Origin of the sequence: Alcanivorax nanhaiticus (assembly GCF_000756665.1) — a bacterium.
GTDB classification, from domain to species: Bacteria; Pseudomonadota; Gammaproteobacteria; order Pseudomonadales; family Alcanivoracaceae; genus Alcanivorax; species Alcanivorax nanhaiticus.
In genome coordinates this window covers 1-115,343 of the sequence record NZ_ARXV01000004.1, presented here as the reverse complement: position 1 = coordinate 115,343, position 115,343 = coordinate 1, and the positions used below count along the sequence as shown (strand labels likewise).

The window sequence follows — 115,343 nt, the reverse complement described above, 5'->3', positions numbered from 1 at the left end:
ATGAAGACCAGGCACATGAGGAAAAAGGCGATGTAGGTGGGGATCAACCACAGCATCAGCATGTAATAGGGCATCAATACGGTCAGTGCACCGAAGATGACACCTGCCACCGCAATTTCACGCACGATCTCGGAGACCTTCACATTGGGCAGCAGTGCCGGGTTGCGCAGAAACTTGTAGAGATAGAAATACGGCCACAGACCCCATAGCGGCATGGTCCACAGGCTGCTGGCCATCCAGTGATCAGGGTCATTGGCCGGGTCGTTGGCAAAGCGGTGATGGCGCATGTGCAGAAGCCGGAACAGTTTACCCTTACCGAAGGGAACGGCTACGAAGGTCGCCGCTGACAGAATAAAGTCATTGTGCTCCGACTTCTGGGCTGCCGCACGGTGGATGGCTTCGTGGGCTGGCGTAAACAGGGCGTAGCCGGCAATGCCGTTAACCAGCATGCCCAGCCAGAGCGGCCAGATGCCCATGGGAACCAACGCCCAGGTGAGGCCAATCGCGGCCAGGGAGCCAATCAGGATAGCAATAGTGGGCCACGCAATTTTCGGTGACACCTTCAGTTTTACAAGATCGTTATTGTTCTCGGCGTTGCTCATTGCGCCAGTCTCCAATGATGCTTTTATTCAGTGTTGCCGGAAACCGGTTCACGGATAAGCGCGGATGCTGACAAGGGGGGGATGATAAATGACAGGGGTAAGTTGAAAGTTCAAAGTTTAAAGTTGAAAAGCGCGGGCTGGTTCATCGCGACGCCCCATGGCATTGCCCGCGTCCAAGCTTGGGTCGCGGGCACAGCACATTCCATTTCACGGCTTTTGATCGCGCCTTTTAAACTTTAAACTTTGAACTTTCAACTGCTCTATTCCTGCCGAAACTTTCCCGGGCTGGTGCCGAACCAGCGCTGAAAAGCGCGGCGGAAGCTGGCCACGTCGGTGTAGCCCAGGTCTTCGGCTACAGCGGCTACGGTGTAGTGGGGCAGGCTGAGTAGCTGCGTTGCACGCCGGCTGAGGGTCTGGTCGCGGAGTTGCTGGAAGCGGGTGTCTTCCTGCTTGAGCTTGCGAATCAGGGTGCGGGGGCTAATGTGTAGCCGGTCTGCGATGGTCTCCAGATCGGCTTGCCCTTGTGCCTGATGAAGTAATGCCAGTACCTGATCGCTGACGGTGCCCATTTTGCGAAGGGATTCCTGGCGGGCCTCACACTGGCCGATGGCCATCCACAGCAGTTCCCGGTCATGGCTGGCGAGGGGCTCGTCACCATAATGGGCGGGCAGGCTGAGCCCCGCATTGGGGGCATCGAATATCACTTCGGTACCACGGAAAATTCTCTTGTAGGCATCGGCCCAAGGCGGAGCCGGGTAATTGAAGTAGGCGGCGCCATCGTTGATGGGTTTGCCGCGCAGTACCACATGGCAGGCATAGGCTGAGGCCATGGCGGATTCCGTGAGGAATCGGATGTACTCGTCCATGGGGTAGTTGAATTGGAGATGGAGCGTAATGGTGTCGTGGTTCTCTTCCATCTTTGTGTGGAATACCCGGGTGCGGGTGTTGGTAAAGGCAGCAAAGACTCGCATGGCATCACGCAGGGTGGGGCTGGCCATGGCCGCCATGCCCATGGGGCCGTGCATGGCGGGGAGGGCGCGCAAGCCGGCTTGCAGGGCGATATCCGGCTGGGGATTGATGGCGTGGGCATTGGCGATTAACTGGCAGGTACCTGCCCAGTCAATAAAGCCGTCGCCATGCAACAAGGTTTCTACGTTGATACCGGTATTACAGACCAGATTCTCCAGGCCATCCTGATCCAGGCCCAATGCCTGGGCAATCATGCGGCAGTAGGCCAGGGCCAGATCCGGGGTCATGGCTGTGCCTCCGGTGATTGCGGAGGCTGTGTCATGTAGTTGGCGACCATGCTGGTCAACTCCGTTGCCAGGGCGCTTTCGCGGATCAGGCCGTTGTTCTGGCTAATATGCCGCACCATGGTGAAGAGCACGCTGTTGGTGACAATAAACACCCGTACTTCCAGATTGTCGATGGGGTAATCCCGATAGTGGCGCAGGAAGTAGAGTCGTGCCAGTTCCATGAAGTGCTGTTGCAATACATCCACCACCCGGTTGGTGGGCAGGCGATGCCAGTTACGCACCAGCTCCAGGTAAAGCCCATCACGAGAATGCAGCACGGCAAAGCCAAAGCGGATGGCGTTGCCAACCAGGGCATGCATGTCGTCGTTGTCCAGCAGGGGGAGGTGCCGCAGTCCGCTGCCGATGTCTTCCGCCAGGCTTTCCATCAGTGCTTCTATCAGCGAATCCTTGTCACCAAAGTACTGGTACAGGGAACCCACACTGACACCCGCAGCCTCGGCAATTCGGGCGGTGGTAGTGTTATCCAGCCCTTGTTGCTGTATCACCCTGGCGGTGGCATCGATCAATGTTTTGACCATCTCGCGGGAACGTTGCTGTTGTGGACGTTTACGCATGGTGGGCTCGGATTGAGGTGGGTCAGTGTTTAAATGCGAATTGAATGCGAATACATATTCGCATTAGGGTGCCTGTCATTGCAACAACCGTCGCACTGACATGTGGAGGCGAGCATGAACGCTCAAGCCAGGGCTCAGGCAATACTGCCAGCGGTACCCGGACGGGTACGGCCTTTTGAGAAGACCCAGCAGCCGACGCCGCTGCTGTTAAAGACTTTGCTGGGGCGCGATTTGGCCCCCAGCCGGGAAGAATTTGATGGGGTTGTGGGCGCGCTCTGGGTGGGGGATCCAGAGATGGATGCGCTGGTGGACTGGATGATGGAGTACGGTGCCCGTGAAGCCCGTGGCAAGTTTGAATTAGCCATCAATGAAGGCCTGGCGGCCGTAAAAGACTGTCCTGAGCCCCTGCGCGTCTTTATCCGCAAGGTGGAAAAGCGCCCAAGTTGGGTGGACTTCGACCTGATCAACGAAGGTGCCCGTTTCATTCACTCCACCGGCATGACCGCCCCGTATGTACTGCGGGATCTGGCCCTGATGGGCGGTTATCTGCTGTCCGGTTTCAACCAGTCACTGGTGCTGACCGGGGCGCTCAACAAGGGGGCCTCCCAGCGAGTAGCCGAAACCGGAAAATGGTGGGTGGACTGTACCGAGCAAGACGGGCTACAGCGTTTTGGGCCGGGCTTCCGTTCCACCTTGCATGTGCGCATGGTGCATTCACTGGTGCGCCGTAACCTGAACCGGCGCGAGGACTGGGACGCCAGCGAGTGGGGCATGCCGTTGAGTCAGGTGGATATGGTGGCCACTTACCTCGGGTTCTGTGTGGTGATGCTGGGTGGCTTGCGCAAGCTTGGTGTGCCTGTGACGCCAAGGGAGTCCAAAGCGGTGATGCACCTGTGGAAATACGCCTGCTGGCTGATGGGGGTGGAAGAGCGTTGGCTGGTGGATACCGAGCGCCAGGGCATCGTGCTGCTGCAGCATACCCTGATGACCCAGAGCCGTCCGGACGAGACCACCCGGGAGCTGGGCAAGGCATTGGCAGACGAACCGTTGGAGCGCCACTTCAGTCATCTGCAAGGCATTCAGCGTCGCCTTGCCTATGAGAAGCACCTGAGCATGAGCAGCTATTTCCTCGACAAGGAAAAGATGGCGCAGCTGGGGCTGCCCGCATCCACCTTGCCCTGGTACCCGGTGGTCACCCTGGTGCCGCGTTTTGTGGGCCATGTGTCGCAACGCTACAACCCGGTAATGCGCCGCCGTCAGGAGCGTCGTGGCCGCCGTGACCAGCTGGAAATGTTGAACCAGATGTTTGGCGAGGCCGAGCAGGGAATTATTCGCCCGGATAGTCAGCATCCCGGGCATGTTTGAAAAAAGGAATGTGACGTGACTGACAAGCAAAAGACAGTACTGATTACTGGTGCTTCATCCGGCATCGGTTATGCCACCGCCCAGCTCTTTCAAAAGAAGGGCTGGAATGTGGTGGCGACTATGCGCAAACCCGACGATGCCAAAGGGTTGGCATCGTTGCCGGGAGTGTTGGTGTTGCGCCTGGATGTGAATGATCGGGGCAGTATCTACAGCGCGGTGCAGGAAGCCATCAAGGAGTTTGGTGCGATTGATGTGCTGGTCAATAACGCAGGCTATGGGCTGATGGGCGCGTTCGAAACGCTCAGCGAAGAACAGATCATTCGTCAATTCGATACCAATGTGTTTGGCCTGATGGAAACCTGCCGTGCGGTGCTGCCGCATTTTCGTGAGCGTAAAGCCGGGATGCTGGTGAATGTGGCCAGCATGGTTGGGCGGGTGCCGTTGCCCCTGTACAGTGTGTACAACGCCAGCAAGTGGGCGGTGGAAGGGTTTACCGAGGGGCTGGTTTACGAGCTGGCTCCGTTGGGTATCGGTATCAAGATCATTGAGCCAGGTGCGGTGAACACGGCTTTCTTTGGCCGTTCCTCCGACCGGGATAACAGCACCGGTGTGTCCAGCTACGACGACTATGCGCGTGAACAGTTCGGGGTGATGGACAAGACAGGCCCCGGAGGCTCCACGCCGAAACAGGCTGCGGAAGTCATCTACCGGGCGTCTATCGATGGGAGCTCGCGGTTACGTTACAGCGTTGGCGTGGATGCTCGCATGTTGTTGCTGGCAAGACGTTTGATGCCTGAGACCCTGTTCCGCTCCATGATCCGCATGAGCCTGTCAGACAAGGCGTTTAACAGCGTCGGCAAGTTGCTTTACAAGTAACGCCTGAACGCTTCGTCACGCCCCCGCTCAATCGGGTGGCGTGACCGTTTGCGCAGCGGATTCGTCCTGGCCGGTATGGCGGGGGTGGCAAGCTTGCCGCTACCCGGTCATGTCAGATTCGCTTCGCAAGCGGTTAGGTTCTGGTGTTGCGTGAAGCGTGGTGCGGTCGCATGGGGACAAGCAGTGTCATCGCGGCGGAACCGCCGCTCCCACCAATACGGGGATACCTTCCCGCTTATTCTGGTATTAACCAAAAAAAAGGCCGTCGGGGGGACGGCCTGAAGGGGGTTCTCGAAATCATCCTTGATTCCATTGTTTCCACAACGAGAGTCACAGAGTGAGCGCAATGTGTCTGTTTGGCTGCGCCCTTTCACAGGACCGCGAACCTTGAGAAAAGAATACGACAGGACAGGAAGGCAACCCAGTGGGCTGGGTTGAGGGATATGATCAAAAAAACTGATTAATAGCGGGTGGCTTATCCATGGCTTGCCAGCGACTTGCGCATCAGGTGGCGGGTCAGGGTGACGCCGCCGCGGTCAGCCTGTTCTTCCCCCTCGCTGTTGAAACCCATGAACTGAAAGAAATCATGGGCGGTGAGGCTCACATGGGCCGTCAGTCCCTCTCTGCCCTCCACGCGTGCACCATCTTCCAGGTGCTGATATAACAGCGTTGCGATGCCGACCCGGGCGGAATCCGGATGGACATAAATCATGTTGATATCGTCGTCGATGCGCTGTGCGAACCCCACCAGCTCCTGGTCCCACTCTGCCACCACGGTTTCCCCCTCACTTAGCAGAGAAATCAGGCTTTCATGACTCTGTGCCTGGCTCCAGGCATCCCGTTGCTGTTGGTCATAGTGATTGGCAGTACTGATCTGGATGGCATCGCGGAACACGCTGATCAGTCTGCTCAGGTCACTGGACTGCAGAGGGCGAATCTGGAAGGGCATGAAGGCCGCAAATGGGTCGGCCTCAGAGTCAGGATGGGCTGATTGAGCACTGGCCTCCGGGGCTGGAGCTGGTTGAGCCGGTGCCGCGCTAGTGCTTGCGTCAGACCTGCCAAAAAAACGGCGAATCCAGTCCAGCATCATGGTGTTCCCCCGGCAGATGTTGCCTGTTCATTATCGTCCTGTGAGCCGGCATTGGCAGCTTTCAGGGTGTCAATTTGTCGGCGCAGCGCTTTGAGGTAGGCGTCCTGCTGCTCCAGCAATTCCTGGGTGGTTTGTTGTTGTGCTTCCAGCTCTTCGGTGCGCGCTTCCAGCTCTTGTTGCTCACGCAGTCGAGCATCACGCTGCTCGGCATTGAGCAGATCGCTGTCACTGGCTTGAAGTGAACTACAAAGCACCACAAGCGTTGATGTTATTGCTGACCAAAGACGCACGGAGTTTCCCCAAACTCAGTGTGAAGGAGAGTCAGCATAGCAAAAACAGGGCCTCGGGGGGGAGGGGGTAACTGATTGAGCGGGGTGTGGACGATCCGAACGACAGCGAGATAGGCGTTTCGAGTTGCGAGAAGCGAGTTTCGAAAAGCCAAAACCCTTCCGGTGTTTAGCATTTTTGCCTTTCGTCACTCGCAACTCGTTACTCTCGTCTGTTTTATTCCATCATCTGCCGCAGCACATAGTGGAGAATGCCGCCGTTTTTGTAGTACTCCACCTCGGCAGCGGTATCCAGGCGGGAGATGGCCTGTACGGTCTGCTCCTTGCCGTCACGGCGGAATACTACGGTAATGCTTTCTCCGGGTTTGAGGTGGTTGGAGAGATCGGGGATGCCCACGATTTCGCTGCCATCCAGGTTCAGCGTTTTGCGGTCGGTGCCTTCCGGGAACTGCAGCGGCAGCACGCCCATGCCAATCAGGTTGGAGCGATGGATCCGTTCGAAGCTTTCCGCAATCACCGCCTTCACGCCCAGCAAGTTGGTGCCCTTGGCCGCCCAGTCGCGGCTGGAGCCTGTGCCGTATTCCTTGCCGGCCACGACGACGGTGGGAACGCCTTCACTCTGGTAGCGCATGGCTGCACCGTAGATGGAGATCTCCTCACCCTGGGGCAGGTGTCTGGTAAAGCCGCCTTCGATATCCGGAGTCATTTCGTTGCGGATGCGGATGTTGGCAAAGGTGCCGCGCATCATCACTTCATGATTGCCCCGGCGCGAGCCGTAGGAGTTGAAGTCCAACGGTTCCACATCGTGGCCTTGCAAGTAATGGCCGGCGGGGGAATCCGCCTTGATGGCGCCGGCCGGTGAGATGTGGTCGGTGGTGATGGAGTCGCCCAGCAGCGCCAGGATGCGCGCATTCTGTACCGGTACCACGTCGTCTACTTCGGCGGTGAGCCCTTCAAAGAACGGTGGATTCTGGATGTAGGTGGAGCTGCTGTCCCAGTCGTAGGTTTGTGAATCCGGGATGGGCAGGCTCTGCCAGGTCTCGTCACCCTCAAACACGCTGGCGTACTGGTTGCGGAACATGTCGTTGCTGATTTTCACCAGCTCGGCCTGAATCTCATCGGAGCTGGGCCACACATCCTTCAGGTAAACCGGCTTGCCATCCAGATCCTTGCCGAGCGGGTCTTTGTCCAGATCAATCTTCACCGTACCGGCCAGGGCATAGGCCACCACCAGTGGCGGCGAGGCCAGCCAGTTGGTGCGAACGCTCTGGTGTACCCGGCCTTCGAAGTTGCGGTTACCGGACAGCACTGAAGCCACCACCAGATCACCGTCACTGATGGCTTTATCAATTTCGGGGGGCAGTGGGCCGGAGTTACCGATGCAGGTGGTACAGCCATAGCCCACAAGGTCGAAACCGATGTCGTTCAAGGGTTTCTGTAGTCCGGTGACATCCAGGTAATCGGTGACCACCTTGGAACCGGGTGCCAGAGAAGTCTTCACCCAGGGTTTGCGGTTTAATCCTTTTTCGGCCGCTTTTTTGGCGACCAGCCCTGCCGCAATCATGACGCTGGGGTTGGAGGTGTTGGTGCATGAGGTGATCGCGGCGATCACCACATCGCCGTGGGTCAGGTAATGCTTCTGGCCATCCAGTACCACGGGTACCTGGCCGCCGCTGGGCTCGTGATTGCCCACAGCAGTCTGGCCGCCTTCGCCTTCAAGTGTGCTGATCTCCTCATCGTTGAGCTTGAGGGTCTCGGTTACCACATCAATGAACGTACGTTTCACGGCGGTGAGAGGAACCCGGTCCTGGGGGCGTTTGGGGCCTGCCAGGCTGGGCACCACATCGCCCAGATCCAGTTCAAGTACATCGGTGAATTCCGGGTCTGGATCGGCACTGGAGCGCCACAGGCCCTGGGCCTTGCAGTAGGCCTCCACCAGGGCAATGGTGTCGGCATCCCGGCCAGACAGTTCCATGTATTCGGTGGTGCGTTCATCGATGGGGAAGAAGCCACAGGTGGCCCCGTATTCCGGGGCCATGTTGGCAATGGTGGCACGGTCGGCCAGGGTCAGGTCGGCGAGGCCATCACCGAAGAATTCTACAAACTTGCCCACCACGCCGCGGCGGCGCAGCATTTCGGTGACCGTCAGTACCAGGTCGGTTGCGGTGATGCCTTCACGCAGCTTGCCGCTGATCTTGAAGCCGATGACTTCAGGAATCAGCATCGCGATAGGCTGGCCAAGCATGGCGGCTTCGGCTTCGATGCCGCCCACGCCCCAGCCCAGCACCCCCAGACCGTTGATCATGGTGGTATGGGAGTCGGTGCCTACCAGGGTATCCGGGTAGGCGTAGGTATGGCCGTCGTCACTTGTGGATGACCACACGCCTTTAGCCAGGTATTCCAGATTCACCTGGTGGCAGATGCCGGTGCCGGGCGGCACTACACGGAAATTGTTAAAGGCTTTCTGGCCCCAGCGCAGGAACTGGTAGCGTTCCCGGTTGCGTTGGTATTCGATGTCCACGTTTTCGGAAAAGGCCTGGGGGTTGCCGAACTTGTCCACCATCACCGAGTGGTCGATGACCAGATCCACAGGGGAGAGCGGGTTGATTCGTGACGGATCCCCACCTGCCTTGCTGATTGCGTCGCGCATGGCGGCCAGATCTACCACCCCGGGGACACCGGTGAAATCCTGCATCAGGACCCGGGCCGGGCGATAGTTGATTTCGTGGTCGGAGCGCTTGTGTTCCAGCCAGCGCATGACGGCCTCAATATCCTCACCCGTGACGCTGTTGCCATCCTCAAAACGCAGCAGGTTTTCCAGTAGCACTTTGAGAGAAAAGGGGAGTCTGGCGAGGTCGCCCCAGCCCTTGTTGGCGACGGCGTTGATATCGAAGTAATGGTAGGTCTTGCCGTTGGCTTGCAGGGATTTCTTGCTGTTCAGGGAGTCCTGGCCGATCCGTGTCACTATGCACCTCCTGGTCATAAAGGGCTGCGCCTCATCCTGGGGAGAGGGGCAGTGAGACCGCAAGGAGCTATTCAGAGGCTGCCCAGCAACATGCTGGACCCAAGCCCCTTGCGCATGACTCATTTCATACTACGCTCATATAGCAGTGACATGAAACGCCGTCTGCTGTGGGGTGCCATCCAGCGGAAAGGTCGTCAGGGTCAATGCAGGCTATTCCCGGAGACCGTACCATTGCGCTCCCTTTGATCTGGACACCCTGTCATGACCTCTGATTCCTATCCCCGTCGCGGCAACGGTTTTTCCCGTTCCCTGGCCAGTGGCTTCCTGAAACTGATTGGCTGGAAAGTGGTAAGCCCGCTGCCTGAGGTGCCCAAGGCGGTGATTATTGGTGGCCCCCATACCTCCAATTGGGACGGTATTGTCACCCTGGCGGCGATGATGCAGCTGGGGCTTGATGCCCATGTGATGATCAAGGACAGCGCCTTCAAGGGACCGCTGGGCTCCCTGCTGCGCTGGATGGGGGCCATGCCGATTGACCGCGCCAAGTCAGGCGGGGTGGTTGAGCAGACCGTGGCCCAGTTCAATGAACATCAGCAGCTGTTCATGATTGTGGCCCCGGAGGGCACCCGCAGCGGTGCCAGCCAATGGAAGACTGGCTTCTACCGCATTGCTGAGCAGGCGGGGGTGCCGATCATTGTGGCGTCTGCGGATTATCGTAAAAAGGAAATCGACTTCCCATTGGTGGTTCAGCCCTCCGGGGATCTGGATACCGACCTGGCCACCATTCTGCAGTGTTATGCCAGCGTACATCCCCGTCATCCAGAGAAATTGTCTGCCCCGATTAAAGCATTGCGGGACAAGGGAACCTCTGAATAACCCCTTGCATGCTCAGACAGGAAGACCCGGGAGCACCCCGCGGGCATAAAGACGCGGCCTGAAGCGCACATCTGCTGCGCCTTGCCTCTCGGAAAGGGAACCACCCTGACCATCGAGACAAGACACAACAGCTGCACGCTTCAGGCCACGCTGAGTACGCAAGGTGTTATTCAGAGGCTCCCAAGGCTGGAGAGTGATCCAAAGGCGCTCTGGCAAAAATCTGCATTAAAAATCAGAAATCCCTGTCGAATCTGGCGTCTGTGTCCCTCTCATCAGGATAACCATCCGAGAGGGAGCACAGGAATGACTACCACCGCCTTTAGCGCCATGCCGAATCAGCTTGCCGGACTCACGGCGAGAGCCATGTTGTTGGAGAATCTGCTGGATAGCTGCTGCAGTGCCTTCGCTGTTTGTGATGCGCAAGGGAATATTCAGTACGCCAATCGCGCCGCCAAACGCTTGTTGAAACGATTGTCGCCTGTCGCCGGTCTTTCGCTGTTGCGCGGCTCAAACCGCCATGAGTTTGCAACGGCACTGGAGGAGTTGCAGGCTGCGCCGGGTGGCCGGCCGATGATGACATTGCGACTGGGTAGTGAGCGGGTGCAGGTGAGTCTGTCTTCCCTGGAGCTCCCTGCCGAGGGCTGGGTGCGATTGGTGTTCCATTATCCGCGCGCAGAAGCCCGACCTGATCTGAAAGGGTTTGCTTGCCAATATGCGCTGACCCCAACCGAGACTCGCGTTGCGGAACATCTGGCATCTGGTCTGGGGGCTGCCGAGATTGCAGAGACGCAGGTGCGTTCAGTGCAGACGGTTCGCACGCACATCAAATCCCTGTTTCAAAAAACCGCCACACATAGCCAGGCCGAATTGGTGGCGCTGATCAGCCGTAATGAATGGCTGTTGCCATAAACTCGTTGGCCTGAATCTTTATCGGGGACAGGAGAGAAAGTGGAGTCTGTCGTCGGTCGTGTAGCGAGCAAAAAACACCCTCCCCATGGATCAGGGAGAGTGAAGGAGGAAGCCGGTCCCCAATTCAGGACCGGCTCTGGCTTTAGGAGTTATTTCGAGGCTCCTTAGTTGCCGCAAGCCTCGGCGTTGGTATAACTGCTGTCCACTACGGTGTTGATCCATTGATCCAGCAGCGCGCTGGCCTCGCTATGAGCCACACTACGCGCGATGGGTGGCATCATTTTTTGTGGGTCATTTTCCGCTGCAACACGGCAGGAAACGATGGAACTGTTGGCGCTGCCTGGCACCAGTACATGTTGGCGGCCGCAGGAGCCACCACCGGTGGCGGTGGGCTTCTTGCATACGCCGTAGCTGGCATCCACATCACGGAAATGATCCAGATAGTAGCCGGTATTGGAGGCTGCACCCTTGTCGTTGTGACAGTGCTGACAGTTCACTTCCAGATAGGCCCGTACCCGACTTTCCACATCGGCTGATGAGTTGGCAGTTGCGCCGCTATCGCCAGGCACATTCCAGTGCGGAATACGTTCAATATTGGTGGCGATGCCGTTGTTGAGGGTAAGTTCCGGGGTGCCGCTAAGGATACCCACATCGGTCCAGTACTGTAGCTGGTTGATGGCCGGGAAGCCGGCTTGTCCGGTGGTTCCCATAAACGAGGACTCGGCCTTGTAGGGACGATTCAGGTTGCGAGGTTTGGGGCCGATAGGGGCGCTGCCGGCAGGCTGATCATCATTGCCGTGGCAGGTGATGCACTGATTGGCATTGGGCACCGAGTAGCCATTGGTGCTGCCGGTCAACAGGGTGCCTGAGTCGCTATCCCGGTAGTGCCACTCCACAGCGGCACTACCGCCACCCATGGCCAGACGCGCCACCCGTTCGCCGTTCTCTTCCGCCCAGATATACGGCAGGCCTTCCCAGAAAGGCTTGCCGCTGCTGCTGGTGCGTTTGATCAGCAGACGGGTTTCCACTAATTGCTCGCTGCCTTCGCTTTCGTTGGTGAAGGCAAAGGTCTTGGCAATGACGGTACCCGTTGGAAAGTGAATAGCGCCATTGGGGTTGTTGCCCTCCTGGCCATCACGGTAAACCGCCTTGGTGCCGGGGGGGACAAAAACCACTCGGTACTTGGTGGCATAATCAGAGAATAGTTTGCTGTTCAGCACATAGGGTACGCCACCCTCATTGGGGAGGCTGCGTGGATCGTCAGCGGTCGCGAACAGATTGTATTGATCCAGCCGTGGGCAATTTACCGCCAACGCCGCGCGGTTGATCTCACCGCTGGCCACTTCGGTATTACACAGTTGCTCGACCACTTCAGGGTCCGGTGCCGGGTCGAAATCCCCGCTGCGCTCGAAAGGGGGAATCTCTACACGAGGCAGGGGTGCCAGCACATTGCCAAACCGGGACTGGCAATCATGGTCGCTCAGGTTGGTGTCTGAAGGCATGTTGAGCAATCCCTCCAGCGCATCCAGTAGCCCCCCGGGTGAAAGGATCGAGGTGTCCTGTTCGGCCAGCGCCAATACCAGTTCCAGTCCATCCGTGCCGTGGAAGTTCAGATAGGGCTCACTATCGTCAGCCAATTCGTTGTCATGGAAACAGGAACCCCACTTGGGCTGAATGCGTGCACCTTTGTCATCGAACTTGTAGGCGTTGTAGTGACAGACAGGATTCGGATGCTCATTGGTATGGAGCGGTTTGCCATTGCTGTCCATGGGAACCGGGTTGCCACTGCTGTCTTTTGGGTAGGGGCAGTCCGCATCCAGATCATCGCGCAAACCATCCCAGACAATGTGCGCGCCCTTGCCCAGGTTGAGGATGTTGTCGAGGCTGCCGAGCAGCTGGGTGGGATCGTTGATGATGGGCAGGTTCTTCAGTCCGATGAGAGTAGGGAGAACGCTTTCAACTTCGCCGTTAGCGACTTTTTCCAGATCTGGCGGGGGAAGATCGTAACCGGAGTTTTTCATCACGTTGTTATGGATGTGCAGCCCTTCAGTGTAGGGATCGAGTTTTTTGTCTGCCGTTTTATCCTTGCCATCAATCAGCTCGTAACTGGTGTAAATCACTGCTGCGGTACTGTGGTCTTCGAAGACGTTGTTGACCACTTCGATGTTGTCATAACCGAGAGTGATAAAGCCGGTACCTCTCGGTACGGCAGAGACCAGACCGCTGTGAGCGAAATTGTAGGTGTTGTTGTTGCGGGCCAGGTTGTTGATCATCACCGAGGTGTCGCCGTACTGGGTGATGTTTTCCAGATCGTAGATCAGGAAGCCGCCGGTATTGCATTCGGCCACGTTGTTGTCGTACTCACCGCCTTGCACGTTTTCGATTTCAAAACCCATCACGTTATACACCGCGCGGCTGTCCCGAATGATGGCGGTGTTGGTCTGGCCCACATAAATACCCGCGTCAGAGGCACCAACAGACTCGCTGCCTTCCACCAGGATGTTTTCCGATTCCACCGGGTAGATGCCATAGCGGCCGCTGGCGGAGCTGGGCACATAGTCCGGGGCAGGATCGCCCTCGTTGAATGGCGGCTTGGTACAGGCCACGTTCAGCCGGTCGGCATAGTTGTCCTCCGTGATCTGGCCACCGCCACCAGACCAGATGGCGCGTACATTGCGCAGGGTGCCCCACTTGACGCCCTTCAGTTTGAATGCGTCACCGGGGGAGTCGAGAATGGTCAGGTCTTCCACGGTGATACCGCGGATGTTCAGTGCTTCCAGGCCGGTGACATTGACGCTGTCCTTGAACGACAGCACTGTTTTGTCCTTGCCACAACCTTTGATCAGTACATCCTCGGTGGCCTGAATCAGCAGACCCTGGTCGAGATTGAAATAACCGCATTCGAACTGCAGTGTGTCTCCCGGGCGTAGCTGGATCATGGCATCAACCATGTCCTGCGTAGCGCTGTCTCCGGGGCTGACGATAAACGTTCGTCCTTCACCGGTGAGGGGTGGGGTGCCGGTGTCGCCACCGCTACCGCTACCGCTATTGGCAGTGGGAGTGTTGCTGTTGTCATTGCTGCTGCTGCCGCTATCCCCGCCGCAGCCTGTGAGTGCCAGAGCCCCGGCCAGTAAGGCCAGAACGAAAGGGCGGGCAAGTTCAATACTCATGATGTTCCCCTGAATGCGTTTTTTCTTGCTGTTGTGCGCGGCGATCATTGCACTGCCGCTTCCAGTCGTTCCCACATCCGTATGTAGGCTTCTGCCGAGGTGAAGAGCTGGTTAACTGCATCGTTCACCTGTTCCTCCGGGCGTTCGCTGTTGGCGATCATGTCGGCAATCTGGTCCGGGTAGAGGCCGTAGTGGGCCACTCCCCGGCCTTCGTAAAGGCTGAAGGCGTGGTCGCCAGTAAGTTGCTTGTCGAACACCACACGGCCATCCACTGAAGTGAATGGATAAAGCGAGGCTTCCTGTTCGGGGGTGCCGGGGTTGCTGGCCAGATTGGCAATGCCATTCACGTCGGAGGCGAAAGGGGCACCACCGAACGGGCCGACCTTGAATTCATCGGCACGGGGACGATTACCATCGCGGGTAAGTTGATCCACCCAGTCTCCGCGCACGCTGCCAAAGGAGGCGGAGATTCCACCTTGGGCGGCGACCTGATCACGTAGATCCTCTGTGCCGCCCCAGCCGCCGTGACTATTGATCACGGGATAACCGCGCTCGCCGGTAAGGGCGAGAATCTGGCTGGCGGCCTTGCGGCTGATATGGTCGGTTTCGATCATCATGCCGCGTTTGGTGAGTTCCTGGATGAGGAAGAAACCGAGATCAGTGAGTCCGCGAGTGTTACACAGGTGATCTGTGCCACGACGTGGGTCGTACTCGGCCAGTTCTTCCGGGGTGGCGGGGAAACGTTCGCCTACGTAATCGATCTGGAACAGCAGCTGGTCGAAAATACCAAACGGTTGCAGGGTGTCCGCAAGCGGACCGCTGGTATCACCGTGATCATGCTCTGGGCACTCTTCAAACTCGACGGTATGACCCGTTTCCAGCAGGTTGCCGCCATACAACACAGCCCCGATGCCGATGCCATCAGAGAGATCCGGCAAGTGTCCGCCGAACGCATTATCAAACTTGTGTACTGGAAACAGGCTACGAACATCCATGGCATAAAGACGATCCAGGCGCTCCACGATCTCTTCCCGATTGCACTCCGCTACATCCAGGAACTCACCACAGTTGAGTGCCTTGGAGGCTTCTACACCGAGGATCACGGCCATCTTGCCGTCAGCAATGACATCGCGGGCCTGGGACGGGTCAGTGACAATGCGGAACCAGCCCTCACCGGGGCCGCCGCTTTGCGCATCGATGTAATCCTGCATGCGGTGCATCTGTTCGGCCTGCATCTCGATAGCCGCCATGGTGTCGCAGTCATTCTGTTTTTGCGGATTGATCTGACAGAGGATTTCGTTGTGAACCAGGTGATTGACCAGAATCTTGAGGCCGGAGAGATGAGCCCGTTCGATCCATTTGTAGTAACTCTGGTGGTGCTGCAGTGAGTTGTTGCGTGGCCAATAAGGGAAGTCCGGCCAGCCACGAGTGGCATGAGGGCCGGGTGTACTGGTGACTTGTTCGATCAGACCGGTGAGCCCTTCCGGCCCATGGTTCTCAGCACAGTCATGCAGTGCGTGATCCACACCAAACTTGTGGAACGGATCGCCGTAGTTGATGCGACCGCCGATGAATTCGTAGGCGGAAATGTGGCTATGTGCATCCACGTAGCCAAAAATGTCGTCGTTATCCAGCCCAGGCACATTGCGGAAACGTTGCACCTCTTTCAGGTAGATGGCCGGGCCTTGTTCATTCACCTGGGCGCTGAGCATGGCTTCCGGATAACTGGCGCATTGTGCCGCCGGAGTCAGGGTGAAGCGGTTATTGTCGCTTTCCAGACTGGGGGACGTGAGTGTCAGGCCGTCGTCGTTCGCTGTTAGCAGAAGGCCTGTCACTTGAGAGGTCAGGGTAAAGCGCTCATCGTCACTGGGGTTGAGATTCCATACCGCCAGATCACTGGCCTTGGTGACTTTTCCCAGTGAGGGTTGGACGTTGATGTCGCCGAGATTGCCGCCGAGCCCATCAAGACTCTCGCCCAGCTCACGCAGCAAACCTCCCAGAGGGGCAATGGGATCAAGTACCAGATTAAGCGTATCGCCGAGGCCAGAGACCAGATAGCTGACCTCTCCAACGAAATTACCCCCTTGATCAAGGAACTCACCGGCAGGATCGCTGATCCCCAGCAATTCAATGACGCCAGCGCTACCGGGGTCCCGTTGGTAGTCTGCCACCAGCAGATAACTGCCAAGTGCTGTGGGTTTCATATAGAACGCGCTGGCCTCAGAGACATTGTCGGTAAGCTGAAATCCTGCCTCGCCTGCGGTGTTTTGCAGAAACAATCCCTCACTGGAAAGGGTGTAACAACCATTGGCAAAACTGTAGCGATCCCGACTCTGCGGTGCTTGAGGCGGGGTGTTGGGCGTGGGTGGTGGGGCTGCGGGAGGCTGCGAAGACGTGCTTGGCCCGTTGGGTTCTGGCGCGGGTGCCGTGCTGCTGCTGTCGCCCCCGCAGGCTGACAACAAAGTGGCAAAAGCGGTAAAGACCGCCAGTGGCAGCGTCTTTTTCATCGACATAACTGACCCCTTGGTGATGCAGCGAGATATTAGGTGGCCGCAATGTCGTTGTTGGATATGTGGTTGCGACCGGTTTTTTATTGGTACGTTTGTACCTTTTTTGGGCTGGGGGCGGCTGTTGCAGAATTGTCAGGCTTGTTGGCGCTTTGTGTACCGGTTGTAGCCGCACGAAAACATGGCTTATCTGAAAGGGGTTACGCGACAAAAGGGGGCATGCTGACAGCATTCTTCATGGATGTGCCGTGTACGGGAGGCGCGACTACAGAGGGAGTGATGACAGACGGTCTGTGCGAGATGTGAAAACGACCATACCGAAGGGAAGGTTTTATTGTGGTTATTTGGGTGGTTATTTGTCGTGTGTGTTTGCTGCACTGGCGTGATTTTTCAATGATGCTTCCGGTGGGGTGGGATGAAGAAAAGGAGTGTGTCCAGGCTGATGAGGTGAATGACTGTTCTCGCTTGAGTGTGAGGGGGTAGTGTGATGGTGGAACGAAAAAAGGCCGCTGTTGCAGGGGGGGCTGGCGCATTTTTTTGATTGTGCTGTCGCTTTGGTGTTTCTTTATTGAACGATAGTACACAAAAAGGATGGGTGAGCAGCATGTGGAGACCAAAGGCTTGTGAGGGGGGATGAGTGGAGCTGCATACGCGCTTCACTTTCTGCAAAGTTTCAGGAGTCTTTGGGATGAGCCTTCTGTTCCTTCACTAAAAAAATAATGGCTCCCCGAGGATGGTAATAACTCTCATTGACATGAAGACCGGGCTGGCACCGTTGCCTTGGGGGAAAGGCATCCATCAACGACGCGCCGCACTGTGCATCTGAAAGCATCTGATATCCATGGAGCAAAACTGGAGTGGGCACTCTCGGTATGCGCTCTGATGGTTTTCAGATCGTTTCGACATGATGTCCGTGTGTGACGTCTGGTGTGCCAATGAGAGTGACTTGCTTTGAAGACTTTTACCCCGCGGCTGGGGCATCGGGGTGAATCAAATAATAATGAAAGTAATGGAGTACATATGGATGCTTTAGGCAAGGTTACGGCGGGGATTGTGTTGTCCGCCATGTCTGCAACAGCGCTAGCGGAGATAACTCTCGAAGAGCGGCTTTCGGAAGCAGAGAAACGCCTTGCAACTCTCGAACAGCAGTCTGCTGGGGACGAGAGTCTGGAGGAGAGGGTCAAAATTAATGGTTTCCTGACTTTTGCTATGGAGCGGGCGTCTGGCTCCCGTTCGGCTTCTGGTGAACGGCTCGTTTTCTCGGAAAATGTGAAAAGTGACGAGTGGAATATGAATAGCCTGACACGGGCAGGGATTCAGTTTACCGGTGAGATTAACGACAAGACCGAGGCGGTGGTTCAGTTATTGGGAAGGGCAGATGAAGATTTTGATGCCGGTGTCCAGTGGGCTTATGTTTCTTATGAGCTCTCGCCCGGGTTGAAGACTCGAGCGGGGCGTTTGGTGTTGCCATTCTACCTGCATTCTCAGTACACCCAAGTGGGCTATGCCTATAACTGGGTCGCGTTACCAGAAGAAATGTATTCGGTGATCCCCCTTGATACCCATGAAGGGGTCGACCTTACCTGGGACTTTGCCACCGGCCCGGTGTCCAACAGCCTCAATGTATTCTGGGGTGGTATGGATGTGCCCTCCAATGGCCTGCTATTTGAAGTAAGGGATCAGTACGGGGCCAACATTCGCTCGAACGTGGGCAACTGGACGACATGGTACAGTTTTACCAATAGCCGAGTCAGTGTGGATCTCTCTCCCTTGTCTCCTGATCCGGCTTTCACTCCAGGTTTTGCGGCACTCAATATGGATGAGCACTATGCCTATTTTACAGGCGTAGGTTTGCAATACGACAACGGATCGCTGTTCGCCATGGGGGAAATGGGGCGTCTGGATCTTTCCACGCCGAATCACTGGTTCCCCAGAGTCGAGTCCGCCTATGTTTCGGTAGGTTACCGTATCGGGAAATTCACGCCTCAGGTCACATGGGCCACTATCGATCACAGTGATTTTGACGAAGTGGATACCAGCAACCCAGTGGCTATCCCGATGTTTGATTCCTTTGCCTACAGTCAGAAAAGTTGGACTTTCACCACTCGCTATGACCTTTCGCCGGGGGTTGCCCTGAAAGCGGAGCTAACCAGTAATTATGATTTTGGCGATAGCGAGTACCCCTCCAGGGGCTTGTACGACAGCGATTGTTTTCAGCAAGGGGGCGCGCTTGGGTGTGGGCAGCCTGAAGATGGCGACAATTTCATTTATCGCTTTTCGGTCGAAAGCGTTTTTTAAGGGGGCCGTGTGATGATGAAAAAAGCGATTGTTTTTGCCGCGGTGCTGTGTAGTTGTGGGCTGGCTTCAGCACAAACCCTCATAGTAGCTTCCGATACCTCGGGGCTGACATCATTGAGTAAATCAGAGGTTCGTCAGCTGTACATGGGTAATGCGGGTAGCGTAGGCAATGCCAAAGTGACGTTGCTGGATATGCCGGAAGGCAGTGCAGTGCGTCAATCCTTCTATAACAGCGTGGCGGGGAAGAGCGAGTCTCAACTGAAATCTTACTGGGCGAGGATGATCTTCACTGGCAGAGGTTCTCCTCCCAAGCAAGTAAGAACTCCCAAGGAAATGGCGAGAACACTGAAAGCCAATCCTCAAGCGCTGGGTTACCTCAAAGAGGATGACCTGCAGCCTGGGTTGAAAGTGCTACTAAGGTTGCCTTGACCCTGTCGAAAATGGCCAGCAAATGCTGGCCATTTTTTTCTGCTGGTGATGGATGCTCAGGAGGTCTTATGCCGCTACCTGCTGCTGAGGATCGATGGGGCGAGTGAGATAGCCCAGCATCAAGCCAGCGATATCGATATTGGGTTGGTAGTGCAAAAAGAGTCCGCCAAGAGTGCCGAAAACCCTTGCCAGCATGATGAAATCGTCCGGCATGCTTTCTACGGGATCCTGTTCCAGCTGGCCCAGCAGATCAGCCACTTGCTGCATCATGGCTTCGGCTGTTGGCCAGCCTTCCTGTTGATCCGGGTTAATAATGGCTTCCCTGACTTGATCCAGCACAGCAGACACAAAAGCCAACAGGGTGTCGGGCCGTCCACTACGGGTGCGGAAACCGAGGGTATCCAGTGTTTCGGCGATCACAGCCGGTTCGTTGATCACGCAGGCCTGCAGTACACGGAAGTAACCATGGCGGGCTTCACGACTGATCGCCTGGCTGCATCCGAAATCCAGCAGTACCAGCTCGCCCTGATCGGACACCATGATGTTGCCAGGGTGCGGATCGGCGTGGAAATGTCCGCCATGCAATACCTGGCTGAACCAGGCATCCAGCAAACGATGCAGAATCAGTCCCAGTGCTGCGGGGTTGTCCTGCGCCAGTTCATCGAGCACTACGGTCAGTTTGCGTCCGCTGATGAAGGCAGTCGTTAACACATGGCGGGTGCTCAACGAGGGCACCAGAGCGGGTGTGGTAACGCCTTCCACAGTGTTCAGCTGATTGCCGATACTCTCCAGAATGCGGGCTTCTCGTTCATAATCCAGTTCTTCGCGAACGGTTCTCTGAATCTCACGCACAATGGTGTCGGTATCCATGGGTGGCAGGGCACTTTTGACTGCATCCACAAAGACTTTGAGGATGGCCATGTCCAGTTCTACCAGTTCCTCCAGCCCCGGGCGTTGCACTTTGACGGCCACTTCAGTGCCATCGGGTAAACGAGCGCGGTGCACCTGACCAATACTGGCTGCGGCCAGTGGTTCGGGGTCGAATTTGGTAAACAGCTGTTCCAGTGGTTGCCCGAAGTCGTTTTCGATGACGGCACGGACTTCCTCAAAGCTGATCGGACTGACTTGATCCTGAAGGATCGCCAGGGCATCGACCCAGGGTTGCGGCAGCAGATCGGGGCGGCTGGACAGCAGCTGGCCGATTTTCAGGAAAGCGCCGCCCTGTTTCTGGGAGGTGTCCAGAAAGCGCTGGGCATTGCGCTCATGCAATGCATATAGCGCCTTTTCGCGCATGCTGGCAGGCAGAAAAGCCGAGCGGGTATTCCACAACCGATAGCTGGTCAGAATCTTGGTCAGCATCCAGCCGGTCACGCTCAGTCGCTTGAGTCGTGCAGGCCAGCGGCGAGCTTCATCGGCCAGCAGCTGCATTTCCTCGTTCACCGCATTGGCCCCACGGCCAATGGCCTGGCAGGCACGGAAAGCCTGATCTGCCAGGTCCCGGCCTTGCCATGCTGCGTTTTCAATGGCCTTGATGGAGCCATTAATCACGGCCAGCCAGGCTTTCAGGCCGCTGTCCTGTTGGCGCTGGCTGGCGAAATCGGTCAGTGGTTGCCAGGCCGAGCTGTGTTGTTGTGGCTTTTGTGAGTCGTGATCGGTCATGGTCACGCACCCCTGTTGGTGAATAAGTGTTCACAATCTAGCGGGTATTTTGTCGGCCTGCAATATAAAAATGCACACATGTACACTTTTAACTGCCGGCCTGTTTTTCATCCTTGCGGACTTTCTCCGCCTTATCACAGAGGGTAGGGGGAAGAAGGCTACGGATATCAAGGCAGTGAGTGAACACATAGGCTGGAATAGCTTGAAGCGATGAAAAACAGCCGAGAATGAACGAAAGGATCATTTTTGATCGTTTTGTGACATTGACGATAATGAAGGTGCGACGCACGCTGGCACTTGTTTCCCAGTGAGAGCGCTCATGTCCGAATTGATTCTCCATCACTATGCCTTGTCCCCCTTTTCCGAGAAGGTGCGGGTCATGTTGGGGTATGCCGGATTGTCCTGGCAGTCGGTGACCACGGAGGAAATGCCTCCGCGTCCCATGTTGGTGCCTCTGGCAGGTGGTTACCGCAAAATTCCTGTGGCCCAGATCGGTGCAGATGTGTTCTGTGATACCCGAACCATCACCCGCGAGATTGCTCGTCTTGCCGGCAAGCCTGAACTGTCTCTGGAAGGTGTGGATGAGGAGGTGAGGGCGTTTGTTGCAAAGACGGACCTTGAGCTTTTCCTGGCGGTGATGATGTCTTCGGTGGGGCTGCGGGTAAATATCAAACTGTTCCGGGCCATGTCTCTGGGGCAGTTGTTCCGTTTCTTCAAGGATCGCATCCATATCGGCCGTACCTCGAATGTGCCTCGGATGACGCTACGACAAGCCCGCGACACAACCCGGTTGCATCTGGTCGATCTGGAAAAACGTTTACAGGCGCAAGCCTGGTTATTCGGCGAGCAGCCCTGTATTGCAGACTTCAGTGCCTACCATTCGCTTTGGTTCCTTCGTGAGGTGGCCGAGTCAAAATTGCTTGATGAATTTTCTGCGGTACTGGCGTGGATGGATCGAGTGAAGGCGTTTGGCCATGGCAGCAGCGCATCGTTGAGCCCCGAGGCTGCCCTGACCATTGCCCGTCAGAGCGTTCCGGCAAGTTTGCCTGAGAGTCCGGCGGCGTCAACCTTGCTGGGCAGTGCGGTGACGGTGACGCCGAGCGATTACGGTCAGGTTCCTTGTAGTGGTGAGTTGCGTTATCTCGATGCAACCCGTGTTGTTTTGGCTCATCACAATTCAGGTGATGCGGTGGTGCATGTGCATTTACCCGTTGAGGGCTTCGATATTGTCCGGGTACATCAAGAATAGGTCGGTGATGAGACGTAAACAGGGGGCTGCTGTATCGCATTAGTGGACTCACGCACCCGATGCGGCCGGCGAGCCGGATGGTAAAGGTTTAAATGAGGCGGCAGCGCCGCGACAAGAAAAAGCGCTGCACCTTGATAACAAGAAGACAGGGGGAATCATGGAATTACGTTACGGGTTGCTTGGGGCTCTGGCAGTATCTGGGGTGGCGAATGCCAGCGATACGGCTTCGCTGGAGGATCTGGAGCAAAGGTTATCCAGGCTGGAGTCACAAAGACAGGAGTCTTTCTCTTCGACAACGGACTGGACCGATCGCGTTTCTATCAACGGCTTTATGACCTATGGCCTGACTCGCCATGATGTACACCAGAAGCAGGGTTCACCGGTCCCGGTGCCAAATCCTGGCTCCAACCCTGATGCAGGTCAGCGGTTTACCTACCTTGAGCGGGTTACGGATGAGGTTTCCCACCGGGAACTGTCTCGGGCGGGTATTCAGTTCAACGCAGAGATCAACGACAAGACCAGCGCGGTAGTGCAGCTGCTGGCTCGTGGTCGTGATAATTATGATGCAGAAGTGCAGTGGGCCTATATTGATTATAAGCTGCTGCCCTCGGTGACTTGGCGTGGTGGTCGCCTGATGCTGCCAAACTCCATGCATTCTCAGTACCTGAATGTGGGCTACGCTTATCATTGGGCGGCCCTGCCAAGCGAGGTATACGACATTGTGCCGTTCGATACCATGGACGGAATGGATCTCACCTGGCGCTTCAACACCGGCACATTGAGCCATGAGTTAAGCGCGTTCTATGGCAGCCTGGACGTACCGGATAACACCTTGCCTGCAACGGTGATCTACAAGGGGCGTGATTATGCTGGCGTTAACCTGCGTTCTCGCTGGGGGGACCTGAGCACCTATCTCAGTTATAGCCATGCGAAGCTGACTGCTGATCTTTCCCCGGTAGATGCAGCGCTGGGTTTTCCGACCCCCGTCTTTGCAACTGCATCTATTGATGATGCCAGTATTTCTGGTACCAGCGTCGGTTTCACCTATGATAACGGAAGTTTCATGCTGATGGCCGAACGCTCGGATCTGGACCCGAAAGCATGGTTTCCCTACCGCTGGGGTGGCTATGTGAGTACAGGTTATCGCTTTGGTAAATGGATGCCCCATGTGACTTGGGGGGCGACCAACTCAGGCGATATTTCCTCGGTGTTGACCAATGCCAGTCTGGCGGATGATGGCTTGGCTCTGAGTAACATGATTCGTGGCAAGAGCTGGACCTATGGCCTGCGTTACGAAGTCGCCTCGGGTATCGATTTGAAATTCGAGGCTCAGCGCTTCTATGACATGAGTAATGAAAAGTATGATCGTACTGGCAGCAACGTGAACGGGATGTTCAGCTCAAGTCCGGCTGCAGGACCATTGGAGGACGATCACCCCACTGTCTACCGCATTGCGGTCGATGTTGTATTTTAAGGGGGGAGAAAATGATGAAAAAAATTATTTATCAGTGGATTGCTGCCCTGATCTTTATCCTGCCATTGCAGGTACTGGCTGACGTGGTGGTGGTTGTAGCGAAAGGGTCCCCCATCACCAGTCTGAGTGAAAATCAGTTGAGGCAACTGTATCTGCAGGGTTCCGGACGTATTGCCGGCAATAGCGTGAAAGCGCTGGACCTGCCGGAAGATAGCTCCACCCGCAAGGAGTTCTATCTGGCGGCGGTGGGGAAAACTCCCGCACAAATGAAAAGTTACTGGGCACGGATGATCTTTACCGGGAGAGGGGCTCCACCCCGTATGGTTTCCGGTGATCGTGCCATGCAGGTCATGCTGGAAAACAATCCGGAGCTGGTGGGCTACCTGCCGGGAAATCAGGTTAGTAGCGGGCTGAAGGTACTGTATCGTCTGCCCTGATTATTTCCCTTTGCAGAAGTCCCGGGCTTGAGCCCGGCGGTTTTTTTTCATCACGAAGCGGATTGACGCAGGCCTTTCCTTATCAGGAAAGTGTTGGATCTAAACGACGGTCAGCTTGTAGCGCTTCGGCTCATGATATTCCTGGGATGTTGCAATGGATCCTGTATTTATCCGCCCAGTAGTTTGATTTCTGCGGCCTCTACTGCTTCCAGTGGGCCGTAGAGAATCAGGGTGTCATCTTGTTGCAATCGGGTTTCCGGGTCGGGATTGTCTGAGCCTTGCCCGTCGCGTTTTATCTCGCGGATTTCAACATCCTTGAGGCTGCACTGCGCGATGCTCTGACCAATGGCTCTGGCCTTTCCGGTAAGGGTGACTGCATGGAGGAGACGGTATGGGTTACCGGCGCTGTCGGTGCTGGGGAAGCTGTCGCCGTGATAGTAACCCTGAAGCATCCGGTAGCGTTCCCGGCGGGTTTTTCTCAGCGTGGCGAGCACGCGCTCAAAGGGCACGTCCAGCATCATCAGCGCATGTGCTACCAGCATCAGGGAGGCTTCCAGTACCTCAGGCACGACTTCGGCCGCCCCGGCTTCAGTGAGGCTTTCCAGATGTGTCTCATCCCGAGTGCGCACCAGCACGCGGATCGCAGGGTTGATATCGCGAACGGTATGAAGAATGCGTTCTGCCAAACGAGCGTTATCGAATGTCACCACCAGCAGGCGGGCGCGTTCAATACCGGCTCGTTCCAGGATGTCCTTGCGGCTGGCGTCGCCGTAGAGAATTTTTTCCCCGGCGGCACTGGCTTCCTGCAGCCGAACGAGATCCAGATCAATAGCGATGGCCTGATGATGGAAGCTCCCCAGGTAGCGCATCAGGTTCTGACCTACGCGCCCGTAGCCACAGAGGATGACATGTCCCTGGATATCTTTTGAAACCGGCGAGTCTTCCGGAATCGATAACCAGGGACGCAGCAGGGCACGGGTTAACCGCCCACTATTCTGAATCAGGGCAGGAGTGACAGACATGGTCAGCACGGTGATGGAGACCAGCAGACCGGCTTTGCCGGGAGTCATGACCTCATGGGAGACGGCCAGTGCAACCAGAACAAACCCAAATTCCCCACACTGGGAAAGCACGATCCCGCTGCGCAGGCTGACCTCGGTACGCTCACCAAGCAGCTTCAGCAACACCATGATCAGCAGCCCCTTGAACAGCATGATTGAGAGTGCAGCGAGGATAATCCAGTGCCATTTGGCGGCAAAAAGATCCGGGTCAACCAGCATGCCTACACTGATAAAGAACAGCCCCAACAGCAGGTCACGAAAAGGGCGCAGGTCGGCCTCGATCTGATGCCGGAAGTGGCTTTCTCCCAGCATCATGCCGGCCAGGAATGCGCCCAATGCCATGGAGAGACCAAGCCAGTGGGTTACCCAGGCGGCGACCAGAGCCAGCAGCAGAGCAGTCATCACGAACACTTCGTCGGAACGGGTGCGACCGGTCTCTTCCAGAAGGCGAGGCAGAATCCATTTGCCCACCACAAAGATGCCCACAAACAGCAGCAGGGATTTGCCCAGCGTTAACGCGGTCATGCTCAGCAGGTGGTCATTGCCTTCCTGACTGAATAGCGGGAGCAGCACCAGCATGAGTACCGCGGCCAGATCCTGAAACAGCAGGATGCCTGTGGATGAACGACCATAGCCGGTGTTCACTGCACCCCGGCCGATCAGTTCCCGTATCACGATGGCAGTGGAAGACAGCGACAGGGCACAGCCAGTAATGCCGGAGGTCAATGTCGAGAAGCCGAGCAACCGCATGACGGCGAATACGGCAAGCCCGGTAAGCACAACCTGTAGCGGGCCGGCGCCGAACACCACGCGCCGCAGTGTCAGCAGGCGAGGAATGGAAAATTCCAGCCCCAGGGTAAACAGCAGAAATACGATGCCGAATTCCGCCAGATGCTGAATGCCTTCCAGATTGGTGATCCAGCCGAAACCAAAGGGACCTGCAGCCAGGCCGCATAGTAGATAGGCGAGAATGGGGGGCATGCCAAGGCGACGGAAAAGCACAACGGCGGCTACGGCCGAGCCGAGTAAAACAACAATGAGAGTCAATGCTTCATGCATGGTGCCGGGAGTCCCTTATCGTGAACTCCCAGTGTATCAGCAAGTGTTTCGAGAAGCCTGCTGACAGGAATGTCTAGGGCGTGCAGCTGAAGCGATAGCTGTCGTCGAGTTCAAGCGGCAGGGTCAGGGAGCGGAAACGCTTCTGATTCATGGTTGCACAGAACGCGGCGCGGGCCTGAGGGTCATTGGCATAGAGGTAATCGATATGGAAAACGGGTTTGCCTGCATCAATGAAAGGCTGCAGCAAGTCACATTCATTCCATTGATGACAGGATTCATTGATCGCGAAATCAAATTCATCGACGAGCTCTGACACTTGTTCCAGATCATTCTTCAGTGAAATGGCCAGTCCGTTGCTATGGGCCTGGCTGGCAAGAAAGCGGTTGTACTCCAGCTGATCCTTGCCGGTCAGAGCAAAGCCAGTGCGGTTGCTGTAGCCGTCCACGTTATCCGGGTCTACGCCGTCGCAGCCTTTCTCTGCAGCCAAAGCGATGCGATCACGCATGATGTTGCGTACGTTTTGCGAGCGGATATCCAGCCAGCGTTCGCCGGGCCAGCCATCCAGGTTTCGGCCTTTGTCTGATGGGAGAAAGCGCCCCTCATCTTCGCGCCACTCTTCGTAGCTTCCTGCGGAAAAGTAGCAGATGACACGGCGGTTACTGGCCTGCAGATCCCGAATGACATTGCCAGGGGTGTCGAAAAGATCCAGCACATACAGATCCACATCGTAGCCGGTGTTAACGGTACCCTGCAGCTGTATTTGCCAGTGGGTATCAACAACGGGTTGATACCAGTGTGGGTCGGCTGGGCCGGTTTCGACAGGAGTCGGGTTCAGTAAAGAGGAGAGCAGTGAGCCAATCAGTCCGAGGGATTCCATAAACCTGTCTTCAGTGAGCCAAAAAAAAGGAACACTGCTGATACTAGGGTGGGAACCGGCCGAAAAATGTGGAGGAATCGCGTTATTTTTGTAAAGCGCATTTACGAAAAAAGAATAATAATTTTGCCGTTTATTCTTTCTTGGCCAAGGTTGGGCGTTAGCATGGCTGGGCGTTAGAAGGTAACGTCCACCGTGACGGTATCCGTATAGACCCCTTCTGCTGCGGTGGGATCGGCAAAGATTCTGCCAAATACCATCAACTGGATTGCTGCCGTAGTCCCCATGCCGGTGCCGGACTGTCGGCCTGTAGTGTTATTCCAGACGGTGGTACGCCCGGTATCCTGATACAGCTCGTAGCCAACGCTATTGGTGCCACTGGTTAATTCCCGGTTGCCGCTCAGGCCGCCGTTGAGTCCGACGCTGAACAGGGTGGTGTTGGTACAGCGAACGGTAATGCTGGATTGACTGTCGGTCTGCAGCAGTGGTGTGGCCTGGGTGCCGAAGTCGAGATCGGTGGCTGTTACTTGGCATTGGTTGGGGATATTGACCTGTGCGGTGAGGGTGTAGAGGTTGTCAGCGGCGCCCTTGGTGCTGGAGCAGGCCGCCCCTGAGCCGCCCGATACGATATGGACCTGAGAGTTTGCCATGACGGTTTGATACAGCCCGGTTTGTACATCGGTGAGAAGCGGCTGCAGCATGCCATAGAGGTTGATGGTACCGCTGACGGTATCCGGGCCACTGTTCGGGATGCTGACCGGGACAGAGAAGCCATCTACGGTGGGCTGCATGACGGTGGTATGGGTAGCATCACTGTACACATTGAAGGGGAGCGTTGCTCCGCCACTGCTTTCCAGAAGGCGGGGATCAATGTTGCCATTGCTGTCGGGCGAAACGAAGAAACACAGCTGAAACGACGGTTGGCCTGGGCTGTCTTTGGTGCATGACCAGTTCAGCGTGGCGGTAGTGGTGATGTTGCCGCCGACAAAGGGGTCCGGGGTGCCAAAATCCAGCACCGGGTTGTTGCTGAGACCACATGTAACAGCGGTGTTTCCCGTCAGAGGCAGGAGTAACAGCGCGCTCAGGAAAAGTAGGATCCTCATGGCAAGTCCTCAACCATTATGGTCTGGCTTTCGCCGTTGATTGTAGCGGAGAAGAAACGGATTGCCCCCTTTGGCGGTGTTTTATCGGCTGGAAGATGCAGTTCTGCACCAGGCAGGGCATAGCCAAGCAGGCCTTTCTGAATATCGTATTGTTGGTTGGAATCCTGATTCGTCCAGAATACATCGCTAAATCGTGCATGCTTGGTGCCGGTATTTTTTACGCGAAGAGTACCGTCCTTGTAATAGGCTTTCAGCGCATATTCCTTGCCTTCGCCACCGACAAAAACGGGCAAGGACATTCTCAGCAATACCCTGAGGTTGGCGCCCTGGGGGCTTTCCGTATCGGGCACTTCGCTGATGATCAGGCGGTAGCTTTTTTCATTGTCAGATTGAGTAGGGCGTTGGCGAATGATTCGCACCAGTTGTTCGCCGTTACCGGGGATCAGTGTCACTGGTGGTGTGACAATCAGATCATCCTGTTTTAGCAGTTGCGTCTTTCCGTCGATTTGTTCCCAGGCGAATAACTGCAGCTGATAGAAGCTTTCCTTGTCCGATCCGTTGGTCAGCTTGTAGGTGGCATTGGGCTGGGTGGGTGCCATGGTCAGCGTTAATGGGGCAACCGTCAGTTGGCCCGCATAAAGCATTGAGCCTGGACCCGCTAACAGGGCGCAGAAGACAATGTTTTTCAGACGATTCAGCATGGTTTGCGCTCCGTTACTCTTGTTCCGATGGTGACAGGCAGGTGTGGGGGCCAAGCTGCTGCTTGTCACCAGTCTCAGCACTGAAGGTGAACTTCACTGTACACAGGCCTGCACCACTGATAATACCAATTTCGTTTTCCCCCTCCACGATACCCTGCAACAGGGTTTTGCCGTTGTCTCCGACAGCGGAGGGTTTTGCGTTGGGGATTAACACCCTGGCTCCCGCCGGGAGAGGGACGCCGCGTTTGTCCTGAATAATCAGTGAGGCACTGAGCATTTCCGCATTCCCGGTTGGAGCGGGAATGGCGGTTTGCTGCACGGGCTCAACCGGATCGGCCACGGTCTCCGCATCGGGCTCCTCCGGGGGGAGGGAGGGACTCAGGTTGGCCGAGCTGTCGTTGCGTTCCGAAGGGGCCAGGCAGGGCAGCGGCCCCAGGCGCTGGAGGGTGCCTGGCTCGGGTTTGAAATCGAAGGTCACGGTGCAAAGCGCACCGTTACTGATGATGCCGATTTCGTTGCTGCCAGCGGAAAGCCCTTGCAGGAAAATTTCGCCATCAAATCCAACCACGGTGGCGTCTGCCCCCGGCAGCAGAACACGCCCCCCGGCGGGGATGCTCTGTCCACTGGAATCCTCGACTACCAGCACCGCGCTGTGGGTCTGCTGGACATCAAAGTGAGCCGTGACGCCGGTCAGCTCGGCGGGCTTGAGCGTCAGCGTCGCACTCTCAAGCTGGGCATCCATGGGCAGGTCATCTACATCGATGGCGAGGGTGTTTTCCTGCCAGGCGACCAGATCCGGCATCAGCAATCGGCCCTTGTGGTTGGTGTAGCCGATCACCCGGTTGGCGCGTCGAACCGGCATGTCCGCAAAGCCTCCGGTATCCACGATGGCAAAACTGTTGTTCATGCTGTTGGCGGCGAATACATCGTCATAATTGGTGACCACGGAACCGCTGAGGTTGGCGAAGCTGTTCAGCTCGTTGCCCTGACCATACACGCCCGCCTGCAGATCCGCATAGGGTGTCCACCAGCGACCACGCGCCTGGCGGGTGCCATCGCTGTTCGGGCTATAGGCAAGATCCCATCCGAGATCCCAGAACTCTTCTACCTGCTGGCGCAGGGTCAGCACGGTGCTGGTGTCGCTGTTTTTCTCGTCATGATCAAAGCGGGCTCCAGCCTGAATCGGACGTTTGTCGGCAGGGCGGATGCGATAGAGGAAGCCAGCCAGCCAGGTGCGGTCGTCGCTGTCATCCAGATTCTGGTTCACGCTGAGGGTGATGGAAAGCTGGTGCCAGAGGGTGCGGCTGTGCCCCAGCACAAAGAAGCGACTGTCATCGCCATCAAACAGACGTGTTTCCAAATAGCTGGCGCTGATATCGCCCTGTTCGCCCAGGTTCAGATTGCCGTTAAGTTGCAGGCTGCTTTTGATGCTGGGTAATACATCAAGGCTGTTGCTGAGATCCCGGTAGCCCTCGGTGCGCTGGGTGTACTGACCGCTGACACCATAGCGGCGGGTGCGGAACTCATGGCCGACCACCCATTGAGTGCCACTTTCGTCATCATCCTGGCCGTGGGCCAGAGCCAGGTTGGACACCCCCAGCATGCCGGGTCGCACGACCACGCCGACGCCGGTGTTGATCAGTTCACTACTCAGGCTGCTGGTGCCTTCGAAGGTCAGGCGTTCATTGAAACCATAGCGCGCCACCCCGGTGCCCACTGGCTGGCCATCGTAATCATTGGAGCGCTGTCCGTAATAGCGGCGGGCAGAACCCAGGGTGGCGGAGTAATCCCAAAACCCTTCGCGAAGCAGTTTGGGACTGACATAAAAGGGAACGGTCTGGGTAACCTGGCGGCCAAGAGTGTCTGTGGTGACTACCTGTACCTCACCCAGTCCTGTCACTCGCGGAGAGGTCTCCAGCACAAAGGGGCCTGGCTGCACCGGTTGATCGGTCAAGCGCAGGTCGTTGACAAAAACCTGCAGCGCTGAGGGCAGGGTCGCCGAACCACTGATCTGGGGAAGCGGAAAGGTAATCAGATCGGGGCGTGAAGCAAAGTTGCGTGACAGTTGCACCCCCCCATGCGGATCGATGGTGTCCAGGTCAGCGCACCACTGATAGTGTCTCCGACCATCCATGTCTGCATGCTGTCTGGATTGGTAAAGCGCCAGTAGCTATCCAAACGGACGTAATCACCGCTGTCTTCCAGCTCATTGTTCCAGCGCACCAAACCACTGGTGCTGGCAATGCCCCATTCATCAAACAGGCGCAGCTCATGGCTGGCCGCGGTGCTTTCCCCGCCATCATCCAGCCAGGTGCTGTAGGCATCGTAGTTAAGCAAGGCTCCCTGGCCGCGCTGCACGGGAGTGGTGCTGGGGGTAAGACCGGCGCTAAGGCTCTGGTGGGGTAGCCACTCGGCAGGCACCAACAGGTTGATCTGCTGGGCATTGTTGTCGTAACGGCCGGCGATGCCCAACTCGGATAGTGTCTGCCATTGCGAATCATTGTCCGTTGGGAGATTGATGCCCTGTTCCGCCAGGGCTCTGGTATCCACGGCAATATCGCCGCCGTAGACCTGGATCGGCAGCATCCGGGGGGTTGGCTGTCCATTGAGAATCAGTTGCGGGTAGGCGATAAAGGCGGCATGGGCCTGGCCTCGTGCCTGGGCTCGCAGTTGTTCGATATCGGATTGGGAAAACTGATTATCCAGAGAAACAATTCTGCTGGGAGGGGTGTCGGCGGCAGCAAGACGCGGGGCGTCCTTCTCACCTGCCCAGCTGACGGGCGTGAGAAAAATCAGTGATGCAAATACGAATGAGGTGGGAATCACTGTGCCTGCATGTTGGCCAGTGCCCCACCCATTCTGAAACGGCTTTGCCTTCACTTACCGACATCCTTGTGTCCTCTTCCCGGACTGGGGATTCAATCCGGGGAGGCAATGATAGCGGTTTAGCCGCTTAGAACGTAACGGTAACGGTGACGGTATCGCTCAGGGAGATACCGGTATCCCCGTCGGGAGCATCGCCTGCGTTGAGGGTCATGGTCTGGGCCGGGATGGTGCCGTTCACAGTGTAATCCTGCTGGGCGCTGTTACCGGTGCCTGCCACGGTGCTGGCGTTATCCCAGGCGGTGGAACCATCGGGCTGGAACAGCTGATAGGCAACAGACGAACCGTTGGTGGAGGTCATGTTGCGAGCGCCAATGGTGCCAGACAGGCCAACAGTGTAAGCCGTATTGTTAGAGCAGGTGATGCCCACGGTAGAGGTGGCAGTGATGCCGCCAGTGTTCACTTCGGCTTCAGTGCGAGTACCGAAATCCAGATTGTCAGCCTGGCTGACGGTACAGGAGCCGATCAGGGTCAGCAGTACATCAAAAGTGGTTGTGTCAGTCGCGGCCTGGCTGGCGAGGGGAGCGCTCATCATGGCGGCGGACAGGGCGGCAAGCGAAAGCGTCTTTTTCATGAAATATCTCCGATCCGATACAGTTGTTTAAGAGTTATGACTTGTGTCACGTATTCTTATTGGAATCGGAAGATAGGGTTAGATGCCCATCAGGTAAACGGCTGTCTGTTAATCTTGTGTAAAACCGAGATGAACGGTGCTCATATCGGTGTGAGCGGTCGTTTTTCAGGTTAAACGGTTTTTCCGCGCCTGGTAGTTAGGGGGTGTTATCAAGCCGGTTTCTGTGGGGAAAATGGGCATTCGGGCATCCAGACAGTCATTGTAGGTTGTTGCTCCCAGCAAGGTTGCCAGTGCGTTCAGCAGATCTCTCTTTGTGGTGGTCATTCCTTGCCCTCCAGCGTGTCTATCCCTTTTGACACTAAACCTCGGGAATTCCGGTTCCCATGGCTTTGGGACGGGCGCAGTTAAGGGAGGGACAACCGGCCAAGCTGGCGTTACGCCGGTGCTGAGGCCCTGAATAAAATCGGGCCCGCTTCCTTGCGAAAGCGAGCCCGGCACTCCCTGGTCCAGAGGGAGGAACTGGTCGATCTGGTAAGGCGTTACTGCGGCGTGCGGATCACCAGCAGGCGCTCTTCGGTCATGTCGTTAATGGCCCAGCGGATGCCTTCACGGCCGAGGCCGGAATCTTTCACGCCGCCGTAGGGCATGTTGTCCACCCGCCAGCTTGGCACATCGCCGATGACGACGCCGCCAACTTCCAGCACATCCCAGGCTTTTTGGGCCTTGTAGAGGTCACGAGTGAAAATACCCGCCTGCAAACCAAACTTGGAATCGTTGATGGATTGCAGGGCAGCATCGAAATCGCTGAAGCGACTGATCACCGCCACCGGGCCGAAGGCTTCTTCTTCCACAATGTTGGTGCCTGCCGGGGCATCTTCGAGCAGGGTGGCTTGCAGCATGGCCCCGTCGCGCTTTCCGCCCACCAGCAGATTGGCGCCGGCTTCTACCGCCTCGTTGATCCAGTTTTCCAGTCGGGTGGCTTCGCCTTCAGAAATCACCGGGCCGATGAACGTATCTTCGTCTTTCGGGTCGCCCATTTTCAGCGAGGCGGTTTTTTCTACCAGCTTTGCTTTCAGTTCATCGTAAATGGCGTCGTGGATCATGATGCGTTGAACACCGATGCAGCTTTGCCCGGATTGGTAAAACGCACCAAACACGATCCGTTCCACGGCGTCGTTCAAATCGGCATCTTCATCTACCACTACTGCCGCGTTGCCGCCCAGTTCCAGAATCACTGGCTTCTTGCCGGCGCGGGCTTTCAGATCCCAGCCCACGTCCGGGCTGCCGGTGAAGCTGAGCAGCTTGAAGCGTTCGTCTGTGGTGAACAGGTCGGCACCGTCCCGGTGGCAGGGCAGTACGGAAAATGCGCCCTTGGGCAGGTTGGTTTCGGCCAGGACTTCCCCAATGATGATGGCACCGATAGGAGTACGGCTGGCGGGTTTCAATACAAAGGGGCAACCCGCCGCAATGGCCGGTGCCACTTTATGGGCTGCCAGATTCAACGGGAAATTAAACGGCGAAATGAAGGAGCAGGGACCAATCGGTACACGCTTGACCATGCCCCGGTAGCCTTTGGCGCGGGCTGAGATTTCCAGGTTCAGTACTTCGCCTTCAATACGTACTGCTTCTTCGGCCGCCACACGGAAGGTGTCGATCAAGCGCGTGACTTCACCGCGGGCATCCTTGATAGGTTTGCCAGCTTCGATGCACAAGGCCTCGGCCAGCTCATCGAACCGCTCCTGAAAGCGCTTAACGCAGTGGTAGAGAATTTCCTGGCGCTCGTAGGGGGCCAGTGCGGCCATGGCTGCGCTGGCCTTGTCGGCGGCATCAATGGCTTTATCAATGGTAGCTGCATCGGCCATGGCCACACGGGTAGCCACTTCGCCGCTGTACTTGTCGGTAACATCCAGATCTTGATTGGCGAACACGGCTTCGTTGGCCAAGTAGTAGGGGTAGGCTTCTTTTAGCATGTCAGTTCCTTGATGGCGTTGGTGGGGCCATGAAGTTGGGGTCTGCGTCGGACGTCGGGCACCCGACGCTAGAATCAAAACCCCCAACGGCGGGAGACTTTCCGCCGTTGGGGGTGTGCTCATAGCTTGGAGCTGAGATCACGAATTTCCTGATTCAGAATACGGTTGTTGTCGCGGTAGTCCACTGGGCAATCAATCACGTGTACGCCGCCAGCGGCGTAGCATTCTTCGATCAGCGGGGCGAGGCCGGCGGTGGATTCCACCAGGTGACCATGGGCTCCGTAGGCGCGGGCATAGTCCACAAAATTCGGGTTGTTGAAATCCAGGCCAAAGTCCTGGAAATCCATATCCGCTTGCTTCCACTTGATCATGCCGTAACCATCATCGCGCAGAATCAGGATGACGATATCCAGATTCAGGCGTACCGCCGTTTCCAGTTCCTGGCTATTCATCATGAAGCCACCATCGCCGGCAATGGCCATTACCCGGCGGTTCGGATACACCATCTTGGCCGCCATGCCAGAAGGCAGGCCGGCACCCATGGTGGCCAGGGCGTTATCCAGCAATACAGTGTTGGGTTGTACCGCGGGATAGTTACGCGCGAACCAGATTTTGTACATGCCGTTATCCAGCGTCAGGATGCCGTCGTCGGGCATGATGCGACGGATCTCATCCACCAGGCGCTGCGGGCGGATCGGGAAGCTGTCGTCCTGAATGCCGTCATGGATATGTTTCTGTAGTGCATCGCGGATACGGTGGAAGTCGGAAAAGCTCCAGTGCTCCTGCGGTTCCAGTCGTTCTTTCAGTTGCCACAGACTGTTGGCGATATCGCCAATCACTTCGATCTGCGGGAAGTACACCGGATCGACCTGGGCAGAGTTGAAGTTGATATGAACTACCTCGGCTCCGCCGGGGCGCATGAAGAAGGGGGGCTTCTCAACGACGTCATGACCGACGTTAATGATCAGGTCGGCCTGATCGATAGCGCGATGGACAAAATCACCGGCGGACAGGGCGGTGTTGCCCAGGAAGTGCGGGCCGGTCTCATCGACAACCCCTTTACCCATCTGCGTGGTGATCACCGGGATGCCCAGCTTTTCAACAAACTGGCGCAGCATCTTGCTGGTCAGCTTGCGGTTGGCGCCAGCACCGGCCAGCAACAGGGGTTTGCGCGCGCCCTGAATGGCTTCGATGGCCTTGCAGATAGCTTTGTCTTCGGAAATAGGGCGGCGGGTCACGCTCGGCTCGGTGACCGGCATGGTGGAATGTTCGCGGGCGATATCTTCCGGCAACTCCAGATGAGTGGCTCCCGGACGTTCTTCCTGAGCCAGGCGGAAGGCTTCACGAATGCGAGTGGGGATGGAGTCGCCACTCACTACCTGTTTGGTGAACTTGGTTAGCGGGCGCATCATGTCGACCACGTCGATGATCTGGAACTGGCCCTGCTTGCTGCTCTTGATCGGTTTTTGCCCGGTGATCATTACCATGGGCATGGCGCCCAGTTGGGCGTAGGCGGCAGCGGTCACAAAGTTGGTGGCGCCGGGACCCAGTGTCGACATGCACACGCCGGCCTTGCCAGTGAGGCGGCCGTAAGTAGAGGCCATGAAGCCTGCAGCCTGCTCATGACGGGTAATCACCAGTTTGATCTTCGAGCCGCGCAGGGACTCAAGCAGGTCCAGGTTTTCTTCGCCTGGAATGGCAAAGACGTGCTCAACGCCTTCCGCTTCCAGTGCACGGACGAACAAATCTGATGCTTTCATGGGGTGTATCTCCGGTTGTTACCTGTCTGATTTTGCTCTGCAGCAGGTGTCCACGATGGGTGGTACGCAAAAATTCAACGCGGTTAATGCAAAGGTTGTGCCTGCTTTTCCCTGTATTAGTGCAGGAAAAATGCATCAAAGTGGCGCCCTATATACATTCCGGGCTTCACTATAGCGCGACATGGTGCAGATAGGGCGTAGGTAAAGCTGATTTGTTTTATTAACAAATGTGATCATGGCACATTGCCGCGAGTGGATCGGCGGTGCAAAGTCTGCGCGTGAGGAGGGAGACTATGAAAATCTGGCTTGGCATCGTAGCGGTGTTGGCGCTGGTAGTGATTGCGGCATTGGCGGGGTTACATCGCTGGTTCAATCCTCCGGCTCCGGCGGCACAACTCTTTTTTAACGGGACCATCCTGACGATGGACCCCGCAATGCCTGAGTCGTCTGCGATGCTGGTTCAACGAGGGGAGATTGTTGAGCTGGGGGATGTGGATACGCTCCGCGACAAGGTGAGTCGCGATGTCATCGCGGTGGATTTGCAGGGTGGCACTCTCATGCCAGGTTTTATTGAGGCCCATGGGCATTTCCCCGGTGAAGGCCTTTCCGCTATTGCGGTGGATGCAAACAGCCCCCCTATTGGGGATCTATACAGTATTGAAACCCTGATTGAGCGTTTGAAGCTGTTGGCGCAACGGCGTCCCAGTGGGACATTACTGGCCTATGGCTTTGACGACACGACGGTAGGCGAACAACGTTTCCCGACCCGACAGGAGCTGGATAGCGTCAGTGAAACCCGGCCGGTGCTGGTGATGCATATCTCTGGACACTTTGGGGTGGTGAACAGTGTCGCTCTTCAGACCATGGGGATCGATGAGTCGGTGCAGGATCCTGAGGGTGGATACTATGGCCGTGACAGCGACGGGCGGCTTAATGGGTTGCTGGCGGAGACGGCATTCAATCCGGTCAGGGCAAGAATACTGGATCTGCCGGCTATGGATGGGTTTCGTGTGATGCGTCAGGCATCGCGCCTCTATTTGTCGCGGGGCATTACGTTTGCCCAGAATGGTCTGGCAGATGCTGCGGCGATAAGGGCGCTGGGGCCGGTAATACGTTACGGCCTGGTGCCGGTGCGACTGAGCATCTGGCCTGATGCTGATGCACAACAGCAAATCACCCAGGGGCGTTTGTCGTTTCCTGAAGGGGAGCGCAGTTACCGGGGGTCGGTGAAGCTGGTGAGCGACGGTTCCCTGCAAGGGTATACCGGCTTTCTTAGTCAGCCGTATTTTTCGGTGCCGGAGGATTATCCAGCAGAGTATCTGGGTTTTCCTACGCTATCCGAGCAGGCGCTGGCTGAGCAGGTAACGCGTTTCCATTGTCAGGACTTGCAGGTAGCGATTCATGCCAATGGTGATGCGGCGATCGCGATGAGCCTGGAGGCTATTGCTGCGGCAAGAACGCAATGCCCGGGCATTAAACAGCAGCCGGTGATCATCCATGCGCAAATGGCAACGTCTGAACAGTTGCAGCGAATGGCCGAGCTGGATGTGATTCCGTCTTTCTTTAATACCCATGTCTATTACTGGGGCGACCGCCACCGGGATATCTTCCTCGGCCCGGAGCGGGCTGAACGAATCTCGCCGCTAGCGGAGGCGGATCAGCAGGGGCTGCCTTTTACCTTGCATGCTGACTCTCCCGTAGTGCCGTTCCAACCGCTTCAGCTGGTCTGGAATGCGGTGCACCGGCAAACGGCCAGTGGTCAGTTGCTGGGGGCGGAACAGGCTGTATCGGTAGAGCGGGCGCTCAAGGCCGTCACCGTGGATGCTGCGCGGCAGCTGGGGGTAGAAAACGAAGTCGGCCAGTTGCGACCAGGATTACGTGCGGATCTGGTCTGGCTGGATCGTGATCCCCGTGAATCCATCGCCGACTGGAAGCTGTTCCAGGTGCGAGGTGTCTGGGTCGACGGGGTTCGTCGCTATCCTGATGGGATGACTGAATAGGAAGCGGACAGTAAGGGGGCCAACGATGCGGCCCCTGTAGCGGGTGGACGCTGGTTAGGGCGTCCCCGAAACTAGATTAGTGCCAGGTGCCTTCCAGATTCTCGCACTGCTCCAGAAACTCTTCTGCGCTCATTTCAATCGTGTTGTGATCCAGGTGTGAGGCAACCTGTTCTTTCAGCTGTCCAACCACTTTGGACATCACGGTGAGGGTCTCTTCGACCTGCTCAATGGTTTCCAACAGGTCTTCGGCTTCTTGCAGGTACTCGTCTCTCAGGTACTCGTCTTTCTCGTAATCGCTCATGCGAAGCCTCCTGATGTATTGAAGAGTCCTTAACCACAGGACTCGCCTCCATGTTGCCAACGATGGAGGGGTAAAACAAACGGGAAATCACTGTAATTGCTCAAAGTTTGAGCGTTTGTGATGGGTGGTCGTGCGCTTTTTACGAACGGTTCAGTTTCTGGGTCGCAGGAGCCTGCCAGCAGGCAATTCCTGTCCCCCTTGCCTGCCCTCAGATCCTGTACGGTACGTGTTTTACCATGCCGTATGAGCGTCGCTGGCGGCGCGACAAGCGAGGACGGGGCGCCACAGAGGGCAGAGCACACTGAGGAAAAAGTGGGTTTGTTCGATGCAGCTGAAGAGGATTAGAAGGTGAGGGTGATCGTCATTATATCGTTTGGCGTTTCAGCGTGAGTTGCGGTTTTTCCCTGACCTACCCAATGGCTGACAACGGCGCCGGTGCCTGTCGCACTCAAGACACTTTCATTTTGCCATTCAAGGGAATGAGCCCTGTGGGGATAGACTTCATAATATTTTGTCTTGCCGTTGGCAGATTTCAGCGTTCGGGTGCCATGGCCGTTGCTGATCCCGACGTCATAACTGCTGCCTTTGGAGCAAGCAATATCTGTCGAAAGTGATCCAGCATTCGAGGGCGTGACCTTTTCAATGGAGCAGGACGTAACAACAGTCAGTGTTGCCTTGAAGTGACCTGATTTGGATTCCGCATGAGAAAATATCGGCAACGCAGCAACAGCCGAAAACATCACGATAGCCAGTGTCGATTTCATCATTCCTTCCCTGGAATGCCCTTTTCTCCTTTGTAGTGGTTAAGGGTCGAATGTTGTATATGTGCTTTGTTGCTTAATCGTTATGACGAATTGCAGAGAGTAATCAGTCCAAAATTTCAGGCGGATGTTCTGCGCAGCCATTCATGAAAATCATCATTGGTTCGTCGGTAGGGGAGTGAGTGGCGAAGGCATGTCTGTCAAGTCGAGCAGACAAAAGCCCCGTGCACTGCACGAGGCTTTTGAGGGGGCAAATCTATGAAAGAGACGTCCAACAAAAAAGGCGCCGAAGCACCCTTTTCATTTTCCGTCTTTCTCAATCCCAGCTCAGCGCACCGCCGACCTGGTATTCGGTCACCCGCGTTTCGAAGAAGTTCTTCTCTTTGCGCAGGTCCATGATTTCGCTCATCCATGGGAACGGGTTGTTCACGCCTTTGAACTGCTCCGGCAGGCCCAGCTGGGCGAGACGGCGGTTGGCGATGAACTGCAGGTACTCTTCCATCATGGCGGCGTTCATGCCGAGGACACCGCGGGGCATGGTGTCGCGGGCGTACTGGATTTCCAGTTCGGTGCCTTCCAGGATCATCTGGGTGGCCTTATCGCGCATCTGCTGATCCCACAGGTGCGGGTTTTCCAGTTTGATCTGGTTGATCACGTCCACACCGAAGTTCACGTGCATGGATTCGTCACGCAGGATGTACTGGAACTGCTCGGCGACACCGGTCATCTTGTTGCGGCGGCCCATGGAGAGGATCTGGGTGAAGCCACAGTAGAAGAAGATGCCTTCCAGTACACAGTAGAACGCGATCAGGTTTTCCAGCAGCGCCTTGTCGGTTTCCACGGTGCCAGTCTTGAATTCCGGATCAGACAGGTCGCGGGTGTACTGGATGCCCCATTGTGCCTTTTTGGCCACGGCAGGAATTTCGCGGTACATGTTGAAGATCTCGCCTTCATCCATGCCCAGGGATTCGATGCAGTACTGGTAGGCGTGGGTGTGGATCGCTTCTTCAAAGGACTGACGCAGGATGTACTGGCGACACTCCGGGTTGGTGATCAGGCGGTAGATGGCCAGCACCAGGTTGTTGGCGACCAGGGAGTCGGCGGTAGAGAAGAAGCCCAGGTTACGCTTGACGATACGACGCTCGTCTTCGGTGAGGCCGTCGGCTTTTTTCCACAGCGCCAGGTCGGCGTTCATGTTCACTTCCTGGGGCATCCAGTGGTTGGCACAACCATCCAGATATTTCTGCCAGGCCCAGTCGTACTTGAACGGTACCAGCTGGTTGAGGTCGGCGCGGCAGTTGATCATGCGCTTGTCGTCAACCTCGACACGGCCGGCGGTGCCTTCCAGTTCGGCGACGCCTTCGGCTACATCCATTTTGGCCACGGCGGCCTGGGCGCGTTCGACGGCATCGCTTACGGCGTTGTCAGTTCTTCCTCGAAGATCATCTCCTCCTGAATTTCCAGCATCCGCTGCACTTCCCGGTGCCGATGCTTCAGGTGCAGATGCCGCTTGGCCAGAAACCGTCTCAGATTGCGGCGGCGTTGCGGGCTTTGGTTGCGGCTTGGCGGCAGGCGTCTCTTGCGCATTGAATTCGTCCCAGCTCAGCATGTTTCTCTCCATTCCTTTCTAACAAGTTTGGTGTCGTCAGGTCACCGCTTGCGTATTCATTTTGTGATGGCAGCAGCTTCACGTTTGTTGCGTGAAGCTGCTGCGAGCGCGGAGCGCTTATTGGCAGGCTTCGCAATCCGGGTTGTCGATGGAGCAGGCCTGCGGCACTTCGGCGGCCTGGCTGAATTCAGCCGGCTCTTCCACTTTGGAAGACACGCGGTTGAGCTTGCCATCGTTGATGGTGGATTTTTCTGCCTGGGTCGCACCAATGGCGCGCAGGTAGTAAGTGGTTTTCAGACCCAGCAACCAGGCCATCTTGTAGGTCACGTCCAGCTTCTTGCCGTTGGCTTCCGCGATGTACAGATTCAGGGACTGAGCCTGATCAATCCACTTCTGGCGGCGGCTGGCAGCTTCCACGATCCAGCGGGTTTCTACCTCAAAGGCAGTACGGAACTGTTCTTTCAGGTCGGCCGGAATACGCTCGATGGGCTGTGCAGAACCGTCGTAGTATTTCAGGTCGTTGACCATCACGTTGTCCCACAGGCCGCGCTCTTTCAGGGCGTGGACCAGGTACGGGTTCACCACGGTGAACTCGCCGGACAGGTTCGATTTCACGTACAGGTTCTGGTACGTCGGCTCGATGGACTGGGAAACCCCGGTAATGTTGGCAATGGTCGCCGTCGGTGCAATCGCCATCACGTTGGAGTTACGCATGCCTTTCTTGGCCATCTCGCGCACGCTATCCCAATCCAGGGTCTGGCTGCGATCCACCTTGCAGTAGTCTTCGCCACGCTGGTTCACCAGGATGTCGATGGAGTCGATGGGCAGGATGCCCTGGCTCCACAGAGAACCGTCGAAGGTCTGGTAGGCGCCGCGCTCTTCGGCCAGTTTGGCGGAGGCCTGAATAGCGTAGTAGCTCACCGCTTCCATGGAGGTGTCGGCGAATTGTACTGCGCCTTCGGAGGCGTAGCTGATGCCTTGCTTATACAGGGCATCCTGGAAACCCATGATGCCCAGGCCCACCGGGCGGTGCTTCATGTTGGAGTTTTCTGCCTGCGGCACGCTGTAGTAGTTGATGTCGATGACGTTATCCAGCATGCGTACAGCGGTGTTGATGGTGCGCTGCAGCTTGTCGGTGTCGAGACCGTTTTCATCTACGTGCTGGGCCAGGTTCACAGAACCCAGGTTACAGACAGCGATTTCATCCTTGTTGGTGTTCAGGGTGATTTCGGTGCACAGGTTGGAGGAGTGCACCACACCCACGTGCTGCTGCGGGCTACGCAGGTTGCACGGATCCTTGAAGGTGAACCACGGGTGGCCTGTCTCGAACAGCATGGACAGCATCTTGCGCCACAGGGTGGCGGCGGGCAGACGCTTGAACAGCTTGATTTCGCCGTTACGGGTTTGCTCTTCGTAGGCGGTGTAGGCTTTTTCGAAAGCTTCGCCGTACAGGTCGTGCAGATCCGGGGTGTCGTTGGGGCTGAACAGGGTCCAGTCTTCTTCATTCAGCACACGCTTCATGAACAGATCGGGAATCCAGTTGGCGCTGTTCATGTCGTGGGTACGACGACGGTCATCACCGGTGTTCTTGCGCAGCTCGAGGAATTCCTCGATGTCCATGTGCCAGGTTTCCAGGTAGGCACACACGGCGCCCTTGCGCTTGCCGCCCTGGTTCACGGCCACGGCAGTGTCGTTGACCACTTTCAGGAACGGTACGACGCCCTGGGATTTACCGTTGGTGCCTTTAATGTAGGAGCCCAATGCGCGCACCGGGGTCCAGTCGTTACCCAGGCCGCCGGCAAACTTGGACAGCATGGCGTTATCCTGGATGGCACCGTAAATGCCGTGCAGGTCGTCAGGCACGGTGGTCAGGTAGCAGCTGGACAGCTGCGGACGCAGGGTGCCGGCGTTGAACAGGGTCGGGGTGGAGCTCATGTAGTCGAAGCTGGAGAGCAGGTTGTAGAACTCGATGGCGCGTTCTTCCTTGTTCTCTTCTTCAATGGCCAGACCCATGGCGACACGCATGAAGAAACACTGTGGCAGCTCGATGCGGGTGTCGTTGTGGTGAATGAAGTAACGATCGTACAGGGTCTGCAGGCCCAGGTAGGTGAACTGCAGATCGCGGTCGCCCTGGATGGCGGCGCCGAGGCGGGCGATGTCGTACTCACCCAGTGCCGGGCTGAGCAGTTCCAGTTCGATGCCTTTGCTGATGTAGGCGGCGAGGGCTTCGCCGTACAGGGCATTCATTTCTTCCTGGTTGGCACGCTCGGCCACGCCCAGATATTGCAGCGCTTCAGCACGGATCTTGTCCATCAGCAGGCGTGCGGTGACCTGGGAGTAGTTGGGCTCCACTTCGATCAGAGTGCGCGCGGTCATCACCATGGAGGTGTTCACGTCGTTGATGGAGACGCCGTCGTACAGGTTCTTCACGGTTTCGGTGATGATCTTGTCGGCGTGCACGTCTTCCAGGCCTTCACAGGCAGTGCGGATCAGGTGCTCAAGACGTCCCATGTCCAGCGGCGCTTTGCTGCCGTCTTCCATGGTCACAGACATTTCCACTTTGTGGGTCGGCTCAGGGAACTGGCTGGCCTGTTCGGCACGCTTCTGCGCCTGGCGATCACGGTACAGCACGTAGTCACGGGCCACTTTATGTTCGCCGTTACGCATCAGGGCCAGTTCTACCTGGTCCTGGATTTCTTCGATATGAATCGTGCCGCCGGAGGGCATGCGGCGCTTGAAGGTGGCGCTGACCTGTTCGGTCAGACGGGCCACGGTTTCATGGATACGGGAAGAGGCCGCAGCGGTGCCGCCTTCTACGGCCAGAAACGCCTTGCTGATGGCGACGGTGATCTTGTCATCATCGTAGCTCACTACCTTGCCGTTGCGCTTGATGACGCGCAGCTGACCGGGCGCGGTGCTGGCGATGTTCTGATCCTGGCCTGCATCATCGCCGGCTTTCGCGGCGGGGTTTTGTGGGTTCTGACTCATATCCGTTTGCATGATGCCCTCTCCGTTGTGGTGCTGTTCTGTCTGTTTGTCTTGTGTCGTGCGTCTTGGTTGCGTGGCTGCTATCAATCACGCAAAACGCCACGGCATGAGGCCATGGCGTGAAAAACGGTGTCCCTTGTCGGGAATATTGTCTGGTCCGGAAGGAGGACCACTATATCTTGTGTCTTTTCCATGACGTTTTGCCGCTCCCTGAATGCCTGATTGCCGCTAAATTGCTGATCAACCGGCACTTTTCCCTGTTGTTGTTGGTTTGGCGACTGGGTGGCAGCGCTGCATTTGAAACCCAATATGTTGGGGTCGCCGCTCAGGATCAGTACAAGTTATAGTTGCTCCCCCGGATTTGCAAGTACTTCGGTTGGGGAAATTTTGTGGATAACTTGTGGAGCAATGTGAGTGCATTTTATGAGCACCGTTAGTGGGCGATGCTTTACTAGATATTGTGTTTGTCAACGTTGAAAAATGCGAATGAACAGGGTTCGAACAGAAGTGCGACATTTACAAGGTTGCCGTGGGCAGTGCGTATGCGTATAAACGTGCGATAGGGATACGTTTTTGACAGTGGCCGGGTTGGTCCTGACAGGAAACGACAATAACGATACAAATCGATAAGGATAAGGACGGGATGACAACGGTGCAGGATAACCCGCCAGCCATCATGATCGTGGAAGATGATGAACGTCTTGCCGATCTCACCTGTGAATATCTTCAAGCCAACGGTCTGGATGTCACTGTCGTCAGCGACGGTGAAGAGGCGATTCGCCGCATCCGGGCTGAACAACCGGACCTGGTAGTGCTGGATCTCATGCTGCCGGGCGCGGATGGCCTGACGGTATGCCGCGAAGTACGTAGTGCCTACAAGAACCCTATCCTGATGCTGACTGCCCGAACCGATGATATGGATCAGGTGCTCGGACTGGAGATGGGCGCGGATGATTATGTGGCCAAGCCCGTAAAACCCCGCGTTCTGCTGGCCAGAATTCGGGCACTGCTGCGCAGGGTGGAAACCGACAATGAGCGTGACAATTCGCCGGCACGTCTGGAATTTGGTGCGCTGGTGATCGACAACTCGGCCCGGGAAGTGACCCTGGCTGGTGAGTCGGTGGATCTGACCAGTGCGGAATACGATCTGCTCTGGTTGCTGGCCTCCAATGCCGGCACGGTGCTGTCGCGGGAAACCATTTTCGAGAAGCTGCGTGGCATTCAGTACGATGGACAGGATCGTTCCATCGATGTGCGGATTTCCCGTATTCGTCCCAAGGTGGGTGACGATCCGGAAAATCCGAAGCGTATCAAGACCGTGCGCTCCAAGGGCTATTTGTTCGTCAAGGAAATCGGCGCGGCCTGATCCTCCGCCGCGTCGTGACGCTGGGTGACCTTTGAATAGTATTTTCCTTCGGCTCTACGGAGGGCTGTTGCTGGCGCTGTGCTTTATTGGCGCCATCACTTACGCCTCCGTGCAGCTGGTCAACCAATATCGTTCCGATATTTACCGCGAGGAAATGGCGCGGGGTACCTTCTACCTGATGGCGGAGGGCTACCAGCGTTATAAACCGGAAGAGCGGGGCCGCTGGAGCCAGGTGCTGACCCAGCTATTCGGCGCGCCTATCAGCCTGCAGGATTCAGAATCCCTGAATCTGGGGTATCGGGAAGCGCTTCACCTCAGCGAAGGGCTGGTGGTGATGCGATTGAACGATGCCGAGGGCTTTGCCGATATTCTCTTCCAGCTCCCGGATGAAGATACCTTTATCGTCACCCGGATGACCAAGGTGTCCGAGCAGCAGGCGCGAGCCACTGCCGTGCTTATTCTCAATCACCTTTCGCATTTCCCGGAACAGGAATGGGAGGGGGCGCTTGCCAATCTGCAGCAATACTTTGGCTATGATCTGGTCATGGTGGATCGCGATACGGTGGATCTGGATGCGGAGCAGGAACAGCGTCTGAATCGCCGGGAAGTGGTAATTGCCCTGGATGACAGTACACGCAGCGATTCCAGTATCCGCATCTATGCCCCGGTGGCCCAGACGGGCAAGTTGTTGGTGATAGGGCCGCTTTCGCTGTTTGATCAATTCCCCATGGAACTGTTGCTGGTTGCCGGTGTGCTAAGTCTGCTGGCCGTGGCGTTGGCGACCTATTTGCAGGTGAGCCCCTTGCAGCGCAGGCTCAAGCAACTGGACAGGGCGGTAAGCCGGTTGGGCTCCGGGGATCTGGGGGCGTATGCGAATATCGAGGGCAGTGATGCCATTGGCCAGGTAGCGGCTACGTTTAATGGCATGACCGCACATATTCGTCGTCTGATCGAATCCCAGCGAGAGATGACCCGCGCGGTCAGTCATGAATTGCGCACTCCGGTTGCACGATTACGTTTTGGGCTGGAGATGCTGGCGGATATCGAATCGGCTGAATTACGTCGCGAAAAGCTTAATGCGCTGGATCATGATATTGAGCAGCTGGATCAGTTGATTGATGAAATTCTTACCTATGCCCGGTTGGAGCAGGGGACGCCCAATATCGAGTTCAAGCCGGTGCAGGTGATGGAGTTGTGCGAACAGCTGCGCGATGAACTGGAAACCATTCGTGGTGAAACCACCATCTCCGTGGAATGTGATTCGCCGATGCTTGAAGTGGAAGCGGAAGAGCGCTATCTGCATCGGGTGCTGCAGAACCTGGTCACCAATGCGCTGCGTTATGCGGGGTCCTCCATCGTCATGCGGATTGAGGATGAGGACAGCCGGGTGGTTATCCATGTGGATGACAATGGGCCGGGTATTCCCGAGCATGAGCGTGAGCGGGTGTTCAAGCCATTTGCCCGGCTGGATAAAAGCCGCCATCGAGCCAGCGGTGGTTATGGATTGGGGCTTTCTATTGTGAAGCGCATCGTGGATTGGCACGGTGGTGAAATCCGGGTGGAAGAAAGTCCGGAGGGCGGTGCTCGCTTCACTGTGACATTGCCAGCGACTCAGCAAGGTCAGCATGTGCTGGGGCGGGTAAACTGAAGCTGTGAGTTTCGAGTTGAAAGTTCAAAGTTTAAAGTTGAAACGCGGATCAGGTCGGAGGGTTTTGCTGCTCCCTGCCCGCGATTAACGGTAATGGCGCGGGCACGGCCTCACAGAACCGAAAGCGTTTGCCGCGCTTTTCAACTTTAAACTTTGAACTTTCAACTCACGTCAGGCTTTGTCCATAAGATTGTCCGTTATGGTGTAATTTGCCGAAGGGCCTTCGGTTAAAATGCGCCCCCCGATACCATCGGGACATCTATCTGATCCCCGCCAATACTGATAACAGGGTGAGCCGAATCATGTCATATATTCTTTCCATCGATCAGGGCACCACGAGCTCCCGCGCCATTGTGTTTGATGGTGAGGGCAAGGCGGTAGGCCAGGCCCAGAAAGAATTTCGGCAGCATTTCCCGCAGGATGGCTGGGTGGAACATGATGCCAAGGAAATCTGGAACGATACCCTGAGCCTTTGTCGTGAGGCGCTGCGCAATGCCCATATCGAGGCTCAGCAGCTGTCCGCTATTGGTATTACCAACCAGCGGGAAACCACGGTGCTGTGGGATCGGGAAACCGGGGACCCTCTGGCTCGGGCGATCGTCTGGCAGGATCGCCGTACCGCCGCAACATGTCAGGCTTTGCGCGAAGCTGGCCACGAGGATGCCGTTCGCGATAAAACCGGGTTGTTGCTGGATCCTTATTTTTCTGCCACCAAGTTGGCCTGGCTGCTGGACAATACGCCTGGGGCTCGTCAGCGCGCCGATGCGGGCGAGTTGGCGTTTGGCACCATCGATAGCTGGTTGCTGTGGCAACTGACTCGCGGCAAGGTTCACGCCACGGATGCCACCAACGCTTCCCGTACCTTGCTGTTCAATATTCATACCCAGTGCTGGGATGACGAGCTGCTCGCCTTGTTCAAGGTGCCAGCCAGTGTATTGCCGGAAGTGCGCGACAGTGCTGGCGATTTTGGCCAGACCTGCCCGGAATTGCTGGGTGCTGCGGTGCCGGTTTGTGGCATTGCCGGGGACCAGCAGGCCGCACTGGTCGGTCAGGCCTGTTTCTCGCCGGGGATGGTCAAAAGCACCTATGGCACAGGTTGTTTCATGGTGATGAACACCGGTGAGGCGGTCACGTCTGAAAACCGCCTGCTGACCACGGTGGGGTATCGTCTCAATGGGAAAACCACCTATGCGTTGGAAGGCTCTATCTTTGTGGCAGGGGCGGCCATCCAGTGGTTGCGCGATGGGCTTAAACTGATTTCCGATGCCAGCGAAACAGAAGCGCTGGCTCGTCGTGTCGGTTCCGCAGGAGGCGTGTATCTGGTGCCTGCGTTTACCGGCCTCGGGGCCCCCTGGTGGGATCCTCATGCCCGCGGGGCGTTGCTGGGTTTGACTCGGGACACCGGCATTGCTGAAGTGGTGACCGCCGGGTTGGAGGCGGTGTGCTATCAGTCCCGGGATCTGCTTGATGCCATGGCTGCAGATTGTGGAACCCGACCGACAACACTGCGTGTGGATGGCGGCATGGTAGTGAACAACTGGTTGAGTCAGACGCTTTCCGATGTGTTGGGTGTGTGTGTAGACCGGCCGGTGGTTACCGAAACCACGGCATTGGGTGCGGCCTATCTGGCTGGGCTTGGTTGCGGCTTGTATCCATCGTTGGAAGCTATCGCGGGGCAGTGGCGCTGTGAACGGGAATTCTCTCCTGCACTGGAAGAGGAAGAGCGGCAACGCCGTTATGCCGGTTGGCGCGATGCCGTGGCCAGAGTGCGCCAAGAGTAGGCGAAAGCCTCAATTTTGATCAGAAAATCAGAGGGTTGTCGGTATAAAACCGCTTGTTTCTCGATAGGCGGTCGGTATGGGTCGACAGTGAAACTGTGATGCAGTAGTCATTTAGTATTACTATTTAATTAACAATAATACTAAATAGTCATCATGCGCGGCCTTGGTAATGGGTGGGCTGGCCTCGCGACACCAGGTACCCGAATGGATCAGTCTTTAGCCATACATCCGGCAGCCCTCCAGTCTCAACGTGTTCGGCGAGTGCTGTTTGCCATCGTGATGGGTGGTAGTGCCCACACTCTGCTGTGCTGGATTGCCCTGCAACTGGATTTCTTCCGCGGTGGTGATTCACTTTTCGCGGCCCTGTTTTCCATTATCTGGGCCGGTCATGCCCTCTTTGTCTCCTTTATGCTGCTTGGCCTGAACCGTCGTCTGGGTGAGCCCGCCATGATCATGCCCCTAATGGTCTGGTCGACGACCGGGTTGCTGGTGACGGCAGTGGTGGTGGATCAGGTTCGTCTTTGCGTCATGCTGATGTTCTTTGCCATCGTGCAGTTGGGCGTGCTGCAGGCCTCGCTGAGGCAGTTCATCTTTCTGGCGGTTTACTGTGTGCTGGGCTATGCCATCGCCTTGGGGGTGGTATACCTCTACTGGCCGGAAGTGGTTGATGTGCACGGGGAGTGGATCCAGTGGGGGTTGTTTGCGGTCATGGTCATGGCCGTGGCCCTGCTCGCGGCGGAAATTTCTACGATTCGTAGCCTGTTGGGCAAGCGAAACAGCCAACTGGCAGAGGTGGTTGAACGCATTCATGATATGGCGGTAAAAGATGAGCTGACCGGCTTTTACCGCCGCCGGCATGCCATGGAGTTGCTTGGCAAGGCCTGCGGCCAGGCTTCGCGAGGAGCGTTTGCGCTCGGTGTGGTCTATGCTGATCTGGATTTCTTCAAGCGCATTAATGACCGCTATGGTCATGGCGTTGGTGATCTGGTGCTACAGCGCTTTGCGGAGGTGGTGACCCGTCATTTGAGTGGCCAGGATTTTGCTGCTCGACTGGGGGGGGAAGAATTTATGCTGGTGTTGCCCGTGAGTGACCAGGAAGAGGCAATACATTTGGTGGAAGGGATTTTGATGGGGATGCGCAGCCAACGCTTTTCCGAAGCGCCGGAGCTCCATGTTACCTTGTCTGCTGGCTTGGCCATGCTGGCACAGGGAGAGGCGCCTGCCCAGGTTATCCGCAGGGCGGATGCGGCACTGTACCGGGCAAAGGAAAGTGGCCGTGACAAACTGGTGGTGGAGTCACGCTCATGAACAGTGAGCTGCGTCAGGCCGAAAGTCTGACCTTCAATGAGACAAGGTTGCTCAGGCGTCATGGCCGTTCTGCGGTGGCGATCATGGGCATGCATACGCTGCTCTGTCTTGTGTATTACCGCATGGGGGCCTTTCAGATTTCGCCGCAGTGGGGCTCGCTCCTGTTGGGTGGGCTCTGGGTATCCATGTTGTCGTACTTCCTGTTGTTGATTAGCGGTGCCACCCTGCGGCTGCGGGACCCGTCGCTGTCATTGCCGTTGATCATCTACTGCGTGGTCGTGTTCATGACCTCAGGCTACTACGTAGATGAGTTCCGTCTCAGTGTTGTCACACTGTTTTTTGCTGTTTTGCTGCTGGTTTCCTTTCAGCTTAGCGGCAAGGTCATGGTTGGGGTGGCAATGTTTTCCAGCGCCGCTTATGCGGCCATGTTGTGGTTAGCGCTGGATGATCGCTGGGTACAGCTGAGCTTCTCTGTGGAAGTGCTGCAATGGCTGGTATTCACCATGATTTCCATCAGCTTTGCGATCACGGGCGGGAGTATCCACCGCCTGCGCAGAAATCTGGCGGACAAAAACCGGGAGCTTGCCAAGGGGCTTGAGCAAGTCAGGGAGATGGCGATTCGCGATGATCTGACCGGGTTGTTCAATCGTCGTCACCTGCTGGAAGTGTTGAATCGACAGAAGGCACTGGCGGACCGCAAGAAGGTGCCGTTTTCTGTTTGTTACGTGGATCTGGATCACTTCAAGCAGATTAATGATCACTACGGTCATGAATGGGGGGACCGGGTGTTGCGACGTTTCTCCCAGGTAGTGATTGCCGATATGCGTGATGGCGATTACTTCGGGCGCTTGGGGGGTGAGGAATTTCTGCTGATTCTGCCCCAGAGTAACGAGGAAGGGGCCTTGCTGGTGGCGGAGCGTTTGCGCAAGCGCTGGAGTCAGGAGCAGTTCGGGCAAGAGGGTGGGCCGTCTTCAGTCAGTCTGTCGGTGGGCGTTGCAGCCTATCATGACAATGAAAGCGTGGATGATGTGCTTAACCGTGCGGACCAGGGTTTGTACCGGGCCAAGAGTTCAGGGCGCAATCAAAGTCAGGTGGCCTGAAAAAGGCAGTGAATAGTTAACAGTGAATAGTTAATAGTTGCGCGTGCGAAGCGCGGTGGTGGCTGAAGGCAAAGAGGCCGCGTCCATACCTTGGGCGCGGCCTCTTGCGTTTAAAGATGGCACTTGGATCGAACGCGCGCTTTTCACTATTCACTGTTCACTGCGAAGGAGACCAGATGCTTGGTCCCCAGCCTTACATGCAACGTGTCGCCTTCCAGAACGTTGGTATGGCTGTCGGTTTGGCAGAGCAGGGTTTCTGAGGCACTGACGCGCAAGTGATAAAGGATGCTGGCGCCAGTGAACTGGCGACGGGTGATGGGCAGCGCAAGGCTGGCCGTTTCGTCTGCGACGATGTCCTCAGGGCGAAGCAGGACATCGACTTCCGTTCCCGGTAACAGGCTATCCTGATGACGGCCAGTCAACTCGCCAAGGCTGGTTTGAACACTATGACTGTCGGTAACCTTTCCGCGCAGGAAAGCACCATAGCCGGCGAATTCAGCTACAAACCGGTTAGCCGGAGCGTGGTAAATGTTGTAAGGCGAATCCCATTGCTCCAGATTGCCGTGACGCATGACACCGACCCGATCAGCCAGGGCAAAGGCTTCTTCCTGATCATGGGTCACCATTAGTGTAGTGACGTTTTCCTCGCGCAGGATATCTCCGAGTTCTTGCGCCAATTGGCGGCGCAAGTCCAGATCCAGGCTGGCAAAAGGTTCATCCAGCAACAACAGGGCAGGGCGTGGTGCCAGGGCGCGAGCCAGGGCAACGCGTTGCTGTTGGCCCCCAGACAGTTCGTGGGGGTAGCGCGCTTCCATGTCATCCAGACGCACGCGCGCAAGACACTCGCGCACCCGTTTGGCTTTTTCATTACTGGGCAGTTTGCGCAACCCGAAGGCCACATTGTCAGCCACGGTCAGGTGGGGGAATAGCGCATGTTCCTGGAACACCATGCCCAGGCCGCGCTGTTCCGGTGGCATCTGGTGGTGGTGGGATGACACCAGGCGATCCTGAATGCGGATACTGCCTGCGGTGACCGGCTCCAGTCCTGCAATGGCTCGTAGCGTGGTGGTTTTTCCGCAGCCGCTGGGACCCAGCAGGCAGGCAATTTCCCCTGCCGCCAGAGACAGGCTGAGGTCCTTCACAACGGCCTGCTGGTGATAACCGCACGCCAGGTTTTCAATGCTCAGCAGTGGGGCTTTCATGTCCTGGCGCTCCAGGCTTCACGCTGCACGCGACTCGAACAATAAGCCACGTGTTGCGTGTTGCGTGTTGCGTGCAGCCTTACCATCAATGCTGCCCGGTGAGCAGGAATTCCAGTAGCGCTTTCTGGGCGTGGAGACGGTTTTCCGCTTCGTCCCAGACCACCGCACGGGGGTCGTCCATCATCTCATGGCTGACTTCCTCACCACGGTGGGCGGGCAGGCAGTGCATGAACAGCGCTTCCGGATCGGCCAGATCCATCAGCTCCGGGGTCACCTGGAAGCCTTCAAAGGCATTCATGCGTTCCTGTTGCTCGTCTTCCTGACCCATGGAGGCCCACACGTCGGTCACTACCAGATGAGCACCTTTCACGGCTTCGCGTACGTCTGGTTCCAGGCTGACACGATCAGTGCAGCGGGTCAGCAGATCCTCGTCCGGGGCAAAACCGTCAGGGCAGCTGATCACCAGTTCGAAATCAAATTGCCGGGCCGCGTTCATGTAGCTGGCGCACATGTTGTTGCCATCGCCCACCCAGACCACTTTCTTGCCCTGAATACTGCCGCGGTGCTCAACAAACGTCTGCATGTCTGCCAGCAGCTGGCAGGGATGGAAGTCGTCAGTCAGTGCATTGATGACCGGCACGGCGGAGTGGGCAGCAAAGGTTTCCACGGTGGCGTGATCAAAGGTTCGGATCATCACCGCATCCACCATGCGGGACAGTACTCGGGCAGAATCCTCAATGGGTTCACCGCGGCCCAGCTGGGTGTCGCGAGGTGAGAGGAAAATGCTGGCGCCGCCAAACTGGGTCATGGCTACTTCAAACGACACCCGTGTGCGGGTGGAGGACTTCTCGAAGATCATCCCCAGTGTCTTGCCTTTCAAGGGTTCGTGGCTCTGGCCATTGCGCAGCATGGTTTTCAGTTCGATGGCGCGCTGGATCAGGTAGCCCAGTTCGTCCGGTGTCAGGTCATTGAGAGTCAGGAAATGCCGGCTCATGCGACCTCCTGTGCATTGGCAAAAGAACGAATGACGGCAGACAGGTTGTCCACCAGGATTTGCATTTCGGCATCTGAGATCACCAGTGGTGGCAACAGCCGTACCACGGAGCCGGCGGTTACGTTGATCAGCAGGCCTGCCTCGCGGGCGCTGGCGACCAGTTCGGCACAGGGGCGATCCAGCTGGATGCCGATCATCAGCCCCTTCTGGCGCACTTCGGTGATCAGGGCGACATCTGCCAGGGCAGATTGGAAGGCGGTCTTGAGCTGTTCGCCCTTGGCCTGCACATCATCAACCACCTCATCCGCCAGAGTGTTGACCACGGTCAGGGCGGTGGCACAACCCAGAGGGTTGCCGCCGTAGGTGCTGCCATGGGTACCGGGGCCGAAAACACCGTCAGCTTTGCCGGCTACCAGGCAGGCACCGATAGGAAAGCCGTTGCCAAGGCCTTTGGCGGTGGTCAGCACATCCGGCTGCACGCCTTCACCCATGCAGGCAAAGTAGTGGCCGGTCCGGCCATTGCCTGACTGGATCTCATCCAGCATCAGTAGCCAATCCTGTTGGTCGCACAGCTCGCGCAATGCTTTCAGGTAGCCGTCGGCGGGAATATTGATACCGCCTTCGCCCTGTACTGGTTCCACCAGCACAGCAACGATGTCTGCGTTGCCGGCCAGCGCGGCAACGGCTTCTACATCGTTGAACGGCACACGAACAAAGCCTTCTACCAGCGGCGTAAAGCCTTCCTGAACTTTGCTGTTGCCGGTGGCAGACAGGGTCGCCATGGTCCGCCCATGGAAGCTGCCTTCCATGACGACCACGGTGGGCTTGGCGACACCTTTGCGGTTGCCGTAAAGCCGCGCAATCTTGATGGCGGCTTCATTGGCTTCGGCGCCGGAATTGGAGAAGAAGGCGCTCTTCATGCCGCTGATGTCGCAAAGTCGCTGAGCCAGGGCTTCCTGGGCGGGAATGCGGTACAGGTTGGAGGTGTGCATCAGCTGTCCGGCCTGCTCGGCCAGAGTTCGGGTAACCGCCGGATGGCAATGCCCCAGATTGCAAACCCCGATACCGGAGATGGCATCCATGTACTTGTCGCCGTTCTCATCGAACAGCCACACCCCTTCACCGCGCACGAATGCCACAGGCTGTCTTGCGTAGGTGGGAATCAAATATTGCGACATAGCAGGCAATTGATAATTGATAATGGAGAATTGATAACGGAACAACGGCAATGCCATGTGAACACGGCAGCGTATGTTTCGCCCCAAACAAAAAACGGCAGCCCATGGCTGCCGGAAACGGTGATAATAGCGCAGTTATTGGCCAATAGTTAATAGTTGATGGTCATAAACAAGGAAGGCAGACTGCCCATTGTTTTCAGGGTTTAGCTGTCAACTATCAATTATCAACTGTCAATTGCCTCTATGAATCCCGTCCAGCTCAGTATTTTCGCCAATCGCCTTTCAGGAATCTGTGATGAGATGGGGGCGGTGCTGCGGCTCAGCGCACTGTCTCCCAATATCAAGGATCGGCTGGATTTTTCCTGCGCGATTTTTGATGCCCGGGGGCGACTTTGCGCTCAGGCGGCCCATATCCCTGTGCATTTGGGTTCTATGGCGTATGCCATGGCAGATCTGGTGAGTGGCAGGGAATGGGCGGCGGGGGATCTGCTGGTAGTGAATGATCCTTACTTGGGCGGCACCCACCTGCCGGATGTCACAGTGGTGGCTCCCGTTTTTCGGGAGAAGGATTTGATGGGGTTTGCGGTTACCCGTGCCCATCATGCCAATATCGGTGCGCACAGCCCTGGATCCATGCCGGTGTCTACACATCTGGAGCAGGAAGGGTTGGTGATTGCGCCGACGTTGCTGAAGCGGGAAGGGCGGTGGCAGATTCCGCTGTGCCGACGGCTGGCTGGATTGCCAGAGGAACAAGGTAATTCACAGCCGCCCATGGAAAACCTGCGTTTTGGCGATTTTGCTGCCCAGGCCAGCGCCTGTGAGGCTGGAGCCCGGCGCTTGTCGGAGCTGGCGCTGGTGCTGCCCGACCTGGAGCAGGCTTTTGATGCGCTCAACACCTATGGGGAAAAGCGTGCCCGAGCGCGCATTGCGGCTTTGCCGGATGGTGAGTACCGTTTTGAAGACGTCATGGATGATGACGGCCAGGGCCAGCAGGATATTGTGATTGCGCTGAGTTTGCGCATAGAGGGTGACAGTGCCTTTCTGGATTTTACCGGCACAGCGGATCAGGTAGCCGGCAATATCAACTGCCCGTTATCGGTAGCGGCGGCGGCAGCGTATTACTGTTTTCGCTGCCTGATGGATGATGATGTGCCGGCCTGTGACGGTCTGTTTCGGCCCATCGGCCTTTATGCTCCAGAGGGCTGCCTGCTCAACGCCCGCCGTCCTTCGGCGGTGGCTGCCGGCAATGTGGAAACCAGTTCACGGGTGGTGGATGTGGTGCTGGGGGCGCTGGCGCAGGCTGCACCAGATGCGATACCTGCTGCCAGCCAGGGGACCATGAATAACGTCGCCATGGGTGCCGCAGGTGAGCAGGGGTGGGACTACTACGAGACCATGGCCGGCGGTGCCGGTGCCCATGCGGGTGGGGCTGGCCTGTCGGCAGTACACACCCACATGACTAACACCCTTAATACGCCAATCGAGAGTCTGGAATCACATTATCCACTGCGGGTGCTGGAATACCGTATTCGCCATGGCAGCGGTGGGGCCGGAGTGTTCTGCGGTGGGGATGGTCTTGTCCGTGAGCTGGAGTTTCTTGCGGAAGCTCAGGTCACCCTGCTCACAGACCGCCGCCGTTCCGCGCCCTGGGGGCTGGCGGGCGGAAAGAATGGCGCAGTGGGGGAAAACCGGCATAACGGCAGGTTGTTGCCGTCAAAGACTGGTTTTGCCGCCAGAGTCGGTGATCGGTTGCTGGTAGCCTCTCCTGGCGGGGGAGGGTATTACGATACGAAGCGTAAATGAGAATGATAAATAATTGAATTTAGTTCTTCTTCACTGTATTTTTCCCGTGCTTACGATGTTTACATTTTTTGCATTTGCGTCGGGAAGGAATACTTATGCATTTACAGCGTCGCCTAATTTGCTGTGCCATCGCCTCTGCCATGGCTACCGGAGCAGCTCCGGCTTTTGCGGATCAGACCAATGAACTGAAACCGGTACAGATCCTCGGGGATCGCCAGGATACTTTCAGTATCAGTGGTTCTGCTTACGTACTGTCTAACGAAGATTTGGAAAAAAAGGAAAACACGGATGTGCACCGCATTCTGCGAGATGTGCCCGGCGTGTATTTCCAGGAAGAAGAAGGTTATGGCCTGCGTCCGAACATCGGTATTCGTGGCTCCGGTCGTGACCGCTCCAGCAAGGTTTCTCTCATGGAAGACGGGGTGTTGATTGCCCCGGCACCTTACGCTGCACCGGCAGCCTATTATTTTCCCAGTGCTGGTCGTTTCTATGGCGTTGAAGTCCTGAAAGGTCCAGACACCTTGCGCTACGGTCCCTTCACTGTTGGGGGTGCCATCAATTTCCTGTCTACCCCGATTCCTGCCCGTGCTTCAGGCATGGTGAATGTGGAAGGTGGAGAGGACGGATCTCAGCGAGCTCATGCTTATTATGGCGCCACAGAGGGCCAGTTTGGTTTCATGCTGGAAGCGCATCAGCAACGCACCCTGGGCTTCAAGGATATTGACCGTTCCAACCGCGACAGTGGTTTTGACAAGCGTGATTATGTAGCCAAGCTACGTTGGCAGGCTCCGGAAACCGCCGCTATCCAGCAGGCGCTGGAACTGAAACTGGAGCATTCCAGCGAAGTCTCCGACGAAACCTATCTGGGGCTGACCGACCGGGATTTTGAGCGTGATGCCAACCGGCGTTACGGCATGAGTGATATCGACCAGATGGACAATGACAGGGATGCGGTGTCCCTGCGCCACACTCTGGTGTTTGCTGAAAATACCCGGTTGAACTCTGTAGTGTACCGCAACGAGTTCAACCGCAACTGGTACAAGCTGGCCAGTATTGATGGCCAGGGCATTGGTGGTTATGTGTCGGATGCCAACACCAATGGTGGAGTCAAGCAAGCAGTTCTGCGTGGTAGCGCCGACGCCTCTGATCTAGTGTTCAAGAACAACAACCGTGAGTACATTTCTGAAGGAATTCAGACTGAACTGAGTCACCAGTTCCAGGCAGGCTCTGTGCAAAATGATCTGATAGTAGGGGCCCGCTACCACCAGGACGAAGTGGATCGTTATCAGCCCACGGACACCTTCGATCAGACTAATGGCAGCCTGGTGTATCAGACGTCCACATTGCCCACCGGCGGTGATAACCGTCTGGAAAATGCCGATGCCATGTCGGCCTGGATCATCGATCACGCTTATGTGGGGGATTTCATTGTCACCGGCTCGTTGCGCTACGAGAACGTGGAGAGCAAGAGCAAGCGCTGGGGTGAGCCGGCTCGCAACACGGTGAGTTCACGGACAGAAAACCGCAACGAAGAGCTGATGGCGGGCCTGGGTGCCACCTGGCTGCTAAATGACAACTGGTCACTGCTGGCTGGTGTGCATCAGGGGTTTGCGCCGGCCGGAGCCTCCTCCCAGAAAGGTACCGAGGCGGAAAAGAGTGTTAACTATGAAACCGGTTTCCGCTACTGGCAGGAAAACTTCAGTGCCGATGTGATCGCGTTCTACAGCGATTATGAGAACACGATCCAGAACTGTTCCATCGCCAATCCATGTCCCAATGGCAATGATTCCGGCACCCAGAGCTTTGGTGAATCCGAGGTTCGCGGTCTGGAGGTGGGGCTGAACAGCGTGGCCTGGGAGGGTGACAATGGCCTGCGAGTTCCGGTTCGGCTGGCCTATACCTACACCGATGGCGAAATCACCAGGGACGCGGATGATCTGTCCGTGCTGGATGGCGATGTGCTGCCTTACCTGCCTGAACATCTGGCCAGCCTGACCTTCGGCCTGGAAAAAGCCGCTGCCTGGTCTGCATTGATGTCGGTCAGCCACACGGATGGCATGTGCATCGACAACAGCTGTGACCGTACTGGTCAGAGCACCACGTTCAAACGCACCAGTGACTACGTGATCGCAGATGTGGTGGCCACCTACCACGTGAATAGCGATATGGAAGTGTATGCCAAAGTGGATAACGTGTTTGACGATCAGGAAATTGTCTCCCGTGATCCCGCAGGGGCTCGCCCCAACAAGCCGCGCACTGGCTATGTGGGCATGAAAGTACGCTTCTGAGGTGGAAAGCGGTGACAACAGAACTGGGGGCCGAAGCCCACCGCTGTCCCACAGTTTGTGTCTGCTTGACGGAGCTCTGCGGGGCTGACATGCCGGCAGGGTATCTCGTGATATGAAGACATGAATTGGCGGTGAGCCAATCTTCAGAGGCTCCCTAGATGTGATCTTTCAGTAGGTTGTTCATTCGGGACTTACCCGGCAGATTGGAGGTGCGAAACTACAAACCTTCCCGGGAGCCCCGAATGAACACCCACAAAAATGCCCGATTAACCGTCCACGGTCGAGCCCTGTTGATCACTCGCATTCTCGAACACGGTCTGCGACCAGAGGAAGCTGCACAAGCGATGGGGGTGAGCACACGAACGGCCTATAAATGGCTGACCCGCTATCGTGAGGAAGGAATGCAGGGATTGGAAAACCGCACTTCTCGCCCACACCACCACCCCCATGCTATCTGCGAAGAGCAGCGCCAACGGATCATTGCGAAACGCTATGAAAGGCGTATTTACCGTCAAATCAGCAGCGAAGAGGGTGTTAGCCCCAGCACGGTCGCTCGCGTGCTGCGTTCTGCCGGCGTGAATCGACTCAGTTCGCTTGAGCCTGCCCGGCCCTCCAACCGCTATGAGCATGACAATCCCGGCGATCTTTTACACTTGGACATCAAGAAACTGGGACGCTTCCGCAAACCCGGTCACCGCGTGACAGGAAGCCCGCAGGCAGGCAAGTCCTATGGGGCAGGCTGGGAATACGTCCATATGGCAATTGATGATCATAGTCGTATTGCCTGGGCAACGATTTGTCCGGATGAAAGCGGGGCCAGTGCCTGGCGGGCCCTAATTGCTGCCCTGCGCTATTATCGCTCTTTGGGCATCCGCATTCAGCGTGTGTTGACGGATAACGGAGGCTGTTACCGCTCAGGGGCCTTTGCTCGCGCATGCCGGCGATTGGGGCTCAAACATCGCCGCACCAAGCCCTACACGCCGCGCACTAACGGCAAGGCCGAAAGGTGGATACAGACTGCTCTGCGAGAATGGGCTTATGCCTGCTCCTATGACAACTCCGCTCAGCGAGCGGAGTACTTGCCGGTATGGATACACCAGTACAACTGGCATCGCCCTCATTCCGCTATTGGCTACTTGCCTCCAATTAGCAGGCTTCCTGTTATGAACAACCTGTTGGCTTTACACACCTAGATTCTTCCAGGGTAAGCGCTTGCTTGCAGGCGAAGACGTGTTCGCAAAGGCCGAATTCGCTTGCAAGCAAGCTCCCACAAAGGAAGAGGGGCCTTTCCCAAAGAGGAGCCTGAAAAATGTGGGACAGCGGTGGGCTTCGGCCCCCTTTTCTGTTCCGTGACCCTTGAAGGCGTGGCTCTCCGGCCCCATCTGGGAGGAGCAGGGCCATCAGTGCTAGAATAGAGCCAATCAACCCCCTCAAAACGCCAGGTAGTTCAGTATGGATGTTATTCAGGTCATCAAAGACCAGATCGAAAAAAACCCGGTGATCCTTTACATGAAGGGCACCCCGCAGTTCCCCCAGTGCGGCTTCTCCGCGCAGGTGGTGGAAGCCATGACCGCGGTGGGAAAGCCGTTTGCCTATGTGAATATCCTGGAAGCGCCGGAAATTCGTCAGAGTTTGAAGGAGTATGCCAACTGGCCGACCTATCCCCAGCTGTGGGTGGGTGGCGAGCTGGTGGGTGGCTGCGACATCATCATGGACATGTATCGCTCCGGTCAGCTCAAGGAGCTGGTGGATGGCGCAGCGGCAGAGACTGACGGCAGCGACTGATCTCGTTACTCTGTAATGAATGAAGGCCCGGCCCAGCGCCGGGTTTTTTATGCCTGCGTGTGGGGCTCTTGACGGTTTTGTTCAGGCTGCTGGAGGTTCCGGTGTTGGCCCTAATGCATTAGCGCCTACAATCGACGTGGATTATTGGCCTCATTGAGGTTGCTAGGTGAAAAAACGGAACCCTACACGCCAGTGGCGTCGCTGGCACCGCTGGCTGGGGCTGGCGGTGGCATTGCCGGTGCTGGTGCTGTCGATTACGGGGGTGATGCTCAATCACATCGAGTCCCTTGGCTGGTCCAGCAAGCCCATGTCGCCCTTGCTGGCGCGCTGGTACGGTGCGCCGGTGCCCAGCGACATCAGGGGCTATTTCCTGGAAGGTCAGTGGTACGCAGAACTGAATGAGCGCTTGTATGTGGATGGTGCTGACACCCTGCATTGCACGCCTCCATTGCATGGGGTAGCGCGTCACAACGGGCTGCTGATTGTCGGTTGCGGGCAGGAGCTGATGCTGCTGGACGGCAATGGCCAGCTGGTGGAACGCATCGGCAAGGCCTATGGATTGCCGGTCTTTGAAAATCTGGGCAGTGATGACACTGGATTGATCCTGGACACCGGCGATGCATTGCTGCGTTACGACGTGGACCAGCTGATGGCAAGTCCGTATCAGGGGGACTGGCAGCAGCTGGACGCCAGGCCATTGCCAAACGGTCTGGAAAAAGCCCTGATTGACCAGAGTGTGCCGCCTTCCCTGACCTGGCAGCGGTTGTTGCTGGATCTGCACGCGGGCCGGATTGCCGGCCTGGCGGGGCAGTTGGTGATGGACTTCGCGGCCCTGGTACTCACCATTCTGGCCATTACCGGCACGGTGATCTGGAGTCGAAGCCGCCGCTAAAGAGGGCTGCAGAAGTGCCCCAATTGCCTATTCATTGAGCAATTGGTTGGATTCCGCAACAAAGCCGGTTGCATGCCGCGCCGGAATCCCCATGATAGAGCACAGTTTCGCGGGACGTGATGTCCCCGGTTTTACCCCTCTCACACAAGGAGATAAACATGGCTGTTCTGGTTGGTAAGCCCGCACCGGATTTCACTGTTCCTGCTGTACTGGGCGATGGCAGCATCGTTGACTCATTCACTCTGTCCGAAGCCATCAAGGGCAAATACGGTCTGGTCTTCTTCTACCCGCTGGACTTCACCTTTGTATGCCCGTCCGAGCTGATCGCTCTGGATCATCGTATGGATGCGTTCAAAGAGCGTGGCGTGGAAGTGATCGGCGTGTCTATCGACAGCCACTTCACCCACAACGCCTGGCGTAACACCCCGATCAACGAAGGCGGTATCGGTCCGGTGAAATACACTCTGGCCGCTGACATGAACCACACCATTGCCCAGTCCTACGACGTAGAGTCTGAAGGCGGCATGGCATTCCGTGGTGTTTTCCTGATCGACCAGAACGGCGTGGTACGCAGCCAGATCGTTAACGATCTGCCGCTGGGTCGTAACATGGAAGAGCTGATCCGTCTGGTTGACGCCCTGCAGTTCCACGAAGAGCACGGTGAAGTGTGCCCGGCTGGCTGGCAGAAAGGCGATTCCGGCATGAACGCTTCCCCGGAAGGTGTTGCCGAGTACCTGTCTGGTAACGCAGACAAGCTGTAAGAAGCGCAGGCACAAAAAAAAGGGCCGCTTTTTAGCGGCCCTTTTTTTGGGTTCATCGCGGGTTAGCGGGAAGGCAGGCTCCTGACCTCTGGAGTCGAACTTGGGACGTCAACGCCAAAACCGACTCAACTTTAGACGCGACCGCGACACCGGTCTTCAATCGTGCCCAGGCACATCGCGGCGGAACCGCCGCTCCCACAAAAAACCGTCCCCACGCTAGGGAATCCCCCCTCCGGGTGCGACCGCGATTCTGGACGGTATGGAAAGATCGCGGCGGGATCACCTTCCACTAGATCAGAGGGGCAGAGCTCGGAAGGTTTTCCCTCAGTGAACTCTGTGCCCTCTGTGGTAAAAAAACGCTGTTGAATCAGTCCAGGGCTTTTGCCAGGGTCGGCGGCATTTCGCCGGGTGGGGGTGGTGGCCACCCGCCCAGATCGCGGAAGCGGTTCACCATGGAACAGAACAGCTCGGCGGTGCGGGTGGCATCGTACAGTGCAGAGTGTGCTTCGCGCTGGCTGAAGCGGATGCCGGCAGCTTCGCAGGCCTTGGCCAAAACCGTTTGGCCATAGACCAGACCCGCCAGGGCGGCAGTATCAAAACTGGAGAATGGGTGGAACGGATTACGTTTCACCTCATTACGCTCTGCGGCAGCGTTAAGAAAGCCCAGATCGAAGAAACTGTTATGGCCCACCAGCACCGCCCGGTTGCAGCCGTGTTTCTTGATGGCTTTGCGCACCGGTTCGAACACCCCTTTCAGGGCGGTGTCTTCAGTTACCGCGCCGCGCAGTGGATTGTGCGGATCGATACCGGTGAAATCCAGAGCAGCCTGCTCAATGTTGGCACCCGGGAAAGGGTCGACGTGAAACTGGATGCGGGTAGAAGGGCGCAGGTAGCCCTGGGCGTCCATATCGATCAGGACCGCGGCGATTTCCAGCAGGGCATCGGTATTGGCATTGAATCCCCCGGTTTCCACGTCAATGACTACCGGCAGAAAGCCACGAAACCGCAGCGCCAGGCTGGGGTGCATATCGCTCATGATGACTCCAACAGACTAAATACCCCGCTCACCCCCTCCGGGGCGCCGGGAAACGGCTATGCTACCGGAATCCTGCCAGTCGTGACAGGTGACGACGCCACTGCGTGGCAGGTACAATACGCTCCCTCGATTCACCGGGTGGCCTGAACACGCGCTGCGGCCCACCCATTTGCGGAGTCTTTCAATGTCCAAGATCAACAAGGTAGTGCTGGCTTATTCCGGCGGCCTCGATACCTCGGTAATCGTTAAATGGCTGCAGGATACCTATGACTGTGAGGTGGTGACCTTTACTGCCGATATCGGCCAGGGGGAAGAAGTGGAGCCCGCCCGCGCCAAGGCTCAGGCCATGGGCGTGAAGGAAATCTACATTGAAGACCTGCGCGAAGAATTTGTGCGTGACTATGTTTTCCCCATGTTCCGCGCCAACACCATCTACGAAGGTGAGTACCTGCTGGGTACCTCCATCGCGCGCCCGCTGATTGCCAAGCGTCTGGTGGAAATCGCCGAAGAAACCGGCGCTGACGCCATTTCCCACGGTGCCACCGGTAAAGGTAACGATCAGGTTCGCTTCGAGCTGGGCGCTTACGCTCTGGCTCCTGGCATCCAGGTGATCGCGCCGTGGCGTGAGTGGGATCTGAACTCCCGCGAAAAGCTGATGGCCTACTGCGAAGAGCGCAACATCCCGGTGGATTTCTCCAGCAAGAAGAAGAAATCTCCTTACTCCATGGACGCCAACCTGCTGCACATTTCTTATGAGGGCGGCAACCTGGAAGATCCGTGGTGGGAAGCTGAAGACGACATGTGGCGCTGGAGCGTGAGCCCGGAAGCGGCTCCGGATCAGGCCACCTACATCACCCTGGGCTTCGAGAAAGGCGACATCGTGTCCATCGATGGCGAGCGTTTGAGCCCGGCGGAAGTGCTGACCAAGCTGAACAAGCTGGGTGGCGACAACGGCATCGGCCGTCTGGACCTGGTGGAAAACCGTTACGTGGGCATGAAGTCCCGTGGTTGCTACGAAACTCCCGGCGGCACCATCATGTTGCCGGCGCACCGCGCCATCGAGTCCCTTACCCTGGATCGTGAGTCCGCGCACCTGAAAGACTCTGTGATGCCCAAGTATGCCGAGCTGGTGTACAACGGCTACTGGTGGAGCCCGGAGCGTCTGGCCTTGCAGAAGCTTATTGATGCTACCCAGGAACACGTGAACGGCGAAGTCCGCATGAAGTTGTACAAGGGCAACGCCACCGTGGTGGGTCGTCGCTCCGAGAACGATAGCCTGTTCGACGCCTCCATCGCGACCTTCGAGGACGATGCCGGCGCTTATGATCAGAAAGATGCGGAAGGCTTTATCAAACTGAACGCTCTGCGTCTGCGTATTGCGGCCAAGAATGGTCGCAAGTTGAGCTGATCTGCGCCGGGCACTTGATGCCCGATGCATGACGCTCGAACAACAAACCGCCGCATGCCGAAAGGTTGCGGCGGTTTTTTGCGTTTGGCGTCAGGGATTTGATGTCCCGTGTTCCATGTTACACAACGAAAACGAACTCCCATTTAATTTGTACTATCGTCACAATTAAGCTGGTCGCCTCATAACAACAACACCTATCGCTGTTGGGAGGATTCTGACCATGGCCGCTTTCACCCCTCGTCTTACATTGCTGGCTACTGCCTTGACCCTGTCTGTTGCTGCCTGTGGCGGCGGAAGCGGTTCCAGTACCCCGTCGACTCCGGTTACCGACACAGCGCAAGCGCCGGTTCCGAATGTGGAGGAAGAAAGCCCTGCGCCGGCGCTGCCTGAGCCTGCAGCCAAGGCCCGAGACGTTATTTTCGTGGGTAATAACTGGGAAGGCATGGTCGATGTTGTCGATCGTGATACTTATGAACGTCTGGGGCGAATCAATGGTATCCCGGATCAGCAGGAGCGCGAGGCCGCCATCGCCAGCAATCCCGAAGACCTGCTGTTCTTTCAAGGGATACGGCTATTGATTGGTGAGGGCAATCATCAGTATGTGGATGACATGTACAGTAGCAACGATGGCCGCTTGCTGATCGTGTCGCGCCCCAGCTATGCAGATGTGGTTGGCATCGACATAGCCAGCGGCGAGATTGAATGGCGCTTTGAGGTGGATGGTTACCGTTCGGATCACATGGCGGTATCCCCGGATGGCACTCAGGTAGCTGTCTCGGCCTCCACCGGCAATGTGGTCCATATTCTTGATGTGGAGACAGGTGCCGAACTCAAACGCTTCCCCTCTGGCGACTCCCCCCATGAGAATATCTACTCAAAGGACGGCAAACGCATTTATCACGCCAGTATCGGCACCGTTTATACCCCCCTGGACAGCAAGTTGATTGGTGATCTCACCGATGCCCTGCTGGGGCAAAACCTGCTGGATGCCACCAAGGGTGAGCGTATTTTCCAGGTGGTGGACGCGGACAGTATGGAGATCATCAAGAAGCTGGATCTGGCTGCGGATCTGGAAGAGGCGGGCTACGGCAACCTGAGTACTGCAGTACGCCCCATGGCGCATACTTCCGATGATCGCTACTTCTACTTCCAGCTGTCGTTTCTTCATGGATTTATCGAATACGATCTGGAAGAGGAAAAGGTGTTGCGGCTGGCCGAACTGCCGGATCTCACCAACGGCCTGCCCCGGGAACTGTACGTTAATGATTCCGCCCATCACGGTATTGCTCTCAGTGCGGACAACAAGACCCTGTGTGTGGCGGGTACCATGAGCGATTATGTGGCGCTGGTAGACCGGGAAACCTTCGCCTACACCCTCAAGAAAGGGGTTGGCGAGAAGCCATATTGGGTTACCACCAGCAAGGACGGTGAGCACTGCTATGTTTCCTGGAGTGGCACTGACCAGATGTCGATCTTCAATTATGCCAGTGGCCAGGAAGTGGCGAGGGTGGATGTGGGCGATCACCCCCAGCGTATTCGCGAAGGTCGGGTGCCGGAAGCCTGGGTAGATGACCAGGGTTCGATGTTCTTGCCCTGAAGCCATTGATCACTCCATTGTGGGAGCGGCGTTGGACCGCGATTCTCTGCCATAACGATCGCGGCCGAATGGCCGCTCCCACAATAGCCGTTCTCGCCATCCTCCAGGCGCTCTTGAGTCGAAAAGTTCAACGCTTAAAGTTGAAATGCGCGTCAGCGGTGGCTGGGGGCTGAACTGCCGTGCCCGCACCATTCCGGTAATCGCGGCCACGGCATTTCAGTCGCGACGACGCAATCCGCGTTTAAACTTTGAACTTTCAACTCGTCCCTGATCGCAAAAAACACCCGCCGTGCCTGATGGCCGGCTTTTTTTGTTGTTAATTCTGCCTTCTGCCACCACACTTCGCCCTGACACGGCAGGGGCGACTTGCCTGTCCGTTTTTACCGTCGCCAGGAGCCAGCGAATCATGCGAATCCTTCATACCATGCTGCGTGTGGGCAATCTCGAACAGTCGGTTGCGTTCTATACCGAGGTATTGGGCATGCACGAAATCCGCCGCAAGGAATACCCGGAAGGCCGCTTTACCAATGTATTCGTGGGCTATCAGCCCGAGTCAGAGGGGGCTGTGTTGGAGCTGACCTTTAACTGGGACCAGCACGCGTACGATTTGGGTAATGGCTATGGCCATGTCGCGCTGGCTGTGGATGACGTGTACGCTGCTTGTGAGCGTATTCGTGAACGGGGTGGCAAGATCACCCGTGAACCCGGCCCCATGAAGCATGGCACCACGGTGCTGGCCTTTGTGGAAGACCCGGATGGTTACAAGATTGAACTGCTGGGACGCGACTGATGGGAAAAGTGGTAGTAGGCTGGCGCGAGTGGGCCAGCCTGCCGGAACTGGGCATTGATGCCATCAAGATGAAAGTGGATACCGGAGCCCGTACCTCGGCGATCCATGCCTTTGAAGTGGAACCCTTTGAGCGTGACGGCGTGGAGTGGGTTCGCTTCTCCCTGCACCCGATTCAGGATCAGCCCCAAGTCACCGTTTGTGAGGCTCCGGTGCTGGATCGTCGCGTGGTCACAGACTCGGGTGGTCACAAGGAAGAACGTCCGGTGATTCTTACCCTGATCAATCTGGGTGGGCGCCAATGGCCCATTGAGATTACCCTGACCGACCGTGAAAATATGAAATTCCGGATGCTGCTTGGCCGCACTGCCATGACTGAAATCGTGGTTGAGCCGACAGAATCCTTTTTGTTGGGTGGGGACAGGGATAACCCCTGATTCAACCACAGAGCTTATTCAACGCTATACACCGTTAATTCAAACAGACAGTGCTGCCATGAAAATTGCCATTCTTTCGAGAAACAAGCGACTCTATTCCACCCGCCGTCTGGTGGAAGCCGGCGAAGCCGCCGGGCATGAAATGCATGTGATCGATACCCTGCGTTGCTACATGAGCATGGTGGCGCACAAACCGGAAATTCACTTCAAGGGTGAAGTGCTGGAAGGCTTCGACGCGGTGATCCCGCGAATCGGTGCCTCCATTACCCAGTATGGCACCGCAGTGGTGCGCCAATTCGAGATGATGGGTGTGTTTCCGGTCAACGAATCCGTGGCGATTTCCCGCTCCCGGGACAAACTGCGTTCTTTGCAGCTGCTGTCCCGCAAAGGTGTCGGCTTGCCGATCACCGGCTTTGCTCACTCCCCGGATGATATCCCTGACTTGATCAACATGGTTCGCGGTGCGCCGCTGGTGATCAAGATGCTGGAAGGGACCCAGGGCATTGGTGTGGTGCTGGCGGAAACCCGCAAAGCGGCGGAATCGGTGATTGAGGCCTTCATGGGCCTGAACGTATCGGTGATGGTGCAGGAATACATAAAGGAAGCGGGCGGTGCAGACATCCGCTGCTTCGTGGTGGGTGGTAAGGTGATCGCGGCCATGAAACGTCAGGCTGCGCCTGGTGAATTCCGCTCCAACCTGCATCGTGGCGGTAGCGCCAGCCTGATTCGTATCACTCCGGAGGAGCGTGCGACTGCCGTCAGGGCCGCTCGTATCATGGGGCTGAACGTGGCCGGTGTGGATATTCTGCGTTCCAACCATGGGCCCGTGGTGATGGAAGTGAATTCCTCGCCGGGTCTTGAAGGGATCGAGCAGGCCACCGGGAAGGATGTGGCGGGTATGGTGATCAAGTTTATCGAGAAAGATGCCCGGCCTTACCGGACACAGACCAAAGGCTCCAAGGGATAAAACAAAGGCAGTTAACAGTTAATAGTGAATAGTTAATAGCGAAAACCCGTCCGGCGTGAAAGTTGGCTGCGCTGGCTGAAGGTAGTGAGAGTTTGTGGTCTCGGGTGAAGAATGAAAAATACTAAAGAACCGAAAAACGCGCCTTTTGAGATTGATGGTATTACGGTTCAGCCGGGGACGCGGGCCAAGGTGGAATTGCCGTTGGCGCAGCTTTATACCCAGACACCGTTGAACGTGCCGATCCATGTTATTCATGGCCGCAAGCCTGGGCCGGTGTTGATGGTCAGTGCTGCCATTCATGGTGACGAGTTGAACGGGGTGGAGATCATTCGTCGCTTGTTGCGCCACTCAGCCTTGAAGAGCATCAATGGCACCTTGCTGGCAGTGCCGGTGGTGAACGTCTTCGGTTTTATTCATAAGACCCGTTACCTGCCGGATCGTCGCGATCTGAATCGCTGTTTCCCCGGCTCTGAAACGGGCAGCCTGGGTGCGCGGATGGCGTGGCAGTTCAAGACCCAGGTACTGGATCGCGCCACCCATGCGGTAGACCTGCACACCGGCGCCATTCACCGGGCCAATCTGCCACAGATTCGCGCGGACCTGTCCAATGAGGACACGGGGGCCATGGCGAATGCGTTTGGTGTGCCGGTGGTTATCAATTCCGTATTGGGCGAGGGCACGCTGCGTGAAGTGGCCGAGGCCCAGGGCATTCCGGTCATCACCTACGAGGCTGGCGAAGCGCTGCGATTCGAAGAATCCTGTATCCGCGCCGGTGTCAAAGGGGTGCTCAATGTCATGCAACATCTCGGCATGACCGGGGCTCGCCGCTCCCGTGTCCCTGCTGAGCCCTACATTGCCCGTTCCTCCAGTTGGGTACGTGCGGAGCGTGATGGTGTGTTCTTGTCCCTGGTGGCCCTCGGTGCCTGGATCAAGAAAGGCGATCTGATTGGCCGTATCTCCAGTCCCTTCGGTGGCGAAGACGTCAATATCTACGCCCCTGCCGCCGGCATTCTGGTGGGGCGCAACAACCTGCCATTGGTCAACGAAGGCGAAGCCCTCTACCACATTGCCCGCTTCGAGGAAGTCAGTGAGGTGGCCCAGTCGTTGGAGGTATTCACCTCCGATATCGAAAAAGGACCGACCCTGGCAGGTGAACCTCCCATTGTTTGATTCAACTCGCGGCCTGTGGGTCGCGGGTAGGGTGGGTATACCACTCAATATGAGCCACGTCGCATCAGATGTGGGGCGCTAACCATTTGATTCGGCGGCTTAATTTTTGCTGGTCCTCCTTTTGACCTTCTTTTGCCCTTGGCGGGCCGACCTATTGCCGATCCTTTGCTATACTCCGCCGCAACATGGACACCTCGTTGATTAAGCATTTGGAGTGAATAGATGGTCGCTTTGGTGAAGCCGCATGGTGCGGACGCATTAAAACCCCTGTACGTTGCCGATGAAGCTGCTCGTGTTGCTCTGCAGCATGAGGCCGAGTCTCTGCCTTCGGTGGTGATCAGCTCGGCCGCCGCCGCCAATGCGGTGATGATGGGCGCTGGCTATTTCACCCCCCTGACAGGCTACATGACCAAGGCGGATATGTTGTCCGTGGCGGAGAACATGACCACCGCCAATGGCCTGTTCTGGCCGGTGCCGATCGTCAATATGCTGAAGGACGTGAGCGCCATCAAAGACGCCAAGCGCATTGCATTGCGCGATCCTAATGTGGATGGCGAGCCGGTGATTGCGGTGATGGATGTATCTGCCATCGAAGAAGCCTCCGACGCAGAACTGGAAGCGGTGGCCGAGCAGGTATTTGCCACCACCGACAAGGAGCACCCGGGTGTGGCCAACTTCCTTGCCGCAGGCAACTTCATCGTTTCCGGTGATATCCAGGTCCTGAACTACTCCTACTTCGCCGACGACTTCCCGGATACCTTCCGTACTGCGGTTTCCATCCGCAATGAATTCGTTGAGCGTGGCTGGAACAACGTGGTTGCTTTCCAGACCCGTAACCCGATGCACCGCGCCCATGAAGAACTGTGCCGCATGGCTCAGGAAGCGCTGAATGCCGACGGCATTTTGATTCACATGCTGCTGGGTAAACTGAAAGCCGGTGATATCCCGGCTGACGTGCGTGATGCTTCCATCCGTAAAATGGTGGAAGTGTACTTCCCGCCCAACACCGTAATGATCACCGGTTACGGCTTCGACATGCTGTACGCCGGCCCTCGTGAAGCAGTACTGCACGCGGTGTTCCGTCAGAACTGTGGTTGTAGCCATCTGATTGTCGGTCGTGACCACGCGGGTGTGGGCGATTACTACGGTGCTTTCGATGCGCAAACCATCTTCCAAGACAAGGTGCCGGCTGGCGCGCTGGAGATCAAGATCTTCGAAGCCGACCATACCGCATACTCCAAAAAGCTGGATCGCGTGGTGATGATGCGTGATGTGCCGGATCACACCAAGGACGACTTTGTACTGCTGTCCGGCACCAAGGTGCGCGAGATGCTGGGTCAGGGCATTGCCCCGCCGCCAGAATTCTCCCGCCCGGAAGTGGCACAGATCCTGATGGATTACTACCAGGCTCTGGACGCTGGAAAGTAAGCGGCTCTATTTGCTCGCACCATAAAAAAAGCCTCTGAGAAGAGGCTTTTTTTATGGCTTGCCGAAATAAGTCTTATGAGGGGTACTATGATAAAAAGAATCAGCATTATAGCTGCTTTTTCCTGTTGTTCTTTCGGCCATGCCTCAGATGTCCTTGAGTGCTTCAGTCGAACTCCTGATCTAGAAAAAGTAAAAAAGATTATTGCTGAATCTGAACCAGAGGGATTCCGGAAAACAGACCCCGAGGCATTCCTGGAATGCCATTTGGCCGTTGGAGATTACGGGGCAATCATCCGGTCAGCCAGTAAAATTGCCTCGCAAAATAATCCCTACTTTCTGGACTATTATTTGGGTAGGGCGTATTTCGGCATGGGGAAGTACGATGAGGCAGTAGAAAGCCTGGAAGGCTACACGATTCATGGCATGCCGGACCACCTGGCTACGCTGTATCTTGCCAAGGCCTATCGACGAAAGGGATTGTGGCTAAAAGTCGTTGGGATACTTGTTCCCTATCTGGATTCGTTGATGCCACCGAACTCGAATTCTCCTCCTCAAGGTGTCATCACTCTTAGCGATTCCCAGGTTGAAGTGATTTTGGAGTTATCCGGGGTATATCTGGATATGGGCGATGTCGATTCTGCAAGGGAAGTGCTGTTAAAAGGTGTCAGGCAGAATACGGGCTCAAAGGCTGTCATGAATGAGCTGGTTGAGTTACTGGGGCGGCATGGCCCGCAAAATCTCTATGAATATTATCTAAGAGAGCAAAGGCAGCGGAGTTTCCTGGATTAGCGCCAAAAAAGTAAAAGCCAAGCCATCGTTTGTCATCGAAGCATGGGCCTCTGCAGGGACGAGCCGATTTATTCGGTTGTGGCTGCAGCTTCCAGCTGCTGTAGCCAGTCGCGTCGGTCTCGATTCGGTTGCTCCCAGCCCAGATCCCGGACCTTGTGCATAGGGGTCATCGGTTGGTGAAAGAACATCACCAGTCTCAGTCCATCCGTAATGAACGGATCTCCAGTGAGATTGTGGCCGGGGGACGCAATGGTGTGTGGCTCCATGGCGCGGACATAACCGAATTCTGCCAGTCGCTGGGAAAAGATCATGTCCTGCAGCAGGTAGTCACGGGCCTCATCCACATCAGGATCAATCTTGTGAGTGGTCAGGGTAGGGGATTTGAAGGTGAAGCGGACCCCGATATCGCGGCTGATCTGTCCGAGCCATACGGGTTCCCCTTCGCACAGTACCGGCGCGCGCCATAGCCGCAGGTGGTTGCGCTGGTGAATGTTGCCGCGGGCTTTCTGCAGTGCCAGATCCTGCGGCCGCTCTAGTGCATAGAGTGAGCTCACCGGAGAATAACGGTAGCTGGAGCCAACCAGAAACGACTTGGTGGTTTTCCAGATAGAGCCGCCGTGTATCCGTTCAGTGAGATCCCAGCCGCGCTGTACCATGGCGCTGAGCAGCAGCTGGCTGTCGCCCACCAGAGTAAAGTTGATCGGGTCTCCGCTGCTGGTCTGATCCTCGTTGGTGGTGCAGCAGGTCTGCGTGGCAAGCCAGTGCTTCAGTTCATCGCGGCTAAGATCCTGGTACTCGTGATCCTGATACAGCTCTTCGAAATTGACCTTTTCCACATCCAGCTTGATGCCGGGCACGTCCACCATAAAGGAGGTCTGCCAGCTTTTGCCGCCGCCCAGCAATACTACATTAACGACCTTGATGCCCAGATCACGGTTAGTGAAGACAAATCCGCTGGTTTGCTCTCCCGGCGGAAGATTGACCGGCATGGCTCGTTCGACAAACATTCTGTCCACCGCTTGCTCGCCTTCCTTGTTGAACTTGCCTTTGACTTTCCAGGCGACTTCAAGCGGTGAGAAGTACTGCTGATCCGTGGTGACGGGGAGGTAATACAGGGGGCTTCCTGTGCGGTTGTCGATGTCGATCCATACTGCCTGGATACCATGCACGCCGAGTGAAACGCCAAAAATGTCCCTGGCTGCGCTGTCACTGATCACATTGGTAGTAATGGTCAGATCGTCTTCAACGTGCTGCTGGGCGTTGGTAAGGGCCTGTTAACACTACCAAAATGGCCCCTGTTGAGCCCCAAAAGTCGCCAATCTAGGCATGAGAAGTGATGTTTGGTTACTCCAAATGAATGACGAATAACGACGAGTGGCGGCTTTTGGGGCTCAACCCGGAGGGCTGATCCCTTTTTCCGCCCAGCAGCGCCAGCCGTTGTTTATGTAGAATGACTACACGGCACCCCGGCTGACACTACTGGACGAAAAAAATGCATTCAGCAGGGGCTATGTTGGTAGTGTTAACAGGCCCTAAGCGCTTCAGGGTCAACCTTGCCTGGCTTGAAGCTACAGGCAGCAAGGCTGATACCAAGTAGAAGAACGATAAGGCGCATGAACTCCCAGCTCCCGCAGGTTGTGATATGCATAGATAGTACACTGCGGCCGGGGCGAATCACGAATCAAGATTGGTGAGGGGGAAGTGTTAGCAGGCCCTGGGTTTATCAGCAAACGGGCCATTCAATAATGGCCCGTTTACTGGCTGAATCAGAGCTTCTTGAGCTTCTTCTTCAGTTTTTTCAGCACGCTTTCCTGCTTGTTGATCTTGGCTTTGCTCTGCTTGATGGCTTTTTTCAGCTTTTTCTTCTTGGACATGATGTTGCCTCTCCATGATTTGCAAGTGACAGGCAGGATCAGTCGCCGGATTGCGAGTCCTGCTGCTTGATAAAGTCACGGATAAAACGACGGACTTCCCGTGCTGCACTGGTATCCATCTCCTCGCAGAGTGCGATGAAGCGCAGACGCTCTTCGTCATTGATGCGCACGATGAGCTGACTGTTCTTCTTTCCGGGTTTGTTCTTGTCTTTTGACATCGTAAAACCATCACAAGAAAGCAGGCAGCATCGTGGCTGGATTAACCGCGACTTGCAAATACCGTATTGACTATCTTTTAGATAGTCAATGTATATACATATTAAGTCTTTATGACAGACTCTTCATTCGGCCGACCTTTCTCGGGGTAATCCAGGCTGCCTTTCATGTCGGCTTTTTCGTCACTGGCATAATCCGGGAAGGCTTGCAGGGTTTCGGTCGGCAGATCCTTGTCTTGCTCCGGATGGGCGTTGTCGCCACGGACCCACTGCTGCACAGGCACAGCCAGTTGCACGCCATGACTGTCTAGCAGGGTGAGAATACGCAGGTTCAGGTCTTCGCTGACGGCAAGAAACTGACTCCATTCACTGCTGTCCACATAACAATTGATTTGTATCCGATAGCTGTCGCGGAGAATTTCCACAAAGCGTACCCGGGCTGCGCGGTCAGTGAGTCGGGGGTGGCTGTAGATCAGGCGGCGTAAATCCGCGAGCAGGTTGCGCAGCTGGTCGGAACTGGCTCCCAGGCGGATGTGAAGGTCCCGCTGGTAACGGCGAAAGTCTGACATCGCTGATGTTCTCGATGCTGGCGCTGGACAATACCGAGTTGGGCACATACACCACGCTGCGATCCATGCGGCGGATGCGGGTAGAGCGCAACCCGATTTCCTCAATGACCCCGGCAATATCACCTACCTTGCAGAAATCACCCGGCTGGATGGGCTTGGCGATATACAGGGTGAAGGCACCAATGACGTTTTCCAGGGTTTTTTGTGCAGCCAGTGCTACGGCGATAGAGCCAATGCCAAGGCCGGCCAGCACGGTGGTGATGTCGTACCCGGAGTCACTGAGCCAGAGCAGGAAGATCACCACAATGGCGATCATCTTGAGGATGGTGCGGACCGGTCGAATGATGCCGGACCAGTATTTCTGGTTGCTGGCGCTGCTGAGGAACAGGGCGGTGAGTAATTCAATGATACCGAGAACGAGAAAGACGGTGGCCAGGTAGCCAAGAGCGGATTCGTTCAGGTAGACCCGCGCCTTGATGGACAGCCCGAGTTCACCAACGCCGATTTGCAGCAATTTGAAGAAAATGAACCAGCGCATGGGGACAACGACAAAACGATGCAAGCTGTCCCGATAGCGCTCGGAATGGTTCAGCATCCAGAGCAGTAATTTGCGAACCAGCGCCGCTGCCAGCCAGGCACCCATCACCATCAGCAAAAGCCCTGCCACCTGCCAGTTTTTCATGTGCAGCACGGAGAAATCCGGCAGGTAGTTAGCCAGCTTGGTGATCAGGGGGTTGTAGCCATAGATGTCCCACAGTGCGGGGATCTCCTGGACGGTGGTATTGGAGATTTTCCAGACCCGTCGGCCGTTTTCCGGGATGCGCTGCAGATACAAGGTCAGGTTGCCATCCGGGAGATCGAGGCTGCCCAGTTTGTCCCGGTAGCTGGGCAGTCCATCATCCCGGTGGCCTTCTGGCTGGTTGGAAAGCCGGGTCAGATCCAGGATGCGCTGCTGGCTCCAGACGATACTGAGTTGTTCGATCAGAGTAGCAGGATCCGCATTGGTCATGTCAGGCGGCAGGTAGCGCATGTCCAGGTAGGTTCCGGCGGTAGCCCAGTCACTCTGTTCGGCAGCCTCCATGATGGCCAGCAGGGTGGTCAGCGGCGTGTCGCCCGGTTGCAGGGTGTCGTCTTCCAGTACTTCAGCGATCACCTGGCCGGTTTTCTGATCCGTGTCGAGCACGTCCTTGATGGTGGGGGCGTTGTCCTGAGCGAGGAGCAGGGAGGGAGCCAGACTGAAAAGCAGGGCAAGCAGAAGAGCCGAAATCCGCAACATGGGTGATTCTCAATCATTATGGAATAGCTGGGAATGTACCCTGTACGTCCCGCTGAGCCAATCAGCAGAATCCCGGGTTGGCCGAGTAAAGGTAGTGCCGGGCCGATATAGTCCCGGATTTACGTCCGCTTTTGCTTTAGAATCCCGCCCCAGAGTAGGCGGCCTTTGCCGCAATGTGTCGAGAGGTAAATCATGGCAGTGATCATCAGCGCCCTGCTGATTTATGTGGGGTGTATTGTTTTTATCCGGATCCGTAATGCGGAGCCCTTTGGGCTCAAGCGGCAGTTAACGGATTTTTCTACCTTCATGGTGCCGTTCAATATTCCGGCCTATCTGCTTTCCCGGGTGCCGAACACGCCGCAGATTGACAAGTCCCACCTGCCGGAGCTGAAGCTGCTGGAGGATAACTGGGAAACGATTCGTGACGAGGCGCTGGCCCTGTATCAGGGTGGCAATATCACCGCCAAAGATGATCTGCCGGCGAGCAGCTTCTACAAGGATGGCCGCTGGACCAGTTTTTACCTGAAGGTATATGACAACAAGCTGCCTTCCGCCTACGAACTGGCCCCGAAGACCATGGCACTGCTGGATCAGATGCCGTCCATGAACATTGCGCTGTTTGCCGTGTTGATGCCGGGCAAGAAGCTCAATCGTCACCATGATCCCTTTGCCTACACCGTGCGCTATTCTCTGGGCTTGAGCACCCCCAATGACGAAGGCTGTGGCTTGACCATCAACGAAGAAGATTACATCTGGCGTGATGGTGAGAGCGTGGTGTTTGATGAGACCTACATTCACTCGGCCTGGAACAACACGGACACCCCCCGCATTATCCTGATGACCGATGTGGATCGCCCGCTGAAGTCGAAGATCGTGCAGAAGATTTACTGGGCATTCGGCTGGTTCTTCAATCGCCTGTTCTTTATCGACAACCTGGATCCGGAACATACCGGATTGGGTAACAAGCTTGGCAAGGGGGTTCTGGCGTACAAGAACTTCCTCAAATCGGTGAAGCGTCGCAACAAGCCATTCTATGTGGCAGCCAAATGGCTGGTCATTCTGTCCATTCTGTATCTCATCGGCTCCCAGCTGGTTTGATCCTTTTCGCTGCGTCGGCTCATGGCCGGCGCAGCTTTATTCCATTCCTCGTTTTCTCCTCAGACCAACCTACTTGGCAATTTTCGTGTGGCATGCCACCATGCGGGAGCAATCCAAGGCGGGATAATAATAATGATAAGGAATGTCATGGCTGCCTTGCTGTTAATGCTGACAGCATCCGAGGCGGCATCCAGTCCAGTTAGTGTCTTACCTGCCGGTGGCTTTTCTGCCAGCGGCGAACTTTCCATGAAGAAAGGCAGTATCCCGGTGAGCTGCAAAACCACCTTTGATGGTGAGGTTGGCAGCGAAGGGGAAATTACCGTCACGGCGGTTTACTTCGGCGGATTCAATCCGCTCTGCAAGAGCATCAAGGCGTTGGGTCTGCCCTGGCAAGGTCAGGTGGATGATCCCGGCCAGCTCACCGTTCAGGACATGCAGGTGAAAGTGCGGGTGCCATTGCTGGGCGGGATTTGTGGGCCAGGCCCGGTGACGCTTGCGTGGACCAACGATAATGCAGGAGCCACCTTCGACGCTGTGACGCTGGGGCCGGACTGCGCCATGAACGGCACCATGCTCACGACGCCGCCAGTGCAGATCCACCCGAGATCATCTTCCCCCTGATCGAATGCCTGCAGATGTATTTACTCTGCGGTATTGACGTAAGCGCATTGTAATTTGGCCCCTGCGGCGGTTTCCCCGTCGGGGTTAGCCCCGTTAGTATTGACGGTTTGAGGGGCTTTACCCCGTACAGATTACCAACAGGCAAGGATTACACTGATGCAGAACGTGGTGGCGATTCCCGCGAACCCGGCGCTGGTGAACAGCACCGAAGACTTTCTTCATGCCATTGAGCACGACCGCAAGGATAGCGCCGAGAAGTTCATCCACATGGTGGATCATCTTACTGATCGGGTGATCAGCCTGTTCCTGGTGGAGCCTGCCAAGCTGGCTAATGTCTCCGGCGGCCAGAAAAAAGTCATCGATTTTGCCGTGTCCACGGCGGGCAAGGCGTCCAGCATGTTGACCCGCCAGATCTTCAAGAAAGTCACCAATGCCGAGTTCGCGCCGGTAGTGAAGAACGTGGAAGAGATGTACTGGCGGGCAGGGGATGATAACGGGAACCATCCTTACATTGCGTTTCCGGTTAGCGACGAGTTTGCAGCTGAGTTTCAGAAAGCGTGCCAGCTGTGTGCCGATGAGCGAGGCCAGGAAGATGTGGCTCTGGTGACCAAGGTGATGGGCGACCTGGCTGATCAGATCATTGAAGATGTGTTCCTGCCCAACACCCGCACCATCAAGATGGGCTTCGTGACCCAGAAAGCTCTCAACGTGGGTGTTGATGGAAGCCGCAAGGCGATTCACGCAGTGAACAACAAGGTACTGAAGAATCTGAGCAATGCCGAGTTGAAGAATTACATGGGGCACTATGCGTCTTTGCTGATGCAGCGGTAAGCACATGCTTCGCTCAACCAGTTAAAACAGGAAAGGCACCGATGGGTGCCTTTTTTGTAGGTCATCGCGGGTGGAGTACGCGCCTAGTCCGCTGAGAAAAGGACGCTGGTCGCTACAATCTCAAGCTCTCGCTGATCCCTGACTGTGGGAACAAGGTACCGCGATGCTGTGGCATCGTCTTTTCGTGGTCGAACGCCCGGCTCCCACAGGGGGCAGGCTGCAACGAACTTTGGATCGGGACATCCCTGTGGGAGCGGCGGTTCCGCCGCGATGCTGTGGCATCGTTTTTTTCGCGGTCGAACGCCCGCTCCCACAGGGGGCAGATTGTAGCGATCTTCGGGCCGGCCCCTCTCCTGTGTGAGCTAGCCTGCAGGCTATGAAGAATCTTTCCAGGGGAGCCGGCAGGTTGCTTGAAACTCTCAGTGAGTGCTGCAAAAAAGCCCGCCGGGTATGCCGAGCGGGCTTTTGGGGGCGGGCGTCAGGAACCGGTCTTGGCCTGTGCGCGGTTGCCACTGGGGCGACGGCGACGACGCTGCTGGCCATTGCCGCCCCCCGGCTTGCTGCCATTGTTGGCGCGGGGAGGGCGATTACCTGCGGGCCTGGCGGCTTTCTTGTCGCCAGAGGGTTGTGCCTGGCGCTGCTCACCCGGCTTTTTGGGCTTCTTGGGCCGTTTTCGTTTAGGGGGCAGCAATGGCCGGGCTGCAGGCAACGCTTCACCGGGTTCAAAGCCGGCGACGATCTTGCGTTCCAGCTGTTGCTGGGTCAGTCGCTCGATGTCGGTGAGCTGCTGGAATTCGTCGGCGCTGACCAGTGAAATGGCCTGGCCTGTGGCGCCAGCGCGGCCGGTGCGGCCAATACGGTGAACATAGTCCTCCGGCACATTGGGCAGATCCACGTTCACTACTTGTGGCAGTTGTTCAATGTCCAGGCCGCGGGCGGCGATATCCGTGGCCACCAGCGCGCGAATTTTGCCGCTCTTGAAGTCGGCGAGTGCCTTGGTGCGAGCGTTCTGGCTCTTGTTGCCGTGGATGGCAGCGGCTTCGATACCATTCCCTTCCAGCTGCTTGGCGAGCTTGTTGGCACCGTGTTTTGTGCGGCTGAAGACCAGTACCTGATACCAGTTATGCTCCTGGATCAGGTGGGTCAACAAGGCCGGTTTTCGCTTCTTGTCCACTGGCGCCACCCACTGGGAGACCAGCTCTGTGGTGGTGTTGCGTGGGCTCACGTCAATTTCTACCGGATCATTCACCAGCCCTTTGGCCAACGCGCGAATCTCAGGTGAGAAGGTGGCGGAAAACATCAGATTCTGGCGTTTGGGCGGCAGCTTGCTGAGGATTTTGCGGATATCATGGATAAAACCCATGTCCAGCATGCGGTCTGCTTCGTCCAGAACCAGCACTTCCAGGTTGTCGAACTTCACCGCGTTCTGTTGATACAGATCCAGTAGGCGCCCCGGGCAGGCCACCAGAATATCGACGCCACCGCGAAGTCGCTGCATTTGCGGATTGATCTTGACCCCGCCGAATACCACTGCGGATTTCAGTGGCAGGTGTCGGCCGTAGGTGGCCACACTTTCACCCACCTGAGCGGCCAGTTCCCGGGTAGGGGCCAACACCAGAGCGCGCACCTGATTATGGCTGGCGGATTTGCCGGTGCGTAGCCGTTCCAGCAATGGCAGGGTAAAACCGGCGGTCTTGCCGGTGCCGGTTTGGGCGGCAGCCATCACATCCCGACCTTCCAGTACGGCAGGAATGGCCTGGGCCTGGATCGGGGAAGGGGTATCGTAGCCCTTGTCGGCAACGGCGTTTTGCAGGGCTTCGCAAAGCCCGAGGTCGGAAAAGTGCATCAGGGTCTAGCCAGCGCGAAATGGGCGGCAAGCCTAACTGATTCAGCCCTGTGGCACGAGGGGTATTTAGGCCGGAGAGACCGGCGGCGGGGTCAGGCCGCCTTGCTGTCCTGTTGCGGGGCATCAACGGTTTCCCATTCGCCGTGGGTATCCGCGTGGGCATCTTCGAAAATGGTGTCCAGTTTGCCGGGCATCCAGTCCAGGTCCAGCACGTCGTGGTTTTCCATGGTGTTCCCCTCGTTGATTGGGTGGGATTCATGAAGGCATGTTCGTACTCTAGAGAGGACAGTCGGTGGATTCTGTTGCACGGTTGTAAGCTTTTTCTTACAGACTGTGAGGCCTGTTGCTGAAGTGCAGTACAAGTAACAGCAATGCACAAAAGTGAGCAATTACAGGGAGGTGTTGCATGAACGAATTGGATTGGCAGCAGGTAGTGACGCACCTGTACCAGCTGGGAATTGCCTTTGTTCTGGCGTTGCCAGTGGCATGGAACCGTGAACAGATGGCCCGGGGGGCCGGGTTGAGGACATTCCCGCTGGTGTCGATTGCTGCCTGTGGCTACATGCTGGTGGGAATGCAGGTGTATACCGGTTCAGATGCGGAAGCGCGTGTGATGTATGGGGTGATCACCGGGATGGGCTTTATTGGTGGCGGGGCGATCCTCAAACACGGGGCCAATGTCAGTGGCACGGCCACGGCGGCCAGTCTGTGGAATACCGGAGCTATTGGCATTTCCGTGGCCTACAGCCGCTATGAAATCGCGCTGGTGCTGTCGATCATCAACTTCCTGATCCTGCAGTTTTCCCGCTCGTTCAAACGCGATGGGGAAGAGGAAAGCTGAACCGAAACATTCCCATCGCGCTGGCCATTCCCCGGTTTAGAACAGCGGGTGGTTTCGAATGGAGGGCGTTAGCTCTGTGCCAGGATGGCCTGCCGCACACAGTGCAGGACACCGGTGGGCCAGTCGTCTACCAGGTATTCCCTGATCTGGCGGTAACTGAACGAGTCTTCTGCCAGATTGGGTTGGCTGAGCAGGGCATCCTGAATAATGCCGATTTCTACCTCGCTGAGGCCCAGTGCCTGCTCCAGCCCCAGTTGTCCGGCAACGATCAGTTGGCTGAGTTCGCGGTATACCGTTTGCTCGTTCAGACTTTGCTGGCGGGCAATGTCCGAAGGGTTCATGTTGGCCTGGGCAAGGGCGAGAATATCGTCGCGATTGGGACCTGTCGGTTCGGCTTCGCCATGGGTGCTGTCATCGCCATTGAGAATGGCCAGAAACTCATCACCATAACGCTCCAGCTTGCGGTCGCCCACACCGCTGACCGCCGCCATTTCACGGCGATTACGCGGGCGGATGGCGAGCATGTCCATCAGGGTGGCGTCATGGAACACCACATAGGGCGGTACGCCTTCCTCTTCGGCCAGTCGTTTGCGGCAGGCACGCAGGGCCTCCCACAGAGTACGGTCGGCATCGGCGATGTGAGCCTGGCTTTTGCGGGTGGTGGCCTTCTTCGCCTTGGCCAGTTCCTTGCGCAGGTGCAGGGGCTGCTCACCACGCAGGTAGGGGCGGCAGGTCTCGGTCAGTTTTAGGGCGCCATAGCCGTTCATGTCCACGCTGAGAAGGCCCCGGGCCACCAGTTGTCGATAGATGCTTTTCCACTGGGTGGCACTGAATTCACTGCCGATGTTCCAGGTAGAGACATGGTCGTGGCCGGCACTGGCGATCTTGTCACTGCGGTTGCCGGTCAAGACATCAATCAAATGACCTGCCCCATAACGCTGCCCGGTGCGGTAAACGCAGCTCAGGGCCTTCTGGGCCGCCACGCTCGCATCGAAGGTTTCTGGCGGGTTCAGGCAGGTATCGCAGTTGCCGCAGGGTTGCTCCAGCTTTTCATCAAAATAATGCAGCAAGGCCTGGCGGCGGCAATGGGTGACTTCGCACAACCCCAGCATGGCTTCCAGGCGCTGGTTCTCGTTACGTTTGTGCTGCTCGCTACCGCTGCTCTGCGCGAGCATCTGCTTGAGCTTGATGGCATCTTCCAGGCCATAGGCCATCCAGGCGGTGGCGGGTTCGCCATCGCGGCCGGCGCGGCCGGTCTCCTGATAGTAAGACTCGATGCTTTTGGGCAGATCCAGGTGGGCGACAAAACGCACATCCGGTTTGTCGATGCCCATTCCGAAGGCAATGGTGGCGACCATCACGATGCCATCTTCGCGCAGGAAGCGCTGCTGGTGTTTTTCGCGCACATTGGCGGCAAGACCGGCGTGATAGGGCAGGGCGTTAATACCCTGCTGGCATAGCCAGTCGGCAACGGTCTCTACCTTGTTGCGGGACAGACAGTAGACGATGCCGGCATCGCCGTCATGCTCGCTGCGGATAAAACACAGCAGTTGGTTGCGTGCGCCGTCCTTGCGTTCAATGCGGTACTGGATGTTGGGCCTGTCGAAACTGGAGACAAAGTGGCGGGCCTGGCTAAGGTCTAGCCGCTCGGCAATTTCGGTGCGGGTGCGCTGATCGGCGGTGGCAGTCAGGGCGATGCGTGGCACTGTGGGGAAGTCACGATGAAGCAGCGACAGCTGCAGGTAGTCATTGCGGAAGTCGTGACCCCATTGGGACACACAGTGGGCTTCGTCGATCGCGAACAGGGCGATGTCTGCCTGTTGCAGCAGGGACAGGGTACGCGGTTGTATCAGGCGCTCCGGGGCAATGTAGAGCATGTCCAGCTCGCCATTGAGCAAGGCATCCTCCAGTGCTCGCACCTGTTCAAAGTCCAGGGTCGAGTTAAGAAAGGCTGCCCGTACCCCCAGCGCCTTGAGCGCGTCCACCTGATCCTGCATCAGGGCAATCAGTGGGCTGATGACAATGCCAACCCCATCGCGAACCAGCGCCGGGATTTGATAGCACAGTGATTTGCCGCCCCCGGTGGGCATGAGTACCAGGGCGTCATCGCCGTTTACGAGGGTGTCAATAATGGCCTGCTGCTCACCACGGAACTGGTGATAGCCGAACACATGCTGAAGGACGGAGTGGGCATCGGATTGCATGGCGCGAGTATACCTGTCGCCTGCGGCAGTGACATCCGCCGGAAAGAGAAGTGTGCTAGGTTCCAGGTCAAAAGCAGCGGATTATTGAGTCAGTCATGCAGGATATCTTTCGTCAGTTTCTGGTGTTGGGACTTGTCAGTTTTGGCGGACCCGCCGCCCACGTGGGCTATTTTCATCGCCGTTTTGTGGACGAGCTGAAATGGCTGGATGAGGCCGAGTTTGCCCGCCTGATGGCACTGACCCAGTTCCTGCCCGGGCCCGCTTCAAGTCAGTTGGGGTTTGCTATCGGGCGAGTGCGTGGCGGTGTACCGGGGGCGTTTGCCGCGTTTGTGGCCTTTACCCTGCCGTCATTTCTGATCATGGCGCTGCTGGCCATCTATGCGTCATCACTGCCGGACTGGTTGCAGGGCGGGGCGATTACCGGCCTCAAGTGGCTGGCGGTCATCGTGGTGGCGGATGCGGTGTGGAACATGGGTAAGCGATTCTGTGCGACCCCGCTGACCCGCGGGCTGGCAGTGGCCGTTGCCTTGCTGCTGTTGATCTGGTCGACCCTGTTGGGGCAAATGCTGGCGCTGCTGGTGGCGGCGGTGGTGGGCTGGCACAAGCTGCGTCCGAAGGAGGGTAGCGCGCCGGTGAGTGACCAGCCAGTATGGCGGCACAAGCCCTTAATGCTGTTTGCACTGCTGGCGGTACTGCCGCTGCTGTTTGGCGGTGGGCTGTGGGTACTGTGGAAAGACTTTTATGCGGCCGGTTCGCTGGTGTTTGGCGGTGGCCATGTGGTGCTGCCACTGCTGCAGGAACTGGTGGGCGGCAAGCTGAGCCCGGATCAGTTCCTGACGGGGTATGCCGCCGCTCAAGCCGTGCCCGGCCCCATGTTTTCACTGGCGGCCTATCTGGGCGCTGTATTGCTGCCGTCCAGTCCCTGGCTGGGGGCGCTGACAGCGACCCTGGCCATCTTCCTGCCCGGCTTCCTGCTGGTGCTGGGTGTCATGGAAGGCTGGCAATGGCTGTCTTCCCGCCCGGCCCTGGCCGGCGCCGTTTCCGGCATCAATGCGGCGGTGGTGGGGTTGCTGCTGGCGGCGCTGTACCAGCCGGTGTTTGTGTCCGCAGTGCACGGGTTTTGGGACCTGCTGGTGGTGCTGGCGGGTTTTGCGCTGCTGCGCAGCGGCAAGGTGCCGTTGTGGGGGATGGTGTTGGGGATGGCGGGGCTGGGGGTGGTGGCTGGGGTGCTGTAAAGGACGGTTGAAAGTTTAAAGTTGAGAGGAGCGAGTTGCGAAAGGCAAAACCGGCAGTAAGTTCCGATGGTTTTAGTGATCTTCGAAACTCGGTACTCGCAACTCGACATTGGTTCCTCGCTGTCGCTCGGATCGCCTGCAGGCAGCCTCCTACAGCGATCTTCAGCGTTTGCGCGAGAAAAGAGCGCCAATGCCTGCAGCACGGTACATCCCCGTTAGAGTGAGTCGAGGAACGGAGCCCTGTGACGGCGTAGAGCAAAAAACCTGTCTGAGCGGAGCGAGTCTTTTTTGTGTCCGTCACAGGGCGAGTACCGGAGTGTGCCTGCGGAGCAGGCCGAACGGAGTCGGGGCGCGGGGGAGTCCAGAGGGGGGCGCGTTACACCCCTTTGGGCCCGTCCGGCGAGGACAAGCACGTGTCATAGTGCGATGACATATCAGCGAGCGCTGTACCTCCTAAGATGGGGGCCACGATCACTGTCGTTGCAAATATCTCGCCGACCACCGGCCTTGCTTGAAAATCGGAACCGTGGTTCACTTCTTTGCAAGAGTTGAATATGGATTCCGATCATGGCCTACCGGGAAACTGACAACGTCCGCGCCCGCAAGGCGGCGCAGCGGGAGCATCTGTTGCGCTGCGCCGAGCAGCTGGTGCGAGAGGGAGGCTTTGCTGGCCTGGCCATGCAGAGCCTGGCCGCTCAGGCTGGAGTTGGGGTGGGTACCCTGTATCGCTATTTCGAGAACAAACCGGTGTTGGCGGCGGAGGTGTTCCGGGTGGCTACCGAGCGAGAGGTGGCCGCGGTGGCTGATGCCATGACCCTGCCCGGCAGTTTTTCCCGCCGTTTGACCCATGTGCTGGAAACCTTCGTGCGCCGCGCCCAGCTGGCACCGACACTGGCCTGGTCGCTGATCGCCGAGCCGGTGGATCCGGCGGTGGATGCCGAGCGCCTGGTCTACCGCCAGCGCTACGCTGAGCTGTACCAGCAGTTTCTGGCTGAAGGCGTGCGGTTGGGCGAGTTGCCCGAGCAGGACACTGCGGTGACCGCCGCCGCCATGGTAGGCGCCATTGCCGAGGCACTGGTTGGGCCACTGTCGGATCCCTTGCCCAAGGCCGGGTTGGCTCAGTCCCTGACCCAGTTTTGTCTGCGGGCCACTGGCGCTAGCGCTGACACTGCGCAGACCTCAACAGATAACCCCCAAGCGCTGCACAAGACGGCGTAACCGCTTTTTCGGGAGAGCAACCATGAATGCCAAACACGATAGCCTTAAACCTGATCCGCTTGCCCAGACCCATGAGGTCTTTAACCAGGCCAAACCGCTGGAAAACTACAATCCCTATGACACGGATAACGCGCTGCGTGAAGCGGTGCGTCGCCACGGTGCCGGCTGGGCCGAGGAGCGGTTATCTGCACATGGCGTGAAAACCGGTACTGCTGAGGTGATCGAGTGGGGTTTTCTGGCCAACGAACACAAGCCGCAGTTTTCCTCCCACGACCGTCAGGGTTACCGGGTGGATTATGTGAAGTATCACGAGTCCTATCATCGCCTGATGGCACTGGGGTTGGAGTCGGGCATTCACTCTGCGCCCTGGACGGACCCGAAGCCGGGGGCTCATGTGGCGCGGGCGGCACAAAGTTATCTGCAAGCCCAGGTGGAGGCGGGCCACGGCTGCCCGCTGACCATGACCTTTGCGGCGGTGCCGTCCATCAGTTTGACGCCGTCGCTGGCAAAAGAGTGGCTGCCCAAGATCCTGAATAACGCCTATGACCCACGCAATGTGCCGCATTATGAGAAACAGGCGCTGACCATCGGCATGGGCATGACCGAGAAACAAGGCGGTTCGGATGTGCGTGCCAACACCACCCATGCTTATCCGGTTGGGGTAGAAGGCCCGGGTGAAGCCTATGAGTTGGTGGGACACAAGTGGTTCACGTCGGCTCCCATGTGTGATGCCTTTTTGGTGCTGGCTCAAACCGAGAATGGGTTGAGCTGTTTTCTGGTGCCGCGTTGGCGCCCGGATGGCAGCAAGAACCCGATCCAGGTGCAGCGTTTGAAGAACAAGATGGGGAATGTCTCCAATGCGTCTTCCGAGATCGAGTTGCGGGGGGCGCTGGGCTGGATGGTCGGTGAAGAAGGCCGGGGTGTGCCCGCGATTATCGAAATGGTGGCCATGACCCGGTTTGACTGCATGATCGGTTCCATGGCGGGCCAGCGTCAGGCGGTAGCCCAAGCGGTGAATCATGCTTCTGGTCGGGCAGCCTTCGGCAAGACCCTGTTGGATCAGCCGCTGATGCGTAACGTACTGGCGGACTTGCAACTGGAGGTAGAAGGCTCCCTCGCTATCGCCATGCGCATGGGCGAGGCGCTGGATCAGTCCACTCTGGATCCTGCCAATGAGCATGAAAAGCTCTTGCTGCGGCTGGGGCTGCCGGCAGGCAAGTACTGGATCTGTAAACGCTCTCCCTTCCACGCCTACGAGGCCATGGAGTGTTTGGGGGGGAACGGCGTTACTGAAGATTTCATCATGGCGCGGCTGTACCGTGAGGCACCTATCAATGCGATCTGGGAAGGCTCAGGTAATGTGCAGGCACTGGATATGCTGCGCGCCCTGGCCAAGACGCCGACGGTGTTGGAAACCTGGTTTGCCGAGCTCGGCAAGACTGCTGGCAGCGATGCCCGCCTCGACAAGGCGGTGAGTGGACTGAAGCAGGAGTTCAACGACATGAGTGATGCGGAGTATCGTGCTCGTGACATCGTTGATCGTCTCTCCCTTACCATGCAGGCCAGCCAGTTGGTGGCGGCGGGGAATCAGGCAGTGGCGGAGGCGTTTATCGCGTCTCGTCTCGGTCAGCACGGCGACCGTAACTATGGGACTTTGCCAAGGGGGCTGGACCTGAGTGGAATTCTGGCGCGGGCGAACCCGTGGGAGAGCAGTTAACAGTGAACAGTTAACTGCGGCGCGGTATGGGTGTGGATATGGCTGAGATGGTGTAGACCGCGGCCAGGCGGCCGCGATTGTGGACAGGAATAACGGATTCGGCGGCGCTCACCGGCGGACAGGAAGTAGAGGGGGCAGGGAGGCTCCCTTTTTTGTGTCAGGAATGAAAGCAAAGAGGCCGCGCCCAAACCTTTGGGCGCGGCCTCTTTCGTTGCCGTCGGCACGGGCTTGAGCCGCGCGCTGTTCACTATTCACTGTTAACTGTTCACTACAGTTTGAGCTTGCCCGCAATCTCAAACCACATGGCCCGAAACGCCTGGGCACTGGGGGTGTAGGGGGCGAATTCGCCGACCGGGGCTTTGTGATCGCCCATTTGCTCCACATGGGTGGAGTAGGGGATCCAGGTCTTCAGGCCGCCTTTCATGACTTTGGGGCGCTTCACCAGCATTTCCACGTGCAGGTCACGGTGGCGGTCCACCATATTAAAGAAGGGGACGACCGTGAGATTCTTGTAGTTCTTGCTGTCGATCCAGTCCCGCACCTGCTGGAAGGCACGTACCGACAGGTGGGTAGGGATGACCGGGACGAACAGGTAATCCACTGCGGCAAAGATGCTTTCCGCTACCGGGCTGAGGGTGGGGGGGCAATCCAGTATCACCAACTCATAGGATTCGCCGAGGGGGGCAATGAGTTGCTTAAGCTTGTTTTTGGCGCTGCCGCCCTCGCTGAGTTTGATATCCGCATTGCGCATGGAAATATCTGCTGGAATGGCATTCAGGTTCGGCCAGCGAGTCTCGCGCTTGAGCCGGCCAATGGGCTGTTTGCCCTTGAGTACATTGCCAGCCTTGTAACCCTCGCCATCGTCCACGCCCAGATAGAAGCTGGCGGCGCCTTGGGGGTCCAGATCCCAGAGCAGGGTGCGGTGCTTCCAGCGGGCCGCGTGCCAGGCGATGTTCACCGCCGAGGCGGTCTTTCCGACCCCTCCTTTCAGGTTATAAAAGGCAATGGTCTGCATGGCGTTCTATCCTGTCAGCAAGTCGAAGGCGATGTTGGCCAGTACTATAGCCGCGAATCCACGGGGTTCATACGGTGAAGAATGTGGTTCGCTGCTACCTTTATTGTTGATCTCAGGCTAGCATGATCAAAGCTATTCTCCCATTCTGCCTGCCCGCTTTGGCATTGCGAGTCTGGGAGCTCTCTTGTGATGCTGGTCGTCAGGCTGTTTAATAGCTCACCAGCCAATGCCTCAGGGGCACAAAGCCATAGGAACAGGGAACCAGGGTGACCGCTTCAAAACGCTATCAGGTCTTTATCAGCGCGACATATCCCGATATGCAGGGAGCAAGGCAGGCGCTGATGCTGCCAATGATCGAAAACGGCATGATTCCCACCGGCCTGGACAGTGCCGCCGCCGATGGCAATACCCTGCTACCGGTCATCCAGAAGCTGATTGAAACCAGCGATTACTTTGTTCTCATTGTCGGTGGACGCTATGGCCACCTGTCTCCCATGGGGCTCAGCGAAATTCACCGTGAGTACATCTACGCGGCTACCAAGCGCAAGCCTGTGGTGGCGTTTATCCACGACAATCCTGCTTTGCTGAAAGCCGATCAGCAGGAAGCCACCCGAGACGGGCAGGTGCGTCGAGACGACTTTGTGCGTCTGTTGGAAGAAAAAGTGCCCTGTTTTCGTTGGAGCACAGAGGCGGGGCTTACCGAGGTGGCGCGTAAGGTTTTGCCCAATCTGATGCGTGAGCATCGCGCAACGGGTTGGGTGCGTGCAGACCAGCCCGGCTCCGGCACGGGGGCCGATACCTCCGGCCTGAAGGCTCGTATCCAGGAGCTTGAAAAAGAGCGTGAGGAAGCGCTTAGTCAGTCCCGTCCGCCGCTCAAGACCCTGTCTCGCGGCGCGGATCAGGTGGCGCTGGATTACTCCTGTAATGTGTACGAAGGCGGCGATTGCAAGCTGGCCATGGTCACCACCCGTATTAGTTGGGATCAGGCGTTTTCCTGCGTGGCACCGCTGATGCTGAATCCGGCTTCGGAGCCTGTCATGCAGAAGGCGCTGGAAGACTTCATCGTGCGCAAGGCCCTGGCCGACGTGCAGAAAGATTTCCCCCGAGCCCATGCGGTGCGCAACGTGGTACTGGCGGCCCACTCGTTCAACCAGCTCAAGATTCACCTTCGTGCCCTGGGGCTGATCAGCAAATCCCAGGAAACCGACAGCCGCGGCCTGCCCCTGTGGCAACTCACCGCCCATGGTGACAACACCATGAGTCAGGTGATGGCGGTGAAGCGGACGGTCAAAATATAGTTAACAGTGAACAGTTAATAGTTAACAGCTGCGCGTCAGGCGCTGGATTTCGTTTAAAGCAAAGAGGCCGCGCCCAACCGATTGGGCGCGGCCTCTTGCGTTCCAAAGCGTGCGAACCTGTCTCGCGCCGCTGTTAACTGTTCACTAGTAACGGTTAACTGAGTTTGCCCTTGATGAACGCCACTACCTCATTCATCGGCACATCAGTATTTTCCGCGTCCCCACGGCCTTTATATTCCAGCACGCCGTTGTCCATGCCGCGTTCGGCGATGACGATACGGTGGGGGATGCCGACCAGTTCGGTGTCGGCCAGTTTCACGCCCAGGCGCTCTTTCTCGCGGTCATCGAACAGCACTTCGATGCCGGCAGCGGTGAGCTCGGCGTAGAGCTTTTCTGCCAGCTCGCGCTCGCGGGGGCTCTTCTTGATGTTTACCGGCACCAGCGCTACCTGGAAGGGGGCGATGGCTTCTGGCCACATGATCCCGCGGTCATCGTGGTTCTGCTCGATAGCAGCGGCAACCACCCGGGTAACGCCAATACCGTAGCAGCCCATGGGCATGACCACGGACTTGCCGTTTTCATCCAGCACCTTGGCGCCCAGCGCTTCGGAGTACTTGGTGCCCAGCTGGAAGATGTGGCCCACTTCGATGCCACGCTTGATGGTCAGGGTTCCGTTGCCGTCCGGGCTCGGGTCGCCTTCCACCACATTGCGCAGGTCGGCCACTTCCGGCAACGCCACGTCGCGCTCCCAGTTGATGTTGAAGAAGTGTTTGCCGTCTTCGTTGGCGCCGGCGCCAAAGTCACTCATCACGGTCACGCTACGGTCGGCAATCACCTTGATGGGCAGATTCACAGGGCCCAGGGAGCCGGGGCCAGCGCCAATGGCCTTGCGAATCTCTTCTTCGCTGGCGAATTCCATCGGGGCGGCAACGGCTTCCAGCTTTTCGGCCTTGATGTCGTTGAGTTCGTGGTCACCACGCACCAGCAGGGCCACCAGGGTGCCTTCTTCGGCTCCTTTTACCACCAGGGTCTTGACGGTTTTTTCGATGGCCAGGTCAAACTGTTCCACCAGTTCTTCGATGGTCCTGGCTTTGGGAGTATCCACCTTTTCCATGGCGGCGCCGGGAGCGGCTCGCTCGCTGGTGGGCGCCAGCGCTTCGGCCAGTTCCACGTTGGCGGCATAGTCGGAGCTGTCGGAGAAAGCGATGTCGTCTTCACCGGAGTCGGCCAGTACATGGAATTCGTGGCTGGCGGCACCGCCGATGGCACCGGTGTCTGCTTCCACCGGGCGGTAGTCCAGGCCCAGGCGATCGAAGATGGCGCAGTAGGCGCGGTGCATGATCGCGTAGGTCTCGGCCAGGGAATCCGTGTCGGTGTGGAAGGAATAGGCGTCCTTCATGATGAATTCCCGCGAGCGCATGATGCCAAAGCGCGGGCGAATCTCGTCACGGAACTTGGTCTGGATCTGGTAGAAGTTGGCCGGCAACTGCTTGTAGCTGTGGATCTCGTTGCGGACCATGTCAGTGATCACTTCCTCATGGGTGGGGCCCAGGCAGAAAGGGTTGTTGTGACGGTCGGTGATGCGCAGAAGCTCCGGGCCATAGGCCGGGGCACGGCCGGACTCTTCCCACAGTTCCATGGGCTGCACTACCGGCATCAGCACTTCTTGGGCGCCGGCCTTGTCCATTTCCTCGCGGATCACGTTCTCCACCTTGCGCAGCACCCGCAGCCCGGTGGGCAGCCAGGTGTACAGGCCCGAGGCCAGCTTGCGAACCAGGCCGGCACGCAGCATGAGCTGGTGGCTGATGACAACTGCATCCGCGGGGGTTTCTTTGACAGTGGCAAGCAGGTACTGGGAAGTGCGCATAGGAATTATCTGGGCAGGTTGTTTCAAGAGCGCTCCATTCTATGAGAGAAGGACTGTTCCCACCAGCTGTGTGTCGCAATCCGGGGTGGGTTTAACCCAACGAGTTGGCTAGTCTTGTTCTTTTGTTTGCGAGTTAAGCCTTATGTTGGATGCCAAGCAGGTTCAGCAGGTGATTTACGATGGTCTGCCCGCCGCTTCGGAAGAGGGGCTGGTGGTGGAGTCGATCGGTGATCACCGTGCGCGGGTACGTAGTCCGTTTCGGCCGTCAACGTTACGCCCGGGGGGAACCCTTTCCGGGCCGACCATGATGGGACTGGCGGATGCGGCTATGTATGCTGCTGTGTTGGGGGCACTGGGCCGGGTGGAAATGGCTGTGACCCAGAATCTGAATATCAACTTTCTCTCCAGACCTGCGCAGAAGGACCTCATTGCTGAAGCGGTCATCCTGCGTTTGGGACGGCGTTCGGCGGTGTTGGAAGTGCAGTTGTTCAGTGAAGGTAGTGACGACATGGTGGCGCATGTTACAGGCACCTATGCGCTACCTATGAGCTGACAGAGGCGAGTTACGAGTAACGAGTTTCGAAAATCAAAACCCCAGGCCACTTGGTTCCAGATGTTTTTGCCTTTCGTTACTCGAAACTCGAAACTCGAAACTCGTAACTCGCAACCCCCGATGGTCGCCAGGAGCGCATGCCGGTACCTGTCTGTCGAAGCTTTCGCGTGTTGCATGATGCGTGCCTTACCGCAACTCTTTCTCCCAAATCAGATCCAGGCTGTTGGCTTCCGAGCTAGAGCGGGCTTCCAGGTGCAGGCTGCGGGTGAGTGTATAGCGGAGCATGACGGTGGAGACGGCGTCGAACAGGCCAATGGCGTAGGTCAGGTAGAGCCGGTCTGAAAGCTGTTTGCCCAGCATCAAGGCGGCATCTTCGGTTTCCCAGTCACTGCCTACGGTGATTTCGTCCACCCCCAGTTTACTGCCGATCTTGTCGGTAACTCCGCTGCCTTTTTCCAGACCATAAACCGCCAGTGCCTGGGCGATGCGATTGGCATCATTTTGGGTGCCGCCTTCCAGGGGACGGCCGGTGAGCAAGTAGGACATGATCTGGCTGGGTTCCATGGACGGGTCCGAGTACAGGGTCGCTTCCGGACTTTGCAGGGTACCGGCGAGCTGCACGCCTACGGTAATGGCTTCACTGGGAATCTTGCGATAGGCGCGGATATCCAGGCCGGGATTGTCTGGTTGTCCCTGGAAGATCAGTTGCCCGTCGCTGATGGCCAGGTTCTGGCCATAGGCCCGGTAACGGCCGTCACGGACCACCAGCTCACCGTTGAGCTGAGGCGGTTGTTGGGGGTGCTGAAGGATTTGCACACTGCCGCCAAGATCGGCATTCAGGCCAAAGCCGTTGAAATTGACCTTGTCTCCCAGCGTTACGGTCACATCCATGGCTAGCGGAAGACGCTGGCTGGCATCGCCTTCATGATGCACCAGCACCTGGTCTTCACTAACCGTCACCGCCCCTTCCGGGAGCTGTTCAGGGTGAATCGCAGCCTCAGGGACCAGCAGCGTGCCACTGAGTAACAGCCCCTCCAGATCGCCTTTCAGGTTCAAGTCGGGGGTCAGCCACACGCGGGCATCAGGCCTATCGGCAACAAGCAGGCGTTGCCCGGTGAAATTCAGATTCAATGCCAGCGGCCAGCGGCTGGGGTCCAGGTAGCCGTTCACCTTCATGACCCCGTCACCCATATTTGCCTGTCCGCTGACGTTCAGTCTGCCGGTTTGGGCGCCAGTCAGAGCCAGTGACATCTGGCTGACGGCGATGCCAAGGGAAGGGATCAAGGCATGGCCTTCTTCAAGCGCGATATTGCCATTAAGCAAAGGCGCACGAGGCGTGCCTGCCAGCTGGATATCTCCTTTCAGTGTGCCGCTCACGTCGCGCAGGTCGGCCGTCAGCATTTCCACCACAGAAAGGCGTTCGATCTGGAATGAGACTTGGCCATCCATGGGCTTGTCTGGATGGAATCCATGGGACAGGTCTGCATCCACGCGCCCCAGTGTGGTGGCAAGGGTCAGCCGGGTCTGGGCCTGCTTTCCTTTCAGTTCGCTATCCAGTGTGATCGTATCCAGTTTCCAGGGCGGCGGCCCCTCTGCCACGTTGAAGGTCAGCATGGCGGCTTCTGTTTGCAGATGAATGTTGCCTTCAGGAGCGTCAAGGGTGCCCTGGATTTGTGTATGGCCACTCAGGGTGCCGTCGAGGCTATAGTCCGGGCCAAGTAACGACGAGGCCAGTGCTAGCGGCAGTTGGTTGAGTCGGGCATTGAGCGACAGCTGATCCCGGGCTCCCCGGCTGCCGTTCAGGCACAGATGGCTGTTCTGCTGCTGCAGACAGAACTCTCCGAGCTGTTGTCGCTGGGAAGACACGTTAAGAGGGCTGGGTTGTGCCTGTTGCCATTGGCCCAGCTGTGGTTGCGAGAGGAGTGTGTCATGCAGGGAGCCTTGCCAGCTTGCCGGCATGCTGCCTTCCAGTAGCAGGGTGCCGTCCAGTCGGGTACGCAAGCGGGTATCGTCTTGTTGCAGCGCCAGCACCAGCGAATGCTGCTTGAGAGTGCCATCCAGCGTCAGGTTCAGGGAAGCCAGAGTGGGCTGGCTATCCTGCGTCAGCCCTCGGGCGGCCAAGGTCAGTTTCTGTGTTTGGGGGCCGATACCCAGATTATCAAAGTGAGCTTCCAGCTCTGACAGGCCCAGTGAACCCTGAGCCAGAGACGTGCCATTGAGCTGGCCACTGAGGCGGGGAGAGCGGGTCTCTCCACGGACTTGAACCGTTCCCTCCAGCGATCCCTGAACAGAGGAAAGCAACTGGGAGAGGGCGCCTAGAGAAAGCTGGCTTTGCAATTGCCACTGTGGCCATACCTTGCCAGCAGCCTGGAGCTGGTTGTCTCCCCACTGCATGTCGCCCTCGATCTGCAGGTTGCCGGCATCTCCCCAGGTTCTTGTTTTTAGCTTCAGGCGCTGTTCACGCAGGGTTCCTGTGACAGTGACCGTGCCGGGGTCGAGCTGCCAGCGGTTGTCCTCCACTCGACCCTTGCTGTGGCCGTCGATGGTCAGCATGCCTTTCCATTGCGGAGAAAAAATGCCGGTATCCAGATCGCCGTTCAGGGTCAGATCCCATTGCAGGGGTTGCAGCTGAAGGCTGCCTTTGCCGCTCAGTCGTTGCTTTGACTGTCGCAGGGTGAGGTCGTGGAGCGTCAGGGTTTGCCCAGCCAGTTGGCTGTCCAGGGCGATGCTCAGTGTTTGTTTTTCGCCGTTGGAAAGGCCCCGCTGCAAGGTGGTGGTGCCGTTAAGGGTAATGTCAGAAAGTGGGCCGCGGGTTTGCAGCTTGCCGCTGCCAAGCGACAGGGCCGTGTCGCCGCTCAGGGGCAAGGTTTGGGTTTGCCATTCATGCAGTAGATCGATCTGCCAGCTATCGTCCTCGTGCAGCCATTGGCCATGGGAATGGACAACGAGTGGTTGTTGCAGTGTGTGCTCAAGTTGCAGGGCGGTGACTGGGCCTTTGGCCTTGAGTTCCCCGCTGGCGAGTGGTGCATGAAAAGTGCTGTTGTCGGGTAGCGGTTTCTGCCAGCGAATCTGGCCATCTAGCGGGTAGGGTGATGTCAGCTGGCCGTGACCACTGACATTCACCTGGATATCGCCTTGCAGCTGAGAGTCCAGTCTGGCGAACTGGAAACGCCGCCATGCCGACAAGCTCTCTCCCTCCAGATTCTCCATCAGCGTTGCCTGGTTGAGCTGTATCGAGTCTACGGCCAGTTGCTCGATGCGTATCCCCAGTGGCAATGCCAGGCTCTCCGGTAACGGTGAGGGGGTGGCTTCCGGGTCGGTAGTGGGGGCGGTCTGGATGTTGACCTTGCCCAGGGTCAGAAATTCGAATGTGAGCCAGCCGCGAACCAGAGCCAGGGGTGTCAGGTTAGCTTTGAGTTGATCAATTTCCAGCGTCAGCGACGGGCTTTCATAGCGCAGCCCGGTTACGTCTACCGTGCTTAGCAAGTTCCCCTGCCACTGCTCCACCTGGAGGTCACCGGGAATCAGATCGCTGGTGCGGGTCAGCAGCCAGCGATTCCCCGGAGCGGTTCCCACCAGCCCGTATAGCAGCAGTGTGGTCAGGACCAGCAACAGCAGAACGAGGGCAAGAAGTCCGATAACAGCGCGGCGAATCACAAGTCAGGCCCCATGCTTAGATGGACCCGCCAGTTGCGGTTTTCGTCGATGGCGCGAGCCAGATCGAGGCGGATGGGTCCGAGGGGGGATCGCCAGCGAATGCCGGCACCGGCGCTATGGCGCAATTCATAATCTTCGATGTCGTTGAAGGCATTGCCCGCATCGGTGAATACCGCGACATGCCATTTTTCGGTAATGGGGTGATCATATTCCAGCGAGCCGGTAGCCATGTGCCGGCCACCGATGACGTCACCTTTATCGTCCTCCGGTCCCAGTGATTCGTAACCGAAGCCGCGAATGCTGGAGTCGCCACCGGCAAAGAAACGAAGGGAGGCGGGTAACTCGGAAATATCATTGATCTCGGTATAGCCCAGATCAAGCCGTGTCAGTATCCGACCGCCCAGCAGAGGGAAGAGCAGTTTGCCACTGGGGGTAAATTGCGCAAACGAGGCGGTGGAGGAAAGTCCCTGATGAGCCACGCGCAGCTTGCCGCTGAGGCGCCAGCCGAAGGTGGGGTAGACCGGATCATTGGCCTTGATGCGACTTAACTGGTAGCCGGGCATGACCAGCTCCGCCTGATCCACTTCATCGGCGATTTGCCAGGTTTCCCGCAAATACTCCAGTGACAGGGTGCTCACCCATTTGTTGTTCATTTCAACAATGTAGTCTGCCCCGGTCATCCAGCGTTCGTTGGTATTACTCTCGGTGTCCTCGTTGATATAGCTGGTATGCAGATCCAGCCTTTCACGCAAAGGATCAGACAGGGGGATCTGGTAGCTTGCCCCGGCACCCTGTTCCACTTCGGATAATTGGGTTTCTGCCCGGAAGCGATGGCCGTGAGAATTGACCCTGCGATTCTCAATGCCCAGGCGAACACGTGGGCCGGTATCGGTACTGAAGCCGATACCGGTCAGCAGTGACCAGCGGTGGCTGTCGCTGAGAGTGATGCTGATCGGGATCGTCCGGGTCTCGGTGTCTACGGTGCCTTTCTCAATGCGGGCAGCGCTGAAGTAGCCGGCCCCGAGATAGGCTTGCTGGGTTTCCAGCACACGTTTGCTGTCGTAGGGCTGGCCCTCTTCAAACTGGACATAGGCATCAATCAGACGGGCATTCAGACTGCTGCCGGTCACCTCAACATTGCCGAAGTGATAACGGGGACCACTCTCAACCTCCAGCAGGATGCTGGCGGTATGACGTTGGGTGTCCACGTTGAGTCGGTGATGGGTGAGACTGCCTTCCATGTAGCCACGGTTGATCAGACTTTGCTGTAGATTGCGTTTGAGTCGGGTGTACTTGTCGTGTTGCAGGCGTTCGCCAACACGAAGTTCATGTTCGCTAACCAGTCTTCGGAAGTGAGGGTCCTGGTCGGCCTCGCCACGCAACCGAATGTCCACCTCGCTGATAATCACCGGCGGGCCTGTTTGCACATCAAGGAAGACTTTGGCGCAGCTGCCAGACATATCTGCATGCAGGTCGAACTGGCCTTCATAGAAGCCCATGGCTTGCAGGCCCTCGCGGGCATTTTTGAGGATCTGACGGCGAATCAGGCCATATTGGGCCTTGGGGGGCTGACAGTTATAGCCTTTCAGATTGATCAGGGCGCGGAGATTATCCGTGACGGCATCGCTGGCATTGCCAGTGATGACCAGGGTGGGTTCATCCCGGGCAAGGACCACAAGCGGTAACAGTAAAAGCAGTACCGCGATCCATCCTGTTGGCAGCTTGACGGTCAATCCCTGGTCCTTGTCAGTCATTGCTGCCAGTGTAAGCCAAGCGGTGCCCGACAAGAAATCAGTCGGCGCCTTTTTCTCGTTGATACTGACTCGCGCTGGGGCGTTTCTTGAGACGACGTTGCAAGGTGCGGCGGTGAATGCCGAGTGCTTCTGCGGCGCGGGAAATATTCCCGTCATGGGCATCCAGGGTGCGCTGGATATGCTCCCATTCGAGCCGTTGCAGAGAGGGAGGGGTTGCGGGCAACGGTGAGCCAAGACTGGCAGGGTCTGCCTGCAGGGCTTCGAGAATCTCGCTGGCGCTGGCCGGCTTGGTGAGATAGTTGTGGGCGCCGCGGTGGGTGGCCGCTACCGCAGCGGCAATGCTGCCATAGCCGGTCAGAAGCAGTACCTTGCAGTGCGGGAAGCGCTGCTGGATGGGGATGATCAGATCAAGACCGTTGTCCTGGCCCAGATTCTGATCGAGCACAGCGCCATCCAGTTGTTCCAGCTCAGAGATCAGGGAAAGGGTGGTTGCAGCATCATGGGCCACACTGACATGGGTATTCCTGCGACCCAGCGCCTGAGCGGTCTGCTCGGCCAGCAGTTCATCATCCTCAACCAGCAGTAGATGCAGGGTGTGGGTCATGGCGTTGCCTCATAAGACTGCGCGGCTCCGGTCTGGGGGTGGCGGATGCGTACCTGGGTCCATTGGCGACCAAATTCCATGTCCATGCTGGCTCCCATTTGCTCCAGTGCCGTATTCACCAGAATCAGCCCCATGCCCAGTCCCTGTCGCTCTGAGTCTGGGTGCGCGGGGCCGTTGTCGCTGGCCTGAAGCGCCAGTCCCTGTTCGTCCTGATAGCTGCGGATAACCCAGTGGCTGGCTCCGGCATCCATGGCGTTATAGCCGAGATTGCACAGTATTCGGAACCAGCTCTCGCCATCTGCCAGCATTGGATTTGTCGTCAGTTCGGCCTTGATCTCAAGGGTAGGAGCAAGATGACGCAGCTGTTGTTGTACCTGCTCAATCAGGGTGCCAAGTGCCTGGGGGCCAGATAGCGTCTGTGCGGTGCTTTGCTTGAGCCGTTGTGAAACGGTCCGGGCCAGTTGATCAATCTGGCCGATTTCCTTACGCAGGGTGTCAGGCAATTCTGGCGCGCTTTGCAGGTTGTCGGCCAGCATTACCAGTGTCCCCAGGGGCGTGTTCAGCTCATGGGCTTGATCAGCCAGGGTGGCGGCAATCTGGTACATGTGCTCCCGCCGCCCGGCCAGATCCAAAGCCTGTTCCTGCTGTCGTTGCTGCTGACGCATCAGCCGCTGGATCACCTGCCCAAGCAGCGACAGCATCAACAGCAGCGCCACGAATACCACTGCCATGCCCACACTGTGCAGCGCACTGAGCTCGTGGCTCAGCGCATGCAGTGGCGTGTCGTCGGCGGGGCGGTGATACCAATTGAAAGTCACCAGATAGCCACTTAGGGCAAGTCCTGCAACCAGCAAGCTGTTGCCCAGCGGGAGCGTCAGGGAGGCCAGCAATGCAGGTATTAGCAGGTAAAACGACAACGGGTTCCCGGCTCCGCCAAACGATTGCAGCAGCACAATGAACAGTGCCGTATCTAACGCCAGCTCCAGGGTCAGCAGCTGGCTCTGGTGCTTGCGGGAGCGATGGCTGAGCAGGGTAATCAGGCTGGGCAGCAGCAAGGCTCCCAGCCAGCTGAGCTGCGTCAGATGGTAGCCGGTGTGGCCAAGACTCTGCAGCAACATCAGCGCCAGGGTAAAAAGCAGAACCAGCAGGCTGCGTAACCAGATGAGTCGCAGGCGCCAGCTTCTCAGGGGGAGGCGGTTGTCCATGGCGCTATTGTAGAGGCAAATGTGGGGAGAGGGGTGTGGCAATTTGCCTCGGTGATTGAGTTGAAAGTTAAAAGTTCAAAGTTGAAAAGCGCGCCAGAGCTGCCTGGGTTCTAAGCCGCCGTGCCCGCGCCATTACCGGCAAGCGCGGGCACGGCATTCAAAAACCGGGGGCTGACTCCGCGTTTAAACTTTAAACTTTCAACTCAGGGTTTCAGCAGCGCCCCGTCCAGCAACTCTGCGGCGAATGCGGGTAATTTGGGGTGCTTGCGGTGGGCTGCCTTGTTGAGGCGGAAGCCGGCATCACGGAACGTGGTGGCAGTATCGCGGGTGAGTTGGCAGCCGCAGGCCAGGTGTTTCCAGGCCGGGTTCATGCCTGCCTGTAAACGGCGAATCCAGCGCTTCTCACTGGCGACATGTTCGAGTGCCAGCAGGGTGCCACCGGGTTTGAGTACCCGAAATGCTTCATTCGCTGCTGCCTGTGGATCCGGAATGGTGCAAAACACCAGGCAAGCCACAACGGTGTCGAAGCTTTCATCAGCATAAGGCAGCGCCTGGGCATCGCCGGTCTGCAGGTGAAAGCGGTGAGGTGCGACGCATTGCTGCGCAGCCTTTTGGGCAATTGCCAGCAAGGCCTCGCCAGGTTCGATGCCATGAATTTCGGTGGCTTGATCGGTGTAGAGAGGGAAGTTGGCACCGGTACCGACTCCCAACTCCAGCACCTTGCCGTGTGCCTGCTTCAACAAATGTTCCCGATCCCGCCAGACCGGGCGCGTAGCCCAGTCCAGGAGTGCGGGGAAAACACGGTCTTCATAGAGCGACATGGTTATTTGCGCTCGGGAAGGACGTAGTTCTCAGGGTTGTTGAGCATGTCCATGGTCAGCGGATCAGTGAGCACGCTGGTCAGGTTACGGTCTGTCTTCTTGCTGAATTTGCGGCGCAGCTTTTCAAACTTGCGGAAGCTGCGGAAATTCAGTGCATACAGGCGGACTTCCTGGAGGCGCTTGTAGGAATACATGACATCCAGCGCATCCATGGAAAATTCCGGGCGGATCTTCATGGCCTTTTCCAGGTAGCTGATGGCCTCGTTGAGGTCACGCTTGCGGTTCATGTAGATCAGGGCGTTGGCGTATTCGTAGTTCACGATCGGGATATCGGGAGCCAGTTCCAGCGCATCAGAAAAAGATTCTTCCACGGTGGTGGTCCGCGCACCGTAGGTCATGCGGCCGGTGAATTTGCCTACACGGCGCATGATGCCGGCATCCACGCCCGCACGGAAAGCGTGTGCGAGAGGTTGTTCAGGCATGATCTCGACCACTTCTTCAGCGCTGTTCTTGATCTTGCCGATGTAGCGTCGGGCAACCACGATGGGAACCGGCGATTCCTCGGCGATCCGGGCGATAGCATAGGCGTAGCCCAGTTTTACGCTGGCCACAATGGGGGCCACTTCCGGGTCATCTTCGGCTTCCTTCATGACATCGAAGTAATCCTCGGCCCGGTTCGCAACGTCCTGCAGCATCATGTATTTGATGCTCTGGCGCTCCGTCAGATAGATGGCATACATCAGCTGGGAGAACAGGGCAGGGATTTCGCCCATGGGGCCCAGCTTCATGCCTTCCTCCCGGGCTTTCTGGAAATCCCCGGAAAAGAACATCCGCCAGACTGCCAGATAGCGCTTTTCAAGCTCTGCGTAGTCGCCATTCCAGTTGTCGATACCGTCCTTCATGAAGGGGTATTTCTCGAACTGTACGCTCATGTATTGGGCGGAAGGGTAGGGCACTTTCAGGCCCCGCATCAGGTAGTCCCACTTGTCGCGGATCTGCTGATCGGTATAGGTGAAGTAGCTTTTCTTGTAGGGCACCTGGTTCCAGGTCTCCACAAAGATGCGTTCATCCACCGGGATTTCCTGCATCTGCAGTTCTTCCGCGGTGACTTCATCCATCTCGTCGTCGGCGTCGTCATCGCGGGCAGCGAGGGTTTGCAGGCTAACGGTACAAAGCGCAACCAAAAACAGGCTGCGCCAAAGCGGTTTGGAAAGTGATGCCATCATGGAACGGCTCTTTTGTTGTTGTTTCTGTTGTTGTTGTGTCGTCTTGGCTATCTCTGTGCATACATGATGCTGCCCAGAGGCCCGGTACAGGCATTGCAAGCCCCAATACCTAACAATGCCATGGGTAAAGATTGTGAACAAGTTCCGCAGGGTATGTATTGGACGGGCGTTTTGTTTCGGTTTGGTTGCCGATTTCGGGAGGCAGGGGAGGTTGGGATGGAAGAAGGAGGACAGCCAGGCCATGGGCCTGGCATTCCTGGGGATGCGGGATCAGGCAGTGCCGCCGGCCTCGCGAAGCAGGTCGGCATATTCTTCGCATTTCTTGTGGTCCGCAATGTGAGCCAGCAGGGTGCGGCCCTCGGGATCTCTGGCATTCAGATCGCGGCCTTGTGCCTTGAAGAACCCGATAAAACGGCCGAAATCCTCAGCGCGCAGGGCGCGATAGGCTTTTTCCAGGGTATGGAAATCACTGGAAACGCCCTCTTCACTGGGTACGTCCAGAAATACCTTGATCTGCTCATCAGTCATCGGTTCGCCGATCACCTTCTTCTTGTCTTTACGCTCAGCCATGGGGGCTCCTGTTTCCAAAGACGGTTCAGGGCGATGGGATGGTCTGCCTGGGCGGCAGGAACCGTTGCCCTCAATGATGGGCGCGCATTATAGAAGGTTGCGAAGGCCAGAGGCCAGAGGGGGAGTTGTGTAAAGGATAGGGGGCGAGGATAGAAAGTAGAGGGAGAGGCCAAGACAGGCCACCGGCAGCGCCGGTGGCCAGGCCCGAATCAGGAGGCCATGTCCTTGAGTTTCTTCAACGGACGTACTTTTACCACAGTGCTAGCCGGCTTGGCTGCAAAGGTGGTTTCTTCGCCTGTGAACGGATTGATGCCCTTGCGAGCCTTGGTAGCAGGCTTTTTCTGGGTGACGATCTTCATCAGACCGGGCAGGGTGAACTGGCCAGCGGCACGTTTCTTCAGGTGGCCTTCCATAATCACAGCCAGTTCATCGAATACGGCGTTGACGTCTTTCTTGGACAAGCCGGTGGTTTCGCTGAGCTGGTTGATGATCTGGGTCTTGTTCATCGGCTCGGTGATGGTTTTCACTTTGCGCGCAGCAGGTGCGGTTGCGGCTTTGGCAGCGGCTTTCTTCTTTGCAGCCATGGATTGCTTACCCCTTTTTGGTGTCTTCCTGATTTGTGATGACGTCTTCTGAGACGGACGCCGGCGATGCTTCCCTGATCAGGCTCGCCTCTGGACTGCAATTCCTCAGAGGGTCACTGATATGGTTCGAACCTTTTATAAGGCAGGAAAATCAAGTTCACAAGCGCTCAAACCACTATTTTTCAGGGTTATACGGAAAAAAGTGCCTGCCGGCGCCTTGTTTGGCACTGGATTGCCTCACGGCATGGCTCGCGAGCAGTGGAATCGCTATACTGTGGCGCCTTTTTCAACGGCCCGGTTTTTCGGGGGAGTCAGGTGCTCCACCAACGGGGCTGTGAAACATCAGAAATACGAACGGACATTGAGATGCGTAGCCAATATTGCGGTGATTTGCGAGCCTCCCACGATGGAGAAACAGTAGAGCTGTGCGGTTGGGTTCACCGCCGCCGTGACCACGGTGGGGTGATCTTCCTCGACCTGCGCGACCGTAATGGCCTGGTCCAGGTGGTGTTTGACCCGGATACCGTGGATGCCTTTGCGCTGGCCGACAAGGTTCGCAGCGAGTATGTGGTGCAGGTAAAAGGCCGGGTACGCATGCGTGATGAAGCCGTGCGCAACAGCAAGATGGCCACCGGCGACATCGAAGTGCTGGGCAAGGAACTGACCATTCTCAACGAAGCCGCCACCCCGCCGTTCGAACTGGACGAGCATGGCGGTGCCGGTGAGGAAGTACGCCTCAAATACCGCTTCATGGATCTGCGTCGCCCTGACGTGCTGCGCAACTTCCAGTTCCGTTCCCGACTGACTCACGCGGTGCGTGCGTTCCTGGAAGGCGAAGGCTTCATGGACGTGGAGACCCCGATCCTGACCCGGGCTACCCCGGAAGGCGCTCGAGACTATCTGGTGCCTAGCCGTACCCATCCGGGCAGCTTCTTTGCGCTGCCCCAGTCCCCGCAGCTGTTCAAGCAGCTGCTGATGGTGGCTGGCTTCGATCGTTACTACCAGATCGCCAAATGTTTCCGCGACGAAGATCTGCGTGCAGATCGTCAGCCGGAATTTACCCAGATTGATATCGAAGCCTCCTTCGTCAACGAAGAAGACATCATGGGTATTGCCGAGAATATGGCCCGCAAGCTGTTCAAGGAACTGCTGGATGTGGAGCTGCCCGAGTTCCCGCGCATGCCATTCTCCGAAGCCATGAGCCGTTTCGGTTCTGACAAGCCAGACCTGCGCATTCCGCTGGAGCTGATCGACATCGCTGACCTGCTCGCCAGCGTGGACTTCAAAGTCTTCTCCGGACCGGCCAACGATCCCAAAGGCCGTGTGGCGGCCATGAAGGTGCCGGGTGGTTGCAGCCTGTCCCGCAAGGACATCGACGGCTACACCAAGTTTGTCAGCATCTACGGAGCCAAAGGGCTGGCCTATATCAAGGTCAATGATCTTGCAGCGGGCGCTGAAGGCCTGCAGTCCCCGATTCTCAAGTTCCTTACCGAAGATGCGATTCAGGGCATTCTGGAGCGTACTGGCGCCGAGACCGGCGACCTGATCTTCTTCGGTGCCGACAAGGCCCGAATCGTGAACGAGGCCCTCGGTGCCCTGCGCGTGAAGGTCGGTCACGATCTGAACCTGGTCGAAGGTGAGTGGGCTCCGCTGTGGGTGGTGGACTTCCCCATGTTCGAAGAGGACGAAGGTCAGTTCCATGCCCTGCATCACCCCTTCACTATGCCCAGCTGCAGCCCGGAAGAGCTGAAGAGCAACCCAGAAGGGGCGCTGTCCCGCGCCTACGACATGGTGCTCAACGGCACCGAGCTGGGTGGCGGTTCCATCCGTATCCACAATCCATCCATGCAGCGCGCGGTGTTTGAGGCGCTGGGTATCTCTGATGAAGAAGCGGATGAGAAATTCGGCTTCCTGCTGGATGGCCTGAAGTATGGTGCGCCGCCACACGGTGGTCTGGCCTTCGGTCTGGATCGCATGGTCATGCTGATGACCGGCTGTGAGTCCATCCGTGACGTGATCGCCTTCCCGAAAACCCAAACGGCGTCCTGCATGATGACCAATGCGCCGTCTCCGGTGGACAGCAAGCAGCTGCGCGAAGTAGGCATTCAGGTGCGCAAGGAAGAGCAATAAGGGAAGAGCAATAAAAGAAGCAGGCACTACCACGGCGCGGAGTTGTCCGCGCCGGTCTGTTCGTAGCAATTACGGGAGACAACATGGCAGGACATAGCAAATGGGCCAACATCAAGCACCGCAAGGCGGCCCAGGATGCCAAGCGCGGCAAGATCTTTACCAAACTGATTCGTGAACTCACCGTGGCCGCCAAGATGGGCGGTGGTGAAGTGAATGACAACCCGCGTCTGCGGGCGGCCGTCGACAAGGCGCTGGGCGCCAACATGACCCGCGACACCATTGATCGTGCCATCAAGCGTGGTGCTGGCGGTGATGACGGCGGCAACATGGACGAGATCACCTACGAAGGTTACGGCAAGGGTGGCGTAGCGGTACTGGTGGAAACCATGACCGACAACGTAAACCGTACCGTGGCCGAGGTGCGCCATGCCTTCACCAAGTTCGCCGGCAATCTCGGTACCAGCGGTTCGGTGGCCTTTCTGTTCAGCAAGCGTGGCGAGATCTACTTCGAACCGGAAAGCGTGGATGAAGAGAAACTCATGGAAGTGGCGCTGGAAGCCGGTGCGGAAGATGTAGAAGAAATCGATGGCGGGGGTTTCCTGGTCATCACCACCCCGGACAAGCAGTTCGGTGAAGTGGTGGATGCCCTGCGCGAAGCCAGTCTCGAATTCGCTGAAGCCGAAGTGACCATGCATCCCTCTACCGAAGCCGAGATCGATGCGGACACAGCAGAGACCGTGCAGAAGATGATCGACATGCTGGAAGACCTGGACGACGTGCAGAACGTCTACACCAATGCCAGCTGGCCGGCGGAAGAGGAATAGCGGCGAGCTGCGAGCTTCAAGGAAACGCAAAACCCCGGATTTTTCCGGGGTTTTTGTTTTTTAGGGGGGGGGCAGCGAGTGACGAGTTTCGAGTTGCGAAGATCAAAACCTGGGTCGGCTTTGCCATGGGAGTCTTCTTGCTGGTGGATGCTGGGAGCTCTCTGTGTCCTTCAAGTTGTGCCTGCCAGCGAACGGGGTGTCGGCGTCTGCGCCATCCGGTAAAAAATGCTGCATACTAGTGGTGATCAAAGGCAATGGATCAGGGAGGAGACATGTCTTATCGCCACAATGACTCCGCAAATACGGTAAAGGCATTCCTGATGGGGGCTATCGTGCCCGCCTTGCTCATGACGTTTCTCTTTACAGGTATCCTTGCCGGGCGAATCCTGTTCCAGGAGTTTGCGGTTCTGCTTTTCCTCTGTTGCCTGGTGTCGGCTGTGCACCTTGTGCTGGCGGTGCCGTTATATCTGCTGCTGCGCTTGCGTAATACTGTGTCGGGCCTGACCTGTGTATTTGCGGGAGGAATGATCGGTGGTTTGCCAACGGCCATTCTGATGATGGGGCTCAGATGGAGCGCGGATCCGAACAATGCCGCTGACTGGCTCGGGATCGCGGGCATTTACTCCATATCCACAGTGATGATGGCCACTACGTTCATGGCTTTTTGCGGGCTGACTGGTGGTTTGAGTTTCTGGCTGCTCTACTAGGATGGTCTGAACCCCTCACCGGTTTCTGAACCGGCCAAAGCGGAAAAATGATGGGTGATTTACTAACCCGAGGGCTGGCGTCTTGCGTGCAGCCTGGTGCGTGTTTCGTCTCTTGTGGGTTTTGCCTTTCGCAACTCGTCCCTCGAAACTCGTCACTTAACTGATCGTCTCGTTTCACCTTGCCAGCAACCCAGGCCGTTCCATCCCTGTCGCCCGCGACAGAGCCTCCCGCGTGTTGCATGGTGCATGGTGCGCCTAGCGTCTCTTAACCCAACTGGACATCTGGACAGTCTTTCGGTACAACTGACGCAGATTTTCTATTTGTGGTCAGACAGTTATGGCATTGATTCTCGGTATCGACCCCGGTTCGCGCCACACCGGCTATGGGCTGGTGGAGCATGTGGGTAATCGATCCCGGGCAGTGGCGTTTGGCACTATCTCGACTTCCCATAAGGAAATGCCGCCCAGGCTGGGAGAAATCTTTGCCGGCATTGATCAGGTGGTAAAGGAATATGGCCCTGCGGAAGTGAGTATCGAGAAAGTATTCATGGCTCGCAATGCAGACTCGGCGCTCAAGCTGGGCCAGGCGCGGGGCGCGGCCATCGCAGCAGTGATGCAGGCGTCAATTCCGGTATTTGAATATTCGGCCCGTCAGGTCAAGCAGGCAGTGGTGGGCAAGGGGAGTGCGGAAAAGATTCAGGTAGGGGAGATGGTGCGTCATTTGCTGGGGTTGGATAAACGACCCCAGGAAGATGCGGCCGATGCGTTGGCTATCGCCCTTTGTCATGCCCACATGCGTGTTTCCCTCGCGCGCATGGCGGGCGCCACGGCGGTGCGCAACCGCCGTATCCGATAATTCAATGCACCAACATCAACAACACGGTCATTAAGGATTCAGCATGATTGGACAACTGCGTGGCACCCTGCTGGAAAAGCGGCCCCCGGTGCTGTTGCTGGATGTGAACGGAGTGGGATACGAAGTGGAGGCGCCCATGACCGTGTTCTACGAGCTACCAGAAACGGGCCAGCCGTTAACCCTGCATACCCACTTCGTGGTGCGTGAAGATGCCCAGCTGCTGTATGGCTTCTCCAGCCGTTATGAGCGGGAGCTGTTTCGCGCGCTGATCAAGGTGAATGGAGTCGGGCCAAAAATGGGGCTGGCGATCTTGTCCGGCATCGAAGCCGACCGGCTGGCCCAGTGTATCCAGGATCAGGATTCCTCGACGCTGGTGAAAGTACCGGGTATCGGCAAGAAGACCGCAGAACGGCTAGTGATCGAAATGAGCGACCGGCTGGACAAGATTGACGGCGCCCCGGCCAGCCTGCCGGGCCGCGTCGCATTGAGCCCGGCGGATGATGCCCGCAGCGATGCCATCGCCGCGCTGGAAGCACTGGGTTATCGCAACAAGGATGCGGTGGCGGCAGTTGGCAAAGTGGCCGAAGAGGGAGCCAGCAGCGAGCAGATGATCCGTCTGGCGCTGAAAAATCTGGCCCGCTAGGTCTCTGGGTCCTTTATCTGTGTGAACCTCGGCAAATCTTCGTAGTAACTGTGATAACAGCAATAGCCGTGGGGTAGGCTGCTGGGTTACGCTAGCCGCAGATTTTACAGACAACGAATAACCGGGCAGAGGCGGTTTTACCGCAGACATGGATAACGAACGACTTATTTCTGCTGCTGCCGTTGGCAGCCAGGAAGATCAGCAGGATCGTGCCATTCGGCCATCCAGCCTGGCTGACTATCACGGCCAGCCAAAAGTCCGCGAGCGCATGGAGATTTTTATCGATGCGGCACGCGGGCGTCGCGAAGCGCTGGACCATACCCTGATCTTTGGCCCGCCCGGCCTCGGCAAGACCACCCTTGCACACATTATTGCCCGTGAAATGGGCTGTGAACTCAAATCCACCTCTGGCCCCGTTCTGGAAAAGGCCGGTGACCTGGCTGCCATTCTGACCAATCTGGAAGAAGGGGATGTGCTGTTCGTGGATGAAATCCACCGTCTCTCTCCGGTGGTGGAAGAAATCCTCTATCCAGCCATGGAAGATTATCAGCTGGATATCATGATCGGCGAAGGCCCCGCTGCCCGTTCCATCAAACTGGATCTGCCTCCCTTTACGTTGGTAGGGGCAACGACCCGTGCTGGTCTGTTGACGGCGCCATTACGTGACCGGTTTGGCATTGTGCAGCGCCTGGAGTTCTATTCCGTTGAGGATCTGGCAGGAATTGTGCAAAGAGCCTGTGAGATTCTGGCTATTCCTATTGATGATGCCGGGGCGCTGGAAGTGGCGCGTCGCTCCCGGGGTACCCCGCGAATTGGCAACCGGCTGCTGCGCCGGGTGCGTGATTACGCACAGGTAAAGGGCGATGGACGCATCACTGAGGTGATGGCTCAGCGCGCGCTGGACATGCTTGAGGTGGACAGCTGTGGCCTGGACGGTACCGACAGGCGGTTGCTGGACATGATTATGCACAAGTTTGATGGCGGTCCGGTGGGGCTGGAATCGCTGGCGGCGGCGCTGAATGAAGATGCCGGCACCCTGGAAGAGGTGGTGGAGCCTTACCTGATTCAACAGGGCTTTATCCAGCGGACCCCGCGGGGGCGGACGGTAACCAACCATGCCTGGCGGCATTTTGGGCTGAAATCACCCCGTCGCGAGGGTGATTTGTTTAATGATTGAAAAAAAACAGCAAAGTGGGGAATTTACCCTCCCTGTTCGCGTCTACATCGAAGACACTGACGCCGGTGGCATCGTGTATTACGTGAATTATCTGAAGTTCATGGAGCGGGCACGCACAGAATACTTGCGCACCCTTGGCTATCAGCACTATGCGCTGGCGGATGAGAATTTTCAGTTTGTGGTGCATTCCGCAAACGTGCAGTATCGCCAGCCAGCGAAAATTGATGACGCCCTCCGGGTGACGGCAGGGTTGAAGAAGCTGGGTAAGGCAACGCTGTTGTTTGATCAGCGTGTGCTTCGGGGAGATACCCTGTTGTGTCAGGCCGAGATCAAGGTGGCCTGTGTAACAGCGGACACACTCAAGCCGACGGGGATTCCTGCGGCGTTATACAACAAATTTATCGCAGCCAGCGAAGGAGAAGGGCTCAATGGTTGAGGCATCCAGCATGTCGGTTGTCAGTCTGATCAGTAATGCCACTATTGTGGTGCAGCTGGTTATGGCGCTGCTGATTCTGGCGTCACTGACGTCCTGGTACATGATTGTAGGACGCTACCGGGTGCTGGGTCGGGCGCAGAAAGCCGGCCGTGCCTTCGAAGAAACCTTCTGGTCCAGCGATGACCTTGCTTCGCTTTACAAGCAAAGCCGTGAGAACCCGCATCCGGATTCCGGTACAGAATCCATCTTTCGCGCAGGCTTTCAGGAATTCGTTCGCCTTTCCAAAAGCTCCCGCAGTGCAGACGCGGTGATGGATGGCAGCCAGCGAGCCATGCGCGTTGCCCTGCAACGCGAGCAGACCCGTTTGACTCGTCACCTGCCTTTTCTCGCAACGGTCGGTTCAACCAGCCCCTATGTGGGTCTGTTCGGCACCGTGTGGGGCATCATGAATTCCTTTATGGCCCTGGCCAACGTCAAGCAGGCGACCCTGAGCGTGGTCGCCCCCGGTATTGCTGAGGCATTGATCGCAACCGCCATTGGTTTGTTTGCCGCGATTCCGGCGGTGATGGCTTACAACCGTTTTTCTGCCCAGAGCGATTCCCTGCTCACCGAGAACGAAATGTTTGCCGAGGAGTTTTCCTCTGTGCTTCACCGTCAGGCACACGGGCGGGGAGCCTGATTCATGAGTGGTGTGAAGGTCAGGGTGCCGCGCAAGCTGGTTGCCGAGATGAATGTGGTGCCATACATCGATGTGATGTTGGTGCTGCTGGTTATCTTCATGGCCACCGCTCCCATGATGACCCAGGGTATCAACGTGGATCTGCCGGACAGCAACAGTGCGCCCATTGATACCACCAAGAATGAACCGGTGATTGTCTCGGTTACTGCGGATGGCAGCTACTTCATCAACGTGGGAGGCGATGCCAAGAAATCCGCCAACCTGGAAACGGTGAAAGGGCATGTATTGCGTATCCACAAGCACAAGCCGGAAACCCTGTTCCTGGTAGAGGGTGACAGCAAGGTAGCGTATTCCAGTGTGATTTCCCTGATGGCTGCTCTGCAGGAAGCAGGGATTACCCAGTTGGGTCTGGTGACGGAGCCTGCGGGTAGCAATGAGTGATCGTCAGGTTGCGATTGCCTTCACCCTGTTCATTCACCTGTTGGTGTTTGGCCTGCTGGTGTTTAGCTGGAGCACGGATCCGACTTTGCACAAAGCGCCGGTGATTCCCCCCCATGTGAAAGCCACCATGGTGGAAACGTCAAAACAGAAGAAGGCTCCAGTGGCGAAACCGACGCCGGAAAAGAAGCCGGCACCGAAGCCAAAGCCGAAACCGGTGGAGAAGCCGAAACCAAAACCGCAGGAAAAGCCCAAGCCGGTCGAAAAGCCCAAGCCTGAGCCCAAGCCTGCAACAAAACCTAAAACGGAACCGAAGCCGGCCACCAAGCCGAAACCGGAGCCAAAACCCGATCCCAAGCCCGCGGTGCCGGAGATCGAGGAGCCCAGCCTGGAAGAGATGCTGGCAGACGAAGAAATTGAAATGGACAAGAAGCCGGAGCCTGCTGCTGATGAAGCAGAGGATGCGGCCAGTAACGCGGATCAGTCTGATGTGGAGGTGGCCAGTCACAGTGATGCAATCCGGGCGGCAGTGAAACAACGCTGGCGGATTCCAGGCACTTATCGCGGCCGCAATGATCTGCAAACCACTGTGCGAATCCGTACGATTCCCGGTGGTGAGGTACTGGATGTGTCGGTGGTCAAATCCAGTGGCTATCCACAGTTTGACGAATCTGTGGTGAAGGCCGTACAGCTGGCTGCGCCATTGCCGGTGCCCTCAGGGGCCTTGTTTGATAAAGAATTTCGCTCATTTTTAATGGTGTTTGAGCCAACAGGAGTGTCTCAGTGAGTCGTATTGCGTTGTTATTGGTGATGTTGCTTGGTGCTGCCGTCGCCAGAGCGGAACTGCTCATCAAGGTAACCGAAGGCCGCGTGGATGCGGTGCCGATTGCGGTTGTACCTTTCGCCGGGTCACAGGGCGCGCCGGAAGATGTGTCCGCGATTGTGGCGGCAGATTTGCACCGCAGTGGTCAGTTCAAACCCTTGCCTGCCGAGGATATGCTGAGTCGGCCGACCAAGCAGAGCGAAGTGATCTATCGTGATTTTCGTGTATTGGGCATGGAGTACATTGTTGCTGGCAGCATGAAAGTGCAGGAATCCGGTGGCTATGAAATTACCTACGCACTCTACGATGTCAGCAGTGAAGTGAAATTGCTGGAGGAAACCTATCGTCCGCCGGTTTCCCAGCTGCGTGACGTGGCGCATGCCATCAGTGACCGTATTTATGAGCAGCTCACCGGTATTCCCGGGGCGTTTTCCACCAAGATTCTCTACGTCACCCACAACCGGGGCGCAGCCAACCCTTACCAGCTGCAATATGCGGATGCAGATGGTCATCGTGTGACCACCATCCTGCGCAGCAAGGAACCGATCATGAGCCCGGCCTGGTCGCCGGATGGCCGCAAGGTGACGTATGTTTCCTTTGAGGATCGTGGCCTGCCTGCCATCTATGTTCATGAGCTGGCGACCACCAAGCGGGAAAAAGTATCCAGCTTCAGGGGCATTAATGGTGCACCAGACTGGTCACCGGACGGGCAAAAACTGGCGTTGACGCTATCGCGCGATGGTAATCCCGAGATTTATATGCTGGATATCAATACCAAGGCGCTGACCCGGCTAACCAACCACTACGGTATTGATACGGAACCACGCTGGTTGCCAGATGGCGAAAGCCTGGTGTTCACGTCCAGCCGCTCAGGTGGACCACAGATCTATAAACTGAACATAAATGATAAGTCCGTCAGACGCGTTTCATTCCAAGGTGCTTATAATGCGCGCCCAGATGTAACGCCAGATGGTCGTTATCTAGTTTATGTGCACCGACGAAATGGAAATTTCAATGTCGGTGTCCAGGACCTCCAACGGGGAACGTTCAATATTGTGACCCGCACCGACATGGATGAGTCCCCCAGTGTTGCACCCAATGGAAGTATGGTAATTTACGGGACGCAAGACCGGGGAACGGGGGTTCTGGAAGCCGTATCCATCGATGGCAGAGTGAAAGTCGAGCTGCCGTCGAAGGAAGGGGAAGTCAGAGAACCGGCATGGTCGCCGTTCCTCTGACAGAGATTTGAGTGGTCAAGGAGTCACTCGTTTCTCGCCAGGTTCTCGGAGTCCAAACTTAGGAAATAATAGGAGCTTTTCATGCGTTCATTTCTCAACCCGCTGTTCGCCCTGATGTTGGCAGCTGTGCTGGCCGCTTGTTCCAGCACGCCGACTGAAGAAGACACTTCTGCTACCGATACTACTGCACCGGCTGAAACCGGTCCGGTAACTCCGGTAGAGCCGACTACTCCGGCCAAGCCGGACACCAGCAGCATCCCGATGACTGCTGACAACTTCTACAACCATCCGTCCAACTACGACGGCACCACCAACACCAAGGTGATCTACTTCGCCTTCGACAGCAACACCGTTCCGGCTGCTGCTTTCGAAACCCTGCGTGCTCACGCTACCCACCTGAAGAACAACGCCAACGCCAAAGTGCGTCTGGAAGGTCACGCTGACGAGCGCGGTACTCGCGAGTACAACGTTGCTCTGTCCGAGCGTCGTTCCAAGGCGGTAGAGAAGTTCCTGCGCGTTCAGGGCGTGTCTGCTTCCCAGATCGAAGTCGTATCCTACGGTGAAGAGAAGCCGGCTGCTTTTGGTCACAGCGAAATGGACTGGGCCAAGAACCGTCGCGTAGAACTGAACTACACTGCTGGCCGTCCGTAAGCGATGACAGTAGTGATGACAAAACGCCTGCTCGCAGGCGTCTTGCTCAGCTCCCTGGTACTCTGCGCGCATGCGCAGGGTACTGGGCCGCTGGCCATTGAAGATCGTAGTGCTGCACGCAGCATGTCTGGTGCTGCATCAGATCAGGGGGCGTCTCAGGCTTCGGCCATGAATGAAGACGCGCTGATCATGTTGATGCAACAGCAACAACAGTTTGAGGAGCAGGTCCAGATGCTCCAGGGGCAGATCGAAGAACTGCGCCATGAACTGCAGGTAATGAAAGACGCTGAACGTGAGCGTTACCTGGATCTGGATACCCGAATTAATACACTGGCTGAACAGGGTGTTTCCGAGCAGTCAGAGAATACCGATGCCGCAGGTCCTGCTGACCCTGAGGCAGACAAACAGGCCTATAATGCCGCCAAGGATCATCTGGTTGCCCGCGATTTCGATGCGGCAGCAGAGGCCTTCGAGGGCTATCTCAAGGATTTCCCTAACGGCCAGTATCGCGGTCATGCGCATTTCTGGCTGGGGCAGGTCTACAGTAACCAGAAAACCCCGCAAAATGACAAGGCCATGGAGCAGTTCCAGGCCGTGGTTGAAAACTACCCGGATCACAGCAAGGCTCCCTCCAGCCTCTATACGCTGGCGGTGATGCAGGCCCGAGAGGGCAAGGTCTCGGAAGCCAAGATCAACCTGCACAAGCTGATCAAGCAATACCCGGATTCATCCAAGGCCAGTCAGGCCAAGACCCTTCTCGATCAGCTCAATAGCTGAGTATCGCGGTCAGGTAAACCCAAAACGCCCTGCATTCCCATGCAGGGCGTTTTTGTATGTGGCTGCGTGGATTAAGCGGCAATGCCACTTGGTCAGCCATCCGGGCATAGGGGATGGTATTTCCCTTGTGTCCCATACTTTACCGACTGTCGGCGGCACAGACGCCGGCAAAGGTGATAGAATCCGCCGCATTTCCGCCCCGGCCGTGGTTTGCCACGGCCAGGTATTCAGGAGAGGCCGTGGAACTGCGTCTTACCGAAATCTTCCATTCCCTGCAGGGTGAAGCCAGAACCGTAGGCCGCCCGACGGTATTTGTGCGCCTGACAGGTTGCCCGCAGCGGTGTGTTTGGTGTGATACCGAATATGCCTTTTCCGGGGGAGAAAAGTGGACTCTGGAGTCCATTCTTGCGGAAGTCGCGCAGTACGGGGCTGGTTATATCACTGTTACTGGTGGTGAGCCGTTGGCACAGCCGAACTGTTTGCCGCTGCTGACGGCCCTGTGTGACGAGGGTTATGAAGTGAGCCTGGAAACGGGTGGGGCCATGGATATCAGCCAGGTGGATGAGCGAGTGTCCGTGGTCATGGACCTGAAAGCACCGGGCTCGGCGGAGCAGCACAACAACCGTCTGGAGAATATTCCCCTCTTGCGACCCCATCATCAGGTCAAGTTTGTGCTGGCAGATCGCAAGGATTACGACTGGGCACGCTTCATGCTGGATCAGCATCAGCTGGCCGAGCGGGTGGCTGATGTGTTGTTTTCTCCGGTCCAGGGGCAGCTTGCCCCGGGGGATCTGGCCGACTGGATTGTAGCGGATCGCCTGCCGGTGCGCTTTCAGCTGCAGCTGCACAAATTACTCTGGAACGATGCCCGTGGCCGTTAAGCCGGGCAAAGAGGAGCTTCGCAATGAATAAAGCGGTCGTATTGCTGTCTGGTGGGCTGGATTCGGCTACTTGCCTGGCGATAGCCCGGGACCAGGGTTACGAGTGCCACACCATTGCCTTCGATTATGGCCAGCGTACCCGTGCTGAGCTGGCCGCGGCCCTGCGTGTGTCCGCTGCTCTGGGGGCGCTGAGCCACAGGGTGGTAGAGCTGGGTATGGGGAATATCGGCGGCTCTGCATTGACCGATCACAGTATCGAGGTGCCTGAGGATGGCGGTGACGGTATCCCGGTAACCTATGTGCCGGCACGTAATACCGTTTTCCTGTCGTTGGCGCTGGGGCTTGCTGAAGTACTGGATGCCCAGGCTATCTTTATCGGGGTGAATGCGGTGGATTACTCCGGCTACCCGGACTGCCGGCCTGAATTCATCGAGGCCTTCCAGACCATGGCCAACCTGGCGACCAAGGCGGGTGTGGAAGGCCGTCCCATTCAGGTTGAGACACCGCTCATGCACCTCAGTAAAGCGGATATCATCCGCGAGGGTGTGGCTCTGGGCCTGGATTATGGACTGACGGTTTCCTGTTACCAGGCCGATGAAAGCGGTAATGCCTGTGGCAAATGCGATAGCTGCCGTCTGCGCAGGCTGGGTTTTGAGGATGCATTGGTCAAAGATCCAACAAACTACCAATAAACGGCAAAAAATTTATTCTGCCCCCTTGTCAGCCGGAAATAAATCCGTATTATTTGCGCCTCCTTCGGGAGCGGGTCGTTAGCTCAGTTGGTAGAGCAGTTGGCTTTTAACCAATTGGTCGCTGGTTCGAATCCAGCACGACCCACCATCTTCAAAAAGGCTGCCTTTATGGCAGCCTTTTTTTATGGTTCATCGCGGGGTAGCGGGAATGCGGGTTTGCCAGACTTCGGACGCTGGCGCCAAACCAACCGTATCCCCTG

98 protein-coding genes and 1 tRNA gene (1 of these 99 running past the window's edge) are annotated in these 115,343 nt (G+C 57.1%); 54 read left to right on the top strand and 45 right to left on the bottom strand.

Features of this window, described 5'->3' with window-relative positions:
* The 3 genes from Y5S_RS06390 to Y5S_RS06380 form a co-directional block, all read right to left on the bottom strand.
* Positions 1-602, bottom strand: partial view of a fatty acid desaturase gene (locus Y5S_RS06390; RefSeq protein ID WP_035231396.1) — the 5' portion only. The gene continues 280 nt to the left of window position 1, outside the view; the window shows 602 of its 882 coding nt (coding positions 1-602); its start codon is at positions 600-602; the stop codon falls past the left edge of the window.
* A gap of 260 nt (positions 603-862) precedes the next feature.
* The gene (locus tag Y5S_RS06385) at positions 863-1,858 is read right to left on the bottom strand and encodes an AraC family transcriptional regulator (RefSeq protein WP_035231394.1); all 996 of its coding nucleotides are present in this window, start codon (positions 1,856-1,858) and stop codon (positions 863-865) included.
* Positions 1,855-2,472 (bottom strand): TetR/AcrR family transcriptional regulator, encoded by a 618-nt coding sequence (locus Y5S_RS06380; RefSeq protein WP_035231392.1) that lies wholly within the window; start codon positions 2,470-2,472, stop codon positions 1,855-1,857. Before Y5S_RS06380 ends, Y5S_RS06385 begins: the two co-directional genes overlap by 4 nt.
* A gap of 114 nt (positions 2,473-2,586) precedes the next feature.
* Here Y5S_RS06380 and Y5S_RS06375 point away from each other — a divergent pair, with 114 nt between their 5' ends.
* Both Y5S_RS06375 and Y5S_RS06370 read left to right on the top strand, forming a co-directional pair.
* Positions 2,587-3,837 (top strand): oxygenase MpaB family protein, encoded by a 1,251-nt coding sequence (locus Y5S_RS06375; RefSeq protein WP_035231389.1) that lies wholly within the window; start codon positions 2,587-2,589, stop codon positions 3,835-3,837.
* Positions 3,838-3,852: 15 nt separating this feature from the next.
* Complete coding sequence (locus tag Y5S_RS06370; RefSeq protein WP_035231388.1) at positions 3,853-4,713, top strand: SDR family oxidoreductase; 861 nt, start codon at positions 3,853-3,855, stop codon at positions 4,711-4,713.
* 475 nt (positions 4,714-5,188) lie between these two features.
* Here Y5S_RS06370 and Y5S_RS06365 read toward each other — a convergent pair whose 3' ends face one another.
* The 3 genes from Y5S_RS06365 to acnA all read right to left on the bottom strand — a co-directional run bounded on the left by Y5S_RS06365 (position 5,189) and on the right by acnA (position 9,055).
* A complete protein-coding gene (locus Y5S_RS06365) occupies positions 5,189-5,803 on the bottom strand; it encodes a GNAT family N-acetyltransferase (RefSeq protein WP_035231386.1) in 615 nt (204 codons plus the stop codon).
* Entirely contained in the window at positions 5,800-6,093 is a 294-nt protein-coding gene (locus Y5S_RS06360) for a hypothetical protein (protein ID WP_156107618.1), read from the bottom strand. The genes Y5S_RS06365 and Y5S_RS06360 overlap by 4 nt, the downstream gene beginning before the upstream one ends.
* 214 nt (positions 6,094-6,307) lie before the next feature.
* Complete coding sequence (gene acnA / locus Y5S_RS06355; RefSeq protein ID WP_035231382.1) at positions 6,308-9,055, bottom strand: aconitate hydratase AcnA; 2,748 nt, start codon at positions 9,053-9,055, stop codon at positions 6,308-6,310.
* A 261-nt stretch (positions 9,056-9,316) separates the two neighbouring features.
* Between acnA and Y5S_RS06350 the strand changes: the two genes are divergently transcribed.
* Both Y5S_RS06350 and Y5S_RS06345 read left to right on the top strand, forming a co-directional pair.
* A complete protein-coding gene (locus Y5S_RS06350) occupies positions 9,317-9,931 on the top strand; it encodes a lysophospholipid acyltransferase family protein (protein ID WP_035231380.1) in 615 nt (204 codons plus the stop codon).
* A gap of 303 nt (positions 9,932-10,234) precedes the next feature.
* Entirely contained in the window at positions 10,235-10,840 is a 606-nt protein-coding gene (locus Y5S_RS06345) for a helix-turn-helix transcriptional regulator (protein WP_035231378.1), read from the top strand.
* A 164-nt stretch (positions 10,841-11,004) separates the two neighbouring features.
* On the opposite strand, the gene Y5S_RS06340 is transcribed toward Y5S_RS06345, so the two are convergent.
* Positions 11,005-14,010, bottom strand: coding sequence for a parallel beta-helix domain-containing protein (locus Y5S_RS06340; protein ID WP_035231826.1), 3,006 nt, complete (start codon positions 14,008-14,010; stop codon positions 11,005-11,007).
* 44 nt (positions 14,011-14,054) lie between these two features.
* Positions 14,055-16,523 (bottom strand): amidohydrolase family protein, encoded by a 2,469-nt coding sequence (locus Y5S_RS06335; RefSeq protein WP_156107616.1) that lies wholly within the window; start codon positions 16,521-16,523, stop codon positions 14,055-14,057.
* A 945-nt stretch (positions 16,524-17,468) separates the two neighbouring features.
* Between Y5S_RS06335 and Y5S_RS06330 the strand changes: the two genes are divergently transcribed.
* Together Y5S_RS06330 and Y5S_RS06325 are read left to right on the top strand one after the other, a co-directional pair.
* Positions 17,469-18,815: a porin gene (locus tag Y5S_RS06330; RefSeq protein WP_156107614.1), complete on the top strand. Its 1,347-nt coding sequence runs from the start codon at positions 17,469-17,471 to the stop codon at positions 18,813-18,815.
* A gap of 9 nt (positions 18,816-18,824) precedes the next feature.
* Positions 18,825-19,244: a type 2 periplasmic-binding domain-containing protein gene (locus Y5S_RS06325; RefSeq protein ID WP_197055111.1), complete on the top strand. Its 420-nt coding sequence runs from the start codon at positions 18,825-18,827 to the stop codon at positions 19,242-19,244.
* Between the two features lie 66 nt (positions 19,245-19,310).
* Here Y5S_RS06325 and Y5S_RS06320 read toward each other — a convergent pair whose 3' ends face one another.
* Together Y5S_RS06320 and Y5S_RS19665 are read right to left on the bottom strand one after the other, a co-directional pair.
* The gene (locus tag Y5S_RS06320; protein WP_035231376.1) at positions 19,311-20,903 is read right to left on the bottom strand and encodes an ABC1 kinase family protein; all 1,593 of its coding nucleotides are present in this window, start codon (positions 20,901-20,903) and stop codon (positions 19,311-19,313) included.
* 88 nt (positions 20,904-20,991) lie between these two features.
* Complete coding sequence (locus Y5S_RS19665) at positions 20,992-21,243, bottom strand: hypothetical protein (RefSeq protein WP_156107612.1); 252 nt, start codon at positions 21,241-21,243, stop codon at positions 20,992-20,994.
* Here Y5S_RS19665 and Y5S_RS06315 point away from each other — a divergent pair.
* The 3 genes from Y5S_RS06315 to Y5S_RS06305 all read left to right on the top strand — a co-directional run bounded on the left by Y5S_RS06315 (position 21,223) and on the right by Y5S_RS06305 (position 24,063).
* Entirely contained in the window at positions 21,223-22,152 is a 930-nt protein-coding gene (locus Y5S_RS06315; protein WP_035231374.1) for a glutathione S-transferase family protein, read from the top strand. The two genes, Y5S_RS19665 and Y5S_RS06315, sit on opposite strands and share 21 nt — an antisense overlap.
* 157 nt (positions 22,153-22,309) lie before the next feature.
* A complete protein-coding gene (locus Y5S_RS06310) occupies positions 22,310-23,626 on the top strand; it encodes a hypothetical protein (RefSeq protein WP_052041440.1) in 1,317 nt (438 codons plus the stop codon).
* A 14-nt stretch (positions 23,627-23,640) separates the two neighbouring features.
* Positions 23,641-24,063 carry a hypothetical protein gene (locus Y5S_RS06305; RefSeq protein WP_035231817.1) on the top strand — a complete coding sequence of 141 codons (423 nt, stop codon included), beginning with the start codon at positions 23,641-23,643 and terminating at the stop codon, positions 24,061-24,063.
* Positions 24,064-24,230: 167 nt separating this feature from the next.
* Here the strand turns inward: Y5S_RS06305 and Y5S_RS06300 are convergent, their stop codons facing one another.
* The 10 genes from Y5S_RS06300 to Y5S_RS06260 all read right to left on the bottom strand — a co-directional run bounded on the left by Y5S_RS06300 (position 24,231) and on the right by Y5S_RS06260 (position 36,048).
* Positions 24,231-26,183: a monovalent cation:proton antiporter family protein gene (locus tag Y5S_RS06300; RefSeq protein WP_035231372.1), complete on the bottom strand. Its 1,953-nt coding sequence runs from the start codon at positions 26,181-26,183 to the stop codon at positions 24,231-24,233.
* Between the two features lie 73 nt (positions 26,184-26,256).
* Positions 26,257-27,060 (bottom strand): endo alpha-1,4 polygalactosaminidase, encoded by an 804-nt coding sequence (locus Y5S_RS06295; protein WP_035231371.1) that lies wholly within the window; start codon positions 27,058-27,060, stop codon positions 26,257-26,259.
* A 173-nt stretch (positions 27,061-27,233) separates the two neighbouring features.
* Entirely contained in the window at positions 27,234-28,160 is a 927-nt protein-coding gene (locus tag Y5S_RS06290) for a Csu type fimbrial protein (protein ID WP_035231369.1), read from the bottom strand.
* Positions 28,157-28,861 (bottom strand): fimbrial biogenesis chaperone, encoded by a 705-nt coding sequence (locus tag Y5S_RS06285; protein WP_035231367.1) that lies wholly within the window; start codon positions 28,859-28,861, stop codon positions 28,157-28,159. Before Y5S_RS06285 ends, Y5S_RS06290 begins: the two co-directional genes overlap by 4 nt.
* Positions 28,862-28,874: 13 nt before the next feature.
* Positions 28,875-30,995 carry a fimbria/pilus outer membrane usher protein gene (locus Y5S_RS06280; protein WP_081939692.1) on the bottom strand — a complete coding sequence of 707 codons (2,121 nt, stop codon included), beginning with the start codon at positions 30,993-30,995 and terminating at the stop codon, positions 28,875-28,877.
* Entirely contained in the window at positions 30,893-31,741 is an 849-nt protein-coding gene (locus Y5S_RS19660; protein ID WP_035231365.1) for a fimbria/pilus outer membrane usher protein, read from the bottom strand. The genes Y5S_RS06280 and Y5S_RS19660 overlap by 103 nt, the downstream gene beginning before the upstream one ends.
* Before the next feature lie 73 nt (positions 31,742-31,814).
* Positions 31,815-32,318, bottom strand: coding sequence for a Csu type fimbrial protein (locus tag Y5S_RS06270; protein ID WP_052041439.1), 504 nt, complete (start codon positions 32,316-32,318; stop codon positions 31,815-31,817).
* A 165-nt stretch (positions 32,319-32,483) separates the two neighbouring features.
* Positions 32,484-32,642, bottom strand: coding sequence for a hypothetical protein (locus Y5S_RS19655; RefSeq protein ID WP_156107610.1), 159 nt, complete (start codon positions 32,640-32,642; stop codon positions 32,484-32,486).
* Positions 32,643-32,857: 215 nt separating this feature from the next.
* On the bottom strand, positions 32,858-34,288 hold the full coding sequence (locus tag Y5S_RS06265) for an aldehyde dehydrogenase family protein (RefSeq protein ID WP_035231363.1): 1,431 nt from the start codon (positions 34,286-34,288) through the stop codon (positions 32,858-32,860).
* Positions 34,289-34,407: 119 nt separating this feature from the next.
* The gene (locus Y5S_RS06260; RefSeq protein WP_035231362.1) at positions 34,408-36,048 is read right to left on the bottom strand and encodes an acetolactate synthase large subunit; all 1,641 of its coding nucleotides are present in this window, start codon (positions 36,046-36,048) and stop codon (positions 34,408-34,410) included.
* A gap of 293 nt (positions 36,049-36,341) precedes the next feature.
* Between Y5S_RS06260 and Y5S_RS06255 the strand changes: the two genes are divergently transcribed.
* The gene (locus Y5S_RS06255) at positions 36,342-38,048 is read left to right on the top strand and encodes an amidohydrolase (RefSeq protein WP_035231360.1); all 1,707 of its coding nucleotides are present in this window, start codon (positions 36,342-36,344) and stop codon (positions 38,046-38,048) included.
* 76 nt (positions 38,049-38,124) lie between these two features.
* Here Y5S_RS06255 and Y5S_RS06250 read toward each other — a convergent pair whose 3' ends face one another.
* The 4 genes from Y5S_RS06250 to Y5S_RS06235 all read right to left on the bottom strand — a co-directional run bounded on the left by Y5S_RS06250 (position 38,125) and on the right by Y5S_RS06235 (position 43,719).
* Positions 38,125-38,349, bottom strand: a complete 225-nt coding sequence (locus tag Y5S_RS06250) for a hypothetical protein (RefSeq protein ID WP_035231359.1) — start codon at positions 38,347-38,349, stop codon at positions 38,125-38,127.
* A gap of 341 nt (positions 38,350-38,690) precedes the next feature.
* Positions 38,691-39,116, bottom strand: coding sequence for a spore coat protein U domain-containing protein (locus tag Y5S_RS06245; RefSeq protein ID WP_035231358.1), 426 nt, complete (start codon positions 39,114-39,116; stop codon positions 38,691-38,693).
* 310 nt (positions 39,117-39,426) lie between these two features.
* Positions 39,427-40,719 (bottom strand): ribonucleotide-diphosphate reductase subunit beta, encoded by a 1,293-nt coding sequence (locus Y5S_RS06240; RefSeq protein WP_035231356.1) that lies wholly within the window; start codon positions 40,717-40,719, stop codon positions 39,427-39,429.
* Positions 40,720-40,836: 117 nt separating this feature from the next.
* Positions 40,837-43,719 carry a ribonucleoside-diphosphate reductase subunit alpha gene (locus Y5S_RS06235; protein ID WP_035231355.1) on the bottom strand — a complete coding sequence of 961 codons (2,883 nt, stop codon included), beginning with the start codon at positions 43,717-43,719 and terminating at the stop codon, positions 40,837-40,839.
* Between the two features lie 631 nt (positions 43,720-44,350).
* Between Y5S_RS06235 and Y5S_RS06230 the strand changes: the two genes are divergently transcribed.
* The 5 genes from Y5S_RS06230 to Y5S_RS06210 all read left to right on the top strand — a co-directional run bounded on the left by Y5S_RS06230 (position 44,351) and on the right by Y5S_RS06210 (position 50,910).
* The gene (locus tag Y5S_RS06230) at positions 44,351-45,073 is read left to right on the top strand and encodes a response regulator (RefSeq protein ID WP_035231354.1); all 723 of its coding nucleotides are present in this window, start codon (positions 44,351-44,353) and stop codon (positions 45,071-45,073) included.
* A 31-nt stretch (positions 45,074-45,104) separates the two neighbouring features.
* Positions 45,105-46,721, top strand: a complete 1,617-nt coding sequence (locus Y5S_RS06225) for an ATP-binding protein (protein WP_035231353.1) — start codon at positions 45,105-45,107, stop codon at positions 46,719-46,721.
* Positions 46,722-47,023: 302 nt separating this feature from the next.
* Entirely contained in the window at positions 47,024-48,502 is a 1,479-nt protein-coding gene (gene glpK / locus Y5S_RS06220) for a glycerol kinase GlpK (RefSeq protein ID WP_035231352.1), read from the top strand.
* Between the two features lie 204 nt (positions 48,503-48,706).
* The gene (locus tag Y5S_RS06215) at positions 48,707-49,810 is read left to right on the top strand and encodes a GGDEF domain-containing protein (RefSeq protein WP_035231351.1); all 1,104 of its coding nucleotides are present in this window, start codon (positions 48,707-48,709) and stop codon (positions 49,808-49,810) included.
* Positions 49,807-50,910, top strand: coding sequence for a GGDEF domain-containing protein (locus Y5S_RS06210; RefSeq protein WP_035231350.1), 1,104 nt, complete (start codon positions 49,807-49,809; stop codon positions 50,908-50,910). Before Y5S_RS06215 ends, Y5S_RS06210 begins: the two co-directional genes overlap by 4 nt.
* Before the next feature lie 146 nt (positions 50,911-51,056).
* On the opposite strand, the gene Y5S_RS06205 is transcribed toward Y5S_RS06210, so the two are convergent.
* The 3 genes from Y5S_RS06205 to Y5S_RS06195 form a co-directional block, all read right to left on the bottom strand.
* A complete protein-coding gene (locus tag Y5S_RS06205; protein ID WP_035231349.1) occupies positions 51,057-52,112 on the bottom strand; it encodes an ABC transporter ATP-binding protein in 1,056 nt (351 codons plus the stop codon).
* A gap of 85 nt (positions 52,113-52,197) precedes the next feature.
* Positions 52,198-53,106 (bottom strand): ornithine carbamoyltransferase, encoded by a 909-nt coding sequence (argF, locus tag Y5S_RS06200; protein ID WP_035231348.1) that lies wholly within the window; start codon positions 53,104-53,106, stop codon positions 52,198-52,200.
* On the bottom strand, positions 53,103-54,284 hold the full coding sequence (locus Y5S_RS06195) for an aspartate aminotransferase family protein (protein WP_035231814.1): 1,182 nt from the start codon (positions 54,282-54,284) through the stop codon (positions 53,103-53,105). The genes argF and Y5S_RS06195 overlap by 4 nt, the downstream gene beginning before the upstream one ends.
* Positions 54,285-54,527: 243 nt before the next feature.
* Between Y5S_RS06195 and Y5S_RS06190 the strand changes: the two genes are divergently transcribed.
* The 6 genes from Y5S_RS06190 to Y5S_RS06165 all read left to right on the top strand — a co-directional run bounded on the left by Y5S_RS06190 (position 54,528) and on the right by Y5S_RS06165 (position 61,813).
* On the top strand, positions 54,528-56,087 hold the full coding sequence (locus Y5S_RS06190; RefSeq protein WP_035231347.1) for a hydantoinase B/oxoprolinase family protein: 1,560 nt from the start codon (positions 54,528-54,530) through the stop codon (positions 56,085-56,087).
* 95 nt (positions 56,088-56,182) lie between these two features.
* A complete protein-coding gene (locus tag Y5S_RS06185; protein ID WP_035231346.1) occupies positions 56,183-58,375 on the top strand; it encodes a TonB-dependent receptor family protein in 2,193 nt (730 codons plus the stop codon).
* 242 nt (positions 58,376-58,617) lie between these two features.
* Entirely contained in the window at positions 58,618-59,568 is a 951-nt protein-coding gene (locus Y5S_RS06180; protein ID WP_035231345.1) for an IS481 family transposase, read from the top strand.
* A 259-nt stretch (positions 59,569-59,827) separates the two neighbouring features.
* Complete coding sequence (gene grxD / locus Y5S_RS06175; protein ID WP_035231344.1) at positions 59,828-60,160, top strand: Grx4 family monothiol glutaredoxin; 333 nt, start codon at positions 59,828-59,830, stop codon at positions 60,158-60,160.
* Between the two features lie 166 nt (positions 60,161-60,326).
* Positions 60,327-61,052, top strand: coding sequence for a PepSY-associated TM helix domain-containing protein (locus Y5S_RS06170; RefSeq protein ID WP_035231343.1), 726 nt, complete (start codon positions 60,327-60,329; stop codon positions 61,050-61,052).
* A 158-nt stretch (positions 61,053-61,210) separates the two neighbouring features.
* The gene (locus tag Y5S_RS06165; RefSeq protein ID WP_035231342.1) at positions 61,211-61,813 is read left to right on the top strand and encodes a peroxiredoxin; all 603 of its coding nucleotides are present in this window, start codon (positions 61,211-61,213) and stop codon (positions 61,811-61,813) included.
* 367 nt (positions 61,814-62,180) lie between these two features.
* Here the strand turns inward: Y5S_RS06165 and rnt are convergent, their stop codons facing one another.
* Positions 62,181-62,849 (bottom strand): ribonuclease T, encoded by a 669-nt coding sequence (rnt, locus tag Y5S_RS06160; RefSeq protein WP_035231341.1) that lies wholly within the window; start codon positions 62,847-62,849, stop codon positions 62,181-62,183.
* A gap of 184 nt (positions 62,850-63,033) precedes the next feature.
* Between rnt and Y5S_RS06155 the strand changes: the two genes are divergently transcribed.
* The 8 genes from Y5S_RS06155 (at position 63,034) to Y5S_RS06120 (ending at position 71,432) form a co-directional block, all read left to right on the top strand.
* On the top strand, positions 63,034-64,257 hold the full coding sequence (locus Y5S_RS06155) for an argininosuccinate synthase (protein ID WP_035231340.1): 1,224 nt from the start codon (positions 63,034-63,036) through the stop codon (positions 64,255-64,257).
* Positions 64,258-64,477: 220 nt separating this feature from the next.
* Positions 64,478-65,854, top strand: a complete 1,377-nt coding sequence (locus tag Y5S_RS06150; protein ID WP_035231339.1) for a YncE family protein — start codon at positions 64,478-64,480, stop codon at positions 65,852-65,854.
* Positions 65,855-66,260: 406 nt separating this feature from the next.
* Positions 66,261-66,644 (top strand): lactoylglutathione lyase, encoded by a 384-nt coding sequence (gene gloA / locus Y5S_RS06145; protein WP_035231338.1) that lies wholly within the window; start codon positions 66,261-66,263, stop codon positions 66,642-66,644.
* Entirely contained in the window at positions 66,644-67,078 is a 435-nt protein-coding gene (locus Y5S_RS06140; RefSeq protein WP_035231337.1) for an ATP-dependent zinc protease family protein, read from the top strand. Before gloA ends, Y5S_RS06140 begins: the two co-directional genes overlap by 1 nt.
* Before the next feature lie 58 nt (positions 67,079-67,136).
* On the top strand, positions 67,137-68,045 hold the full coding sequence (rimK, locus tag Y5S_RS06135; RefSeq protein WP_035231336.1) for a 30S ribosomal protein S6--L-glutamate ligase: 909 nt from the start codon (positions 67,137-67,139) through the stop codon (positions 68,043-68,045).
* A gap of 111 nt (positions 68,046-68,156) precedes the next feature.
* A complete protein-coding gene (locus Y5S_RS06130) occupies positions 68,157-69,215 on the top strand; it encodes a succinylglutamate desuccinylase/aspartoacylase family protein (protein ID WP_035231335.1) in 1,059 nt (352 codons plus the stop codon).
* 222 nt (positions 69,216-69,437) lie between these two features.
* The gene (gene sat, locus Y5S_RS06125; protein WP_035231334.1) at positions 69,438-70,643 is read left to right on the top strand and encodes a sulfate adenylyltransferase; all 1,206 of its coding nucleotides are present in this window, start codon (positions 69,438-69,440) and stop codon (positions 70,641-70,643) included.
* An 87-nt stretch (positions 70,644-70,730) separates the two neighbouring features.
* A complete protein-coding gene (locus tag Y5S_RS06120; protein ID WP_035231333.1) occupies positions 70,731-71,432 on the top strand; it encodes a tetratricopeptide repeat protein in 702 nt (233 codons plus the stop codon).
* A gap of 68 nt (positions 71,433-71,500) precedes the next feature.
* Here Y5S_RS06120 and Y5S_RS06115 read toward each other — a convergent pair whose 3' ends face one another.
* The 4 genes from Y5S_RS06115 to Y5S_RS20095 form a co-directional block, all read right to left on the bottom strand.
* Entirely contained in the window at positions 71,501-72,649 is a 1,149-nt protein-coding gene (locus tag Y5S_RS06115; protein ID WP_052041438.1) for an LssY C-terminal domain-containing protein, read from the bottom strand.
* Between the two features lie 695 nt (positions 72,650-73,344).
* Positions 73,345-73,524, bottom strand: coding sequence for a hypothetical protein (locus tag Y5S_RS06105; RefSeq protein ID WP_035231331.1), 180 nt, complete (start codon positions 73,522-73,524; stop codon positions 73,345-73,347).
* 101 nt (positions 73,525-73,625) lie between these two features.
* On the bottom strand, positions 73,626-73,997 hold the full coding sequence (locus Y5S_RS20100; RefSeq protein ID WP_331280438.1) for a hypothetical protein: 372 nt from the start codon (positions 73,995-73,997) through the stop codon (positions 73,626-73,628).
* The gene (locus Y5S_RS20095) at positions 73,969-75,366 is read right to left on the bottom strand and encodes a mechanosensitive ion channel family protein (protein ID WP_035231329.1); all 1,398 of its coding nucleotides are present in this window, start codon (positions 75,364-75,366) and stop codon (positions 73,969-73,971) included. Before Y5S_RS20095 ends, Y5S_RS20100 begins: the two co-directional genes overlap by 29 nt.
* A gap of 192 nt (positions 75,367-75,558) precedes the next feature.
* On the opposite strand from Y5S_RS20095, the gene Y5S_RS06090 reads away from it, so the two are divergent.
* The 3 genes from Y5S_RS06090 to Y5S_RS06080 all read left to right on the top strand — a co-directional run bounded on the left by Y5S_RS06090 (position 75,559) and on the right by Y5S_RS06080 (position 77,916).
* On the top strand, positions 75,559-76,464 hold the full coding sequence (locus Y5S_RS06090) for an aspartyl/asparaginyl beta-hydroxylase domain-containing protein (protein WP_052041437.1): 906 nt from the start codon (positions 75,559-75,561) through the stop codon (positions 76,462-76,464).
* Between the two features lie 132 nt (positions 76,465-76,596).
* Entirely contained in the window at positions 76,597-77,085 is a 489-nt protein-coding gene (locus Y5S_RS06085) for an activator protein (RefSeq protein ID WP_231552643.1), read from the top strand.
* Between the two features lie 156 nt (positions 77,086-77,241).
* On the top strand, positions 77,242-77,916 hold the full coding sequence (locus Y5S_RS06080) for a hypothetical protein (protein ID WP_035231326.1): 675 nt from the start codon (positions 77,242-77,244) through the stop codon (positions 77,914-77,916).
* Positions 77,917-78,394: 478 nt separating this feature from the next.
* Here the strand turns inward: Y5S_RS06080 and Y5S_RS06075 are convergent, their stop codons facing one another.
* Together Y5S_RS06075 and Y5S_RS20090 are read right to left on the bottom strand one after the other, a co-directional pair.
* Complete coding sequence (locus tag Y5S_RS06075; RefSeq protein ID WP_035231324.1) at positions 78,395-79,762, bottom strand: DEAD/DEAH box helicase; 1,368 nt, start codon at positions 79,760-79,762, stop codon at positions 78,395-78,397.
* Between the two features lie 92 nt (positions 79,763-79,854).
* The gene (locus Y5S_RS20090) at positions 79,855-79,989 is read right to left on the bottom strand and encodes a hypothetical protein (RefSeq protein WP_269319434.1); all 135 of its coding nucleotides are present in this window, start codon (positions 79,987-79,989) and stop codon (positions 79,855-79,857) included.
* Positions 79,990-80,168: 179 nt separating this feature from the next.
* Between Y5S_RS20090 and Y5S_RS06070 the strand changes: the two genes are divergently transcribed.
* Positions 80,169-80,603 (top strand): MgtC/SapB family protein, encoded by a 435-nt coding sequence (locus Y5S_RS06070; protein WP_035231322.1) that lies wholly within the window; start codon positions 80,169-80,171, stop codon positions 80,601-80,603.
* A gap of 68 nt (positions 80,604-80,671) precedes the next feature.
* Here Y5S_RS06070 and recQ read toward each other — a convergent pair whose 3' ends face one another.
* Entirely contained in the window at positions 80,672-82,807 is a 2,136-nt protein-coding gene (gene recQ, locus Y5S_RS06065) for a DNA helicase RecQ (RefSeq protein WP_035231320.1), read from the bottom strand.
* A 95-nt stretch (positions 82,808-82,902) separates the two neighbouring features.
* Between recQ and chrA the strand changes: the two genes are divergently transcribed.
* The 3 genes from chrA (at position 82,903) to Y5S_RS06050 (ending at position 86,977) form a co-directional block, all read left to right on the top strand.
* Positions 82,903-84,042, top strand: coding sequence for a chromate efflux transporter (chrA, locus tag Y5S_RS06060; RefSeq protein WP_035231318.1), 1,140 nt, complete (start codon positions 82,903-82,905; stop codon positions 84,040-84,042).
* Positions 84,043-84,609: 567 nt separating this feature from the next.
* On the top strand, positions 84,610-85,260 hold the full coding sequence (locus Y5S_RS06055) for a TetR/AcrR family transcriptional regulator (protein ID WP_052041436.1): 651 nt from the start codon (positions 84,610-84,612) through the stop codon (positions 85,258-85,260).
* A 22-nt stretch (positions 85,261-85,282) separates the two neighbouring features.
* Complete coding sequence (locus tag Y5S_RS06050) at positions 85,283-86,977, top strand: acyl-CoA dehydrogenase family protein (RefSeq protein WP_035231315.1); 1,695 nt, start codon at positions 85,283-85,285, stop codon at positions 86,975-86,977.
* Positions 86,978-87,245: 268 nt separating this feature from the next.
* Here Y5S_RS06050 and Y5S_RS06045 read toward each other — a convergent pair whose 3' ends face one another.
* Complete coding sequence (locus Y5S_RS06045; protein ID WP_035231314.1) at positions 87,246-87,992, bottom strand: ParA family protein; 747 nt, start codon at positions 87,990-87,992, stop codon at positions 87,246-87,248.
* A 266-nt stretch (positions 87,993-88,258) separates the two neighbouring features.
* Here Y5S_RS06045 and Y5S_RS06040 point away from each other — a divergent pair, with 266 nt between their 5' ends.
* Positions 88,259-89,290 (top strand): DUF4062 domain-containing protein, encoded by a 1,032-nt coding sequence (locus tag Y5S_RS06040; RefSeq protein WP_035231312.1) that lies wholly within the window; start codon positions 88,259-88,261, stop codon positions 89,288-89,290.
* Positions 89,291-89,444: 154 nt separating this feature from the next.
* Here Y5S_RS06040 and Y5S_RS06035 read toward each other — a convergent pair whose 3' ends face one another.
* Positions 89,445-91,157: a proline--tRNA ligase gene (locus Y5S_RS06035; protein ID WP_035231310.1), complete on the bottom strand. Its 1,713-nt coding sequence runs from the start codon at positions 91,155-91,157 to the stop codon at positions 89,445-89,447.
* 142 nt (positions 91,158-91,299) lie between these two features.
* Here Y5S_RS06035 and Y5S_RS06030 point away from each other — a divergent pair, with 142 nt between their 5' ends.
* Positions 91,300-91,710, top strand: coding sequence for a PaaI family thioesterase (locus Y5S_RS06030; protein ID WP_081939689.1), 411 nt, complete (start codon positions 91,300-91,302; stop codon positions 91,708-91,710).
* A 186-nt stretch (positions 91,711-91,896) separates the two neighbouring features.
* On the opposite strand, the gene Y5S_RS06025 is transcribed toward Y5S_RS06030, so the two are convergent.
* The 8 genes from Y5S_RS06025 to Y5S_RS05990 form a co-directional block, all read right to left on the bottom strand.
* Complete coding sequence (locus tag Y5S_RS06025; protein ID WP_035231308.1) at positions 91,897-95,367, bottom strand: translocation/assembly module TamB domain-containing protein; 3,471 nt, start codon at positions 95,365-95,367, stop codon at positions 91,897-91,899.
* On the bottom strand, positions 95,364-97,121 hold the full coding sequence (locus Y5S_RS06020) for an autotransporter assembly complex protein TamA (RefSeq protein WP_052041435.1): 1,758 nt from the start codon (positions 97,119-97,121) through the stop codon (positions 95,364-95,366). Before Y5S_RS06020 ends, Y5S_RS06025 begins: the two co-directional genes overlap by 4 nt.
* A gap of 37 nt (positions 97,122-97,158) precedes the next feature.
* Complete coding sequence (locus Y5S_RS06015; RefSeq protein WP_035231305.1) at positions 97,159-97,725, bottom strand: response regulator transcription factor; 567 nt, start codon at positions 97,723-97,725, stop codon at positions 97,159-97,161.
* Positions 97,722-98,930, bottom strand: coding sequence for a sensor histidine kinase (locus tag Y5S_RS06010; protein WP_035231303.1), 1,209 nt, complete (start codon positions 98,928-98,930; stop codon positions 97,722-97,724). The genes Y5S_RS06015 and Y5S_RS06010 overlap by 4 nt, the downstream gene beginning before the upstream one ends.
* 203 nt (positions 98,931-99,133) lie before the next feature.
* Positions 99,134-99,751 (bottom strand): class I SAM-dependent methyltransferase, encoded by a 618-nt coding sequence (locus Y5S_RS06005; protein WP_035231302.1) that lies wholly within the window; start codon positions 99,749-99,751, stop codon positions 99,134-99,136.
* A gap of 2 nt (positions 99,752-99,753) precedes the next feature.
* A complete protein-coding gene (locus Y5S_RS06000) occupies positions 99,754-100,977 on the bottom strand; it encodes a tetratricopeptide repeat protein (RefSeq protein WP_231552642.1) in 1,224 nt (407 codons plus the stop codon).
* Positions 100,978-101,247: 270 nt separating this feature from the next.
* Positions 101,248-101,547: a PA4642 family protein gene (locus Y5S_RS05995; RefSeq protein ID WP_035231300.1), complete on the bottom strand. Its 300-nt coding sequence runs from the start codon at positions 101,545-101,547 to the stop codon at positions 101,248-101,250.
* A gap of 209 nt (positions 101,548-101,756) precedes the next feature.
* Positions 101,757-102,131, bottom strand: a complete 375-nt coding sequence (locus tag Y5S_RS05990) for an HU family DNA-binding protein (protein ID WP_035231299.1) — start codon at positions 102,129-102,131, stop codon at positions 101,757-101,759.
* A 366-nt stretch (positions 102,132-102,497) separates the two neighbouring features.
* Here Y5S_RS05990 and aspS point away from each other — a divergent pair, with 366 nt between their 5' ends.
* The 16 genes from aspS (at position 102,498) to Y5S_RS05910 (ending at position 115,231) form a co-directional block, all read left to right on the top strand.
* Positions 102,498-104,261 (top strand): aspartate--tRNA ligase, encoded by a 1,764-nt coding sequence (aspS, locus tag Y5S_RS05985; protein WP_035231298.1) that lies wholly within the window; start codon positions 102,498-102,500, stop codon positions 104,259-104,261.
* Positions 104,262-104,344: 83 nt separating this feature from the next.
* Positions 104,345-105,085 carry a YebC/PmpR family DNA-binding transcriptional regulator gene (locus tag Y5S_RS05980; protein ID WP_035231297.1) on the top strand — a complete coding sequence of 247 codons (741 nt, stop codon included), beginning with the start codon at positions 104,345-104,347 and terminating at the stop codon, positions 105,083-105,085.
* A 272-nt stretch (positions 105,086-105,357) separates the two neighbouring features.
* Positions 105,358-105,792, top strand: a complete 435-nt coding sequence (locus tag Y5S_RS05975; RefSeq protein WP_035231296.1) for a hypothetical protein — start codon at positions 105,358-105,360, stop codon at positions 105,790-105,792.
* A gap of 337 nt (positions 105,793-106,129) precedes the next feature.
* Positions 106,130-106,648: a crossover junction endodeoxyribonuclease RuvC gene (gene ruvC, locus Y5S_RS05970; protein ID WP_022983937.1), complete on the top strand. Its 519-nt coding sequence runs from the start codon at positions 106,130-106,132 to the stop codon at positions 106,646-106,648.
* A 43-nt stretch (positions 106,649-106,691) separates the two neighbouring features.
* Entirely contained in the window at positions 106,692-107,291 is a 600-nt protein-coding gene (gene ruvA, locus Y5S_RS05965) for a Holliday junction branch migration protein RuvA (RefSeq protein ID WP_035231295.1), read from the top strand.
* 148 nt (positions 107,292-107,439) lie between these two features.
* Complete coding sequence (gene ruvB, locus Y5S_RS05960; RefSeq protein ID WP_035231294.1) at positions 107,440-108,468, top strand: Holliday junction branch migration DNA helicase RuvB; 1,029 nt, start codon at positions 107,440-107,442, stop codon at positions 108,466-108,468.
* Positions 108,461-108,904: a tol-pal system-associated acyl-CoA thioesterase gene (gene ybgC, locus Y5S_RS05955; RefSeq protein WP_035231293.1), complete on the top strand. Its 444-nt coding sequence runs from the start codon at positions 108,461-108,463 to the stop codon at positions 108,902-108,904. The genes ruvB and ybgC overlap by 8 nt, the downstream gene beginning before the upstream one ends.
* Positions 108,897-109,583 (top strand): protein TolQ, encoded by a 687-nt coding sequence (gene tolQ / locus Y5S_RS05950; RefSeq protein ID WP_035231292.1) that lies wholly within the window; start codon positions 108,897-108,899, stop codon positions 109,581-109,583. The genes ybgC and tolQ overlap by 8 nt, the downstream gene beginning before the upstream one ends.
* 3 nt (positions 109,584-109,586) lie before the next feature.
* Positions 109,587-110,024: a protein TolR gene (gene tolR / locus Y5S_RS05945; protein ID WP_035231291.1), complete on the top strand. Its 438-nt coding sequence runs from the start codon at positions 109,587-109,589 to the stop codon at positions 110,022-110,024.
* Entirely contained in the window at positions 110,017-110,808 is a 792-nt protein-coding gene (locus Y5S_RS05940; protein WP_035231290.1) for an energy transducer TonB, read from the top strand. The genes tolR and Y5S_RS05940 overlap by 8 nt, the downstream gene beginning before the upstream one ends.
* Positions 110,809-110,831: 23 nt before the next feature.
* On the top strand, positions 110,832-112,082 hold the full coding sequence (tolB, locus tag Y5S_RS05935; protein WP_052041453.1) for a Tol-Pal system beta propeller repeat protein TolB: 1,251 nt from the start codon (positions 110,832-110,834) through the stop codon (positions 112,080-112,082).
* Between the two features lie 81 nt (positions 112,083-112,163).
* The gene (gene pal, locus Y5S_RS05930; protein WP_035231288.1) at positions 112,164-112,733 is read left to right on the top strand and encodes a peptidoglycan-associated lipoprotein Pal; all 570 of its coding nucleotides are present in this window, start codon (positions 112,164-112,166) and stop codon (positions 112,731-112,733) included.
* Between the two features lie 15 nt (positions 112,734-112,748).
* Positions 112,749-113,510: a tol-pal system protein YbgF gene (gene ybgF, locus Y5S_RS05925; protein WP_231552641.1), complete on the top strand. Its 762-nt coding sequence runs from the start codon at positions 112,749-112,751 to the stop codon at positions 113,508-113,510.
* A 239-nt stretch (positions 113,511-113,749) separates the two neighbouring features.
* The gene (gene queE, locus Y5S_RS05920) at positions 113,750-114,391 is read left to right on the top strand and encodes a 7-carboxy-7-deazaguanine synthase QueE (protein WP_035231286.1); all 642 of its coding nucleotides are present in this window, start codon (positions 113,750-113,752) and stop codon (positions 114,389-114,391) included.
* A 23-nt stretch (positions 114,392-114,414) separates the two neighbouring features.
* A complete protein-coding gene (gene queC / locus Y5S_RS05915) occupies positions 114,415-115,083 on the top strand; it encodes a 7-cyano-7-deazaguanine synthase QueC (protein WP_035231285.1) in 669 nt (222 codons plus the stop codon).
* A 72-nt stretch (positions 115,084-115,155) separates the two neighbouring features.
* Positions 115,156-115,231 (top strand) — tRNA-Lys (locus tag Y5S_RS05910).
* The last annotated feature ends 112 nt before the right edge of the window (positions 115,232-115,343 follow it).

Coding starts and splice junctions, on each gene's coding strand:
- Y5S_RS06085 (WP_231552643.1), top strand. CDS start 76,597: ATGATAAGGAATGTCATGGCTGCCTTGCTGTTAATGCTGACAGCATCC.
- Y5S_RS06255 (WP_035231360.1), top strand. CDS start 36,342: ATGAAAATCTGGCTTGGCATCGTAGCGGTGTTGGCGCTGGTAGTGATT.
- Y5S_RS06210 (WP_035231350.1), top strand. CDS start 49,807: ATGAACAGTGAGCTGCGTCAGGCCGAAAGTCTGACCTTCAATGAGACA.
- Y5S_RS06380 (WP_035231392.1), bottom strand. CDS start 2,472: ATGCGTAAACGTCCACAACAGCAACGTTCCCGCGAGATGGTCAAAACA.
- Y5S_RS06310 (WP_052041440.1), top strand. CDS start 22,310: ATGGAATTACGTTACGGGTTGCTTGGGGCTCTGGCAGTATCTGGGGTG.
- Y5S_RS06315 (WP_035231374.1), top strand. CDS start 21,223: ATGTCCGAATTGATTCTCCATCACTATGCCTTGTCCCCCTTTTCCGAG.
- Y5S_RS06295 (WP_035231371.1), bottom strand. CDS start 27,060: ATGGAATCCCTCGGACTGATTGGCTCACTGCTCTCCTCTTTACTGAAC.
- aspS (WP_035231298.1), top strand. CDS start 102,498: ATGCGTAGCCAATATTGCGGTGATTTGCGAGCCTCCCACGATGGAGAA.
- Y5S_RS06045 (WP_035231314.1), bottom strand. CDS start 87,992: ATGCAGACCATTGCCTTTTATAACCTGAAAGGAGGGGTCGGAAAGACC.
- Y5S_RS06155 (WP_035231340.1), top strand. CDS start 63,034: ATGTCCAAGATCAACAAGGTAGTGCTGGCTTATTCCGGCGGCCTCGAT.
- Y5S_RS05990 (WP_035231299.1), bottom strand. CDS start 102,131: ATGGCTGCAAAGAAGAAAGCCGCTGCCAAAGCCGCAACCGCACCTGCT.
- Y5S_RS06385 (WP_035231394.1), bottom strand. CDS start 1,858: ATGACCCCGGATCTGGCCCTGGCCTACTGCCGCATGATTGCCCAGGCA.
- Y5S_RS06250 (WP_035231359.1), bottom strand. CDS start 38,349: ATGAGCGATTACGAGAAAGACGAGTACCTGAGAGACGAGTACCTGCAA.
- Y5S_RS05940 (WP_035231290.1), top strand. CDS start 110,017: ATGAGTGATCGTCAGGTTGCGATTGCCTTCACCCTGTTCATTCACCTG.
- Y5S_RS06265 (WP_035231363.1), bottom strand. CDS start 34,288: ATGCTAAAAGAAGCCTACCCCTACTACTTGGCCAACGAAGCCGTGTTC.
- Y5S_RS06375 (WP_035231389.1), top strand. CDS start 2,587: ATGAACGCTCAAGCCAGGGCTCAGGCAATACTGCCAGCGGTACCCGGA.
- Y5S_RS06105 (WP_035231331.1), bottom strand. CDS start 73,524: ATGTCAAAAGACAAGAACAAACCCGGAAAGAAGAACAGTCAGCTCATC.
- Y5S_RS06215 (WP_035231351.1), top strand. CDS start 48,707: ATGGATCAGTCTTTAGCCATACATCCGGCAGCCCTCCAGTCTCAACGT.
- Y5S_RS06335 (WP_156107616.1), bottom strand. CDS start 16,523: ATGTCGATGAAAAAGACGCTGCCACTGGCGGTCTTTACCGCTTTTGCC.
- Y5S_RS06090 (WP_052041437.1), top strand. CDS start 75,559: ATGGCAGTGATCATCAGCGCCCTGCTGATTTATGTGGGGTGTATTGTT.
- Y5S_RS06235 (WP_035231355.1), bottom strand. CDS start 43,719: ATGCAAACGGATATGAGTCAGAACCCACAAAACCCCGCCGCGAAAGCC.
- glpK (WP_035231352.1), top strand. CDS start 47,024: ATGTCATATATTCTTTCCATCGATCAGGGCACCACGAGCTCCCGCGCC.
- recQ (WP_035231320.1), bottom strand. CDS start 82,807: ATGCAATCCGATGCCCACTCCGTCCTTCAGCATGTGTTCGGCTATCAC.
- gloA (WP_035231338.1), top strand. CDS start 66,261: ATGCGAATCCTTCATACCATGCTGCGTGTGGGCAATCTCGAACAGTCG.
- Y5S_RS06120 (WP_035231333.1), top strand. CDS start 70,731: ATGATAAAAAGAATCAGCATTATAGCTGCTTTTTCCTGTTGTTCTTTC.
- Y5S_RS06365 (WP_035231386.1), bottom strand. CDS start 5,803: ATGATGCTGGACTGGATTCGCCGTTTTTTTGGCAGGTCTGACGCAAGC.
- ruvB (WP_035231294.1), top strand. CDS start 107,440: ATGGATAACGAACGACTTATTTCTGCTGCTGCCGTTGGCAGCCAGGAA.
- Y5S_RS05975 (WP_035231296.1), top strand. CDS start 105,358: ATGTCTTATCGCCACAATGACTCCGCAAATACGGTAAAGGCATTCCTG.
- ruvA (WP_035231295.1), top strand. CDS start 106,692: ATGATTGGACAACTGCGTGGCACCCTGCTGGAAAAGCGGCCCCCGGTG.
- Y5S_RS06205 (WP_035231349.1), bottom strand. CDS start 52,112: ATGAAAGCCCCACTGCTGAGCATTGAAAACCTGGCGTGCGGTTATCAC.
- sat (WP_035231334.1), top strand. CDS start 69,438: ATGGTCGCTTTGGTGAAGCCGCATGGTGCGGACGCATTAAAACCCCTG.
- Y5S_RS06080 (WP_035231326.1), top strand. CDS start 77,242: ATGCAGAACGTGGTGGCGATTCCCGCGAACCCGGCGCTGGTGAACAGC.
- Y5S_RS06150 (WP_035231339.1), top strand. CDS start 64,478: ATGGCCGCTTTCACCCCTCGTCTTACATTGCTGGCTACTGCCTTGACC.
- Y5S_RS06340 (WP_035231826.1), bottom strand. CDS start 14,010: ATGAGTATTGAACTTGCCCGCCCTTTCGTTCTGGCCTTACTGGCCGGG.
- Y5S_RS06000 (WP_231552642.1), bottom strand. CDS start 100,977: ATGATGGCATCACTTTCCAAACCGCTTTGGCGCAGCCTGTTTTTGGTT.
- Y5S_RS06305 (WP_035231817.1), top strand. CDS start 23,641: ATGAAAAAAATTATTTATCAGTGGATTGCTGCCCTGATCTTTATCCTG.
- ybgC (WP_035231293.1), top strand. CDS start 108,461: ATGATTGAAAAAAAACAGCAAAGTGGGGAATTTACCCTCCCTGTTCGC.
- Y5S_RS06285 (WP_035231367.1), bottom strand. CDS start 28,861: ATGCTGAATCGTCTGAAAAACATTGTCTTCTGCGCCCTGTTAGCGGGT.
- Y5S_RS06350 (WP_035231380.1), top strand. CDS start 9,317: ATGACCTCTGATTCCTATCCCCGTCGCGGCAACGGTTTTTCCCGTTCC.
- Y5S_RS05980 (WP_035231297.1), top strand. CDS start 104,345: ATGGCAGGACATAGCAAATGGGCCAACATCAAGCACCGCAAGGCGGCC.
- Y5S_RS06010 (WP_035231303.1), bottom strand. CDS start 98,930: ATGGACAACCGCCTCCCCCTGAGAAGCTGGCGCCTGCGACTCATCTGG.
- argF (WP_035231348.1), bottom strand. CDS start 53,106: ATGAGCCGGCATTTCCTGACTCTCAATGACCTGACACCGGACGAACTG.
- Y5S_RS06345 (WP_035231378.1), top strand. CDS start 10,235: ATGACTACCACCGCCTTTAGCGCCATGCCGAATCAGCTTGCCGGACTC.
- Y5S_RS06195 (WP_035231814.1), bottom strand. CDS start 54,284: ATGTCGCAATATTTGATTCCCACCTACGCAAGACAGCCTGTGGCATTC.
- Y5S_RS06240 (WP_035231356.1), bottom strand. CDS start 40,719: ATGCTGAGCTGGGACGAATTCAATGCGCAAGAGACGCCTGCCGCCAAG.
- Y5S_RS06130 (WP_035231335.1), top strand. CDS start 68,157: ATGAAAAATACTAAAGAACCGAAAAACGCGCCTTTTGAGATTGATGGT.
- Y5S_RS06190 (WP_035231347.1), top strand. CDS start 54,528: ATGAATCCCGTCCAGCTCAGTATTTTCGCCAATCGCCTTTCAGGAATC.
- Y5S_RS06320 (WP_035231376.1), bottom strand. CDS start 20,903: ATGACCGATCACGACTCACAAAAGCCACAACAACACAGCTCGGCCTGG.
- rimK (WP_035231336.1), top strand. CDS start 67,137: ATGAAAATTGCCATTCTTTCGAGAAACAAGCGACTCTATTCCACCCGC.
- Y5S_RS20095 (WP_035231329.1), bottom strand. CDS start 75,366: ATGTTGCGGATTTCGGCTCTTCTGCTTGCCCTGCTTTTCAGTCTGGCT.
- Y5S_RS06280 (WP_081939692.1), bottom strand. CDS start 30,995: ATGGATGGTCGGAGACACTATCAGTGGTGCGCTGACCTGGACACCATC.
- Y5S_RS19655 (WP_156107610.1), bottom strand. CDS start 32,642: ATGACCACCACAAAGAGAGATCTGCTGAACGCACTGGCAACCTTGCTG.
- tolQ (WP_035231292.1), top strand. CDS start 108,897: ATGGTTGAGGCATCCAGCATGTCGGTTGTCAGTCTGATCAGTAATGCC.
- Y5S_RS06185 (WP_035231346.1), top strand. CDS start 56,183: ATGCATTTACAGCGTCGCCTAATTTGCTGTGCCATCGCCTCTGCCATG.
- ybgF (WP_231552641.1), top strand. CDS start 112,749: ATGACAAAACGCCTGCTCGCAGGCGTCTTGCTCAGCTCCCTGGTACTC.
- chrA (WP_035231318.1), top strand. CDS start 82,903: ATGCAGGATATCTTTCGTCAGTTTCTGGTGTTGGGACTTGTCAGTTTT.
- grxD (WP_035231344.1), top strand. CDS start 59,828: ATGGATGTTATTCAGGTCATCAAAGACCAGATCGAAAAAAACCCGGTG.
- Y5S_RS05995 (WP_035231300.1), bottom strand. CDS start 101,547: ATGGCTGAGCGTAAAGACAAGAAGAAGGTGATCGGCGAACCGATGACT.
- Y5S_RS06020 (WP_052041435.1), bottom strand. CDS start 97,121: ATGACTGACAAGGACCAGGGATTGACCGTCAAGCTGCCAACAGGATGG.
- Y5S_RS06070 (WP_035231322.1), top strand. CDS start 80,169: ATGAACGAATTGGATTGGCAGCAGGTAGTGACGCACCTGTACCAGCTG.
- Y5S_RS06035 (WP_035231310.1), bottom strand. CDS start 91,157: ATGCGCACTTCCCAGTACCTGCTTGCCACTGTCAAAGAAACCCCCGCG.
- Y5S_RS20090 (WP_269319434.1), bottom strand. CDS start 79,989: ATGGAAAACCACGACGTGCTGGACCTGGACTGGATGCCCGGCAAACTG.
- ruvC (WP_022983937.1), top strand. CDS start 106,130: ATGGCATTGATTCTCGGTATCGACCCCGGTTCGCGCCACACCGGCTAT.
- Y5S_RS06015 (WP_035231305.1), bottom strand. CDS start 97,725: ATGACCCACACCCTGCATCTACTGCTGGTTGAGGATGATGAACTGCTG.
- Y5S_RS06075 (WP_035231324.1), bottom strand. CDS start 79,762: ATGCACTTTTCCGACCTCGGGCTTTGCGAAGCCCTGCAAAACGCCGTT.
- Y5S_RS06030 (WP_081939689.1), top strand. CDS start 91,300: ATGTTGGATGCCAAGCAGGTTCAGCAGGTGATTTACGATGGTCTGCCC.
- pal (WP_035231288.1), top strand. CDS start 112,164: ATGCGTTCATTTCTCAACCCGCTGTTCGCCCTGATGTTGGCAGCTGTG.
- tolR (WP_035231291.1), top strand. CDS start 109,587: ATGAGTGGTGTGAAGGTCAGGGTGCCGCGCAAGCTGGTTGCCGAGATG.
- Y5S_RS19665 (WP_156107612.1), bottom strand. CDS start 21,243: ATGGAGAATCAATTCGGACATGAGCGCTCTCACTGGGAAACAAGTGCC.
- Y5S_RS06290 (WP_035231369.1), bottom strand. CDS start 28,160: ATGAGGATCCTACTTTTCCTGAGCGCGCTGTTACTCCTGCCTCTGACG.
- Y5S_RS06260 (WP_035231362.1), bottom strand. CDS start 36,048: ATGAAAGCATCAGATTTGTTCGTCCGTGCACTGGAAGCGGAAGGCGTT.
- Y5S_RS06300 (WP_035231372.1), bottom strand. CDS start 26,183: ATGCATGAAGCATTGACTCTCATTGTTGTTTTACTCGGCTCGGCCGTA.
- Y5S_RS06055 (WP_052041436.1), top strand. CDS start 84,610: ATGGCCTACCGGGAAACTGACAACGTCCGCGCCCGCAAGGCGGCGCAG.
- Y5S_RS06180 (WP_035231345.1), top strand. CDS start 58,618: ATGAACACCCACAAAAATGCCCGATTAACCGTCCACGGTCGAGCCCTG.
- tolB (WP_052041453.1), top strand. CDS start 110,832: ATGTTGCTTGGTGCTGCCGTCGCCAGAGCGGAACTGCTCATCAAGGTA.
- rnt (WP_035231341.1), bottom strand. CDS start 62,849: ATGAGCGATATGCACCCCAGCCTGGCGCTGCGGTTTCGTGGCTTTCTG.
- Y5S_RS06245 (WP_035231358.1), bottom strand. CDS start 39,116: ATGATGAAATCGACACTGGCTATCGTGATGTTTTCGGCTGTTGCTGCG.
- Y5S_RS06140 (WP_035231337.1), top strand. CDS start 66,644: ATGGGAAAAGTGGTAGTAGGCTGGCGCGAGTGGGCCAGCCTGCCGGAA.
- Y5S_RS06005 (WP_035231302.1), bottom strand. CDS start 99,751: ATGTCGCTCTATGAAGACCGTGTTTTCCCCGCACTCCTGGACTGGGCT.
- Y5S_RS06165 (WP_035231342.1), top strand. CDS start 61,211: ATGGCTGTTCTGGTTGGTAAGCCCGCACCGGATTTCACTGTTCCTGCT.
- queC (WP_035231285.1), top strand. CDS start 114,415: ATGAATAAAGCGGTCGTATTGCTGTCTGGTGGGCTGGATTCGGCTACT.
- Y5S_RS06270 (WP_052041439.1), bottom strand. CDS start 32,318: ATGAAAAAGACGCTTTCGCTTGCCGCCCTGTCCGCCGCCATGATGAGC.
- Y5S_RS06230 (WP_035231354.1), top strand. CDS start 44,351: ATGACAACGGTGCAGGATAACCCGCCAGCCATCATGATCGTGGAAGAT.
- Y5S_RS06050 (WP_035231315.1), top strand. CDS start 85,283: ATGAATGCCAAACACGATAGCCTTAAACCTGATCCGCTTGCCCAGACC.